At 41.9% G+C, this 115,343-nt stretch carries 100 protein-coding genes and 1 tRNA gene (1 of these 101 running past the window's edge); 35 read left to right on the top strand and 66 right to left on the bottom strand.

Features of this window, described 5'->3' with window-relative positions:
- From ACOSVQ_RS08175 to ACOSVQ_RS08165, 3 genes are all read right to left on the bottom strand, one after another.
- Positions 1-708, bottom strand: the 5' portion of a protein-coding gene (locus ACOSVQ_RS08175; protein WP_491982052.1) for a MalY/PatB family protein. Its footprint begins 459 nt before the window's first position; the window shows 708 of its 1,167 coding nt (coding positions 1-708); its start codon is at positions 706-708; its stop codon lies beyond the left edge, outside the window.
- On the bottom strand, positions 708-1,601 hold the full coding sequence (locus tag ACOSVQ_RS08170) for a DUF3737 family protein (RefSeq protein ID WP_491982051.1): 894 nt from the start codon (positions 1,599-1,601) through the stop codon (positions 708-710). The genes ACOSVQ_RS08175 and ACOSVQ_RS08170 overlap by 1 nt, the downstream gene beginning before the upstream one ends.
- Positions 1,602-1,791: 190 nt before the next feature.
- Entirely contained in the window at positions 1,792-2,436 is a 645-nt protein-coding gene (locus ACOSVQ_RS08165) for a carboxymuconolactone decarboxylase family protein (protein ID WP_491982050.1), read from the bottom strand.
- 427 nt (positions 2,437-2,863) lie between these two features.
- On the opposite strand from ACOSVQ_RS08165, the gene ACOSVQ_RS08160 reads away from it, so the two are divergent.
- The gene (locus ACOSVQ_RS08160) at positions 2,864-3,775 is read left to right on the top strand and encodes an AraC family transcriptional regulator (RefSeq protein WP_491982049.1); all 912 of its coding nucleotides are present in this window, start codon (positions 2,864-2,866) and stop codon (positions 3,773-3,775) included.
- Between the two features lie 66 nt (positions 3,776-3,841).
- Here the strand turns inward: ACOSVQ_RS08160 and ACOSVQ_RS08155 are convergent, their stop codons facing one another.
- The 3 genes from ACOSVQ_RS08155 to ACOSVQ_RS08145 form a co-directional block, all read right to left on the bottom strand.
- The gene (locus ACOSVQ_RS08155; RefSeq protein ID WP_491982048.1) at positions 3,842-4,585 is read right to left on the bottom strand and encodes an SDR family NAD(P)-dependent oxidoreductase; all 744 of its coding nucleotides are present in this window, start codon (positions 4,583-4,585) and stop codon (positions 3,842-3,844) included.
- Between the two features lie 63 nt (positions 4,586-4,648).
- Positions 4,649-5,101 carry a MarR family winged helix-turn-helix transcriptional regulator gene (locus tag ACOSVQ_RS08150; RefSeq protein WP_165313688.1) on the bottom strand — a complete coding sequence of 151 codons (453 nt, stop codon included), beginning with the start codon at positions 5,099-5,101 and terminating at the stop codon, positions 4,649-4,651.
- A gap of 163 nt (positions 5,102-5,264) precedes the next feature.
- Positions 5,265-6,239 (bottom strand): Gfo/Idh/MocA family protein, encoded by a 975-nt coding sequence (locus ACOSVQ_RS08145; protein ID WP_491982047.1) that lies wholly within the window; start codon positions 6,237-6,239, stop codon positions 5,265-5,267.
- Between the two features lie 180 nt (positions 6,240-6,419).
- Here ACOSVQ_RS08145 and ACOSVQ_RS08140 point away from each other — a divergent pair, with 180 nt between their 5' ends.
- Positions 6,420-7,172, top strand: coding sequence for a DeoR/GlpR family DNA-binding transcription regulator (locus tag ACOSVQ_RS08140; RefSeq protein WP_491982046.1), 753 nt, complete (start codon positions 6,420-6,422; stop codon positions 7,170-7,172).
- A gap of 77 nt (positions 7,173-7,249) precedes the next feature.
- Here ACOSVQ_RS08140 and ACOSVQ_RS08135 read toward each other — a convergent pair whose 3' ends face one another.
- The gene (locus ACOSVQ_RS08135) at positions 7,250-8,236 is read right to left on the bottom strand and encodes a LacI family DNA-binding transcriptional regulator (protein ID WP_165313685.1); all 987 of its coding nucleotides are present in this window, start codon (positions 8,234-8,236) and stop codon (positions 7,250-7,252) included.
- A 259-nt stretch (positions 8,237-8,495) separates the two neighbouring features.
- Between ACOSVQ_RS08135 and ACOSVQ_RS08130 the strand changes: the two genes are divergently transcribed.
- The 5 genes from ACOSVQ_RS08130 (at position 8,496) to ACOSVQ_RS08110 (ending at position 15,228) form a co-directional block, all read left to right on the top strand.
- On the top strand, positions 8,496-9,632 hold the full coding sequence (locus ACOSVQ_RS08130) for a Gfo/Idh/MocA family protein (protein ID WP_491982045.1): 1,137 nt from the start codon (positions 8,496-8,498) through the stop codon (positions 9,630-9,632).
- A gap of 67 nt (positions 9,633-9,699) precedes the next feature.
- Complete coding sequence (locus ACOSVQ_RS08125; RefSeq protein ID WP_491982044.1) at positions 9,700-10,944, top strand: MFS transporter; 1,245 nt, start codon at positions 9,700-9,702, stop codon at positions 10,942-10,944.
- A gap of 27 nt (positions 10,945-10,971) precedes the next feature.
- Positions 10,972-12,024, top strand: a complete 1,053-nt coding sequence (locus tag ACOSVQ_RS08120) for a sugar phosphate isomerase/epimerase family protein (RefSeq protein ID WP_491982043.1) — start codon at positions 10,972-10,974, stop codon at positions 12,022-12,024.
- A 208-nt stretch (positions 12,025-12,232) separates the two neighbouring features.
- Complete coding sequence (locus tag ACOSVQ_RS08115) at positions 12,233-13,885, top strand: tannase/feruloyl esterase family alpha/beta hydrolase (protein WP_491982042.1); 1,653 nt, start codon at positions 12,233-12,235, stop codon at positions 13,883-13,885.
- Positions 13,886-14,130: 245 nt separating this feature from the next.
- Positions 14,131-15,228: an MBL fold metallo-hydrolase gene (locus ACOSVQ_RS08110; RefSeq protein WP_491982041.1), complete on the top strand. Its 1,098-nt coding sequence runs from the start codon at positions 14,131-14,133 to the stop codon at positions 15,226-15,228.
- A 217-nt stretch (positions 15,229-15,445) separates the two neighbouring features.
- Here ACOSVQ_RS08110 and ACOSVQ_RS08105 read toward each other — a convergent pair whose 3' ends face one another.
- A complete protein-coding gene (locus tag ACOSVQ_RS08105; protein ID WP_491982040.1) occupies positions 15,446-16,360 on the bottom strand; it encodes an AraC family transcriptional regulator in 915 nt (304 codons plus the stop codon).
- Between the two features lie 171 nt (positions 16,361-16,531).
- Between ACOSVQ_RS08105 and ACOSVQ_RS08100 the strand changes: the two genes are divergently transcribed.
- Positions 16,532-17,617 (top strand): Gfo/Idh/MocA family protein, encoded by a 1,086-nt coding sequence (locus ACOSVQ_RS08100; RefSeq protein WP_491982039.1) that lies wholly within the window; start codon positions 16,532-16,534, stop codon positions 17,615-17,617.
- Positions 17,618-17,742: 125 nt separating this feature from the next.
- On the opposite strand, the gene ACOSVQ_RS08095 is transcribed toward ACOSVQ_RS08100, so the two are convergent.
- The 12 genes from ACOSVQ_RS08095 to ACOSVQ_RS08040 all read right to left on the bottom strand — a co-directional run bounded on the left by ACOSVQ_RS08095 (position 17,743) and on the right by ACOSVQ_RS08040 (position 32,564).
- Positions 17,743-18,567: a helix-turn-helix domain-containing protein gene (locus tag ACOSVQ_RS08095; protein ID WP_491982038.1), complete on the bottom strand. Its 825-nt coding sequence runs from the start codon at positions 18,565-18,567 to the stop codon at positions 17,743-17,745.
- Positions 18,568-18,576: 9 nt separating this feature from the next.
- Positions 18,577-19,578 carry a LacI family DNA-binding transcriptional regulator gene (locus tag ACOSVQ_RS08090; RefSeq protein WP_491982037.1) on the bottom strand — a complete coding sequence of 334 codons (1,002 nt, stop codon included), beginning with the start codon at positions 19,576-19,578 and terminating at the stop codon, positions 18,577-18,579.
- 88 nt (positions 19,579-19,666) lie between these two features.
- A complete protein-coding gene (locus tag ACOSVQ_RS08085) occupies positions 19,667-21,100 on the bottom strand; it encodes a 6-phospho-beta-glucosidase (RefSeq protein WP_491982036.1) in 1,434 nt (477 codons plus the stop codon).
- A gap of 46 nt (positions 21,101-21,146) precedes the next feature.
- Complete coding sequence (locus ACOSVQ_RS08080; protein WP_491982035.1) at positions 21,147-21,461, bottom strand: PTS lactose/cellobiose transporter subunit IIA; 315 nt, start codon at positions 21,459-21,461, stop codon at positions 21,147-21,149.
- A 211-nt stretch (positions 21,462-21,672) separates the two neighbouring features.
- A complete protein-coding gene (locus ACOSVQ_RS08075) occupies positions 21,673-21,978 on the bottom strand; it encodes a PTS sugar transporter subunit IIB (RefSeq protein ID WP_491982034.1) in 306 nt (101 codons plus the stop codon).
- A gap of 259 nt (positions 21,979-22,237) precedes the next feature.
- Positions 22,238-23,194, bottom strand: coding sequence for an alpha/beta hydrolase fold domain-containing protein (locus ACOSVQ_RS08070; protein WP_491982033.1), 957 nt, complete (start codon positions 23,192-23,194; stop codon positions 22,238-22,240).
- A gap of 32 nt (positions 23,195-23,226) precedes the next feature.
- A complete protein-coding gene (locus ACOSVQ_RS08065; protein WP_491982032.1) occupies positions 23,227-24,540 on the bottom strand; it encodes a carbohydrate porin in 1,314 nt (437 codons plus the stop codon).
- Between the two features lie 350 nt (positions 24,541-24,890).
- On the bottom strand, positions 24,891-25,901 hold the full coding sequence (locus tag ACOSVQ_RS08060; RefSeq protein ID WP_491982031.1) for an AraC family transcriptional regulator: 1,011 nt from the start codon (positions 25,899-25,901) through the stop codon (positions 24,891-24,893).
- The gene (locus ACOSVQ_RS08055; protein ID WP_491982030.1) at positions 25,882-28,539 is read right to left on the bottom strand and encodes a family 78 glycoside hydrolase catalytic domain; all 2,658 of its coding nucleotides are present in this window, start codon (positions 28,537-28,539) and stop codon (positions 25,882-25,884) included. Before ACOSVQ_RS08055 ends, ACOSVQ_RS08060 begins: the two co-directional genes overlap by 20 nt.
- Before the next feature lie 5 nt (positions 28,540-28,544).
- The gene (locus tag ACOSVQ_RS08050; RefSeq protein ID WP_491982029.1) at positions 28,545-29,891 is read right to left on the bottom strand and encodes a PTS sugar transporter subunit IIC; all 1,347 of its coding nucleotides are present in this window, start codon (positions 29,889-29,891) and stop codon (positions 28,545-28,547) included.
- 269 nt (positions 29,892-30,160) lie between these two features.
- Positions 30,161-31,270 carry an alpha/beta hydrolase gene (locus ACOSVQ_RS08045; RefSeq protein ID WP_491982028.1) on the bottom strand — a complete coding sequence of 370 codons (1,110 nt, stop codon included), beginning with the start codon at positions 31,268-31,270 and terminating at the stop codon, positions 30,161-30,163.
- 379 nt (positions 31,271-31,649) lie between these two features.
- Positions 31,650-32,564, bottom strand: a complete 915-nt coding sequence (locus ACOSVQ_RS08040; RefSeq protein ID WP_491982027.1) for a LysR family transcriptional regulator — start codon at positions 32,562-32,564, stop codon at positions 31,650-31,652.
- Positions 32,565-32,670: 106 nt separating this feature from the next.
- Between ACOSVQ_RS08040 and ACOSVQ_RS08035 the strand changes: the two genes are divergently transcribed.
- Complete coding sequence (locus ACOSVQ_RS08035) at positions 32,671-33,723, top strand: MBL fold metallo-hydrolase (RefSeq protein ID WP_491982026.1); 1,053 nt, start codon at positions 32,671-32,673, stop codon at positions 33,721-33,723.
- Positions 33,724-33,810: 87 nt separating this feature from the next.
- Here the strand turns inward: ACOSVQ_RS08035 and ACOSVQ_RS08030 are convergent, their stop codons facing one another.
- From ACOSVQ_RS08030 to ACOSVQ_RS07995, 8 genes are all read right to left on the bottom strand, one after another.
- A complete protein-coding gene (locus ACOSVQ_RS08030) occupies positions 33,811-34,698 on the bottom strand; it encodes a LysR family transcriptional regulator (RefSeq protein WP_491982025.1) in 888 nt (295 codons plus the stop codon).
- A 157-nt stretch (positions 34,699-34,855) separates the two neighbouring features.
- Positions 34,856-36,250 carry a glycoside hydrolase family 1 protein gene (locus ACOSVQ_RS08025; RefSeq protein ID WP_491982024.1) on the bottom strand — a complete coding sequence of 465 codons (1,395 nt, stop codon included), beginning with the start codon at positions 36,248-36,250 and terminating at the stop codon, positions 34,856-34,858.
- Positions 36,251-36,288: 38 nt separating this feature from the next.
- Positions 36,289-38,148 carry a beta-glucoside-specific PTS transporter subunit IIABC gene (locus ACOSVQ_RS08020; protein ID WP_491982023.1) on the bottom strand — a complete coding sequence of 620 codons (1,860 nt, stop codon included), beginning with the start codon at positions 38,146-38,148 and terminating at the stop codon, positions 36,289-36,291.
- A gap of 412 nt (positions 38,149-38,560) precedes the next feature.
- The gene (locus ACOSVQ_RS08015; RefSeq protein WP_491982022.1) at positions 38,561-38,911 is read right to left on the bottom strand and encodes a DOPA 4,5-dioxygenase family protein; all 351 of its coding nucleotides are present in this window, start codon (positions 38,909-38,911) and stop codon (positions 38,561-38,563) included.
- Positions 38,912-38,985: 74 nt separating this feature from the next.
- Entirely contained in the window at positions 38,986-40,398 is a 1,413-nt protein-coding gene (locus tag ACOSVQ_RS08010) for a PTS transporter subunit EIIC (RefSeq protein ID WP_491982021.1), read from the bottom strand.
- A gap of 816 nt (positions 40,399-41,214) precedes the next feature.
- Positions 41,215-41,658 carry a cytochrome P460 family protein gene (locus ACOSVQ_RS08005; RefSeq protein WP_491982020.1) on the bottom strand — a complete coding sequence of 148 codons (444 nt, stop codon included), beginning with the start codon at positions 41,656-41,658 and terminating at the stop codon, positions 41,215-41,217.
- Between the two features lie 114 nt (positions 41,659-41,772).
- Positions 41,773-42,954: an NAD(P)-dependent alcohol dehydrogenase gene (locus ACOSVQ_RS08000; RefSeq protein WP_491982019.1), complete on the bottom strand. Its 1,182-nt coding sequence runs from the start codon at positions 42,952-42,954 to the stop codon at positions 41,773-41,775.
- 333 nt (positions 42,955-43,287) lie between these two features.
- Positions 43,288-44,157, bottom strand: coding sequence for an aldo/keto reductase (locus ACOSVQ_RS07995; protein WP_491982018.1), 870 nt, complete (start codon positions 44,155-44,157; stop codon positions 43,288-43,290).
- Positions 44,158-44,274: 117 nt separating this feature from the next.
- Between ACOSVQ_RS07995 and ACOSVQ_RS07990 the strand changes: the two genes are divergently transcribed.
- Positions 44,275-45,168: a LysR family transcriptional regulator gene (locus ACOSVQ_RS07990; protein WP_491982017.1), complete on the top strand. Its 894-nt coding sequence runs from the start codon at positions 44,275-44,277 to the stop codon at positions 45,166-45,168.
- 126 nt (positions 45,169-45,294) lie between these two features.
- Here the strand turns inward: ACOSVQ_RS07990 and ACOSVQ_RS07985 are convergent, their stop codons facing one another.
- The 8 genes from ACOSVQ_RS07985 to ACOSVQ_RS07950 all read right to left on the bottom strand — a co-directional run bounded on the left by ACOSVQ_RS07985 (position 45,295) and on the right by ACOSVQ_RS07950 (position 53,822).
- Complete coding sequence (locus tag ACOSVQ_RS07985; protein ID WP_491982016.1) at positions 45,295-46,524, bottom strand: pyridoxal-phosphate-dependent aminotransferase family protein; 1,230 nt, start codon at positions 46,522-46,524, stop codon at positions 45,295-45,297.
- Positions 46,525-46,664: 140 nt separating this feature from the next.
- Positions 46,665-48,107: an NCS1 family nucleobase:cation symporter-1 gene (locus ACOSVQ_RS07980; RefSeq protein WP_491982015.1), complete on the bottom strand. Its 1,443-nt coding sequence runs from the start codon at positions 48,105-48,107 to the stop codon at positions 46,665-46,667.
- 379 nt (positions 48,108-48,486) lie between these two features.
- Complete coding sequence (locus ACOSVQ_RS07975; protein ID WP_491982014.1) at positions 48,487-49,215, bottom strand: aspartate/glutamate racemase family protein; 729 nt, start codon at positions 49,213-49,215, stop codon at positions 48,487-48,489.
- A 2-nt stretch (positions 49,216-49,217) separates the two neighbouring features.
- Positions 49,218-49,940 carry an ABC transporter ATP-binding protein gene (locus ACOSVQ_RS07970; protein ID WP_491982013.1) on the bottom strand — a complete coding sequence of 241 codons (723 nt, stop codon included), beginning with the start codon at positions 49,938-49,940 and terminating at the stop codon, positions 49,218-49,220.
- A gap of 3 nt (positions 49,941-49,943) precedes the next feature.
- Positions 49,944-50,726 carry an ABC transporter ATP-binding protein gene (locus ACOSVQ_RS07965; RefSeq protein ID WP_491982012.1) on the bottom strand — a complete coding sequence of 261 codons (783 nt, stop codon included), beginning with the start codon at positions 50,724-50,726 and terminating at the stop codon, positions 49,944-49,946.
- Positions 50,726-51,694, bottom strand: a complete 969-nt coding sequence (locus ACOSVQ_RS07960) for a branched-chain amino acid ABC transporter permease (protein WP_491982011.1) — start codon at positions 51,692-51,694, stop codon at positions 50,726-50,728. Before ACOSVQ_RS07960 ends, ACOSVQ_RS07965 begins: the two co-directional genes overlap by 1 nt.
- A 4-nt stretch (positions 51,695-51,698) precedes the next feature.
- Positions 51,699-52,568, bottom strand: coding sequence for a branched-chain amino acid ABC transporter permease (locus ACOSVQ_RS07955; RefSeq protein ID WP_491982010.1), 870 nt, complete (start codon positions 52,566-52,568; stop codon positions 51,699-51,701).
- 66 nt (positions 52,569-52,634) lie between these two features.
- On the bottom strand, positions 52,635-53,822 hold the full coding sequence (locus ACOSVQ_RS07950) for an ABC transporter substrate-binding protein (RefSeq protein ID WP_491982009.1): 1,188 nt from the start codon (positions 53,820-53,822) through the stop codon (positions 52,635-52,637).
- Positions 53,823-54,420: 598 nt separating this feature from the next.
- Between ACOSVQ_RS07950 and ACOSVQ_RS07945 the strand changes: the two genes are divergently transcribed.
- Complete coding sequence (locus ACOSVQ_RS07945) at positions 54,421-55,089, top strand: GntR family transcriptional regulator (protein WP_491982008.1); 669 nt, start codon at positions 54,421-54,423, stop codon at positions 55,087-55,089.
- Positions 55,090-55,249: 160 nt separating this feature from the next.
- On the opposite strand, the gene ACOSVQ_RS07940 is transcribed toward ACOSVQ_RS07945, so the two are convergent.
- Positions 55,250-56,182 carry an FAD:protein FMN transferase gene (locus tag ACOSVQ_RS07940; RefSeq protein WP_491982007.1) on the bottom strand — a complete coding sequence of 311 codons (933 nt, stop codon included), beginning with the start codon at positions 56,180-56,182 and terminating at the stop codon, positions 55,250-55,252.
- A 38-nt stretch (positions 56,183-56,220) separates the two neighbouring features.
- Positions 56,221-57,150, bottom strand: coding sequence for a LysR family transcriptional regulator (locus tag ACOSVQ_RS07935; RefSeq protein ID WP_491982006.1), 930 nt, complete (start codon positions 57,148-57,150; stop codon positions 56,221-56,223).
- A gap of 161 nt (positions 57,151-57,311) precedes the next feature.
- Here ACOSVQ_RS07935 and ACOSVQ_RS07930 point away from each other — a divergent pair, with 161 nt between their 5' ends.
- Both ACOSVQ_RS07930 and ACOSVQ_RS07925 read left to right on the top strand, forming a co-directional pair.
- Positions 57,312-57,920 carry an NADPH-dependent FMN reductase gene (locus tag ACOSVQ_RS07930; protein ID WP_491982005.1) on the top strand — a complete coding sequence of 203 codons (609 nt, stop codon included), beginning with the start codon at positions 57,312-57,314 and terminating at the stop codon, positions 57,918-57,920.
- 5 nt (positions 57,921-57,925) lie between these two features.
- Positions 57,926-60,346 carry a flavocytochrome c gene (locus ACOSVQ_RS07925; RefSeq protein ID WP_491982004.1) on the top strand — a complete coding sequence of 807 codons (2,421 nt, stop codon included), beginning with the start codon at positions 57,926-57,928 and terminating at the stop codon, positions 60,344-60,346.
- Positions 60,347-60,635: 289 nt separating this feature from the next.
- On the opposite strand, the gene ACOSVQ_RS07920 is transcribed toward ACOSVQ_RS07925, so the two are convergent.
- Both ACOSVQ_RS07920 and ACOSVQ_RS07915 read right to left on the bottom strand, forming a co-directional pair.
- Positions 60,636-60,709, bottom strand: a tRNA-Gly gene (locus tag ACOSVQ_RS07920).
- Positions 60,710-60,903: 194 nt separating this feature from the next.
- Positions 60,904-61,443 carry a DUF3332 domain-containing protein gene (locus tag ACOSVQ_RS07915; RefSeq protein WP_491982003.1) on the bottom strand — a complete coding sequence of 180 codons (540 nt, stop codon included), beginning with the start codon at positions 61,441-61,443 and terminating at the stop codon, positions 60,904-60,906.
- Between the two features lie 284 nt (positions 61,444-61,727).
- Between ACOSVQ_RS07915 and ACOSVQ_RS07910 the strand changes: the two genes are divergently transcribed.
- On the top strand, positions 61,728-61,916 hold the full coding sequence (locus tag ACOSVQ_RS07910; protein WP_491982002.1) for a hypothetical protein: 189 nt from the start codon (positions 61,728-61,730) through the stop codon (positions 61,914-61,916).
- A 38-nt stretch (positions 61,917-61,954) separates the two neighbouring features.
- Here ACOSVQ_RS07910 and ACOSVQ_RS07905 read toward each other — a convergent pair whose 3' ends face one another.
- The gene (locus ACOSVQ_RS07905) at positions 61,955-62,425 is read right to left on the bottom strand and encodes an RNA-binding S4 domain-containing protein (protein ID WP_491982001.1); all 471 of its coding nucleotides are present in this window, start codon (positions 62,423-62,425) and stop codon (positions 61,955-61,957) included.
- A gap of 115 nt (positions 62,426-62,540) precedes the next feature.
- Here ACOSVQ_RS07905 and ACOSVQ_RS07900 point away from each other — a divergent pair, with 115 nt between their 5' ends.
- Entirely contained in the window at positions 62,541-63,335 is a 795-nt protein-coding gene (locus ACOSVQ_RS07900) for a substrate-binding periplasmic protein (RefSeq protein WP_491982000.1), read from the top strand.
- A 121-nt stretch (positions 63,336-63,456) separates the two neighbouring features.
- Positions 63,457-64,050: a response regulator gene (locus tag ACOSVQ_RS07895; RefSeq protein WP_491981999.1), complete on the top strand. Its 594-nt coding sequence runs from the start codon at positions 63,457-63,459 to the stop codon at positions 64,048-64,050.
- Here ACOSVQ_RS07895 and ACOSVQ_RS07890 read toward each other — a convergent pair.
- The 7 genes from ACOSVQ_RS07890 to ACOSVQ_RS07860 form a co-directional block, all read right to left on the bottom strand.
- On the bottom strand, positions 64,047-64,946 hold the full coding sequence (locus ACOSVQ_RS07890) for a LysR family transcriptional regulator (protein ID WP_491981998.1): 900 nt from the start codon (positions 64,944-64,946) through the stop codon (positions 64,047-64,049). The genes ACOSVQ_RS07895 and ACOSVQ_RS07890 overlap by 4 nt on opposite strands.
- A 16-nt stretch (positions 64,947-64,962) precedes the next feature.
- Positions 64,963-66,612, bottom strand: a complete 1,650-nt coding sequence (locus tag ACOSVQ_RS07885; protein WP_491981997.1) for a response regulator — start codon at positions 66,610-66,612, stop codon at positions 64,963-64,965.
- A gap of 48 nt (positions 66,613-66,660) precedes the next feature.
- Positions 66,661-68,004, bottom strand: a complete 1,344-nt coding sequence (locus tag ACOSVQ_RS07880; RefSeq protein ID WP_491981996.1) for a GGDEF domain-containing protein — start codon at positions 68,002-68,004, stop codon at positions 66,661-66,663.
- A 22-nt stretch (positions 68,005-68,026) separates the two neighbouring features.
- Positions 68,027-68,635, bottom strand: coding sequence for a response regulator (locus ACOSVQ_RS07875; protein ID WP_491981995.1), 609 nt, complete (start codon positions 68,633-68,635; stop codon positions 68,027-68,029).
- 14 nt (positions 68,636-68,649) lie between these two features.
- Positions 68,650-69,807 (bottom strand): EAL domain-containing response regulator, encoded by a 1,158-nt coding sequence (locus ACOSVQ_RS07870; protein ID WP_491981994.1) that lies wholly within the window; start codon positions 69,805-69,807, stop codon positions 68,650-68,652.
- Positions 69,797-73,477: an ATP-binding protein gene (locus ACOSVQ_RS07865; RefSeq protein WP_491981993.1), complete on the bottom strand. Its 3,681-nt coding sequence runs from the start codon at positions 73,475-73,477 to the stop codon at positions 69,797-69,799. The genes ACOSVQ_RS07870 and ACOSVQ_RS07865 overlap by 11 nt, the downstream gene beginning before the upstream one ends.
- Positions 73,478-73,815: 338 nt before the next feature.
- Positions 73,816-74,427 carry a glutathione S-transferase family protein gene (locus ACOSVQ_RS07860; RefSeq protein WP_491981992.1) on the bottom strand — a complete coding sequence of 204 codons (612 nt, stop codon included), beginning with the start codon at positions 74,425-74,427 and terminating at the stop codon, positions 73,816-73,818.
- Positions 74,428-74,534: 107 nt separating this feature from the next.
- Between ACOSVQ_RS07860 and ACOSVQ_RS07855 the strand changes: the two genes are divergently transcribed.
- Positions 74,535-75,110, top strand: coding sequence for a TetR/AcrR family transcriptional regulator (locus ACOSVQ_RS07855; RefSeq protein ID WP_491981991.1), 576 nt, complete (start codon positions 74,535-74,537; stop codon positions 75,108-75,110).
- Between the two features lie 84 nt (positions 75,111-75,194).
- On the opposite strand, the gene ACOSVQ_RS07850 is transcribed toward ACOSVQ_RS07855, so the two are convergent.
- The 6 genes from ACOSVQ_RS07850 to ACOSVQ_RS07825 form a co-directional block, all read right to left on the bottom strand.
- Positions 75,195-76,805 carry an ABC transporter ATP-binding protein gene (locus ACOSVQ_RS07850; protein ID WP_491981990.1) on the bottom strand — a complete coding sequence of 537 codons (1,611 nt, stop codon included), beginning with the start codon at positions 76,803-76,805 and terminating at the stop codon, positions 75,195-75,197.
- Positions 76,806-77,852, bottom strand: coding sequence for an ABC transporter permease (locus tag ACOSVQ_RS07845; RefSeq protein ID WP_491982179.1), 1,047 nt, complete (start codon positions 77,850-77,852; stop codon positions 76,806-76,808).
- 5 nt (positions 77,853-77,857) lie between these two features.
- Positions 77,858-78,946, bottom strand: a complete 1,089-nt coding sequence (locus ACOSVQ_RS07840) for a microcin C ABC transporter permease YejB (protein ID WP_491981989.1) — start codon at positions 78,944-78,946, stop codon at positions 77,858-77,860.
- Between the two features lie 8 nt (positions 78,947-78,954).
- A complete protein-coding gene (locus ACOSVQ_RS07835; RefSeq protein ID WP_491981988.1) occupies positions 78,955-80,772 on the bottom strand; it encodes an extracellular solute-binding protein in 1,818 nt (605 codons plus the stop codon).
- Positions 80,773-80,992: 220 nt separating this feature from the next.
- On the bottom strand, positions 80,993-81,511 hold the full coding sequence (locus tag ACOSVQ_RS07830) for an NUDIX hydrolase (RefSeq protein WP_491981987.1): 519 nt from the start codon (positions 81,509-81,511) through the stop codon (positions 80,993-80,995).
- A gap of 220 nt (positions 81,512-81,731) precedes the next feature.
- The gene (locus tag ACOSVQ_RS07825) at positions 81,732-82,664 is read right to left on the bottom strand and encodes an exopolyphosphatase (protein WP_165314026.1); all 933 of its coding nucleotides are present in this window, start codon (positions 82,662-82,664) and stop codon (positions 81,732-81,734) included.
- 315 nt (positions 82,665-82,979) lie between these two features.
- On the opposite strand from ACOSVQ_RS07825, the gene ACOSVQ_RS07820 reads away from it, so the two are divergent.
- Entirely contained in the window at positions 82,980-83,240 is a 261-nt protein-coding gene (locus ACOSVQ_RS07820) for a putative hemolysin (protein WP_165314027.1), read from the top strand.
- Between the two features lie 96 nt (positions 83,241-83,336).
- On the opposite strand, the gene ACOSVQ_RS07815 is transcribed toward ACOSVQ_RS07820, so the two are convergent.
- From ACOSVQ_RS07815 to ACOSVQ_RS07795, 5 genes are all read right to left on the bottom strand, one after another.
- A complete protein-coding gene (locus tag ACOSVQ_RS07815) occupies positions 83,337-84,308 on the bottom strand; it encodes a glutathione S-transferase family protein (RefSeq protein WP_491981986.1) in 972 nt (323 codons plus the stop codon).
- 208 nt (positions 84,309-84,516) lie between these two features.
- Positions 84,517-85,917, bottom strand: a complete 1,401-nt coding sequence (locus ACOSVQ_RS07810) for an APC family permease (RefSeq protein WP_491981985.1) — start codon at positions 85,915-85,917, stop codon at positions 84,517-84,519.
- 52 nt (positions 85,918-85,969) lie between these two features.
- The gene (locus ACOSVQ_RS07805; RefSeq protein ID WP_491981984.1) at positions 85,970-87,262 is read right to left on the bottom strand and encodes an NAD(P)/FAD-dependent oxidoreductase; all 1,293 of its coding nucleotides are present in this window, start codon (positions 87,260-87,262) and stop codon (positions 85,970-85,972) included.
- Between the two features lie 47 nt (positions 87,263-87,309).
- Positions 87,310-87,729, bottom strand: a complete 420-nt coding sequence (locus ACOSVQ_RS07800) for a RidA family protein (protein ID WP_102963700.1) — start codon at positions 87,727-87,729, stop codon at positions 87,310-87,312.
- Positions 87,730-87,800: 71 nt separating this feature from the next.
- Positions 87,801-88,940: an ornithine cyclodeaminase family protein gene (locus tag ACOSVQ_RS07795; protein WP_491981983.1), complete on the bottom strand. Its 1,140-nt coding sequence runs from the start codon at positions 88,938-88,940 to the stop codon at positions 87,801-87,803.
- 302 nt (positions 88,941-89,242) lie between these two features.
- Between ACOSVQ_RS07795 and ACOSVQ_RS07790 the strand changes: the two genes are divergently transcribed.
- Positions 89,243-90,076: a helix-turn-helix domain-containing protein gene (locus ACOSVQ_RS07790; protein WP_491981982.1), complete on the top strand. Its 834-nt coding sequence runs from the start codon at positions 89,243-89,245 to the stop codon at positions 90,074-90,076.
- 184 nt (positions 90,077-90,260) lie between these two features.
- Positions 90,261-91,049, top strand: coding sequence for a siderophore-interacting protein (locus ACOSVQ_RS07785; protein ID WP_491981981.1), 789 nt, complete (start codon positions 90,261-90,263; stop codon positions 91,047-91,049).
- Positions 91,050-91,145: 96 nt separating this feature from the next.
- On the opposite strand, the gene phnR is transcribed toward ACOSVQ_RS07785, so the two are convergent.
- Positions 91,146-91,850: a phosphonate utilization transcriptional regulator PhnR gene (gene phnR, locus ACOSVQ_RS07780; protein WP_491981980.1), complete on the bottom strand. Its 705-nt coding sequence runs from the start codon at positions 91,848-91,850 to the stop codon at positions 91,146-91,148.
- A 52-nt stretch (positions 91,851-91,902) separates the two neighbouring features.
- Positions 91,903-92,577, bottom strand: a complete 675-nt coding sequence (yjjG, locus tag ACOSVQ_RS07775; protein WP_491981979.1) for a pyrimidine 5'-nucleotidase — start codon at positions 92,575-92,577, stop codon at positions 91,903-91,905.
- 100 nt (positions 92,578-92,677) lie between these two features.
- On the opposite strand from yjjG, the gene ACOSVQ_RS07770 reads away from it, so the two are divergent.
- The 5 genes from ACOSVQ_RS07770 (at position 92,678) to msrB (ending at position 97,972) form a co-directional block, all read left to right on the top strand.
- Entirely contained in the window at positions 92,678-93,595 is a 918-nt protein-coding gene (locus ACOSVQ_RS07770; RefSeq protein ID WP_491981978.1) for a LysR family transcriptional regulator, read from the top strand.
- A 121-nt stretch (positions 93,596-93,716) separates the two neighbouring features.
- The gene (locus ACOSVQ_RS07765) at positions 93,717-93,950 is read left to right on the top strand and encodes a hypothetical protein (RefSeq protein WP_491981977.1); all 234 of its coding nucleotides are present in this window, start codon (positions 93,717-93,719) and stop codon (positions 93,948-93,950) included.
- A gap of 4 nt (positions 93,951-93,954) precedes the next feature.
- Positions 93,955-94,605 (top strand): isoprenoid biosynthesis glyoxalase ElbB, encoded by a 651-nt coding sequence (gene elbB, locus ACOSVQ_RS07760; protein ID WP_491981976.1) that lies wholly within the window; start codon positions 93,955-93,957, stop codon positions 94,603-94,605.
- 329 nt (positions 94,606-94,934) lie between these two features.
- Entirely contained in the window at positions 94,935-96,683 is a 1,749-nt protein-coding gene (locus tag ACOSVQ_RS07755; protein WP_491981975.1) for a formate--tetrahydrofolate ligase, read from the top strand.
- Between the two features lie 143 nt (positions 96,684-96,826).
- Positions 96,827-97,972, top strand: coding sequence for a peptide-methionine (R)-S-oxide reductase MsrB (gene msrB, locus ACOSVQ_RS07750; RefSeq protein WP_491981974.1), 1,146 nt, complete (start codon positions 96,827-96,829; stop codon positions 97,970-97,972).
- Between the two features lie 21 nt (positions 97,973-97,993).
- Here msrB and ACOSVQ_RS07745 read toward each other — a convergent pair whose 3' ends face one another.
- Entirely contained in the window at positions 97,994-99,034 is a 1,041-nt protein-coding gene (locus tag ACOSVQ_RS07745; protein WP_491981973.1) for a helix-turn-helix domain-containing protein, read from the bottom strand.
- A 157-nt stretch (positions 99,035-99,191) separates the two neighbouring features.
- Between ACOSVQ_RS07745 and ACOSVQ_RS07740 the strand changes: the two genes are divergently transcribed.
- Genes ACOSVQ_RS07740 through eat form a run of 3 tightly spaced genes read left to right on the top strand, consistent with a single transcriptional unit; the run spans position 99,192 to position 102,873 of the window.
- Positions 99,192-100,595: an ethanolamine ammonia-lyase subunit EutB gene (locus ACOSVQ_RS07740; RefSeq protein ID WP_491981972.1), complete on the top strand. Its 1,404-nt coding sequence runs from the start codon at positions 99,192-99,194 to the stop codon at positions 100,593-100,595.
- Entirely contained in the window at positions 100,592-101,440 is an 849-nt protein-coding gene (eutC, locus tag ACOSVQ_RS07735) for an ethanolamine ammonia-lyase subunit EutC (RefSeq protein WP_491981971.1), read from the top strand. The genes ACOSVQ_RS07740 and eutC overlap by 4 nt, the downstream gene beginning before the upstream one ends.
- A 38-nt stretch (positions 101,441-101,478) precedes the next feature.
- Positions 101,479-102,873: an ethanolamine permease gene (gene eat, locus ACOSVQ_RS07730; RefSeq protein WP_491981970.1), complete on the top strand. Its 1,395-nt coding sequence runs from the start codon at positions 101,479-101,481 to the stop codon at positions 102,871-102,873.
- Between the two features lie 82 nt (positions 102,874-102,955).
- Here eat and folE read toward each other — a convergent pair whose 3' ends face one another.
- Entirely contained in the window at positions 102,956-103,612 is a 657-nt protein-coding gene (gene folE, locus ACOSVQ_RS07725; protein ID WP_165314040.1) for a GTP cyclohydrolase I FolE, read from the bottom strand.
- A 201-nt stretch (positions 103,613-103,813) separates the two neighbouring features.
- Here folE and moeA point away from each other — a divergent pair, with 201 nt between their 5' ends.
- The 5 genes from moeA (at position 103,814) to ACOSVQ_RS07700 (ending at position 107,392) form a co-directional block, all read left to right on the top strand.
- Entirely contained in the window at positions 103,814-105,049 is a 1,236-nt protein-coding gene (moeA, locus tag ACOSVQ_RS07720; protein WP_491981969.1) for a molybdopterin molybdotransferase MoeA, read from the top strand.
- A gap of 8 nt (positions 105,050-105,057) precedes the next feature.
- Positions 105,058-105,810: a molybdopterin-synthase adenylyltransferase MoeB gene (moeB, locus tag ACOSVQ_RS07715; protein WP_491981968.1), complete on the top strand. Its 753-nt coding sequence runs from the start codon at positions 105,058-105,060 to the stop codon at positions 105,808-105,810.
- Positions 105,811-105,821: 11 nt separating this feature from the next.
- Complete coding sequence (locus ACOSVQ_RS07710) at positions 105,822-106,121, top strand: hypothetical protein (protein WP_491981967.1); 300 nt, start codon at positions 105,822-105,824, stop codon at positions 106,119-106,121.
- Positions 106,122-106,174: 53 nt separating this feature from the next.
- The gene (locus ACOSVQ_RS07705; RefSeq protein WP_491981966.1) at positions 106,175-107,020 is read left to right on the top strand and encodes a sulfurtransferase; all 846 of its coding nucleotides are present in this window, start codon (positions 106,175-106,177) and stop codon (positions 107,018-107,020) included.
- A 120-nt stretch (positions 107,021-107,140) separates the two neighbouring features.
- Positions 107,141-107,392 (top strand): DUF2999 family protein, encoded by a 252-nt coding sequence (locus ACOSVQ_RS07700; RefSeq protein WP_165314045.1) that lies wholly within the window; start codon positions 107,141-107,143, stop codon positions 107,390-107,392.
- 151 nt (positions 107,393-107,543) lie between these two features.
- Here the strand turns inward: ACOSVQ_RS07700 and ACOSVQ_RS07695 are convergent, their stop codons facing one another.
- The 3 genes from ACOSVQ_RS07695 to ACOSVQ_RS07685 all read right to left on the bottom strand — a co-directional run bounded on the left by ACOSVQ_RS07695 (position 107,544) and on the right by ACOSVQ_RS07685 (position 111,745).
- Positions 107,544-109,436, bottom strand: a complete 1,893-nt coding sequence (locus tag ACOSVQ_RS07695) for a TRAP transporter permease (RefSeq protein ID WP_491981965.1) — start codon at positions 109,434-109,436, stop codon at positions 107,544-107,546.
- A gap of 90 nt (positions 109,437-109,526) precedes the next feature.
- Entirely contained in the window at positions 109,527-110,456 is a 930-nt protein-coding gene (locus ACOSVQ_RS07690; protein ID WP_491981964.1) for a TAXI family TRAP transporter solute-binding subunit, read from the bottom strand.
- A gap of 284 nt (positions 110,457-110,740) precedes the next feature.
- Positions 110,741-111,745 (bottom strand): sugar-binding transcriptional regulator, encoded by a 1,005-nt coding sequence (locus tag ACOSVQ_RS07685; protein ID WP_491981963.1) that lies wholly within the window; start codon positions 111,743-111,745, stop codon positions 110,741-110,743.
- A gap of 528 nt (positions 111,746-112,273) precedes the next feature.
- On the opposite strand from ACOSVQ_RS07685, the gene tal reads away from it, so the two are divergent.
- Positions 112,274-113,224, top strand: a complete 951-nt coding sequence (tal, locus tag ACOSVQ_RS07680; protein WP_491981962.1) for a transaldolase — start codon at positions 112,274-112,276, stop codon at positions 113,222-113,224.
- A gap of 110 nt (positions 113,225-113,334) precedes the next feature.
- Positions 113,335-115,329, top strand: coding sequence for a transketolase (gene tkt, locus ACOSVQ_RS07675; protein ID WP_491981961.1), 1,995 nt, complete (start codon positions 113,335-113,337; stop codon positions 115,327-115,329).
- Positions 115,330-115,343: the final 14 nt, after the last annotated feature.

The raw sequence follows: 115,343 nt of genomic DNA, 5'->3' as shown, positions 1-115,343 counted from the left end.
ATTAAAAGACTTACTTGGTGAATGTGTCGTTACTGTATTCATCAAAAACTCATCACCTAAAGCGGCAAAAGGTTGATGATTATTGCCCGGAAACATTAGATCACAATGGATTTCATCACTAATAACTTTGACCCCGTGTTTAAAGCAAATCTCGCCTATTCTAACCAGTTCTTGCTTTGTCCAAGCTCGACCAACGGGGTTATGTGGATTACACAGTATCATTACTGTCACATCCGACCTTGAAGCCTTGTTCTCTAAATCTTCAAAATCTACTTGATAGTGCCCATCACAGTTCACCAAAGGGTTCTCAACCAACTGGCATCCCATATTTCGAATGGAACTGAAGAAACAGTTGTAGACTGGCGTTTGAACGATGACTCCATCGCCGGGATTGGTAAGAGCTTTGAGAATGGCAGAAATAGCAGGGACAACACCCGATGTATAGAGTATCCAGTCTCTCTCAATGTGAAAGCTGTGCTTTCTTGCAAACCAATTAATAGTGGCTTCGTAATACGCATCTGGCACCTTTGCATAACCGAAGATGCCGTGTTCCACGCGCTTTTGCAAAGCGTTAACGATGGCTGGCGCGGTGCGAAAATCCATATCCGCCACCCACATAGGTAGAATAGAAGTATTCTCTACACTATCCCATTTAACGCTGCCAGTACCTTGCCTATCTACAACTTCATCAAAATCAAATTGTTTCATTAAACACCAGCCTCAACTCCTGTCTGAATGGTGCAGCCACCCGGATTTTTGTTGTTTTTATCAAGAATAATTTCGCCGATTGAATACGCCTTAATTGAACCAGACAATGGATTTTTAACGCTAATGATGTCAGAAACTATCTCAGCTTCTAACGAAGAATACTCAAAACAAAGATCGGTTTCTTCCATCACGCAATTTTCCATAATTAGGTCTGTTGCGTAACACAACGGCTGTTCACCACGAATGGTACAGTTAACCAAACGTAAGTTTTTAGAGTGCCATCCTAAATATTCACCATCCAAAACACTATCATAAACAGTCACATTTTCTGTGCCCCAAAATGCGTCTTTAGAATCTAGATATGCATTTCTAATCGTGACATTTTTGGCATCTTGGAATGAGTAATTGCCTTGTAGTTTGAAACCATCGATCTCTACATTTTCACAATTCATGAATACGTAATCTGCGCCTCGCATCTCAACGTTCTTCATAGTGACATTGTCACAGTTCCACAAGGTTTCACCAGCATTAGGAAATCGAGTGTTCTCAATTTGTAAGTTGTTCACACGGCGGAACATCTTAGGTGCTTCTATAACGCAGTTATTCATTATTAAATTATTGGTGTACCAAATTGCCGCTCGCGCATAGACAGTAAAAATACTTTGCTCAATAACGATTTGGTTACTGTGCCAAAATGGATACTTGCCCATAAATTCACAATGCTTAACCATAATATTGTCGGTGTGTTTTAGTGCAGATTCGCCCGGATAAAAGAGTACACGATGAAGATATTTGTTTTCTTCAGCATACAAAGGTCTTTCACCTTCATAAAATCGGTCAGAGATTTTTTGATAATTACTAAATTTATCTAGATTGATTGTTAATGCAGACATAATTACACCTAGGTTTACGCAAATATAAATATTGGGGAATTACAAAGCCTAGGTGCTACGCATAGCACCTTATTTGATATCTCAATATTGCTTCATTGACGAGTGGTTCTATTGCCACTCATCTGTAATAAAAAGGTAAGGAATACTCATATTCATTGGCAGTGGATAAAAAATAGACCTTACACAAAACTTACAATTCTTTAATTATCGTAAATACGTTACTAAGCACTTGTTGGGCATTTGATGAGATTTCTTCGCCACAATGCTGGCTTAATATGCTTACGAATTCATTCAACATCGCTGGCGTTAAGCCATTGTTTAAACTGATGAAATAGTGCGATTGAAGCTGGCTATTTACACCACTTATATTTGCCAATCCAGCAATTGTGGCTAACTCACGCTGTTTCCATGTCAAAACATCACGTTCAAAAATGTCGCCGAATAGGTGAGCTTTTAAGTAGCGATCGATTTCAGGAGCAAACTCAAACAGAGGACCAGAAACAACTTGCCCTACGAGTTTTGTTTGGTTCTCTGCACCATATGTCAGGCTGTCTGTATCTTGGGATACAGGAGTTGATACTTTTCCCTCTGTATCTAAGATACCTTTCTCTTGACGTTCTTTTACAACCCCCATAAAAGCTCCCAACGCATTTAGGCTGCGAGGAAAACCTGCATAGGCATACATCTGAACGAGAATTTCTTTTATTTCATTAATAGTAAGCCCTGCATCCAATCCCTTAACCAAACTGACCTGTAGATTTTTCATGTCACCATTTGCAGCAAACGCCGCTATAGGAATGATAGCTTTCTCGGTAGTGACTAATTGGTCTTGCATAAGAGCCTCCGTATTCAGATAGTAAAATCACGCCATTGTTCGACCCGATTTATGTTTGATTGGACGGATCGTTTTGTTAAGCATAACGTTGAAGTATTTATATACTGATAATTTAACGATCACTGATAAAAAGCGTTAGCCTATTCATTTCTATTACTTGCCTATTTATCCAAACTTAATGTATCTAACCTCACATGCATGTAAAAATAGCAACTGAAAAACCATCTCAAAAACATAATGTAACCACCTGTAATATATAGAATATATATCTACAACTCGCATTAACGCATTGGTTGATCTACTTCAAATAAAGGTGACAACACTGTCAATAGCAATTTGCCTAATACTCTTTACATAATGAAAATTGCTGTTATAAATAAAAGTATTAAATGCCTCAAACACTCTTCACATTTTTCTTGGAGTTGCTATGAACGATACAGAAAATGACGCTAATTTCTCCAATAAACTGGTTAACGTATTAGAAAAATGGGTTAACGGTGCGCTTGAGTATGAAACGGCAATTCCAGGGGTCAAAATCAGCCGTTGGACACATCCCACCCCACCGACCAGTTATACTCATAAACCAAGTATTTGTTTGATTGCTCAAGGCAAAAAGCAAGTTTTGTTGGGGGAAGATAGCTATATCTACGATTCAAACCATTTCTTGATTTCATCAGTAAACTTGCCAATTACCGCCAATATTATGGAAGCAAGCGATGAACACCCTTACTTGGGTTTGATTATGGAGTTGGATCTACAAGAAATTTCTCAACTGATTGTTGAAAGTGAATTTTCGTTCCATCCGGTAAAAGATGCGCAAAAAGGTATTGCTGTTGGAACGTTATCCGAATCATTACTCGATGCATTCTATCGTTTGATGCAGCTATTGGACGAGCCTGAATCCATAAAGATTCTTGCACCAGTGATTAAACGAGAGATCTTTTATCGCTTACTCATGAGTGAACAAGGTCAACGTTTAAACCAAACAGTGACCAACGGCAGCCATAGCCATCAAATATCTAAAGCAATTGATTGGTTAAAGAACAATTTCGTTAAGCCTTTGAGCGTTGGTGATCTCGCATCTTACAGCGGTATGAGTAAGTCAGCGTTTTACACACACTTCCGATCGATGACCTCGATGACACCTTTGCAGTTTCAAAAGAAACTAAGATTAAGCGAAGCTAGACGACTAATGCTTACTGAGAATTTGGACGCCATGGCAACTACGTTCAAAGTCGGTTATGAAAGCCCTTCTCAATTTAGCCGTGAATACAGCAGACTCTTCGGAGCACCACCGTCGAAAGACATCAAAGCCCTACGCGAAGCGAATATGGCTTAAATCCAATATGTTAAAGATAAGAAAAGGCATGTATAACATGCCTTTTCGATTCTCTTCATTTCAAGCTTATGGTAAGTAAGCACCGCCACAGACTGGATTGTACGTACCAGTAATATGACCACTTTTTTCGCTTGCCAAATAGCTTACCGTATTTGCTACGTCTTCCGGTGTTGCAATTTTTTGCGTTGGCGTGAACATTCGAATTGTTTCTTTAAACTCTTCTGGAGCACCTTTCGTTGCGTCAGTTTCAACAAGACCAGGTGCAACGATGTTAGAAGTAATGCCGAATGGACCAAGCTCTTGTGCTAGGTACTTACTGAAGCTGTCTAGTGCACCTTTAGCACTGCCGTGTGCAATAAAGCTTGGTGCAGGAGCTTCTGATAAGGTACTTGAAATAAACACTAAACGTCCAAACTGTTTCGCTTTCATGCTTTCAACCGCTAACTTAGCTGTTTGATATGCTGCGTGCAGTTCGTCATTAAGTTTTTGTGCAAACTCATCCCATGACTGATCCATAAAAGATTTTGCAGTAAAGTTCATGTTTGCGTTCGAAACAAGCACATCGACACCACCATGTTCATTAGTGATAGTGTCAAACATAGCTTGGATTTGAGCATCATCACGAACATCCGCTTTAAGCGTATAAGCCTCACCACCCGCTTTTTGAATTTCCTGAGCCAACTCTTCAGCGACTGCCGTACTATTTACATAGTTAATAAAAACACGGTAACCATCAGCAGCAAGCGCCTTCGCAGTAGCTGCGCCAATACCGCGCGCGCCGCCAGTAATTAAAGCATTACGTTTTGTCATAGTATTTCTCCAAATATGAGCCAGACTTTAGAATCCGCTTTGGTCAAGAAGACCACTGTTCTATTAATTTTGTCCGTTAAGCTTACGTAAGTTGGTGATCACACTTGAAAGGTGTAGTCTACTGTTCTCCAAATCTTCCTCTGCAAGATTTTGCTGCGCATCATTAAGCACTAATGACGCAATTTTCGAGCAACTCTCGACAACATCTAATGATTTATCGGTTAACACAACCAACTTACTACGGCTATCTGTTGGCGAACGTTTTCTTTCTATCCAGCCTCGCTTTTCAAGACCATCAATTGACCTACTGACACTCGATTTTTCCAAATACAGGAGATCACAAATATGGCTTTGAGACAGTGCTCCGCTGTTTTGTAAAAGCAGAATCACGCCCCATTGCTCCGCCGTCAAATCAATACCTGCTTCTTTAAAGCGAGTAGTGAGTAAACGGTTGAACAAACGACTTGCGAGACCAGTAAGGTGTCCCAGAGATTGATGATGAGTGTAAAGAGGCATTCAACATTCCAACAAATAACATAAACTGACAATATAGTTGTATACACAACTATATTGTCATAAGTCAACTGTATTCTTTACAAATTAATTTTTATCAGACTTCCAGCAATAAAATACCCACCGCTAGCTAGTGAGTATTTTATTAAAAATTTCAGAGAGTTAATTACTTAAACACATGCATTTGTTGTCTACCAGCCTCTAGTACCTTCATGACTGTTATAGAATGTTGCAATAACTGATAACACTCACTTAAATTGTTCTGCATAAATAAACGATTGAAGTCTTTAAACTCATAGACCATGTGATTATCAACATCGTGAGCGTTAAAAATTTCTCGCTTTCCAGCGATGTTGACTTCTACAGATGGAACAACATTTGGCGTTCCAACGATGGAAACATAGCCATTAACACCCTGCACTGTAAAATGTCCCGGACTTTGCGAATCTTTAGCTCCAGTACAAATTGATACAAAATCAGGATACTGCAGTGTCATTACACCAGAAGTATCGATACCATTGTGCCCCGCATTATACGCGTAACGGATATCTGAAGGCGCCCCAAACAAGTAACAACACAAATGGATGTTGTAAATATTAATATCATACAAGGCGCCACCAGATGCACTTGGATCGAAAGCAGGATGAACTTCGCCTTCGAGGTATTTGGCATAGCGGCTCGATAGCTGGGAATAGTTCCCTTGAACCAATTTAATCGCCCCAAGATCAGCCATTACCTGCTTCATTTTTTGTACGTTTGGAGAGTGAATATTGGTAATCGCTTCAAACAAGAAAAGTTGACGAGCATGTGCAAGTTCACTTAGTTCCACTAGTTGCTGTGCGGTCGTGGTGAAAGGCTTTTCACAAATAACATGTTTGCCTGCTTCTAGAGCCAATCGTGCATAATCAAAATGCAGGTTATTTGGAATACCAATGTAGATAAAATCTATCTCTTCATCCGCCAACATTTCCTTATAGTCGGTATAAAGCTTTTTCACATTGAATTCATCACAAAGGCTTTGACCTTTTTCACGGCTCCCTTCCCGAACACAAATAGCTACCGGATGAATATCTTCTATCTGATTAATCGCATCCAGACACATTCTTACTATATTGCCAGCCCCAACAATACCAACTTGCATATCACGCACCTTCACTTAACATCAATTACAAACCTGCATAGAGACTATCACCACGTAAGCTTGAGTCAAGATAATCACTTGCATTCAATTCTATTAATGCATTAATAATAAAAAGTTTAATGCAAAAACACTTAACAACACTTACAATATCAAAACCCAAACAACCTGATTCAGTACGGTATGACACAAGACGAACGACTAATAGAACTCGAACGCCATATAAAAACACACGGTAAAGTGACTCTGGAGTTTATATGTGAGCGATTTGCTATTTCGTATGATTCTGCGCGACGAGACTTAGTGAAATTAGGAGAAGTCCCGGGAATTTTGAGGATTCGTGGCGGCGCAATCGCTAACGAAAACAAAGCAAGTCTTTCATATATCCAAAGAGATAACGCAGACCCGACTAAAGGAAAGCTTGCTTCCTATGCCGCTACTTTAGTCAAAAGTAATGACATTATGTTTTTAGATGCCGGTACGACCAATGCTTTAATCGCAAAATGTTTGGAAACTGAATCTAGTGTTATCACCAACTCATTAGAAAGTTTGAATTTTTTATCTCACAAGGCACAAATTAAGAAGTGTGTATTGGGTGGTATGTTTGATCAGTTTTCTCACGCTATCTTGGGTAGCATGACGATTGAACACATCAAAAAATATCAAGCAGATAGAGCTTTCATTGGTGTTAGTGCCCTATCCTCGTGCGGAATTACTACGGATACTGAGCTGGACGCAGAACTTAAGCTAGCAATGAGCCATCAATCAAAACAAGTAATCTGCGTCGCAACCAGCGACAAATTTAACACTCAACTTTTATATCAATCGTGCAGCTGGGAAGAGATTGATTTTCTGATTACAGACCAACAACCGCCGCAGAACATCCTCGAACAACTGCAGAAATTTGACGTGGAATTCGTCGTTTTAGATTCCTAAAGTGAAAAACAACCGCCCCTCAATGTAACATTTCAAATTGTTACATTGAGGCGACAGTTTTCAAATCAGGTGTTCATTTAGGCAGATTGGCGAACAATCAAGGAATGATGAATCAGTTTGGACGAAACCGCATTGCCATCAATTCGTTGGCTCAACATCTTCATCGCTGCTTGCCCCATTTCAAAAGTGGGTTGCTGTATGGTTGTTAACGATGGTTCAAACATGTCTGATAGCGGAATGTCATCAAAGCCTATTACTGCGACATCTTCAGGAATTTTCTTGCCCATCCTGAACGCAGCTTTCATCACCCCAATTGCTAGAGTATCTGACACTGAAAAAATAGCAGTTGGCGGAGTCGGTAGCGTCATTAAACGCCTTGCAGCAAGTTCACCTAAAGGATAATCAATTCCGCCCATCGACTGAACATAGCCATCTTCAATGCTTAAACCTGCACTTTCCATCGCACTGATATAACCCTCTAATCTTTGCTGAGCATAGATGTATCGTTCATCTGAATTGACCAATGCAATTCGCTTATGTCCTTTGGAAACTAGGTATAAGACGGCATCTTTCGCTGCCTGCTTGTGATCAATACTCACATAAGCGACTTCGGAGTTGGGAACATATTCAGAACATGCAACCCATGGCAGTTCAACAATTCGACTTGGAAGATTTAGCTGTGCAGTCATCGGGTCAAGACTAATAACACCCGCCACTTGTTTTTGCTCAAGCATATCTAAGTACTTTAGCTCAACCCAACTATCTCCTTGCGTGTTAGTCAATAAAACCGAATAGTTGTGTTCACGTGCCGCTGCCTCAATACCTTTCACAATACCGCTATAAAATGGGTTCTCTATGTTAGGTACTAAAACCATTATCAGCTTAGAGCTGTTCATCTTGGGTACCGGATTATTTTCTGGGAGCTGATATCCCAAGGCTTCGACAGCTTTCTTAACTTTATCTCTCGTCTGAGGACGAATGGACGGGTTCTCATTTAGAACTCGTGACACTGTCGCTGTTGACACACCAGCATACTTAGCAACATCTGCAACAGATGGACGCATAAACCCTTACAACCTCATCTCTTTAACTTATGAAACGAATGTAACACGAAATGTATTACCTCACTATTTTTTCATATTCAAAGCAATGATTTCTTTTTCAAAGCAGCTGTGATCTTAATCTCAAACAGCAGTCAGACTGTGATTAACCACATAAATCTCAAGTTCCAAATCTCGTTTTACTTCTCCCAATGTAACAAATGCAATTATATTTCATGAAACGAATGTAACGTTTCATTGAATATAAATAACGGAGCCTAAGATGAACAAATCAAGTATCAATGCAGTAATTATTGGCACAGGGATGATTGCACACGTTCATTTCCGCTCGCTAAAAACTGCTGGTGTTAACGTACTTGGCTTAGTCGATGCAAATCCAGATCAAGCAAAAAAAGTGGCGAAGGCATGGGGCGTAGAAGTATTTGAAGATCTTCAGCAAGCTTTAAAGCACGATGCTGTCGATGTTGTTCATATTTGTACTCCAAATATCTTCCATTATGAAATGGCAAAACAAGCATTACTTGCGGGTAAGCATGTCATTTGTGAAAAACCATTAGCAACCAACCTTTCTGATGCTATCGAACTACAACAGCTTGCTGCAGAAAAAAATGTGGTTACTGGCGTTCCTTTCGTTTATCGCTACCACCCTATGGTTCGTGAAGCTCGAGCTCGAATCGCAAGTGGTGAGCTTGGTTCGTTACATTTAATCCACGGTAGTTATCTTCAAGATTGGCTATTAGAGCAAAGTGACAACAACTGGCGAGTAGACCCAACGAAAGGTGGTGCGTCTCGTGCTTTCGCCGATATCGGCAGTCACTGGTGTGATTTGATGGAATGGGTAACAGGTGAACGATTCACACAACTCACCAGTCACTTCCATACCGCACAAAAAGAACGTTCAACGGCGGCAACTGAAACCTTCAGTGATCGTAATAACCAAGCCATTGATAACTGCCAAAAAGCATCTGTTACAACAGAGGATATTGCCAACCTACTGCTTGTCACAGAGAACAACACTCCTGCAACCGTAACAATTAGCCAAGTTTCTGCCGGTCGAAAAAACCGCCTTTGGTTTGAAATTGATGGTAGCAACAGCAGCTTAGAGTTCGACCAAGAAAAACCGGAACAACTATGGGTTAACACCCGTGAAGCTAAATCTTTAATCGTTCGTGACCCAACCCAAGGCAGTGATGAACAAAAGCGCTTGTCACTTACACCTGCGGGTCATACTCAAGGCTACAGCCATTGCTTTGATGCTTTTATTAATGATTTCTACGACACCATTTTGGGCGCTACACCTGAAGGTCTGCCTACCTTCGATGACGGTACTCGTGCAGCAAAAATCATTGATGCTGCTTTGAATTCTTCAAAACAAAAACAGTGGGTCTCTATTGATTAATCGATGACTTAATTAATCGACGACTCAACTTCGTGATGAATCCCTACACACTAATATGGATATGATTATGAAAACTAATAACTTTATTCTGCCACGCTTACGCGTAATGATGTTCTTACAGTTCTTTGTCTGGGGCGCATGGTATACGTCTATTGCCGTATATATGTCCCATGTAGGCATGAGTGACCTTACTCACTGGCCATACACCGTTAACCCTCTCGCTGCGGTTATTGCACCTTTTTTCATTGGTTTAATTGCAGATAAGTACTTTGCAACACAAAAAGTATTGGGAACTCTTCACTTACTCGGCGCTGCATTCCTATTCGCGGCCCCACAGGCTGTTGAAAATCCAACGTTGTTTATCATTATTTTGCTGGCATACAACCTTGCTTATATGCCAACTCTTGGGCTTTCTAACTCACTTGCGTTTCGTAACATAGAAGACCAAGAGAAACAGTTCCCTACCATTCGTGTATTCGGAACCATTGGTTGGATTGTAGCCGGTCTGTTTATCAGCTTTGGTTTAAGCGGTATGTTCGGTGTCGCTGCAGAACAAACTGCAATGCCACTTTATACTGCTGCTACGGCAAGTGCGATCTTAGGTGTGTTCAGCTTCATGCTTCCAGATACTAAGCCTACAGCCGCTGGTACAAAAACATCATTTAGCGAAATTGCTGGCATCAACGTATTTAAAGAACTGGCAAGTCCTGCGTTCTTCGTATTCATGTTAGCGTCTTTCCTAATCTGTATTCCTCTAGCTGCTTACTACAACTTTACTCAGCTTTTCCTAAGTTCAATGGACATGGCAAACATTGCTGGTATTCAAACTCTTGGGCAAGTTTCAGAGCTTGGTTTTATGTTGCTGATGCCACTATTTTTCCGTCGCTTGGGCGTTAAATGGATGCTTGTTGTTGGTATGGGAGCTTGGGTTCTACGTTACGCATTATTTGCAATGAGTGCCCCTGATTCAGTCGTGTGGATGATCATGGCTGGTATTGCTTTACACGGTGTTTGTTACGACTTCTTCTTCGTTACCGGTCAAATCTACATCGACAAACAATGTAACGATACCAACCGAGGTCAGGCTCAAGGTCTACTCGTTCTGGTGACTTACGGTATCGGTATGCTTGTTGGCGCTCAAATCGCGGGTATGGTTTACAACGAGTTCCTACAAGGTGCAACTCAACTAACACCTGAAAACTGGGCAAGTTTCTGGTGGCTACCTGCAATGTTTGCTGCTGGTGTTGCTCTACTGTTTGTCTTGTTCTTTAAAGAAAAAACACAAGCTATTGCTCAACAAGCTCGCGCTTAACACTCTGTAATTATTAGGTTATTGATTATGAAACAAATTAAAGGTCCCGCTATATTTTTAGCTCAGTTTATTTCTGATGTAGCGCCTTTTAATACTCTGGAAGGCCTAGCAAAATGGGCCTCTCATAAAGGTTATAAAGCGCTGCAAATGCCTACGCTAAATCCTGAGATTTTCAATCTAGAATTAGCAGCAGAAAGTTCAGAATACTGCGAGAAAATTAAAGCAACCCTAAACCAATTCGATTTGGAAATTAGTGAGCTATCAACCCACATTCAAGGACAATTAGTCGCGGTTCATCCCGCTTACGATCAGCTAATGGATCAGTTTGCACCTGATGCGGTAAAAGGCGATTCAAAAGCAAGAACTCTATGGGCAACTGAACAGTTGAAGCTGGCTGCTCGCGCTTCTGCAAATCTTGGATTAGACGCGCATGCAACATTTTCAGGTTCACTAATGTGGCCATATGTTTATCCGTGGCCACAACGCCCACAAGGGTTGGTAGAACAAGGATTTGAAGAGCTAGCTAAACGCTGGTTACCGATATTGGACGAGTTCGATAAGTTCGGCGTCGATGTCTGTTTCGAGCTACACCCAGGTGAAGATCTTTTTGACGGAACCAGCTTTGAACATTTCTTAGATAGTGTGAACCATCACCCTAGAGCAAATGTTTTATACGACCCAAGTCATATGCTTTTACAAGGTATGGATTATTTAGGCTTCATTGATCGTTATCACGACCGAATCAAAGCTTTCCACGTTAAAGATGCTGAGTTTAGACCAAGTGCCTCTCAAGGCGTTTATGGTGGCTACTCCGGTTGGACAGAACGAGCAGGCCGCTTCCGTTCTCTCGGCGATGGTCAAATCGACTTCGTGCAGATATTTAGCAAATTGACGCAATACGGCTTCGATGGCTGGGCAGTTCTTGAATGGGAATGTTGCTTAAAAGATTCCGAACAAGGAGCGACTGAAGGAGCGCCATTTATCGGCAAGCATCTCATCAATAGAACAGCTAAAGCTTTTGATGACTTTGCTTCAGGTAGTCAACAAGAAGATCTCAATAAACACCTGCTAGGTCTTTGATTTATAAACCCAATGGGCTCGCCGCCGCACTGTTTAAACAGTTCGGCGGCTTTTTTATTCGCTTATTTCGTACGAATAGGCAAGAAATGAACACGAATCTACCTTCTAGTATTCCCCACTCTTTCAGTAAATTATCAAGGTTTAACGGTGCCGAATTAATTTGAAATTCAGCTATAAATAAAATAGATAAAACCACTAGGTAATGCAGATGGAAGACTTTAATCGTATAACGAAGAGTGTATGCAATACACTAGCATCGCTAGTATGTGTTTTCACAAGCATCAGCATAGCTCATGCTACCCCCGCACAAGACTGTGAGAATCTTAAATCAGTACCTATTTACAACGGTAAAGTCACTGAAACGAAATACATCACAGCAGGAAAGTCAGAAAAAGACCCATTCCGTATGTTCACTGGCGCTCCAGACCTTGAATTCGATTTACCAGAACATTGCTTAGTACGAGGAGAGATTGAATCTCGAACTAACGCTACAGGTAAACCTAACGCGCTGAGGTTTGAGATTCGATTACCAACAGATTGGCAAAACCGATTTATATTTCAAGGCGGTGGCGGCACTGACGGTTTTCTTGCCAATGCCATCGGTACAACCCCGATTTCAGGTTCAACTGCAATTCCGGCTCTAAACCGTGGCTATGCGGTTACCTCTATGAATGGTGGACACGACGGTGTTGACCCAACTTTTGGTTTGGATCAACAAGCGAGACTGGATTACGCTTACGCAGCTTTAGGTAAAGTGACCCAAGCAGCCAAAACACTAGTAAATCACTACTACAATAAAGAACCTTTTTACTCGTACTTCATGGGCTGTTCGAATGGTGGTCGCGAAGCAATGATTGCTGCGCAACGTTATCCAAATGAGTACAACGGTGTCATTGCAGCAAACCCTGGGTTTCATTTGAGCCGAGCAGCAATTAGCGAAGTTTGGGATACCCAGACATTGATGTCTATTGCTCCTAAAAATGATAAAGGGAAAAAAGTCTTAGCGAACGCTCTAACCAGCAAAGACTTACAAACACTTTCTGACGCAGTACTCAAGCAGTGCGATGCAAACGACGGTATTAAAGACGGCATCATCAACGACTACAAAAACTGCAACTTTAATCCCGATAGTCTTATTTGCAAAAATACCTCAGATTCAGCTTGTTTGAGTGAAGAGAAAGTCGCAGCAGTGAAGACTGTGTTCGATGGTGTCAAAGACAGTAATGGTAAACCGCTATATAGCACTTGGCCTTATGATGCAGGGGTCAGTGCACCGGGCTGGCGTGCTTGGAAACTTGGTTTTTCTCAAGATGCAGAAAAGCCTGATGCTTTAAATGCAGTATTGGGTGCAGGCTCTTTAATGTTCTACTTCATGACGCCACCAAACCCTCAAGCTGATTTAGCGGCATTTGATTTTGACCAAGCAGAATTCTTAGTCGGTGAAACGGGCGCATTAAACGACGCAACTTCAACCATGCTCAATACCTTTGCACAAAACGGCAGTAAGCTAATGATTATTCAAGGTGTATCTGACCCAGTATTTTCGGCAGATGACATTGAAAACTGGTATTTGAAAACACAACAAACCACATCAAAAGGTGATCTTACCGCGATGAAAGAATGGAACCGCCTATTTATGGTTCCTGGTATGACACACTGTGGTGGCGGTCCTGCATTGGATAACATTGATCCACTCACAGCGATGCAGAATTGGGTAGAAAACCAAAAGACACCTGATTATTTACCGGCTAAAGGTGAGGCATTTCCAGATAAAAACATGCCTATTTGCTCTTACCCACTAGTTGCCAAATATAAAGGCAATGGTGATGTGAACGCGCTAGATTCTTATCAGTGCATGTAATAGTCAAACATCACTCACTCTTTAAGCCTCGACATGTTGTCGGGGCTTAATATTTTGTAACATCTATTTGTCCCCACATAGCTATGTCAAGGAGTATTAGGCAAAGAATTTGTAGAATCTAGATACCGGTGCCCAAATAAAATCATTAGAGTAAGTAATGTGCAACAAAGCTACCTGTTGCCGGAATTACGTTGTAAAGCAATCTACTTGGGATATTTCTACCGATAGTTATGAAGATAAAAATAATGATTTATGTAAGTGTTATTGTAATAACGATTTTAATACTGCTACTTGGTGGCTGTACCTTTATGCAGCAGGAGCGTTTTGGTGCTGAGCCAACGGGAGAACGCCTAGAAAACGTTGAGTTATCTTCAAACTATGTTGAAGGTCAATTTCAAAACCAGATACCGACGCCTGTATTAAAAGAGGGTGAAAGTACATTGTCGATAATTGTCAGCAATATGTTTAGCTCTGCCAAAAATTTACAGCCTGATCATCCATTACCGACCGAGAAAGTCGATCTAAAAAGCCTACCAATTGAAAAAGATATCATCGTGTGGTTAGGTCACTCTTCTTTCTATATTCAACTTAGCGGAAAACGGATGTTGCTTGACCCTATTTTGAGTAGCTATGCATCCCCCGTTTCTTTTGCAATTAAAGCGTTCAGTGGCACATCTCTATATTCTGTAGATGAAATTCCACACATCGACTTACTGCTTATTTCTCATGACCATTGGGATCACCTAGACTACGACACCGTCACTAAGTTGCAGCCTAAAACAGATAAAGTGTTTGTGCCCCTTGGTATTGGTGCACACTTTGAAAAATGGGGATTTAGTGACAAACAAATTAATGAATCTGACTGGTATGGTGAACAGTTCGTTGATACTAATTTAACCGTTTATCTCGCTCCTTCGCGTCACTACTCTGGTCGTGGTTTAAGTAAGAACAAAACGCTTTGGGGTAGCTTTGTTTTGATATCTCAAAACAAGAAACTCTATTTTGGTGGAGACTCTGGTTATGGTCCTCACTTCAAAGAACTCGGTCAGAAATTTGGTCCGTTTGATTTAGTGGCATTAGACATGGGTCAATACGATCCACGTTGGCCATATATTCATATGACTCCGCAAGAAGCATCACAAGCTGCACTAGACCTCAACACGAAAGCATTGTTACCCGCTCACGTTGGGCGTTTTACTCTGGCTCAGCACGATTGGAGAGAACCATTCAATCAGATCGTTGCTCAGACTCAAGGCATGCCCTATCAACTCTATACACCCATCATTGGGCAACCGTTGATGTTAGATGACGAGGTTAAACCTAACTCACATTGGTGGGAGTAATAATTCCTTCCTTTATAAGGAAAAAGCCCAACCTAAAGATAACTTTATGGTCGGGCTTTTTTGGGGGTTCAATATACAAATGCGTTTCTGTTTTTGTCAGTAAACCAAAAATCTGCATGTTGTCTAAAGTTCTTATATTTTGCTGACAATCTGCGATTTATGCATTACTCAATCGTCGCTAATCCTTGCTCAATTGTTCTAAATACCCTTTCAAAACCTACCATGGAGCATTACTGATATCCTGAACACTGGCACCTAAGTCATTAAGACGTTTGGCGTCTTGCGAAGGTGAACGACCATACATTCGAGCATACTCACGACTAAACTGTGATGGGCTCTCATACCCAACATCATAGGCAGTTTCACTCACTTCCTTACCTTCTAAGAGTAGTTTCCGTGCTTCTTGTAGCCTTAAAGTTTTTTGGTATTGCAACGGAGTCATTCCCGTTGCTGTACGAAAGTGACGATGTAATGAAGCCTGACTCATGCCTGCTTGTTCGATGAGGTCTTGAATCGAAATAGCTTTGCTAAAGTTATCTTTTACCCAGTTAATCACTTCTCTTACCTTATTAACTCTAAAATCATTTCCGGAAATTTGGCGCAGAACTGAGCTTTGCTCGCCTTTGAGTAAACGATACAAAATCTCTCTATCCACCATGGGAGCGAGGAAGGCTACATCTTGCTCATTTTTGAATAAATCAAGCATGCGTGAAAGAGGCTCTAACAAGTTTTCATCGGCTCTACTCAACAAGAAACATTCATCGTTAACAGCCTTACGATGACTAATATCAGTCTCTGTCATGATCTGAGCTAATTTGTCAGGATCGAGCTGGATACTAATAGACATATAGGGGTGATTAGCGTCCGATTCGATTATTCTTGTGGCAATAGGCAGCTCCACAGAATTAATGAAATAGTCTCCCGGCTTATATCGGAACTGGTGTTCGCCAACAATCACTTCCTTAGAGCCTTGTAAAACCAAGCACAACATCGGTTGATACAGCACGGTAACTGGGCAATTTGTAGTTGCGGCGGTAAACACACTATAACCAGGATAAAACTCGACACTTTTACCTAAATAAGTGTGTTGTTGAACCTTATCTATCAATCGGCTGATTATTTCGTTCATCATTGTTACCCTATTCCATTGTCAAAATTACCTAACTACACATTGATAGGATTAGGCAAGTATTTGAGAGTATCAGGAGAGAAAGTGGATGGACAGATAAAGTAAATTGAGTCTTAACAAATAAGCTAACGTGACATCACGTATTACTTCAGCATACTTTAGAAGGACTCAACTATGGCAAATCAAACTATTCGCGTAGGTTTTATTGGTCTCAATCCAGACAGCCATTGGGCTGCAACCGCTCACCTACCTGCTCTACAATCTCTGGGTAATAAATATTCAGTGGTTGCTGTTGCTAACAGCAGCCTCGAAAGTTCTGAACGAACAGCAAAAGCGTTAAACCTACCTTATGCGTTTGCCTCTGCAGAAGAATTAGTAAAAAGTGACGAAGTTGATTTAGTTGTTGTGACAGTTAAAGTCCCTTACCACTTTGAACTTGTTTCTGCAGCGCTTAATGCTGGCAAGCACGTTTACTGTGAATGGCCGCTCGGCAATGGATTAGAAGAAGCCCGAGAACTGACTGCACTGGCGAAAGAAAAAGGCGTTGTTGCTGTGTCTGGTACTCAGGCAAGAACGGCATTAGAAATTGAGCACTTGAGCAAACTGATTGCTGATGGTTACGTAGGCAAAGTGCTTTCTTCGACCTTAATTGGTTCCGGCGGTAACTGGTCTGGTGAAACCATCGAAGAATACTACTATCTGTTTGAAGAGAAAAACGGTGCAAACATGCAGACGATTCCTCTTGCTCATACATTAGCGGCAGTTAAAGATGTATTGGGTGATTTTGCACAGCTTGATGCCCAGTTCGTCAGCAACTTTTCGACAGTAAAAGTTTCAGATGCTAACGAGACTCGTGAGAAATCTGTTCCAGACCAAATTATGGTGCAGGGTCAACTTGAGAGCGGCGCTGCAATCGCTATTCACTACCGTGGCGGCGTGTCACGAGGTACTAACCTGCTTTGGGAAATCAACGGTACCGAAGGTGATATTCAGGTCACTGCGGATTTGGGTCATGCTCAAATGGTTCAACTAACCGTTAAAGGTGCAAACGGAGATGCTAAACAACTAGAACCTTTAATGCCTGAACAATCGCTGTATGAAGGATTACCTGAATTCGCTGCAGCTCGCAATATCGCTGTTATTTATGACCGCTTATACAATGATATTCAAAATGGAACGGCAACTGCACCTACATTCGCAGATGCCGTAAGACTGCATGAAATTATAGATGCAATTGAAAAATCGGCGGCAAACAAATAATCGTAAAATCCCTCTATAGGCAAGGAGGTACTCATGTACCTCCATGTCGAATACATATAACGCTAGACTAAACAGTCATTGTGTTTCCACATTTCAAAGGAAACACAATGAGTTAGAACAGCATGTTACTGCTTTGCAACCACCCTTAATCTGATCTCTCTAGGCGTAGCATTAAATATCTGCTTAAACTTAGTCGAGAAGTAATTGCTGTCTTGGTAGCCAACGTCAAAAGCAATTTCAGTAACACTTTTATCGGTTTGTTTTAGCAACTGAAGTGCCTTACTTGCTCGAACGTAATTCAAATAACGGTTGTAGCTCATTCCAGTCAACGCTTTGAGTTTGTTGGTAAGTTGCTTCGAAGACATTTCCGCTTGATCTGCAATCTCTTCTACTGAGTAATTACTGGCGTAGTTCTCCAGCAAGTAAGACGCAACTGAAATGGTCTTCTCTTCTTCATTCGAACCACTGATTTCTTTAATGCGACCACGAGATAACTCAACCAATAGTATGTTGAACAACGACTGACAGATGATGCGCGATTCAGGGGAATTTGAATGTGATTCCTTGTCAATGGCATTAATGATGTTCTGAACTTGAAAACCAATCGACTCATTAATAAACCAGCCGTTTTGGTCAGTGTTATTGGGTATGTATTTCTGTAACGAAGAATCCATAGAGAGATGTGGGCGATCGAAAAGTACGTTACTGAGATGAAGATTTTCAACGCCTTCAAATAAATGGCGATCTTTACGGTTAACAAAACAAACGTAGTTTTTACTTAGCTTCATCGGTACTTCATTTATCACGTGCGTCCCGTGACCAGAAGAAACAATGATGATTTCCTCAAAAGAGTGAGAATGTTCAGGATAAGACTCTTGTGGTGCACGTAGCTCTGTAATGACAGGCTGTTGTGAGTTCAGGAAAAAGTCCTGTGATTTTAAATAAATCATAAGTGTCACCTACTTTTGAAGTCGAGCTACCGACTGACGATTAATCAATCGCCCGCTGTACTGATGAAAATCTACATACGCCGGTTCTTTGGTTAACAGCAAAGCCAACTGAATCGCGTGCTCTGTCATTTTCTCGATGGGTAATTCAATAGTCGTTAACGTTGGCGTCGAAAATTCACAAACGATATCGTTATCAATCCCGACAATAGAGACTTGATTTGGTACCTCTATCCCAGATTGCAAACACGCCTTAATAGCGCCTAACGCCATATGGTCATTGAAAGCTACAATCGCAGAAAAATGTACTCCTTTCTTTAGCAGCCTCTGACAAGCTTTATAACCATTGACGATTAGATAGTCACCCTGCTCTACAAGTTCAGGATCAAAGCGGAGTTTGTTTTTCTCCAATGCTCTTTTATAACCTTCAAAACGCGCAATTCCCGTTGGGTTATCCATCGTCCCTGTAATACAAGCGATTTTGCTATGTCCTTGTGACACGAGGTATTCGACCATCATTTCGACTGAGTTTGTTTGATCAAAAGACACCACATGATAAAAAGGGTTCGCACTCAATCGATTCATCACGACTAAGGGTATTGATAACTGTTGTGTCAGTTTTTCTATGTGTTCATCAGACAGAGTCCGACTGTACAAGACGATTGCATCACAGCTCGCTTCAAGCTTACGAATCAACTCATATTCAATATCAGGATCGTTATGCCCATCAGTCACTAAAAGCTGCTTTTTTGCTTTTTCAGCACTTGCAGATGCTTGTTTTAATAAAGAGCCAAAATGCGTACCATCAAAATCCGATACAACGAAACCTATAGTATTAGTTTCGTTCGTCGCTAAAGCACGCGCTACAGTGTTAGGTCTAAACCCAAGTTGTTCCATCGCTGAAAGTACTCGTTGGCGTGTAGATTCTTTGACAGAACAGCTATCGTTAATCACGCGTGAGACCGTCGCCTTTGACACACCTGCAAGCTTTGAAACATCAACAATTGTACTCATCAATTCTCTCTTAACACCGACAAATGACCAGAGCTACAGAAGGTGAAAATGCCGAGAGAACCCCGGCATTTCAGTCTAAATGAACGAATTATAAATCTTTGCCATTAGACTCAATGACTTCTTTGTACCAGTAAAAACTCTTCTTCTTAGAACGAGACATATCACCGGTACCATCATCATGCTTGTTCACATAGATGAAACCATAACGTTTTTTATATTCGCCCGTTGTGAATGAAACACAATCGATACAACCCCAAGGCGTATAACCCATGAGTTTCACACCATCTTCAACTACGGCTTTCTTCATTTCACTCGCATGAGCCTGTAGATAAGCAATACGGTAGTCATCGTTGATTTGACCATCATCTTCCACTTTATCGATAGCACCAAAACCATTTTCAACAATGAAAAGAGGCTTAGAATAACGCTCATAAAGAGTATTTAGCGAATAACGCAAGCCAACAGGGTCAATTTGCCATCCCCAATCAGATGCTTTCACATAAGGGTTAGGCACACTTCCAGGGAAACCTGTTAAACCGTTGCTCTCACCTTTAGTGGTTGCAGATACGGCAACAGACATGTAGTAGCTTAAACCTATGTAATCAACACAACCTTCGCGCAATGTTTCGGCATCCGTTGGGTCCATCTCGATGTGGTAGCCTTTACGTTGCCACTCTTTCTTAATGTATTCTGGGTACTCACCACGAACATGAACATCACTAAAGAAGAAACGGTCACGCATAGATTGAGTTGCAAATAAAACGTCTTCCGGAGCACAGGTTTGTGGATAAATAGGAATAAACGCAATCATGCAACCAATTTGGAAGTTCGGGTTAATTTCATGACCCAATTTCACTACTTTTGCACTTGCCACTAATTGGTGGTGAACAACTTGATACATAGTTTGTTCTGGTTTTTCGTCATCATTAAAGACAACACCTGAACAGCAATAACCGAACAATGGGTAATTGTAGTTTTTCTGGTTATTGATCTCGTTAAACGTCATCCAGTATTTAACTTTACCTTTATAACGTTTCATTACCGTTTCTGCGTAATGAACAAAGAAATCAAGCACTTTACGGCTACGCCAGCCACCATATTCTGTCACTAAATGACGTGGCATTTCGAAGTGTGAAAGCGTAATAACTGGTTCAATACCGTATTTTAATAGCTCATCAAACAAGTCATCGTAAAATTGTAGACCAAACTCATTTGGTTCTACTTCATCACCATTTGGGAAAATACGTGTCCATGCAATCGAAGTACGGAAGCATTTAAAACCCATTTCAGCGAAAAGTTTAATGTCTTCTTTATAATTGCCATGAAAGTCTATTGCTTCATGGTTTGGATAAAAAACTTCAGGTTTTACACCGTCTGTAATTACGCGCTCAACGGTATGTGAACCACCACTCAAGACGTCAACGATACTTGGACCTTTACCGTTCTTATCCCAACCGCCTTCCACTTGGTGTGCTGCAACCGCACCACCCCATAAAAAATCTTTCGGAAAAATATTATTCATTGAACATACTCTTTAAATTCATGTCGCAAAAAGTAAAAGGTTGGGATTAGTTCTTTTCTTGAAGCTGACGGTGGATATTAATCAGTTCTTCTACTAATTCACGAGCAAGCATTGAGGTCATGATATGGTCCTGAGCATGCACCATCACTAGGTTTACAGGCACTTTGCCTTCACCTTCGTCCATACCAATCAGTTGAGTTTGTACTCCATGAGCTCGTTTTGCCGCTTCTGTTGATTGCTTTAATAAACCATCAACTTCATCCCATTGACCACTTTTAGCGCTCATTAATGCTTGCATTGCTAAACTCTTAGATTCACCAGCATTAATAATTAGTTCCATAACTGTAGATTCGAGATCCATAACTGACTCCAAAAATTAAATATATAATTCGTAAAATTGACCACTGACAATCAACTTTAAATAACAAACAGATAACACAGAAAATATTATTGAAAAATTAAAACCAAAAAAAACATTTCCAATAACAATCTAAACCAACAAAGAAACCGGTTACATTATATTTTCAATAAAAGGCAATGAATAATACATTGCCTTAAAATAAACAAGATGATTATGCGATAAGAGCCAATGCATCCTGAAGGATTTTGTCACCTTTCATCATGCCATAATCCATTTGGTTAATTACAGCGATAGGTTTACCTGCCTGATCAGTTTTAGTTTTAAATTCATTAAGCTTATATTTAATCTGAGGTCCTAATAGGAAACAGTCGTATTTTGACAAATTAGCGTCAAATTCATCCAGACCTACAGCGTTTATTTCAACTTCAATATTTTTTTCTGTTGCTGATTGTTTCATTTTTTTCACAACCATACTTGTTGACATACCAGCAGCACAGCAAAGTAGAATTTTTTTCATTTTAAATCACCTTAATAACTTCGTTCTAATGACACTATTATACGTAAAAATGTAACCGGTATCATTATATATAAAAACCATAAAATCGATATTGTGATCAGGATCTAGATCTTTTTTATAATTAAATAAACTAACAAATTCACTTAATTATAAAAAATATGCTCCATATTATATGGAGCACCAAATAATAGACAGGAACTACATGATTAATGTTTAAGTAAGCTAATCTAAAATTATGCTTATATTAGAATCTTTAAATCTATTTAAGATTTTTATCTAAGAAACTAATAATTGTTTCCATAATTTCAGGTTGGTACCAAAGGAACCCTGCATGGTCAGCACCTTTAACTACATATCGAGTTGAATCGATACCTTTAGCGATTAATGCTTCATGAAGGATCTTGGTTTGACTTGGTGAAACAACCGGGTCCTTATCACCATGCATCAACAAAAATGGGGGTGTATTTTTAGAGATGTGAGTAATAGGGTTAGCATAAGCTGCTTTTTTCAAGTCACTTTGGATTGAGCCGCCTTCCATAAATGGAACGCCATTAACCAACATTGCTTCAGGAACGGCTGGAGACTCGTGTTTCTTTTGTCTCTCTTTGTCGTAATCCATCGCCACACGAGTAAGATCTGACAAACCATACAAATCGATAGCGGCTTGTACGTCACTGCTTTGATCTAGGTTTGCACCTTTATCAAACTCTTTCATGCCGTTAGTCGTTGCTGCGATAGCAGCCAAGTATCCACCAGCAGACTCGCCCATAATTGCAATTCGAGTTGGGTCGATACCAAACTTCTGAGCATTAGCACGCATGTAGCGGACAGCAGATTTAACATCTTCGAGCATACCCTCGAATTTAACCATAGGTACAACTCGGTAATCGATGCTTGCTACTACGTAACCTGCTCGTGCCATATCAACACGTTGACCGATGAACTTTGTCTTCGGTGCATCCATAAATCCACCGCCAGTCACAAACAATACTGCTGGTAATGGCTCTGGCGAGAATGGTTGAATTACGTCCATAGAGAGCTTGATTGGACGTCCCATGTTGTTAAATGTTTCTGAATAAACGAAATCAGCATTCAGGCGAATCGGCGGAACCGTCATTTCAACAGACAGCTCTTTGCTGTCTTTTGTAGCCGCAACAGCCGCTGCAGAACCCACTAACATTGCTGAAACAATCAGCAGTTTTTTCATTTTTTTCATGTTCACGTACCCTACATTGTTATTGTTTTAGCTTAGAAGAAAACTTCGAAACGGTAACCTACACGCCATTCTGAATCGACTGGTAAATCAGTAATTTCTTGATCACCACCTACATAGGCAACACTTAGGTTAGTGACTGGTACAGCCCAAGGAACGCTCTTCAACTGAAGTGATGGACCGAATGCTAGCTTGTACATGCTGCCGTCAACACCTTCAACACCATCACGGTTCGTTTTGTTCGCATAAACCGCTTCGTACTGCATTGAAATATTATCAGTCATTGCTTGATGTACACTTACGCCAGCGAAAATGCCTTGTTCTTCCGCGTTGCCGAAATAATAAGTAGCGCGACCTAAATCTTTTTGAGTATTGGTTAGACTTGTAGTGCGGCGTTGCTCTGCGCGATCGGTATATTCATAAACAAATGCTGGTTCGATGGTAATTCCTTCAAATTGGGTAATCATACCGTAGTAGGAAAAACGTGCAGATTTATCATCTTCTTCACTTAAGCCTGTAATACGAGATGTACTTAGATATTGAGCTACAACACCTTTACCACCTTGCACCATAACACTAGAGTTACCGCCTAAGCCTAGGAAAGAACCAAATTTATATTTTGCAAAGCCACTGTAAGCATTTGGTTTTTCTTCAGTTGCACAAAACGGAGCACCACCGGTGTATGAATAGCAAGGATCATCTAAAACTTGCATGTAGGTAGCACCAAATTCTGCATTACCCACTTTGTAGACTAGGTCAAACACCGTTCTTGAGCCTTCCATAGCCGTAGCCAAGTTATTAGTTGGACTTGCATCAGCAGTGTCTACTTGTTTATAACCGATGGTGACGTCTAAATTGTCGCTGTTATAACCGATGCCTGAATCTACGTTAATTTCTCGAATGTTATAAGCTAACGTTCGAATGCGCTCACCTTGATATTTACGACCAGCCCATACTTTTGCATTTGATGGTAAGAACGATAGGCCGCCATATTGAACATACATCTGCTCCGCTTCTACAGATTTGTCGCCATAAGTAACAATCTCAGAAACAAAATCTGCCCATTCCCCTTCTTTAACGCCATCGAAACGCTTATGCATTGATAATGCGGCAAAATAATCGTGCCAGTAGGTATTGCCTAAGTTGCCCATCGTGCCGCGAGGATCTTGGTTTGGACCTGTAGGGTCTACGTGAAGCGCCATATTTTTCTCACGCGCAAGTTCGCTTTGAAAATCACCTGCAACCATTGCAAATCCATGGAATTGGACTGAATCATCCGCGAATGTAGGTAGGGAAGCAGTAGCAGTAAGAGCAGCAGAAATCGCTACCACTAAGTTCAATTTCTTCATTTTGTTATACTCCGTGTTATTTATTATATTTACGGAATAGTTACTTTCTTTTCTTATATTGATTGGATAGATTTAATAATCGAATAAATAACCAAAATGTGGACACCTATCTTTTACATCCAATATTTCAAGTAACACACGTAAATTGATTTAAATGTGAAGTCATTACCTAAATCAACTGGTTTTGACTCAACACATATAGTTTCCTAAATTACGTACAATTATTTTATATCGGTTGTTGCATTAAATAGTGTCGAATATTGCCACAGGAGGTAGATCACATTTATTATTCACAGGAAATAAAAAAGCCTCTACTGTGATCGCAGAGGCTTGACTTTAATGAAATGAAATTAGTTTAGTTCTGTTTCAAAAGGATCTTTGGCAAACCTTATATTGTCCCTAAACTCTTTGATACTGACCTGATACTTGTCCTTGAAAACTCGATAAAAGTGCGACGCATTTTCGTAACCTGTCATATTTATTACGTCAATGATTGCATAGTCTGTATATTTCAAAAGATATACAGCACGCTCTAAACGCTTTTCCAACAGCAAATCACTAAATGTTTTGCCAGTAAACTTTTTCAAAAGTCTACTCACTTTATAGTTAGGTAAATTTAATCTGTCTGAGACAACTTTCAAACTTGCATTCTGATAGTTTTCGTCAATGTATCTTAGAACCGACAAAGCTAAAGATTCATCATGATTGACACTAACGTAATAATCACTTTCTTCTATATTTGACAACAACTCAGTAATTAAAAGCCCAACAAGAAAGTGAACCCTCATTTGCTTCAATGAATTATCGCTATAGATTTCATTGATTATTTTTAGAACCAGCGCTTGCAGTTCCAGACAATCCCCAACTTTAAAATGAATATGCTCACCCAAACGGTTTTTGCCGTTAATAGACGCTAAGATAAATTCTGTTATTAAATTCTCATTATCAAATAATGAAATTAAACGCCCAATAAACTCAGGCTCAATAATTAGATTGATGATAATGTCATTTTCACCAGCCGCATCAATTTCATGTTTAGCGAACTGGTTTAACAATAAAATTTCGCCTTGGTTTTGCTCGATAACTTTACCATTCACAACCTGACGCATAGTTCCTTGGTACACATACACCAACTCTATGTAGTCATGAGAGTGCATCGGAATAGCAATAAAACGAGCTTGCTTTTCGATATATATGTGTTTGTCGCGATAAAACTTGCGAGATATGCGTTTTTCAAATTTTGGCGAAAAATCAGGTGAAGCTTCTAACAGTTCTAACTCTTTGTCTGTGTATGACAGCAAGCTATCATGCACGTGAGCGTTTAACATGGTTTGCCTTAAATCAACATCGTTCTTTAGCATGTACTAAATCAGTATTTACACTGATATTCAACGCTTTGGTTTCAGATATGTCGATATAAACATGTTTTTCATCTAAGTGACTGATCAAATGCCCATCCAGCTTAGCTTCGTAAGCCTTCGGTAGTACAACTAAGCTCTCTTTAACACCGTATGGGATCTGAATATCTAGGTTGATTTTCGAACCATTTCTCTTCCAACGACTGATAACCTTGCCTTGACTAGAGATAAACGAGCAGTAGACTTCATCAATATGAGTAGCAAAGTATGGCTTAACCGTAATTTGGTCAGCGCCACAAGACTCTTCACCAACGGATATTCCACCTAACCCACTGTAGAACCAATATGCGTAAGAGCTGAACATGGCATGGTTTGAAGAACCATTTTCATTGTCACCAAAAAACTCTTTAAGTGCACCATTACCATCATTCAGCATCGACTTCACACCCAACTCATTTTCTAAGCAGTCAAATACTAGGTGGTTAAGATCGTATTTGTTAGCGATTGAATAGAAAAAGCCTTGTCCAAAAATACCAAACTGCAAATCAAAACCACTTGAAACGATTGCATTTTCGAGTTGTTTAACAAGTACATTGGGTTCATCTTCCAACTCAAAATACAGTGCAAACACATAGCTTGTTTGGCTGCGGTCAGAGTAACTACCATCTCCATTTCTAAATTTGGCAATAATCTTTTGCTTCGTATTGTCTGCTAATTGTTGGTACTCAAGTTCGTTGTCAACAAGACCAATCAGTTTTGAGAAATGAACCAACAACAACAAATGATAATAGTAGAAACAAGTAGCCGTAAAACTCAGTGCTGGTGAACCATGCTTGATGTTCTCTTTATCCGCGACCTTACTTCCCCAATCACCCAAGCAGTAATTGTCTAATTCATCAAAATTCAGTGAACTTAGATGATCAAACTGTGCTTGCAAATGTGGATAAACTTGCTTAACCAGCTCAATACTTCCGTAATACTGGTAATGCATTTTCAGCAAATAAGGCACCGCTAACTGCCAACCTAAAGGACCTGCGCCCTCACCTGTACCTTTAGTTTGAATGCCCATAAATGGTGCGGTTTCAGGGAATCCGCCATTGGTCGCTTTATCTGCAATAAAATCAAACATGGTTTTTTCGTACAGCTTCGCTGAATCAAACATCATTAGTTGCGAAGGAGCTAGTGCAACCATATCTCCACCGTAAGCAAAACGTTCTCTTGCACAATCCTCGATAACACTATGAATGTTATTCAGTTTGGTTACTTTCGCTGCATCGTACAAACGGCTTACGTAGGCATTAGAGCACTTAAAATCACCGACTTCATTCAACTGATTATGAGCGTATATCGCTTTAATTTCTTTCAGCTGTTCTAGAGACAGACCAGAGACTTCTACAAAGCGAAAAGAGTGATAAGTGTACTGGTTACAAAATTCCATCACCCCATCTCTACAGATACATTTGTCTCGTTGCTCAGCTCGCTCAGGGCTACCAGAGCCGCCAGGGACAATAACGTTTTCAGCCACGTTCTTACCAATGAAGCCCGCTAAGCTAGAATCGGTATTCAGTGTTTTATCTGCATTGATCTCTTCACTGTAGACAAATTCAATTACCTGTCCTGATTTCCCAGAAAAAGTTGCATCTATAAAGCCGCTCACCATAGTGCCAAAATCAATGATGTGTCGCTTATCATCAATCGAATAAACATCTCTAGGTGTTACCTCTACACCCTTGACAATTTTTTCGATGTAGCTAGAACGCAGTTTACCGGAAGGACCTTGTACCTCACTTGCTCGGACCCAGTCAGTATTGTGCAGTTTGAAACAATCTTCTTCTGTATCAAATAGACGAAAATCGATTACTTCACCAAGGTACATGTTGTTAAACAAGTATGGACCTTCCGCTACACTCCAGCTTTTGTCTGTGGCAACTGTCTTGCTAATCTTCCCTTCGCTTTTCATTACAACTTGAGCCAGTAATGTCGGTTTACCCGTTGTCAGGTTTTGGCGAAGGTTGTATTTACCAAACAATGTCATCGGTGCAGGGTTGTACCAACCATTGGCTAGCTCAACCAAGACTTCGTTATGACCGATATTTAAATAGCCTTGAATATCAAACGTATCGTAATAAACAATTTCGTTGTAGTTAGTCCAATCATTGTTGAGTTCGTAGTTCGACACCTTAGTGCCGTTTATATACAAGTTGTAATACCCTAACCCAACAATATGAATATAGGTTTCATCTATTGTGTTCGATACTACAAGATCCTTTTTAAACACTAGATTTCTTTTATCGTTGTAGTACTCGCTATCTTCAACGAGATATGAACTATCCGAGATCCAGTGTGCTTCAAACTCACCAAAGTTACTTGTAACAAAATAGCTTGAGAAAGAGACTTTCTCTCCTTGGCTACCATAGACATTAACAATGACTTGATACTTGCAGCTTTTGTCTAATTCAATCTCTCTTAAAATGTATGCTGTTTCTTTCTCGTGTATTTCAGATAAATAAACCGATTTCTCGTGAGTCGTTATCTGCAATTCAAACCTTACTTGTTCGAATGCTACCTGCCATTTGAAATGGATAGGCAAACAATCTACAACTGTACTTTTTTGAGTACCATTTATTGTTAAGCTATCCATATTCATTAACTCTTAGCTGTCGCTTCTTTTAGTCTTAAAGCCTCTTTCTCCAATTCCACACGGTTTTGTTCTTTCATTGCATCTTCTTCCGCTCTTTCTTCGCTAAACGCAATTCTGTCTGCGATCTTGAAGAAGAAATACCAGCCTGCGAATCTCACGAATAGAGCCAAGAATTGGAATGCTGCAATCTTCCAGCTACCTTGCATAAAGCCTGACACAATCACTGGCATACCTGCTGGAGTCATTACACCGGCAACAGGCGGTAACACACCAGCAACCGTTAAGTAGTACGCTACGGCAAGCATCACGCCATTTAAAAGAATGTAAGGGATAGCTAAAGCAAAGTTCATTACTAGAGGCACACCGTAAGCCATTGGTTCACCGATTGTGAACACCGCTGGTGCAAGTGAGATACGACCTAGAGTTTTATAGCGCTGGCTGCGAGCCATGAATGCAAGCATAAATGCTAATGGCAATAAGTCACCCGCGGTATAAGTCATGAAGAACGCAAAACCTGTGATATTCGGTGTTGGATTGCCAGCAGAAAATGCCGCCAATTGCGCTGCATCCATTGCGAACCAGATAGGAGCAACAATACCTAGAGTGATTGCGTGACCATGTAAGCCAAAGAACCATAGTGTCTGAGCGATAATAGACACTAGAATGACAGAACCAATACCCGCACCGAGAACTGTCAATGGTGACTGAATGATACCGTAAATGATTTCATGGATACTACCTAAGCCATTGATAGTAATAGTTGCTGAGACAATAGTGAAACCAGTAAGGATTACGATACCCGGAACTAATGAGGAAAATGATTTAGAAATAAATTCCGGAACGCTGTCAGGCATTCGAATAATCAAGCCTTTCAGAGTAATAGCCACAAAAATTCGAGATGAAATAAAGGCAACCATGATGCCTGTAAACAATCCCATAGAACCTAACCATTGGTTTGGAATACTAAAGGCTTGCCCAAGTGGTCCAACGGCTCCTAACTCATAAGGAGTCAGGATAAAGAACGAAATCATTGATATCAAACCAGCCGTAAAGCCATCAACATCAAAGCTCTTTGCCAATGTATATGCCACTGAAAATGAAACGATTACCGCTAAAAAGTTGTTCGTAAAGTTGATCGGTATATCAAAGAAAGGAGCTAGATTGTGTACTGCAATAAACTGTTGCCAAATATCTAAAGGAAACACTTTCAATAGCGTTGCAAATGAGCTCATGATGGTTGCTGGCAATGCCAACATCATGCCGCGCATGATTGCTTGTAGGTAGCGGTTTTGACCGACTCTTTGCATGATAGTCATTAGTCTATCTTGCAGCATGTTTGCATCTATTTTCATAATTTCAGACCATTGTCATTTCGAACGGGATACATTCGTATTGTTATGTTATTTGCTCTTCAAAAATGTGGTTTAAGCAAAATCACTAAAACCCCAATATTTGTCATGTTAAGAGATCCCCCCGACATGGGTAATATCGTCTGTTGCAGTTTTAATTGACCTTTTTTGCACGCGGCTATTGAGTGGTTAGTAATTGAACAACGAGTAAATTCGTCAAATACAAAAAAGCCGCTACTCATTGAGCAACGGCTTTGAAATTTCACTAACGCTTACGCCAGATTCGCTTTGAAGAATTCTTCAAGCTTATCAAATGGAATGATGTCTACTTGATCATATAGGTCAGTATGGGTTGCACCTGGAATAATCATCAGCTCTTTTGGTTCTGCTGCTGCCGCATAAGCGGTTTCGCTGAAATAACGAGAGTGCGCTTTTTCACCATGCACTAGAAGCATTGGGCGTGGCGAAATTTCTGCTATGTATGTCAAAATTGGCATGTTCATGAATGACAGCGGTGTAGTCAGTGTCCACGATGCATTTGAGTTAATAGCACGTGGGTGGAAACCACGTTCTGGTGATTTATAGTAAGCCGCGTATTCAACGACAAACTGAGGTTCGCCACCTTGTAGCTCTAGAGAAACCGGACCGTATGCAGGCGCGCCATTTTCCGCGTCTTTCCAACGTTGTTGACCTAATTGCTCTAGACCTTGAGTACGCTGCTCTAGCGTCACACTGTCGTTATAACCTTTAGAATATAAACGAGTCATATCATACATAGTGCTTGCCGCTACAGCTTTAATGCGCTTATCGATAGCTGTTGCGTTAAGCACCATACCACCCCAACCACAAATACCGATTGCACCGATACGTTCACGATCCACATTCGCTTGTAAACCTAGAAAATCAACCGCAGCACTGAAATCTTCAGTATTAATATCTGGAGAAGCCACGTTGCGAGGTTCACCGCTACTTTCACCCGTAAAAGAAGGGTCAAATGCCAGAGTAACAAATCCACGTTCCGCCATAGTCTGTGCATATAGACCCGAAGACTGCTCTTTTACCGCGCCAAATGGACCACTCAATACCAAACCGGCTAATTTGCCATTTGCATTTTTTGGCTGATATAAATCAGCGGCTAAAGTAATGCCATAGCGGTTCTTAAACGTCACCTTTTTGTGGTCAACTTTGTCACTCTTAGCAAAGGTTTTGTCCCATTCATTGCTTAACGCAACTTGAGCTTGTGCTGAGGCTGAAGTAGAAGCTAGCGCGCTCACACCCAATGCAACTACACTGGCTCCAGTTAGCTTCAACATGTCTCGGCGTCCCGCATTTGGAATATCTGCGTTAGATTTTTCTTGGTTAGTATTATTGAGCTTGTTCATCGTAGCTTCTCCTGATTGACTTTTACTATGTTCAATTCATTAGCACGACATACAACGCTTGCTAACAAACCAACGTGAGCAGTAATTGACGTTTTCAATTACCCTCTCCTATGGATGTTATTTTTACAATTAACAGCGGTTATACGTTAGCCAGATTCTACGAATTTATTGCCTAATAATCTTAAAGAAATATATTCCCACCTCTTAATCTGCACTTATGACTTAGACACATTTCAAGATTTGCAATACTTTCTTACATTTAATCACTAGAAGTTACAGAGATACTTATTAACAAACTTGCCAAATATTCCAATCATTCAATGATCTACCTTAGCTATAACAATCAGTTTTGCTATAACAATCATCTTTGCTACAACAATCATCGTTTAAAAGTATGATCCCATGGTGCAGTCTCTCCACCGAACCTTTCAACTAAGAAGTCGACCAACAGTCTCAACGTCAACGGTTGATGCTTCCTCGATAAATAGATGGCGTGAATTCCTAATGCTTCTGGTTTCTCAGAGGTTAAAATCGGAACAAGTCTACCTTGCTTGATGTGCTCACCAATATAAAACGTCGGTAACATCCCTACACCTGCGCCACACAATACAGCGCGACATACCGCATCCGTCTCATTGCTTTGAAAGTATCCTTTCACCGGAACTTCTATAACGCCGTGTTGTTTGATAAACCTGTAGTGTCTGTGAGTTCCGGAAACATGAGTAATACAGTAATGTTTATCTAAATCTTCGAGACATTGAGGCTCCCCATGTTTATTTAAATATTCTGGAGAGGCGCACAAAACAGAGTGACAAACAGCGAGTGGTCTAGCAATCATCATGGGATCCAACGTATTGGTAATTCGAATCGCAAGGTCGACCCTCTCTTCAACCAAATTAGCTGCGGTATGCCCTACAGAAAGGATGATTTCCACTTCGGGATGTAATTTTTGAAACTCAACTAGTGCTGGGGTGAGCTGAGAGTCTGCAAATGAACCTGAGGATGCAACCCGAATGACTCCTTTTGGTTTACTGCTTCGCTCTAGTGCAATATTCCTTGCATTATCGACTTCAAGAAGCATCTTCTTGCATGCTGGTAATGTTGCAATACCCACATCCGTTAGACTGACTTTACGTGTCGTTCTGTGCAACAAACGCGCACCAAACCAACTTTCTATTTCTTGCAGGTAACGGCTGACCATAGCGGTAGACATATTTAAATGCTCTGCTGCTTTAGTCATGCTGCCTTGCTCCGCAATTTCAATAAAGACCTTCGCGGCGGTTAATCGATCCATTATTTCAATCCACGCAATAATTAGTTAACTAATTTGGAATTTATCAAACTACAAAGCGCTTATACAGTGACGCCAAACTAACTCCATAGATTTAAAGGTAAAAGTAATGGCAAAAACTCATCGCTTTGCGTATTCAGCATTATTAGTTGGCTTACTATCCGCTTGTTCAACAACATCAAGCGCCGTAGAAGACGCACCATCGACAGTGAATGCAACGTATGTCACTCAATCGCATACCAAATCACTTGCGCCGGGTGAAAAAGTCGCTGATCTTTTTCAATTGAACATGACTACACCCTACGTGTTACAAAAAATCACTGAACATACTTATTGGTATGAGTCTGGATTTTACGCCACCATTTTTTATGTTGGTGACAAAGGCGTAATGCTGTTTGATCCACTAGAAATGCGAGCTGAACCAATCCTTAAATCTATTCGCACAGTGACAGACAAACCAATCACAACGATTGTTTATTCTCATGACCACGCGGACCATATTGCAGCGACAGGTCAACTGTTAGATATGTTAAAAGCGACACAAAGCGAGGTCCCTGAGATCATTGCTTCTCAAGCGACTGCGACCAAAATGGAACTGTTAAAGAGTGGTTTGGTAAAACCAACCAAAGTTCTCTCATGGCCAAATGACTCATTCAAATTTGAAAATCTGGATGTAGAACTGCATGGTTTCCAACATGCAGCCCACACGGATGACCATTCTGCATGGTTGTTGGTACAGGAAAAAGTGTTACACGCTCCAGATTTGCTTAACTCAGACCAACCACCATTTTGGAACTTCGCCGGTTCTGAGCGCTTCACTTTTCTAGAACAGAACCTTGAAACAGCGAACGCACTAAACTGGGATTACTTCAACGGTGGTCATGGCAATATCGGCTCCCACGCAGACTTTGCATTCCACTTAAAATTCATTGAAGAATTAAAATCAGCAGTAGGCAAAGCAATGGGTGAAGTTCCATTTGGTTTTGGTGTTGAAGTAGATAAAATCAATGCTCACACTGTGATGCTACCAGCGTGGTACGGTGAAATTGCAAAAAGAGCTACCGACGAACTACGTCCTAAATACGGCAAGTATTATGGTTTTGAAACTGCCGTCCCTGCAAACGCTGAAATGGTAGCTGAATACCTTTATAGCTACAGATAATCAGTTTCCACTGCAGCAAGGCTATTGAACTCGTGTCATAGCCTTGTTTTTTTGTCTAGTAACGCCGGCGTACTCAGAATTAGATTATTAATACAAACTTGGGTTGTAGTGACGAAATAACGTCTTAACAAATAGGCCTCCTGCAGAATTCAAGTTTCGATTCTTCTTCCACAGAATGACGCTTTGCGTTCTTTTTTTAGGTTCTATAGGCAAAAAGGCAATATCTGATCGTTTTTCAATCATTTCGCTGGTGATAGCAATTGGATAGCCTAGGTCATATTCCACACAGTTAAGAGCTGTAGATATAATATTGTACTTAGCGGTCACCTTGAGCTTGTATTTGTTCTTACCAAACCAGTTTTCAATTTCATTGATTGCTGCCTTCTTGTTGGGCAGAACTAAACTCATTTTACTCAACTCTTTCACCGAGATGGACGCTCTGCTAGCAAGGTTATCATCCATTTTCACCAAGATTCCCCACTCTTCATACTGGCTCAGTCTGATAACATTAAAATCAGATGTATCAACGGGTTCAAGTAATAGACACAAATCAATAGTACCGTGCTCCATTTTCTCTAGAAGCTCTTCACTGCTACCAGTAAATATATTGAATTGCACATTTGGAAATTGCTTTGAAAACTCATGCATTTGTCGATAGACATCTTTAGCACCTAGTGAATCAACAAAACCTAAAGAAATCTCTCCTGATATAACAGAATTCTCGTCCAATATTTCTTGCACCGTTTTGTCTGCTAAGTCTAGAAGTTCCCTCGCTCTAAGCTTAAGTAGTTTGCCCTCATCGGTTAATTCAAGCGTACGCTTTTCCTTATTAAACAACTTAACATTCAAACTTTCTTCCAGAAGGATTAATTGTCTACTTAGCGTCGGCTGAGTAATGTGTAACATTTCTGCTGCTTTAGTAATGTTTTTGGTTTGAGCAACCGTCGAAAAATACCGTAATATTTTTAAATCCATAAATTAGCTACGTTATTGGAAAAAGTTTGATTGAATAATAATAGTCAGTCATAAGTTCAGCAATCGCACTTCAAATAGCTTGCAATAATAATAGTAAAAAATAGCCTGCACGTATTCACATGCAGGCTACCTGTCATGACCGATGACAATCAATAAACTATGATGTTGATTTGATCAAATCTCGATACCAGTAGTAGCTCTTTTTCGGGATTCTAGCCAATTCTTTAAGGTCAAACTCTTCTCTGTCTATGTAGATAAAACCATATCGCTTACCGTACCCTTGATGAGTGCTGACCAAATCTAAAGCAGCCCATGGACAATAAGAGAAAATTTCAACGCCATCATTAATAGCTAATTGCATTTGATCGATATGCAGTTGGAGATAGTCAATTCGATACTGATCGTTAACTTCTCCATTCACTAACTTATCACCCTGCCCCAGCCCGTTCTCAGAAATCATTATTGGCAATCGATACTTATCCCATACAGCTCGTAAAGTTGTTCTAAATCCAACAGGATCGATGAACCAGCTGTATTCAGTTTTGCCGATATGTTTGTTAACCGCAGCACGATAAACACCTTCTTCACCATAGGTGATCTGTTGGTCGCCCTCTCGCAAAGTCACGTCAGTTCCATCATTTTTCGCTGCTGCAACCGTCATAGTTGCGTAATAGTTGATTGAAATGAAATCCGGACACGCTCCTGCTTTCAGTATTTCTGCATCACCTTCTTCAAAAGTTGGTTCATAGCCTCTGTCACACAAATAGGCCCAAACCAAACTGTTATATTCACCGTGATACGCCATATCTAGATATAGCCAGCAGCGGATCGCCATCCAGTTATCTGCAGCAATAACATCTTCAGGGTTACAAGTTTCAGGATATACCGAAATAATATTTGGAGCTGGACCAATTTTTGCTGTCTTTAGCATGTCATGGCAAAGTTTCATTGCTCGTGCCTGAGCCAAAAACATATGGTGAGCTTGCTGGTACGCTTCCTTCTTAGATGAGACTTTGTTGCCAATAGCATTGCCATGCAAAATGATGACGTTTTGTTCATTAATAGTAAGGAAGTACTTAACTCGATCTCCGTAGCGTTCAAAAACCAATTTGGAAAACTCTACAAATGCCTCAATCGTATTCCGATTACTCCACCCACCTTCTTCTTCCAATGCTTGAGGCAAGTCGAAATGGTACAGAGTTAAAATAGGTTCAATATTGTACTTCAACAGCTGGTCAATTAAGTTGCTATAAAACTCAACACCCTTTTCATTAACCTCACCTCGTCCTTTTGGTAATACTCGTGCCCAAGCAACAGAAAAGCGATAGGCTTTTAACCCCATTTCCGCAAATAGCTTCACGTCTTCTTTATATCTATGATAGTGGTCACTTGCGACACTAAAATCTGTAATATCTGGATGACGTGCACCCAAGTGATCTTGTACGGAAGGACCTTTACCATCGATATTCGCAGCACCTTCAACCTGAAAGGCTGACGTTGAAGCTCCCCACAAAAAGTTCTTTGGAAATGGTCTTAACTGCTTATAAAACATTAATATTATCCTTACCTAAAAATTCACAAAAATGGCATTTACTGACTTTGATTCACGAATATAAGCTCATCACTAATATTCGTTTCGGACTGCTCCTTGATTAAACAGTCGATATGAGAGCCATCATTCAGGTTGGTGACGATCACCGGAGTCTGCAGAGATAAACCATGGGAGGCGATGGCTTCTAGATCACAGGTAATCAACGTCTGCCCTACTGTTACTCTGTCACCTTCAGAGACATACGCTTCAAAATGCTCACCTTTAAGGGAAACAGTATCGATACCCACGTGTATTAGTAGTTCTGTACCGTTGTCAGATTCTAGACACACGGCGTGCTTAGAAGGAAGAATTGACACAACCTTACCATTGAATGGAGCGACGACTTTGCCTTCTGTAGGTTCGATAGCAATTCCTTTACCCAAAGCCTCAGATGCAAATACTTCGTCTTTGACAGTGGAAAGCGGGATCACTTTTCCCTTCATTGGTGTTAGAACCATCTCTTCTCTGAAAGACACAACTTCAGTATCCGTTTCATCTAGCGCTGCATCTTTTTCGTAACGCAACGAAGCGAGGTAGGTCAAAACAGCTGTAACAACAACAGTAATCGCTAGGGCTATGAGAATGTTATATAGGTTCCAAACATTTTCACCGATATATAAAGGAATGGCTGGGATACCTGACGCGCCTGTTGCATAACGATAGACGTCGCCGAAACCCGCATACAATCCACCACACGCTGCGCCAATCATTCCTGTCACTAATGGATATTTTTTCGGAATGTTGATGCCGTATAGTGCTGGTTCAGTGATACCCATTAACGCGGTAATGCCACCAGAGTTCGCAATCTGTTTTGTTTTTGAATCTTTAACTCTTCTGCTAACAACAAGTGCTGCAACACCGTGAGCTATGTTGGCTAACAAGGCTCCTGGACCAATAATATTTTCCACACCCATTGTGGTTATTTGAGTCAATGAAAGTGGCACAATACTATGATGGATGCCAAACATAACGAGAATCGGCCATAACGTTGCCATAGCAAATACAATCATCCAACTACCGTAAGACTGCATAGCGTTAAAGGCGATAACGATATAGTCGCCAATATAAGCGCCTAACGGTCCTAACACGGTTAAGCCTGCTATACCTACGATAAAAATCGTTAACATTGGTACAAATACGATTTTTATCGAATTAGGAATACGCTTATTGAGGAATCCTTCAACTACAGATTGCAACCAAACAATAAGTAAAATTGGAATCACCGACGATCCATAGCTCACCATACGAATTGGTAAACTAAAAATTTCAACTGGATCTCCAGCAGTTTTTAGAGCGACAAAGCTAGGATGAAGTAATATCCCACCTAACACTGCAGCAATTAAAGGGCTGCACTTCATCTTTTGCGCAGCAGAGAACGCTAAGAGTATTGGCAGAAAGTAAAACACAGCATCAGACATCATGTTGATAAGGTAATATGACTGCTCTTCACGGCTTACCACACCAAACATAAGTAGCAATGCCAATAACGCCTTAACCATACCAGCACCAGCAATCGCCGGAATAATTGGGCTGAACGTACCTGAGACAAAATCTATAATCCGGCTAAGTACATTCGCATGTTCGACCGGCTGAGCAGATTCGTTCGTCAACTTTAACTTTTCATTCAGTTCATCGAAAACATCCTTAACATGGGTCCCAATAACAACTTGGCACTGCCCACCACTAACAACAACACTGATGACACCTGCGATAGAGCCGATCCGTTTCAGGTCCGCTGCATCATAATCTTTCAGTACAAATCTCAATCTTGTTTGGCAATGGTTTAAATCTTGAATATTAGATTCACCACCAATTCCCTTTATAAGTTCCACAATTAAAGCGTTGTATTTATCGCTCATTTTATACTCCGATATAAGTCTCTTAGACGCTTATACAGTTTGTTTATTATGGGGAAAATCTTATCAATGCTCTTTAGGCACATCTAATACTTAAAAACAATAAATAACCATGCCTTTAAGGCATAGAGGTCATCTGTTCTAGAACGAATAAAAATTATCTAACTGAAAAATATGAATTTTATTTATAAAAACCTGACTTAAAGCCGAATAGAAAATGACCCAAGAGATATTTTATCGAGGATTATAGAGATTGTTTTTATGAAGTAGTTCAAACTAATTGATTGAGATAATCAACGAAAGGAATCAGACCCGATAGAGAACAGGCGTAGAGGTATTGTAGAAAGAAGCTAGAAACGCGAAGCAAGAAGCCCATCACTTTATGAACTTCTTACTTAGAGGTATTAGTTAAGCCTTAATGAAACTCAGACAGATCTAAGGGTACTGGATCGCCAAGCCAGTACGCATATATAGTGTGGTCTTCCAATTCATCGCCAGATAACGCATGAACCAACACACTTAACCCTAGTCTATTCTCTTCTAACCACGGCACTAACTGGTCGAAATCCTTAGAGGTAAACTTAATTTGGCAACTCCATTTAGAGTGTGGCCCCACCAATTTTTCATGCACCCGCCCCACTTTAACTGGAAACAACTCACCAGCTTTATGGCAAAGGTTAGAAGCGAAATCTAAAGTCTCTTGCTCAAAATAGACATGAGCATGATATGCACGATGCGAATTCACCGGACGCGGTATGTTTTTCACTATGACCCCACATTAATTATGTTTATTTGCCATACCAAAACGTTAGCATCAATTAAACAACCCGACGAACAAATTTAGCTCAAATTATTCGCTTTCACTTTCGATACTCGTGCTTTTCTCAAACCATAAAAATAGGTTGAAGACGCAGAAAATAATATTGCGACTACACTACCTGTCATTAACCCAAATACCGTACTATCGAAACCCGTAGAAGGAATAACTTGAGTAAAAGTAAATACACTTGCGATACCAAAGGAATATGAGGCTGTTTGGCTCAAAGCCACAATAGCTCCACCAAACGCACCACCGATACAACCCAACACGAATGGTATCCTTGCCGGTAGGTTCAAACCGTATACTGCGGGCTCTGTTATCCCAAAGATACCAGCAGTTACAGCTGAGCCTGCCATCATTTTCTGTTTTGCATCACGTGAATATAAAAATATACCTAATGCTGCCCCCGTTTGTCCCAATACCGCTGGCAGCAATAATGGAGTCATCGAATCAAAACCCAAAGTCGCAAAGTTATTGATAGCAAGCGGAACAAAGCCCCAGTGCAAACCAAACATTACAAATACTTGCCATAATCCGCCCATCGCAGCACCCGCAACAGCAGGGGCTGCGGAGTAAATGGTAAGGTAAGAATGTGCAAGGAAGTTGCCTAACCCTGTTGCCAGAGGACCAATCAATAGGAAAGTAAATGGAATAACAGTAACTAAACACAGCACAGGCACAAAGAATGGACGCACTGAAGAAGGGAAAACTCTATTTAATCTTTTCTCTAAATAACAGCTCAACCACGATGAAAAAATAATCGGTAAGACTGAACCTCCGTAGTTGATAAACGTAATCGGAATGCCTAAAAAGGTACTAGCATCGCCCGTAGTATCTTGACCGATAGAAAACATTGAAGCTACTGAAGGGTGAATCAGAGCACCACCAATTGCCATGCTGACAAAAACACTACCACCAAATTTTTTCGCCGATGTGTATCCTAAAATAACAGGAAAGTAATAAAACAATGCATCTCCGGCTGAATTCATAAGCAGATGTGTTCCACTTGCTGGGTCAATCCAACTTAGTGCGACAAACAAAGCCAATAGCCCCTTGATAATACCCGAAGCGGCAAGAACCCCTAACAAAGGTGAAAAAATACCTGAAATAGCGTCGATGAGAGTATTTAGAATACTAGAAGCTTTTTTGTTTTGATTTGTTTCTTCAGAAGTCGATTGATTGTCATCCAAATTGATTAATTCACAGATTTCTTTATAAACAAAGCCAACATCATTACCGATTACGATCTGAAATTGCCCACCACTTGCTACTACAGTCATAATTCCTGGGTTGGATTTTAATTTTTTCTGGTCGGCCTTCTTAACATTATTTAAATTAAAACGTAAACGAGTAGCGCAATGAATCAAATTGGAAATATTATCCTTACCACCAACGCTATCTATGATTTCTTTGGCTAATAAATCAAATTTCATACACTCTCCAAATTACAAAATAAGTCATTAATAATTATTACTTTTTAGAAAAACAATCTTCAGCCGTAAAATGTCTACTTAGGGATAATTAAAATTAATTTTAAATACACGAACAACCACAGACTTTTCACAACTTACTAGCGTAATTCCCCTGTAAATACATGTTCATACTCCACCTATACAAGATTTGCTTATCTAACCTAGAGCGGATGGTAGGTAACATTATTTTAAGTTGTGCTCTTGACCAATAGTGGTGCGTTTTTCAAAGCAAAGATATGTCGAATGTTGCAAATATCATTGACGAAATTAGCGGTAAGAAAAGCACATTTTAAAAACATTCAGAGTTAATCGCTTACAGAATAATGTTCAATCTGTAGCTTAAGGAGACTGCGTTGCTTAAATCGATGGCACTAAATCATTAAGTTACGATCTTATCGGCTACATCCATTCATCGTCGCCTAATGCCTAAACCTCCTTACAAAACAACCAACTGGAGGTAGTTAAAAATCGTGGTTCACTGAACTTTTGGGTTAATGAGGAAGCGATAGCTTAGGGGTGGGGAATTCAAACAAGGCAGGCTAGGTAGACCACGCCGATTAGCAACTTGGCCAATATTTAATCACAATACACGAATTCTATAACATCTGACTGAGAAGCTTGACCGAACTGCATATGCAACCATCAATGTGGTAGTCCGTTAATCTTTTTTCTTATTCGAGTTTAAATAAACCTCTATTAATAATAAGGATATCAGAAAATATAAATACAAAAAGCAACAATGCTAGAGCCTTTATTATTGCACCTAATTTGACAATATTATTTTTTCATTTTATTCAATGTAAACACGAAATCGTTATCTGCTTGAGATTTATGGCATGAAAAACAACGTGATAAGTTTTCGTTTACCGTCCGGTCAAGATTAAACGCTTGATATTCCCACTCACCATTACGCTGTTCCGCAGAATACTCACTCCCCCAACCCGATCTTTTTTCCATCACTACATAACGATAAAGTTGATCATCTCGATAGTCTACAAGGGTAATAACAGTGCCACTTGGCAGTGATAATCCGCTGTTTACAGCTTTAAAAGCTTCTTGATTCACGTAAATGTCTTCTCGGATATTTCCTCTGTATTCAGTTGTATAGAGAACCCCATCAGAAAAATTTTCCGGAAACTGAACTAAATCACCACCAGCCCAGGCACATGTGTAGACACATAGTCCGCCACATAAGAACGTTTTCTTCAAATATTTTGTCATCGTCATCACTCCGAAATCGCTAATTTGGTTCAATCACTTAACTACTTAGACATGAAATCTATCTTTGTATTGAAACAAAGCCTCAACTGTCTTAATGGTTGAGGCTTATGGCTTTTAAATTGTCGATGAGTCTATGACATAGCGATAACGCGCTTCTTTATTCACTACGCTCTTCCAAGCATCATTCACTTTTGAAGCATCAATCAGTTGAATCTGTGGGTAAATTTTGTTTTCGGCACAGTAGTTCATCACATATTGAGTTTCAGCAATGCTGCCAATCAATGAACCATTGATATTGACTCTATTTCGAATCATTACAAAGTTATTGACGGTTAACTTGCCACCTATTGGCATCCCAACCTGAGTGAACTGATGGTATGGCTTTGCAAGGCTAGCATAAGCGGCCACTTCGAAATCATATGGGATAGTAGAAATCACGTAATCCATCATTCCGTTATATGGCGTTAGTTTACTTAGGTTATCGACAACAATGACTTCTTTAGCACCAAATGCCTTGATGTCATCGACTTTCGAAGGTGAAGTGGTAAATGCGTAAACTTCCGCACCTTTTGAAGCAGCAAGTTTCACCGCAATGTGCCCTAGCCCACCAATACCAGCGACAGCTACTTTATCACCAGCTTTAAAGTCCGCCTTGATAAGAGGTGAATATGTCGTAACACCTGCACATAGCAGTGGCGCTGCATGTTGTAAATCAATGCTATCTGGAATATGAATTGCGAAGTGATCGCGAACAACTAGATTGTTGGTATAGCCGCCCTGGGTAATACCAGTAGGTGAAGTCGCATCTGGATAACCGTAGGTCCACACAGTCTGACCGCGGTCGCATAGGTGTTCCTCTCCGCTAGTACAGCTAGCACACTCCATACAACTGTCGACCATACAACCAACGCCAGCTTTATCACCAACCTTAAACTTGGTAACGTTTTTGCCTACAGCAGTGACGATTCCAGCGATCTCATGCCCCGGAACTTGCGGGTATTTCTGCGGTCCCCAGTGTCCCATCTCTTGGTGAATGTCAGAGTGGCAAATACCACTGTACTTCACTTCGATAAGAACATCGTTGTCGCCGAGAGCACGTCTTTCAAACTCCCACTGACGTAGCTCACCTGATTCATCAAAAGCAGCAAGACCTCTGCTTTTAATACTTTTGCTTAGCTCTTCAGCACTCACGCTCGAAGACTGCAACGCAGCTCTGCCCGCCAACGCAACACCCGCCGTTGCTAAAACAGTTTTTTTCAGGAAGTCACGACGACCGTTAGTTTTGTTTTCTTCCATTTGCAAAACTCCTTTTGTAAAGCCTTTATTAACCCTATTTACATTACTACCAGCCTTGCCATTGTTTACATGGCGAAGCGGCGAACAAAGTTCACTTAGCTATCTTATGGGAGCTTGAATCAATTACTGTTGCCTATTTATTTCGAATTCTTGCTCACTCGTCCAAGGTTTTGAGCAAGCAAATGAGAAGTGTTGAAGCAAATAATGTACTTAATATACTTATCGAAGATAAAAAAAGACCTCTTGTCTAAAAGAGGTCTTTTTATATACCTAACATCTACACACTCGTGTTACAGGCTGAACATTGTGTTAGGTATGAATTAGCAAAACATTTTATTCGTGGATTTTCACACCAAGGCAGCCACGAACAAATTGAGGGTTAAAGTGCTTAACAGCCTCGCCTACATAACCCATATCTAGACTATTAATTTTTTGCATTTCTTCGTCAGTCAGGGCGAAATCCCAGATCGCGAAATTTTCCTCGATACGATTTAAACGCGTTGATTTTGGAATTACAGTAACGCCGCGTTGCACGTTCCAACGTAGAATTACTTGAGCTTCCGATTTACCGTGAGTATTAGCAATACCTTGAAGCATTTCGTCTTCAAATGGCTTGTATCGACCGCCGCCAAGTGGAGCCCATGCTTCTGGCTGAACGTTATAGTGTTTCATTGTCTCTAATGCTTCAGGCTGAGCAAAATAGGGATGCAACTCAACCTGATTCACCATAGGTTTGATTCTTACTGTTTCACAGAAGTTTGCTAGAACATGAGCATAAAAGTTAGAAACACCAATCGCTTTAAGTTTTCCAGCTTCATACGCATCCTCCAACGCACGCCAAGCGCTAAAGTAATCTCTCATTGCTTGATGTAGTAGATAGAGGTCAAAATATTCCAAGCCCGACTTTTCTAGAGAAGCATCAATCGCAGTTTGAGCCATCTCATAGTTAGCCATATCCTGAACCCATAGCTTTGAAGTGATGAATAGCTCTTCACGAGTACACAAGCCTTCAGCGATGGCTTCACGCACTGCTTCACCAACAGCGTCTTCGTTGCCATAAACGGCTGCTGTATCAATAAGGCGGTAGCCCGTACGGATAGCACTAAGTACCGACTGTTTACATTCTTCTTTATCTGTTACTTGAAAGACACCAAAGCCTTCCATCGGCATCTTAATGTTATTACTTAATGCTGTATATTCCATTTCAGGAGATCTCCGTCAGGGTTAAAGACCCAATTGTAAATGAAAGACATACGCCAAATTAGTATGTAAAATCCCAATAGACTTGTGCACGAAATTCATTAATAAGGTTACAAAGGTATGCTAGAAGAAAACATAGATCGTTTTTCTCTATTTGTAGTGTTAGCGCAAGAAAAAAGTTTTACCAAAGCAGCAGCTCGTCTTGGTTTATCCCCTTCCGCACTGAGTCATTCAATAAAATCACTGGAAGAAAAAATGGAGCTGCGACTTTTCAACAGAACAACACGCAGCGTCTCTCTTTCGGATGCAGGCGAAAAGCTCTTTAAGATTCTTGAACCTCGCTTTAATCAAATGGAATACGAACTCCAAGAGTTGAAGGAGGAATACCATCAAGCAAAAGGGGACATTCGCATATCCTCGTCAGACTACGCAGCACAGGTAATACTGTGGCCGAAACTAGCCAAATTTGCTCAAAAATACCCAGACATACATATTGAATTAAACATTGAAAATCGTTTAACAGATGTAGTGAATGAACGATTTGACGCAGGCGTCCGGTCCGGTGATCAAGTGGCTAAAGATATGATTGCGGTACGTATCTCTCCTGACGTCCGCTTTCTCGTTGTCTGTTCCAGTGAGTACTTAACTGGCAAAACGATACCGAGCAAACCAAACGATCTTTTAACGCATCAATGCATAAATATGAGACTCAATGGCAGCGGTACAATTTACGCATGGGAGCTTGAGAAAGGTAACAAAGAGGTAAAGCTAAAAGTGGATGGTCAGTTCACCTTTAACTCATCAACCCAAATATTAGAAGCGGTCCTCTCTGGTTTTGGCTTCGCGTATTTACCTGAAGATTTAGTTGAACAACAATTAAAAGCAGGAACACTAGTCGCTGTTTTGGAAGATTGGTGTCTGCCTAGTCCTGGCTTGCATCTCTACTATCCCCACCGCCGACAGCACAGAATGGCCTTTCAGCTCCTACTAGAAGAACTCAAGTACACGTCGTGAAACTCTCTAGTCTGAGCTCAGCCAAAAATTTGAATTAGCCATATTCCTAAATACCTTTCAGTTGAAACATGGCTAGTTTAGAGATTGAGGTGCAGATATGTTTGAATCAAAACTCATGTTCAAGAGCTAGATATACATTTCCATTGCAGCAACTACCCCTTGCCCACTGATAATTGGAGCGCCGTGTTTAATAAGTATCGCTTCTAGTGCAGCTAAAGTAGCTAAAACACACTCCTGACGAGCGTTATATCCCATAGTTCCAATTCGCCAAATTTTTCCATGTAAAGGTCCAAATGAAGTGCCGATTTCAATACCAAATCGAACCAAAAGTTCTTTACGAACGGTATCACCATCAACCATTTCAGGAATATAAACCCCAACGACGTTGTTCATCTTATAGTCTTGGTTTCCAAACAGCTTAAGTCCCATAACTTTAAGACCCGTCGCCATAGCATTACCCGCTATCTCATGACGTTTGATTACGGCCTGACTTCCCTCTTCTAAGAAAATACGAGCACATTCTCGAGCAGCATAAAGCATGCTGGTTGCTTCTGTATGGTGATTAAGACGCTCAGAGCCCCAATAGTCCATTACCATTGCCAAATCAAAATAGTTGGATTGAATGATCGAATCTACTCCCGTTTCGTGATGCTCTGAGCGTATGCCTGCTTCAACATGTTTGCGGCGATTAATCACTTCAACTGCTTTTTCACTCAATGTTAAAGGAGCAGAACCAGAAGGACCTCCCAAACATTTCTGTAGACCTGCAGATACAGCATCAATATGCCACTTATCAACAAATAAATCATTACCAGCAATAGAAGCGGTTGCATCACAGTAGAACAGCACATCATGACGAGCACATATCTCACCAATTTCAGCAAGCGGCTGATTCATCGTCGTTGATGTATCGCCTTGCACTGTTGCAACAAGCTTAGGTCGAAACGCCTTAATCTCCGCTTCAACTTGTTCAGGTTGGCAGACTTCTCCCCATTCAATATCTATAGTGCGAATATTGGCACCAACTCGCTGAGCAATTTCACATAACAAGTGTCCAAAACGGCCAATAACCGGAATCAGTACTTTATCTCCGGGTTGCAGTAAAGAAACCAAAACAGCTTCTATTCCCGCTCTAGCAGTTCCATCGATTAAGAATGTCTGCTCATTTGTGGTTTCAAATACGCCTCGATATAGACTTTGAACTTGATTCATATACCCCGTCATTACCGGATCATATTGACCAATTAAGGCTTGAGAAATTGCCTGGTGAACACGTGGATAAGCGTTTATTGGCCCTGGCCCCATTAGCATACGTTGTGGCGGATTAAGGATTTCAAAAAGGGCATCAGGATTCATTTATTCTCTCCAAATAAAGATATTCTTCGCTACGAAAAGTATGTGTAGCGTCATTAGAAATTTTTGTAGGAGTTTGAACACTCCTACAATGATATTGATTAATCAGACACACTCGAAAATGAGGTTATATCCAGCTCAGACTACTCTGGCTTTACCACCATTTTGTAGTTCACTAGGGACGCTCGTTCACCTTCCATCAGATAGCGATAGATGAGCGCGGCACTAATACCACCGATGAACAGAGCATAGTTAGCTAAGGCACTGAAAACGAAGGTAGCGAATATAGCAATAAGACCGGCAACAACTAGCGCGTAAACACTCTTCTTATTCACACCATTCTCATACCAGTATTTACCCTTAGGCGACTCGGTATACAGTGAATCTAGGTCAATCTCGCCTTTTTTAATCAAAAAGTAATCCACAATAATGATGCCATACAGAGGACCAATCATCGCTGCGAGCACATCAACGGTATAGTGAATCACTTCAGGGTTATTAAATAGATTCCAAGGTGTTAGTAAGATGGAACCAAAAGCGGCAATAAAACCTCCAGTTTTAAAACCTATCTTTTGTGGAGCAACATTGGAGAAATCAAAAGCAGGGGCAACAAAGTTAGCAACAATGTTGATACCAACAGTGGCGAATATAAATGTTAGAGCCCCAAGAACAGTGATCATACCTGAGTCCAAGCGTTTTACTGTTTCAACTGGATCTGTAATCATTTCACCAAATACTGGTATTGATGCCGATACGATGACAACACTAAATACCGAGAACAGAATAAAGTTCAAAGGTAAGCCTAGTATGTTGCCGATTTTTAGATCTTTATAGCTGGTACAGTAACGAGAAAAGTCACTGAAATTCAGAGTTGGACCAGCAAAATAGCCCGCGACTAATGCAACTGCGATAGCCATTTGAATAACGACATCCCAACCACTTAGTGTATTTTCGCTTAAGCTGAAGCTAATGTTATCCCACCCAGCTAAATTCACCATATATATACATAAAGCAAACATAGCAACATAAATGGCAGGACCAGACCAATCGATGACTTTACGAATCATCTCAATACCGAACATGAATACAATGCCTTGGAGGACCCACATTGAAGTGAATCCAACCCAACCCAAATAGGACAAACCAATAAACGACTCATCGGCTAAAGAGGCCATTGACGGAAAGAAGAATAGCAACAAAATAATAAATGAACTTGAAGCTAGATAAGTTTGAATTCCATACCAAACAACAGCAATAAGACCACGAATAACAGCTGGTATATTTGCACCAAATACACCGAATGACATTCTAGCGACAACAGGAAAAGGAACACCTGCTTTTTGTCCTGGTTTGCCCATAAGGTTGGCAAACACTAATACAATAGAAATACCAAGTAACAAACTGACAAACACTTGTAATCCATTTAGACCAAGCGCAAACAAACTCGCGGCAAATACATAGCCCCCAACACTGTGAACGTCTGACATCCAGAATGCGAAAATACTATACCAGCCCCAATTTTGATTCTTTTCTGGTTTCAAATCTGAGTTAATGAGCCTAGAGCTCGCCACTAATCCCTTTTCCATAACTTACGCTTCCATGTAGATTGTATACAATAACAAATACAATTACCGTGCCAATATACAAAGCGTTTGATTACATTGGATTTATCAGTAAAAACCTTGTAGTAAATAGCCTAGTGGCGCACTAATATTGTTAGGAAATCACCACATTAGTGCACAAAAACAAACCAACTTGGTCTGAAATACAATAGAAGAAAGGATGTGTATAAGAAAATTGTATACATTGCAAAATTGCTTTAGATATCCGTAAATAAGATGAATCAAAGAGATGCTTAGAGCACGATGACCGACTCCTCGCAAGATCAAACCACGATCCATAGCTAGGTAGTCTACATAAACAAAAACCGACCCATTGATGGTCGGTTTTTTTGTTTTATGGAATTTATAGATTACTAAACATCTGATTTATCGTTCTCAACTTCTCACTAGGTGGCGGAGCATACCCGCCTTGGCGAGTTGTTTTTGCTTTTAATCGAACTAAGCTCTCACACAAAGAAACCGCACAAGTCACGCCATCCAGTACCGGAATGGAAAACAGTGAAGACAGTTTATCCGCAAGATCCACCATTCCTGCGCACCCTAAAACAATGGCTTCTGCTCTGTCTTCTTCAATGGCTTTCTTTATTTCAAGTGCAATTCTAGAAATTGCATCTGAACCTTCGCATTCAAGTTCAAGTACAGGAATTTCAGAAGAACGAACGCGAATGCACTGCCTTTCCATTCCATATCGCATCAAGTTATGCTCCAACGCAGGTACAGACCGACCGAGCGTTGTTACAACACTGAACTTATTGGAAAGCATCGCCGCAACGCGATAAGCCGCTTCTCCGATTCCTATCACTGGTTTATCCGTCAAACAACGAGCAGCATCTAAACCAGTGTCATCAAAACAAGCGATAACTACGGCGTCAAAATCTTTTTCTGACTGTATCGCGTCAAGCATACCCGGCACTGCCATTGCCTCATCGTAGTACCCTTCTATTGATGCTGGTCCATACTTCGAGGTGACCGCAACAATCTCGGTGCCAGCTGACGCAACTTGTCGTGCTGCGATACATGCTTTTTCCGTCATGCTGGCTGTGGTATTAGGGTTTACTACTAATATTCTCATTCTTATATATCTCCACCCAAATAGGCTTCTTTAATACGTTTATCATCCATTAAATCTTTAGAGCGCCCTTCTAACACGATATTTCCGGTTGATAATGCATAAGTACGATTTGATATTGACATAGCCATACGGCTATTTTGTTCTACAAGCAAAACGCTGACTTTCTGATCCCTTGAAATCGCAACAATTGAACGAGCTATTTCTTGTACCAATTTAGGCGCTATACCTAAACTCGGTTCATCGAGTAACAAAACCTTTGGGTTCGCCATTAAGGCACGCCCAATCACCATCATTTGCTGTTCGCCTCCGGACAGTGTTCCTGCCTGCTGATGGTAACGTTCACGCAATCGAGGAAAACGTTCCAAAACACTTTCAAGTGTTTGTGTAATCCCAGCTTTATCCGTACGTGAAAACGCACCCATCAACAAGTTATCCTTTATAGACATGTATGGAAATACACGTCTACCTTCTGGAACCATGGCAATACCACGTCCGACGATTTGGTTGGCAGGTACGCCATCTAAGCGCTCACCCTGATAGTAGATTTCGCCAGACTTGATTTTTGATAGTCCAGTGACCGCTCTAAGTATTGAAGATTTGCCAGCCCCATTAGCACCGATAAGAGCTACGGTTTCACCTTCATTCAAATTGATTGAAACACCTTTGAGCGCATAGACATGATCATAGTAAAGTTCGACATTATCGAGTTTCAATATTTCATTCATCACTTATATCCCTACAGCCACGTCTTCTGAACCAAGATACGCTTCTATTACTTTTGGATTGTTTTGTATCTCCAGTGGTGTTCCTTCAGCGATTTTTTCGCCGAAATTGAGAACAACAATCCTATTCGAAATTTTCATTACCGCAGGAATATCATGCTCAACCAACAACACGGTTACGCCACGCTCATCCCTTAGGCGCTGGACCAAGGTTACTAATCTCATTGTTTCATCATGATTCAGACCAGCGAATGGTTCATCTAAGAGTATGATTGCCGGGTCAGTTGCCAAACCAATAGCCATACCCAAAACTCGTAAATGTCCTTGTGGTAAGTTCGAAGCCAACTCATTTGCAATTGACTCCAATCCCAGCAACGTAATGATCTTATCCGCTGACTTACCAAATGTTTCTTCGTCGACCTTTGCTGCACGGGTTCCCAAAAAGAATCCAAGTAATGAGGCTTTAGATTGTAGGTGATGAGCAACAATAATGTTTTCCCTCACCGTCATCGATTTAAATATCGTAGTTTCCTGAAAGGTTCTCACTACTCCTCGACGAGCGACGGTGTGAGGTGCTTGATTACTGATTCTTTCTCCACGAAACAGTACCAAACCGCTACTGGTTTTTAAAAAGGATGAAATGAGCTTGAACAGTGTTGATTTACCAGCCCCGTTTGGTCCGATAATAGAAAGGATCTCACCTTTTCTAACCAAAAAACTCACGTCATTTACAGCAGTCAAACCACCGAATCGCTTGGTTACATTGCGTACTTCAAGTATTGGCTTCATTATCTCTTCTCCTTCCTTTCAAGTAGGCTCAGCACGCCATTCGGAAGCAACAACATGAGAATAATCAACAAGCTTGAATACACGAGCATCTGGTACTTACCGACTGTGAATAATAAATCCCAGCCAAAATAAAGCATTAATGTACCTAACATAGGTCCAAACACATACCCCAGCCCCCCAAGGAAGCAATTGAGCATAAAGTTAATGCTGTCAGCGACTTGGAATGATGACGGATACACTGATTGAGTAATTGCTACAAAACTTGCACCAGCAATACCACCAAAGAAAGACGAGATGCTATACGTTAATACGCGCAAGTAGGTTGTATTCACACCGATTGACGAAGCTAACTCCTCATTTTGTTGGAGAGAGCGACATAAATGCCCAAGGCGAGAGTTAACAATTCGCCACAAAACTGCATAAACAATGATCATCATCGTTATCGCCATCAAATAGAAGGCAATCTTCGGGTTTTCAAGTGTCGCGAAATCTGGAATTAGTGTGATACCAAAGATTTCCAGTGATGCAGGTAAAGGTATTGATGTAATACCTTTTGCGCCGTGGGTAATTGGTAAAGCCAACGCTGTAAGACGCATAACTTCCGTCAAAATTAGAGTGACCATTGCGAAATAGACACCACGAAGGCGCAAGATAGGTAACCCAATAAAAACGGATAAAACAGTACAGAACAAGCCCGCCAGTGGTAACGTCGCCCAAAAAGTAAAGCCGTACTGTGTGATAAGTATTGCTGAAACATACCCACCAACTAACGAATATGCTCCTTGCCCAATGTTAATCCGACCAATATAGAACGTTAGCCATACCCCTGCAGAAGAAATAGACAGTAACGCCACCGAAGTTAAGGTGTAGTAGAAGTCTGTTCGTCCTGTGATGGCAATAAACAAAGGCACCAACAAATATAACGCAATGAAAAATATAGCCACTCGATTTAAATTCGTTTTATTCATGATATTAACCCCACGGTTTACCCATAAGACCATGAGGTCTGATTGCTAGGAACAGCATCAAGGAAGCAAATATCACCAAATAAGTAATATCACCGTATTGAGAAAGAACAGACAAGCCAACACTTTCCATCATTCCTAGAATTAAGCCACCAACAATTGCACCAGGAATAACGCCGGCGCCGCCGATCATAATCATGATGAAAGCTTTGGTCGACGTAGGTCCACCCATGCCAAGGTTAATACCAGTAATCGTCACAAGTAAGCCGCCAACAATTCCCGCCAACATGGCACCAAGGGCAAAACCAATCATCTGGTATCGGTCAACATCAACGCCCATAAGTGTTGCTGCCACTTTGTCTTGTGCTAGCGCTCGCATAGCGCGACCCGCTTTTGAGTAGTGCATTAGAAGCATGAAAGCAACAATCATCGCCATAGCAATTATACCAATGACAATTCGGTCATAAGGCATGATGATTTTGAAATCCCAGTTGAAGACGCCGTTAATAATTTTTGGTACACCACGTTGCTTTTCACCAAAAACAAGCAATATGACGGCGTCTAAGAAGAAGCCAACACCGGCAGCAAGTAGCATCGTACTTTCTTCACGTTTTGACTTTTTGATAACTGGTCGAAATAGAAATTTTTCAATTAAGGCACCTATGATTGCCAATGCAACACCAGACAAAATTAGTGCCAAAAAAAACGGAATATTAAACTGTGACACCACGGTATAAGTGATAAAACCACCTAATACATACATCTGACCATGCGCAAAGTTCATCACATTCATGAGTGAGAAAATCAGTGTCAGACCAAGGGCGATTAGCGCATATTGAGCGCCAAGATAAAGCCCGTTTACTACAATCTGTTCCATAAAGAATCCTGTATCCAATAAGAGTGGCACCGTAAAGTGCCACTTTTTTGTAAACGTAGCTCTTCGTTAGTCTACTTGAGCGATAAACAGGGTTTTGAACTCACCATCTTCGTAAGTATTTACAACCAAAGGAACTGAAAGTTGTCTCTTCTGACCGAATGACGCATTACCTACATATTTAAGTTTCGCATCACCAATCATGTAAGGATTTGGAGCTTCAAACGTGTCCATTGTTTGCTGGAACTGTTTTACATCCTTGATGGCTTTAGGGTTAGCTTTCAATGTGTCGATGATGTATTCAAGTGCGTACACTTTAGTATTCGACTCATCGTTATATTCACCGTATTTTGCGGTGTAGCGTTTAACAAACTCTCGCATCGTGTCAGAAGCGACTTCAGGAGTTGATGCACCACCAACAGAAATAAAACCGTTTGCTAAGTCGCCTGCACCTTCTTTAAGCACATTTGCATCTTGCGCAGTTTCTGTAGAGATAATACCTGTGTAACCTAGCTCACGAGCAGAACGAATAAGCTGAGGCGCGTTTGCTGGTGACACACCTGAAAGGACAAGTAGATCTGGCTGTGTTTTGACAACAGGAAGTAATACTGGAGTGAAGTCAGTAGTATCCACTTGGTAAGTCACGTTGCTTGACACAACATTTAAACCAAGTGCTTTCGCAGCTTCGACACCACCATCGCGTTGGCTTAATGGATCCGATTCATTTGCAGCAACAAAAGCAACATTCTTAATTCCTTTGTTTTCAGACAAATATTTGTAGATAGCTGGACCAGATTGGTAGTTTGCGACCATACCTAATACTGCATTCGATGCAGGAGCAACATAGAGTGATTTAGGAAATGCATAAGGGAAATACATGATACCTTTTTGCTCCGCTACAGGTCTTACAGCTGCTGCACCATCATCTACGTTAGGACCAACAACATAATGAATACCTTCCTGAGCCATTTTCTCCATACCTGCGACTGCACGTTTTGGGTCTTTTTGGTCGTCAAAGGCAACAATATCAATGTCATAAGTTCTATCGCCAATAGTGACTCCACCCATCTCATTAATCCATTCTGCGCGAGTTTCCATAGATCTCTGATTCGAGATCCCCCAAGCAGCTGCTGGACCAGAAGTCACACCAACAAATCCAATTTTTAAAGTTGGATTAGCAGCAAAAGCCGAACCAGAAACCGCCACACTGACCATTGATGCCAATAGTCCAGCTTTAAGAATGTGAGATTTTTTCATCTGTAAAACTCCATTTAACTGTTCGTATTAATAAGCCAGTCTCCGACTAGCAACAAAACTTCCAAAATTGAACCTACAAATTAACTGTCCACAACAAAGATTAATATTGTATACAATTTCAAATCATTACGTATGCAACACACATACCACAGAGAGGGATAATTATAAAAATGGGGGAAGATAATAAAATTTAACTATATTAATCAGAATGTTATGACCTAACATTGCGTGGTTCTTGTATAAACAATAAACAAAACGAATCATCTTCACGATATGAAATGACTAAAAAACGCACTGAAAAAAAGCAGAGATAACCAAAATGGAGCGGAATGTATCGATTATTTCATTTCTGGATCTTTACTAATGAACATTGAACGAAAGTAAAGCTTTTAAGCCTTGCTTTTAGCTGACGCTCCAATAGATGAATGAAGTATATTTGAACACTATCAATATATATAACGAAAGAGAGGTACTATTAAACGCCAAAATCTATTATCTTATGCCAGCCCTATTCCTCTATATGATGAAAAGCTTAATTAGCGGAATTTTTGCCCTTTTGATGTGTATATAACAGACCTTGAATTTATAGAGTGTATCAATGTCTAGCGACGAAATAATTTACAACAAACTTCTAAACGCTATCGTTCAGCAGCAGCTACCTCCAGGGGCAAGACTACCAGAAGATCGTTTGTGTGAAGTATTCAATGTTAGCCGCACTGGTATAAGAAAAGTACTTCAACGTTTAGCTATTGAACGTTTTGTCGTCATTCAACCGCATAAAGGTGCGCAGGTAAACAAACCTGATGTAAGAGAAGCAAATGAAGTTTTAGATTCACGTATTCTTATCGAACCACAACTCATTCCAAACTTAATACTAAATTGGAATTTGAAAGAATCTGAACGTTTTCGCCACATGGTTGCAAATGAGATAAAAGCTGTTGTTGCGAATGACTTATCGACGTCAATTCAACTGACCGCTAAGTTTCACTATGAATTAGCAAAAGTAGCAGGAAACGAAATTCTCGCAAATTTTGTTGAACAGCTTTGTTATCGATCATCACTAGTGTTAGCAGCGTATGGTTCACGAAACAGCGAAAGCTGTAATTGTAGCGATCACAATGAATTGATAGATATATTGGACTCGGGAGATGTCATCAAGGCACAAAATTGGATGAAACATCACCTTCAGAAAATAAAGTCATCCATTACCATTGAAAGCAAAACGGCTGAGAGAATTGACTTCCAAAGTTTGTTTTCCGTGTCTTAAATAGCTACGTGAAAGCTTTTGAATAACATCAATACGATTGGACACCTCAATTAAGAGACATTCTATTTTTCAATGCTGACTGGACTTAAAACCTCAACCACCGCCAACACAGAATGGCCTTTCACCTACTTTTGAATAAACCGAGTACAGAAGTTACGATCTAAGCCATGGTGACCCTTTCCCTGAGGTTGCCAGTTACCGCAAACTGCCCGTCAACCGTTATTACAATAGCTGCCATACCGTCGATTTTGTTCACTGTTTCTAAGATATTTCTAGGGGCTAACCCGAAAAGCTTAGTGGTGTAGATGTCGCAATCTAAAGATTTGTCAGCAATGATAGTTAATGAGGCGATATCATTACTCACAGGATAACCAGTATTACTATCAAAAATATGGTGATATTTATTGCCGTTGTACTCAAAAGTTCTTTCATAGATACCAGAAGTTACTACCGACTGATTTCTTATCTTTACCTTAGCAACACTGTGTCCTCTCGGTAGAAAGGGGTTTTGAATACCAACATCCCAGTCAAGACTATTTCTAGGAGATTCGCCGTAAACAAGAAGATTGCCGCCAATATCAATCATGGCTGAAATAGGCTGCTTTTCTTTGAAGAAATCCATGACCTTGTCACTAAAATACCCTTTGGCGATTGCTCCCAGATCTATTTCTAAACCTTTCTTAGCAAAGAAGACTGAGTTACGTTCATCGTCCAATATGATATTGGCGGGATCTAAACAACCCAAGACGTTGTTGATTTCCTCTTGGTTAGGCACCTTTGCTTCTTTAAATCCGATGCGCCATAGCTTAATCAGGGGACCAATTGCTATGTTCAAGAAACTGTTAGTAGTAAGACTGTGTTCTTTCCCAATCTTTATGAGCTCATATAATTCTCGGTCAACAACTATAGGCTGATTGACCGCTTTAGTTTTCAAAGAAAGAAGCTGTGAGTCTTTGTTGTTGGCACTAAAAACCTGCTCGTAATGTCTTAACATTACACAAGCTTCAGCTATCCATTTCTCAGCCTGTTCTCCTTTAAAGTAAAGACGGATTTTCGTCCCCATTAACTCTATCAATTGGCTGGCGTCAGTCATATTTTTCCTTTCCATCTATTTGCTTGCTCACGCCCCAATTAATGTGCAACTACATCTTTGTTATGTATAAACGAATCAAGTAGTCCTTTATCTATGTCTGATAGTTTTCTCTCGCTGTGATAGGCAATGAAATAATCTAGATTCAATTGATCCACAGGTAAATGATAGATGTTGTACTCAGAAGGACGAGGTGGAATTGCCAAACTTTCGGGTACAAACGTGATGCCTAAGCCTGCCATTGCGAGGGGTTTCACCGTTCTTATTTCTGTACTTTCCAAAATGATATCGGGCTTAACTTTATAAATACTTAATAAATGATCGACTTGCGCTCTAATAGCAGACCCTCTTGCAGTCAAAACCAGCTTCTGACGCAATAGATTTTCGATTGCAATACTATTGGGGACTAAGGTTGAAACGTTATCTTGATAAAGTTCACATGATTTCGGTATGACCGCGAAATAGCCTTGTTTTCCCCATGTCACTGCAAATAAGTTTGGCGCAATATTGTTCGAGTTTTGCCCTATAAAAAAGTCCACTTCACCCTTCAAAAGCCGTTTCTCATTATTTTCCGGTATATCTTCTACCAACTCGATGTGGCAGTTAGGGTAGAGCGATAAAAACTTTGGCAAAAACAATGGAATAAGGTAGCTACCAATACTGCCTAAGATACCGATTTTAATGGTTGTCTTGTCCACATCTGTCAAAGCAGTGATCTGTCTTCGCATGTTGGAATAAACCGTTTCAAGAGAGCTGAGATAATCGTAATAAATTTTGCCCTGTTCAGTTAATCGATATGGCAGCTCACTACGATTGATGATCTGGCAGTTAAGCTCACTTTCAATGCGTTTTATTACCTGAGTCAAATACGGTTGAGAAATATAGAGGGAATCTGCTGCTTTGCTGTAATTGCTAAAGCGCAGCAAAGCATCAATGTAATACAAGGTGTTTTGATTGTGATACTTCGACATTTTCTTTCCCTTCCAGTGCTCAACTTCTCACGAAAACCGAACTATAACAAAATACTTATTAAAGGCGAATACATTGCTATTAGATAGCATTTTCATACTGTGTTAAAACAGTAACCAGAATTTAATTATGGTTATTTAGAAAATACAGGAAAACACTTAATATGAAGTATTTAGCAATTGTTGGCGCGAATTCTAATGTGTCAACAAACCGAATGTTACTGCAATTCATGAAAGAGCATTTCAAGCAAGAAGCTGAGCTTGAACTCTATGAAGTAAAAAACTTGCCTGTTTTTTATGAAGCTAAAGATGACCAAGTTCCTGAAGAGGTACAGGCTCTATCTTCAAAGATTCTTCAGTCTGATGGGGTAATTATTGCGACGCCGGAGTACGACCACGCGATCCCTGCGGTACTGAAAAGTGCATTAGAATGGATCAGTTATACCAGTCAGGCACTTACTGACAAGCCAGTACTTATCGTCGGTGCATCCCATGGTTCATTGGGTTCTTCACGAGCTCAAGCTCATCTACGTCAGATTCTGGACTCTCCAGAATTAGCTGCACGCCTTATGCCAAGCAGCGAGTTTCTACTAGGAAAATCACAAGCCGCATTTAACTCAAGTGGTACTTTAATCGTTGAAGAAAAGTTAGCTGAACTTGATGAGATTTTTAGAGAGTTTGTGCTGTTTACACAGTTGATAACAAAATTATTATCAGAAAAAGCAGCAATCAAAAAAGACAAAAAATACGTTTGGCAAACTCAAGAGGCATAAGAGAAATGAAATTTACAGCAATCATCGGAACTACGTCTCCAAAGTCTCATAACCGAACTCTGCTTGAATTTATGAAGGCGCATTTTAAAGATAAAGCAGAAATCGAGTTGTTGGAAATTAACGAAGTTCCAATGTTTAATCAGGACAATCCGTCTAACAACCCGCAGTTATTGGCAATCAATGAAAAAATTATTGCTAGTGACGGCGTAATCATTGCGACGCCTGAGTATAACCACTCAATCCCATCCAGTCTCAAGAGCTTGCTTGAATGGTTGAGTTACGAGCTTCATCCACTTGATGGTAAGCCAGTTATGATCCTTGGTGCATCTATCGATTCTCAAGGTTCTTCTCGTGCTCAGCTGCACCTACGTCAGATCCTAGATGCACCTGGCGTTAACGCGAACGTTATGCCTGGGTACGAATTCTTACTTGGCAATGCACACAAAGCGTTTGATGAAAATGGTCAACTAATTAGTGATGGCACAATCGACTTTTTAGAAATTTGTTTCTTAAGATTTATGCGATTTGCCAAAATTTCAAATCAGTTGAACGAAGAAGAAGAGTTTTCATTTACTCCTGGCACATATGATGTCCACGCTCTGGGGCACGGTGGCGCACTGCCAATGAAAGTGTCGTTTAGCGACAAGAGAATCGAAAGCATTGATATTGACACAGGTAGTGAGACAGAAGGTTTAGCGGACGTCGTATTCGTACGTATCCCAGATAAAATCATCGAAGGTCAGACACTGAATGTGGACGCCTTGTCTGGTGCTTCTGAAACCAGTAACGCAGTTCTTGATGGCGTTGCAAAAGCAGTGAAGCTTGCAGGTGTTAACCCTGACATCTTGAAACGTCGTCCTAAACCAGCCAGTAGCTTAAATAAAGGTGACGAAGAGTACACTTGTGATGTAGTTGTCATTGGTGGGGGCGGTGCTGGATTAAGTGCAGCAGCAACAGTTCTACAACAAGGAAAGAGCGCTATTGTACTGGAAAAATACCCAGCTGTAGGCGGTAACACAATACGTACTGGTGGTCCAATAAATGCCGCGGATCCTGAATGGCAACGTACTTTCGACGAAAACCCTGGTGAAAGACAAACAATTGAAACTCTGCTTAGCACTGCCGAAAGTGATATTCATGAAGAATATCGTGAAGACTTCTGCGCTCTGAAACAAGAGTTTTCGGCATACCAAGACAAATTTGGCGATGCTAAAGGTCACTTGTTTGATTCACCATTGCTTCACAGAATGCAGACTTATTTCGGTGGTAAGCGTACTGACCTGCAGGGCAACAACATCTATGGGCAATATGATCTGGTTAAGATTTTGACCGACCGTGCTTTAGAGAGCGTTCAATGGCTCGAAGAGATCGGTGTCGAATACGATAAAAATATCGTATTTGCTCCGGTTGGTGCTTTGTGGCGTCGTGGTCATAAGCCAGTGAAAAAATACGGCACAGCATTCATTCTCGCATTGAGCCAGTACATAGAGAAAATGAAAGGCACCATTATTACCGATAGCCCTGCTAAAGAATTCCTTATTGAAGATGGTGAAATCAAAGGGATTATCGCTACCGGTGTAAACGGTCAGAAGATTACCGTTCATGCTAAAGCTGTTGTTCTGGCTAGTGGCGGTTTTGGTGCAAATACAAAGATGCTCAAACAATACAACACTTATTGGAGCAACATTGCTGACGATATCAAGACAACCAACTCATATGCTATGACAGGGGATGGTATTCTGCTTGGTCAATCAGTAGGTGCTGGATTAACAGGCATGGGCTTCACTCAAATGATGCCTGTAGCAGATCCGAATACCGGTGAACTGTTTAGCGGACTTCAGGTTCCTCCAGAAAACTTTGTCATTGTGAACAAAAACGGTAAACGTTTTGTCAACGAGTTCGCGGGACGTGACGTACTGACTAAAGCTGCCTTAGCGGAAGGTGGGCTGTTCTATCTGATTGCTGATGATGAAATCAAGAAAACTGCCGCAAACACCAGTCAGGAGAAAATAGACCGTCAAGTTGAAGCAGGTACACTGTACAGAGCAGACACTCTAGAAGAGCTGGCAGCCAAAGTGGGTATGGAACCATCAGTACTTATTGATACCGTTAACAAGTACAACAGCTATGTTGAAGCGGAAAATGATCCTGAGTTCCATAAGGATACATTTAGCCTGAAAGTGGAAAAAGCGCCTTTCTATGCAACACCACGCCAACCAGCAGTACACCATACAATGGGCGGTCTGAAGATAGATACAGCGACTCGCGTTCTTGATGAGAATAATCAACCTATCAAACATCTGTACGCTGCTGGTGAAGTTGCTGGTGGTATCCACGCGGGTAACCGACTTGGTGGTAACGCACTTGCTGACATCTTTACGTTTGGTCGAATTGCAGGACAAACTGCGATTGAAGAAATGAACTAAATCTCTATCAAAGTAATAGAGGGCAACTAACACCTGCCCTCTTTCTACACCATAAATGTGCTTGTGTTTAGGGTGCTGAATCAATCAAGAAAAAGTCGATGAGAATAGTTACTCACACTATTTCCCCATCACATATCAAATGCATTCCAAGTTTGTGACACGTTTTGGGACACCACATTGCCACCGATGATTTAGGTGACATGAATTCAAAAACGCTGGACATGAGAAAACACGCAATAAAGCGTTTTAATTTCAATAGATTAGAAACTTAATTGAGTACTAGAAAGCTTGGAGCGCGTAGCGAGAATCGAACTCGCAGCTTTAGCTTGGAAGGCTAAGGTATTACCATTATACGATACGCGCGCATCGAAAGGACGCTGTTACTATGCCACAGAGTTGGAAAAAGAAAACCGTTTTTTTCTAAAAACTGGTTTATTTGCATAGTAAGTAAGCAATTGAAGTTTAAGCGGTTAAATTTGCATCTTTATTATTTAAACCAAAGATTCTAAAACACAAAAAGCCTCCCAATGGGAGGCTTGTATTTTAAATCTGTCTAATTAGATTTTTGAAGTTTGAACGTAGTTTTTCAACTCTTCATTAGTAACTGTAGTGATGTACTCATCGTTCAAGTAAAACGCTACGCTGTCTTCCCCTTTCTCACCACGTAGTACTTTATGAGAACCATCTAGGTAAGAAATATCCATTTGCATGGTGTTTTCATCAATTTGTTGCATCGTTGCTGATTTAACATCGCTGTTATTTGAAAGTGGAACTTCAGTCATAGAAGAATCTAAGCTGTCATTCACTTTTAAGATTGCATCAGCTGGTGTATCTACAACCGCTGGCGATTTACCAGTTAGAGGGTTAGTACCAGTCCAGAATTCTACTGCGTTAAAAATAAACAAGTCAGCAAAAGAAGCGATAGCGTAAACTGGAGATAAAAGTAGGAACATACCTTCACGACCGTAACGGTTATCAACGATTTCTAAGTTGAATTTACCTACTAAGCCAGTTGTTGCCATTTGACCCATACAGCCTGTTAGAGAACTCACACCTAATGCTGCTACTACTGCTACTTTAATTGCTTTACTTTTCATCAAGATCACCACTGAGTTGGATAAAACCTAAGTGTAGTCAATCATTTGCGTATTAGGAAATTTCTGAAGCTAAGATTGACAAAAATCTTACATAACTTAATGAATTGTATCCATATTTTCATATGTGAGAAAAATAATTCAATTTTTGCAGGGTCATTAATACGTTTCAGTTATGTGTTAGTGAGTAACTACAAAGTTGAACATTCTCCCAGATGGTCATATGTGGTCTACAATTGTGGTGAGAAACGGTCTCACGTCACCCACCGTTAAACAGGAGGTGCTAAATGAACATTCGTGAAAGCATTGACGCACTCGAGCAACAAATTTACATCGCTTGCTCTGAAGGAGACTACGAAACGGTTAATATGCTTGAAGCGCAGTTAGAAAAATTACGTGGTAAAGCAGAGCACCCGTTCGATGAGGATCCCTACTCCTTAGAAGGTCGACCTTTTTTCGATGACGACTGGAGTTAAAAAATGGGGAGCTAAAGCTCCCCATTATCAATTTTGTTCTAGAAGAATTTGATTGCGCCTCTGCCACCAATCTTTTCTTCTGGTTTCGCTTCTTCTGTTTTCTTCGGTGTGGATTTTTTTTCTGGCTTCTTCTTAGCCTTTTCAGCTTCAGGTTTTTTCTTTTCCTGTTTTTTCTTCTGTGCTTTTTCAGGCTGTGGTTTTACTGGTTTAGCTTTAACTTCTTCCTCTATGTCTTCGGTGACTGGAGCATCACAGATAACCAGATAGAACTCTTGGTTAAATTCAATCAAGTCGCCATCGTATAACTTTCTACGCTTACGAGTTTCCACTTCACCGTTTACAGCAACATAACCTTCAGTAATGGCATATTTCGCTTCACCACCACCACTAACAGCATCAGCAATTTTTAGAACTTTATAAAGTTCAATAGGTTGGCTATCTACTTCAACACCTATCGCTTCGATTTCAAGTTCATCATCATTTTCGAAATCGGATTCAAATTCGCTCATTTCACATATCCAGTAAAATTTTTTGTGCAGTTTAGCGTTTTACTCTTTGTTTATAAACCTAAACTCATTTATAAGACTAAACTAATGAAGGGCGTATAGAGAAGGATGACTGTACATGCGCACATTTTGGGTAACTATGCTAAGTATATTAACTTACGCGCCTTGGTGTTATGGCAAGCCTATATCTGTTGAAATATTAACAGATGAGTCTTACCCACCGTATACCTACGCTGAGGATGGTGAAGCTGTTGGTATCTATCCTGATATCGTTCATGCCATTGATCAGAAACTGGAAGATTTTGAAATAACTATTCGCCCAGTGCCGTGGAAACGCGGACTTAAATTAATCGAGTCTGGACGCAGTTTTGCTTTGATGCCTCCCTATTTTCATCCAGAGAGCAGAGACTACATCTCACCCTATTCACATCCAATGCTTAATGAAGAAGTCGTTGTTTTCTGCGATGACGAAGTCATTAACCAAAAGCCTCGTAAGTTATGGCCTGAAGATTTCTATGGCTTAACGATCGGTATCAATTCAGGATTCAACATCGGCGGAGCTGATTTTTGGCAAGCATCTGATGAAGGTAAATTAACCATCTCTGAAGCCAAGGGGAATCAGCTAAACCTGATAAAACTGCGTAGCCGAAGAATTGATTGCTATGTGAATGACAGAATCTCGATTCTCTGGGAAACAAAGCGTTTGATCGAAGAAGAGGCTTTGATGAAACCACTTACTTTTAGCTTGGCCACTCATATCAATACTGAATCAGGATATATGGCTTACACCAATGTCAATGAAGATCGTTACCCTTATAAAGCACAGTTTGTGAAAGAGTTCGATACTGCGCTTATCGAACTGCAAAATTCAGGCGAAATAGAACGAATTGTTCAAAGTTACGTCGGAGAATAATTCCAGTCTTTAAACACATACTTTCCTACTTGGAAATTCCCCTTTTCCACATCTTCTGTAAGAAAAGCCCTATAGTAGTTCCATCAGCTAACGCAATAAGAATTAATCAAGGGTACACAACATGACAACGAATACAAAAACAGCTCTAGTAATTGATAGTTTTCCAATGGTTCAACAAGCGATGGAACAAATGCTTCACGCTAACCATGGCTTTGAAAAAGTACTGTTAGCAAGTGATGCCTTCACCGCAGCATCAGCGCTAAGACAACATGATATCGACTTAATCATTCTGGATATTCAGCTTGCTGGTTTTGATGGTTTAGATTTTTTACGTCGAATGAGAGCAAAGCAATTTGCAGGTAAAATTCTGTTCGTATCAAGTAATGAACACGGTATGTATTCAAACGCAGCGAAGAAAATGGGTGCGAATGGCTATGTACTAAAAACAGAAAGTACTGAGATTATTCAAGACGCTATTTCAAGTGTTTTACGCGGATACAACGTATTTAAACATAACAGCGACAATGAGTTCTCTGCACTGTCAAAACGTGAAACGATCGTTTACAACTATCTTGTAAAAGGTTTCACCAACAAACGTATTTCTGAATTGCTATCAATCAGCACGAAAACGGTAAGTACTTATAAGAGCCGAATTTTGAATAAATGTAACGTTGATTCAATTATTGAACTGGTACAACTTAAAGAATCAGCTTAAGAAACAGAGAACTGTTCGATTTTCTTTTTAAGAATATCCGAAAGCAACATGTGCAAGGGATTGCTTTTATTACTTGCCTTCATCACCGATACCAACGAGTAATTATCCGCTTCCTGATAAATCTCAGGTAACACTCGAAAACAGAATCGCTCGTCCGAAACATCAAACAACTGAACAATAGAAAACCCGTCAATCTCCTCAATTGTGTTCAACATACAAATCAAATTATCGACATAAGCGTAGGTATTCAGTTCATGACCAGCCTGCACACTAATTTCCTGAAGCAATATTTTGATATCGTGGCGTCCACGGGCTGCCATCGCAACAAACGGTAAGTCAAGAACCTGGTCATCAGTGAGATCGGCCAATCTTGCCGGCAAAATAACCCCATGATTTAACATTTTAATCCGTCCCTGATAAATAGATTTGCTCAGCATCGGGTTAAAATAATTTACGCCCATATCTATAGAGCCGTTGGCTATGTCTTGGGTAGTGTGGTTGTCGTACGTTAAGAGAGAAATCATTGCCTTAGGAAAGGTTGCTTTAAGTTCTAACAACAATTGTGCACCAAACTGTATATGCATTACTGGAATGATTGCGATCGCTATATCACCTTCATAGTTGGCACAATCAATCGTATTTTTTGCCAATGCAGTTTGAATGGTGTTTAGACCATCAATGAGAGTGGGTATGATTTCTTCAGTAAAAGACGTCGGTTCGAAGCCCTGACTGTCACGTACAAACAATGGATCGTCAAGTTGCTCGCGCAGTTTAGAAAGATGTTTGCTGACCGCACTTTCAGTAACGCCTAATGCGCGCCCAACCAGCTTTAAATTTCTGTGTTTGTACAATAAAACAAATGTTTGCAGTAAATTGTAATCCAGATTACTAGCCATAATTTTTATTGTTTCCCTAGCATACATTGGCAAAACGGCGATTAAATGCCTGTTTCGCTGCATCACTTTTCTTCTTTGCAACCAATCTATCACTCTTATTGAGCATTGGCGAATCCATCAAAATTTTTTCACATTCAAAGATAAGCTCTCTTGCCTGATGATATGCTAACCCTTTGGGAAACGCTTTTTCCATTGCAGACAGCATTGACAAAGCCGCATGATGGCAGCCGTCCCTTTGTTGAAAATATTGAAACGCGACATTAGCACCATCAACACTATTTTCTCGAATTGCTTGGTTGATAGAGCTCAACATGTTTTCAATCTCATGTGTTGCGAGCTTACACTCATGTTCCAACACACGTCTTTGTGCCAATAAGAATAGATGATTCCAGTCGGTTTGATTTTCATCCCATTTCGGTAGACGGCTCATAACCCACTGACATAAGTCTGGCTGCTGCGCGAGCAAGGCTAACTTGGCACAGTATAATGCGGTCGCTTTAGAGCGCAGTTCTGACTTGTAAGCACTGTGTGATAAGCGAGCGAGAAAGCGCTTAGTGTTGCCTGCAAGATATTCCAAATGAGCATGAAACAATTCATTCAGAACTTGATACTCATCGTCCGTTTCAGTGTGTTTTATTTTCTTAATTTCTTGTTTTGTCGCAGAGATAACTCGGAGAACATCATCTTGTTTTGGCTGAGTGCTAAGAAGCAAATTACGAATCACATTGACATGAATTTCGTTTGTTTCCCTATGAGTTCGATAAGCCGACAATCGATAAGATGAGAATTGCTGGAATGATTTTTTATATTGGCGATGAATTTCGCTTAAATTGGCATAGCAATAAAGCCTGTCCATGCTTGTAGACTTCATTAAAGAGCGATCTATTTCCAATAGGGCTTTACCTACCTCACCTTTGATTAGACACAGTTTACTCTTTAGTTCATGTACCAAAGCACTTCTGTCTATATTCGCCTTATCCCACTCGTTATAAAGCTGACTCGCCTCGTCATAATCTTTATTTAAGATGCAGGCATTCAATAGGCCAGCCATTACCCAAGGTGATTTAGACTGGGTATATAGCTCCGCGTAAACCTGTTTTCCTTGATGAAAGTAGCCGCATTGAATCAATGTCTCGGCGTGCAACCGTGTGATATAGGGTGCGTATTTGGAATGAGTTTTTTCCACACCGGAAAAAGTGTTTTGGATTTTTTCTATATCTGTATCTTTAGGCAATTCATACAACTCTTTCAAAGCGTGCTTGCGAGCAAACGCCCTGAGAATACGGTTTTTCACTACTGTCGCGGTATAAGGCTTGATGATGTATTCATCAGGCTCTAACTCAACAATCGCTTTAACCGTTTCTAGCTGCTTTTCCCCTGTCAGCATAATAAATGCACACCAAGGAGGAATAAGTCCCAAATGACAAATCTCTTCGTAGATTTGTTTACCGTTTAAGTCATCCCCAAAATTGTAATCACAGATGATCACATCCATCTGTTCTTCATTAAGTTTCTTAAACAGTGACTTGGAATCTTTGGCCGTGAATACGCGCAGTGAAGAGAACCCCATATCCCTGAGTAATCTCTTCATGTCGGTAAGAATGAGCGGAGAATCATCGGCAACCAATACTTTTGCGTTAGCGATGATTTGAGGTCCAAACTGCATAGGAGTGAAGGTAGTCTCTTCTTAAAGGTTGTCCATATAAGACATCAATTATTCTTGTTTATCTTTATACAGATTTTCATCTGCACGACGAATAACGGATTCTACTGGCTCATTTTCCATCATTTCTGCAACACCAACGGATACACCAACACTTAATGCGTATGGTGAAAAAGTTGTTTCGCTAACACACTCTTTTAATCGCGTGGCTAACCTTAATGCGTTATCTCGCTTACATCCTGGCAGAACTGCCAAAAACTCATCGCCACCTGAACGAATTAAGTAGTCGGTATCACGGAACACTTCTTTCATTGCATCGGCAATCTGTTTTATGGCTTCATCACCCACATGGTGACCATAGGTATCGTTAATCGTCTTTAGTTTATTGCCATCAATAGCAAGGATACTCGCACCCTTTTCTTTGACGGCATTTTTGAAATCATCACTTTCAAGCGCATTGCGGTTTAACAGACCAGTCATTTGGTCTTGAACAATGCTGCTTTCCGCTTCACTGAGTTTGATTTTGTTGATATCTAACTCTTTAAACCTGAATAGAATAAAGGCACTGACAATCCAAATAACAAAAAAGAAAATTATCGTGTTGTAAACAATGGATAAAACCGGAACCTTATATACATAAACCGTTGAATTATCAGCAACATAATCGATGTTGTAAGAAAACTTACCGTCCATCGCACTTTTGCCGTAAATGACTTCGTAGAAGGTCACGCCACTGATCACTTTCTTCTCAACATGCACATCACCAGCGCCATCAAAGCGCGACATGAACATATCGATGTTCACATCACCGACAATAATATTCTGGAAATAGATTGGGCTTGATACGGTAATAAAGACTTCACCAGCCTCATTTTTATATGGGTCTGAAATCAAAATTCGATCAGACAGCCTTCTTTCCGGAGCTTCAAGCGCACAGTTGCGACGACCTAAACATTGCTCAATCTCGATATTGGCATCTTTCTTATCAACCGATGTCAACGAGCTGGTGTATGAACGGTAATACATCACATCTTGTTCAGGGAGAATAGTCGGCATCTCTTTCACTAACTGATGAAACTCATTTTCAATCGCGATGTCGATGTTAGTGAGTTCATTGATGTCATTGAAGCGATAGAATCCGCTGTCTTGGTTTTCCAGTAGATCTTTATTCCCTTCTTCAATGGCGTCGTACTTACTCACTTCACTTTCAAGAATCTTGCTAGTGAAGAAAAGCACTTGGTTGTACTGCGCCATTGTTTTAGAGAATTTTTCAAACTCTAATTCGCGTGCATTTATATGCGAATCAACGTAAAAAACCATAGATATAACGTAAAGGATCAAACTGACCATAAAACTGGTCAGCACAATTTCTTTGATATTTTTTCTCGTTTTCATCGGCATATTTTTTGTTTTAGAGTTAGATAATGTTCTTGTTGATGCTCATCAGTTCAACAATCGATTTCACGTTGTACTTCTCAAGAATACGAGATTTGTACGTACTGATTGTTTTCGGGCTGAGTGAAAGAATGCTTGCGATCTCTTTATTACATTTACCATCAACTAGGTAAGTAAAGACCACAAGTTCTTGTTTTGAAAGTTGAACATCGTTTGATCCACTGTCTTTCATCAACTTGTAGAAACTATAGCCGTTTAAAATGCATTCTACTGCATCATTTAAGATATTCAGGTCTTCAGACTTACAAACATAGCCATCTGCGCCAAGTTTGTATGCCGTTTCAGAGTACAGGCGGCTATCATTTGCAGAAATGAACAACGATTTTCCTGTAAAACCGTGAGATTTGATACGGCGAAGTAATTCAAAACCGTCAGACTTCACTAGGTTCACATCTAGGATAAGGAAATCGATTTGTTCTTTTTGAATCAGTTTCTGCGCTTTAATTGGATCTTGTTCAACGATGATGGTTTCAAATCGTGCGCCTTTATCCAATAGTTGTTTAATTGCAGCACAAACTAGTGGGTGATCGTCGACAACAAGACAAGTTAAAGAAGTATTTGTTTGAATCATTACAGTTAGCCTCGTTAAGCCATTAATTTATATTCAATTGGTTGGGGTCTTCCGGTGAAATAACCTTGGCAAAGATCTATCCCCATACTCTGTAAATGCGTCCACGTTTCATTGTCTTCGACTCCTTCAGCCACAAGACGCATATCTAGCTGCTTCGCCATCGAAACAACTAGTGAAAGAATCGCGCTTTTCCGTTTATCGCGATGACAAGACGTAATAAGCGCCCTGTCGATTTTCATTTCAGTAAAAGGCAAATCCGCTAGCTTAATTAGCGAAGAATATCCCGCACCGAAATCATCAATAGCTAGCTCGACATCGTTAAGACGCAAGCGAGCGAAATTTTCAAACATGGTTGGATTGTGTTTGTACACTTCCATTTCCGTCATTTCGATAATCAGATTGGCTGGTTGAAAGTCGTAACGCTCACAACACTCAAGAACTTGAAAAGCGAAATTGGAATCATCGAAGTTAGCCAAAGCTGCATTTACTGAAATAGAACCGGTAAGCTTTCCGCTTCGGTAATCTTCCAATGCTTGTTCCAATACGTAGAAGAACAAACGCACATGCCATTGTTCTTTATCGATAATGGGCAAAAATGCAGATGGACTTAGGTAGCCGTATTGAGGGTGATCCCATCGTATAAGAACTTCATTTCCGCTTTGAGCATCGTTGGTAAATCGACACTGTGGCTGATAGAAGTTCACTAATCGCTTGGAATTAAATGCCACATCCAAATCTGAACGTAAGAACTCAATAACTTTGTTACTGACCTTAGGTTTTGGATTCGCTATCGTCACTGCGTTAAGTACCGATGCTAAGTCCGTATTCGAGATAGGCTTCGTCTGTGACGAAATCACGCCTAGCCCAAGCTGACGACACATCATTTCCGCCAATGCGATAATGCTCTTATCATGGCCACTTAATAAACACAGTTTGCCTTTGTATCCCAGTTGATTGAGTGCGTTTAAAAACGTCAACCCATCTTCTTCTGGCATAGAGAGATCACAGAACACAAGGTCAAAGTCTTGATGTTCGCAAATCTCCAAGCCATTCTTGCTGCTTTGTGCAACACGGACTTCGGTAATACCGAATGTCTGAAGTTGAATCTTCAACGTAATACACTGGATTGGGTCGTCATCCACAATCAGCACGCTATGAATTCTATGCGGCATTCGTTTCTATCCACGCTTTTGTCTGGTCGATACTGATAGAGATATCCGCTATCAACTTTTCGAATAAATGTTCAATGTTCCCATCAAGATTTTGCATGCCGTTTTCAAGGTCTAATGCACGTTGATGGACATTCGTTTCACCGACCGTACCCGCACCACCTTTTATACGGTGAGCGATCTCTTTAACTGCCTTACGGTCATCTTTGCTGTCTATCAGCAACGCCAAATCTTTTTCCATCGTATCGACATACACTTGCGACAAAATTTGCGCATCAGCAGCATCGTATTTCTCAAGCCACATTTCGCTCGCCAGCTCTGCGCTAGAGAGATATTGGGCAAGCAGCTTATACATACGATTGATGCCATAGGGCTTATACAACATGCTGTCGAATCCAGAATCCAACGCTTTCTCATTGGCTACTCGTGAATCTTCAGCAGTACAGCCAATCAGTGTTATATGGCTAAGTTCCGGTTGCATGCGTACACGATTCACCAATTCATATCCATCCATCACTGGCATGTGACAATCCGTGATCAGAAGGTCGTACTCCATAGGTTTTGCTTGCAGCAGTTCCAACGCGATCAATCCGTTATCGACGATATCCATTTCGACACCGAGCTCAGCTAACTGCTGTTTAAACACCAACTGGTTAATTGGGTTGTCTTCTGCCACGAGCACTTTACCGTTCAACGGAGCGCGCATATCTTCTTCATCTGATACGGTCATTTTTTCATTACCTACTACTGCATCGAATAACAAATCAGGGAAGAAAGGTGTTGAGTTAACGTATACACAACGACCATTTCGGCTTCTGAATACATCGAGGTCTTTTTTAATGACGATGTTGTGTTGGTACGCGCATGTACTGTCGTCAAAGTTACCTTCGTCATAAATATCGATGTTGTTAAGTGAGCAGCTGTTGTTGCTGTTACTTGTCCAGAAATTAATCCAGCTTTTGATTAAGGGATCTGTGCCGTGGTATGTCGCGCACACTACCTTATGAGAACTCTCATACGTTCGAACCAACTCGTGCGGAATAATGAACGAGACTGTCGTACCTAGGTTAGGTTCGCTATCAATGCTGATTTTTCCGCCCATAACAGTGATCAAGTTATGTACGATAGCTAAACCTAAGCCTGTTCCTCCAAATCGACGAGCAATCGTGCTATCAGCTTGGAAGAACGGGTTAAATACACCCTTAATGACATCTTTGCTCATACCGACGCCAGTATCGGTCACCGCTACGTAAACTTGTTTTTCATCCAGTGCGATATCAACCGTAATTTTGCCTGCGTCAGTAAACTTTATGGCGTTCGATAACAAGTTATTGATGATTTGGCTGAAACGTAAAGCATCAATCTTGACGACTTTTACAGGCGTTGGTTGCCAGTTGACTTCGAACTGCAGCTCTTTCTTCTGAGCTGAAGCACAGTGAACACGCAGTAATTCACCCGCTTCACGCAACAAGTGACATTCACCGAGATCCAGCTCTAACTGCTGTGCTTCAAGTTTTGAGAAATCCAGAATGTCATTCACTAATAGATGCAGATGGCGCGTAGAAGTAATGATGTTGTTGATCATCATCAGCGTATCTTCGTCATCAGTGCGAATTTTCAGCATTTCAAGCAGGCCAGCCATACCCGCAATTGGAGTACGAAGTTCATGGCTCATACTTGCCAAGAAACGTTCACGAGCTTGCACGGCTTGCTGAGCCGTTTCGTTCGCTGCGCGCAAAGCGCGTTCTTGCTCTTTTTGCTCTGACACGTCATTCACAACAGTCAATACAAACTCTTCATCACTCCCTGGCCCACTAATACGGGTTCTAAAATAGTCGATGGTCTGCAAACCCGCGCTGCAAGTCTGAACGTCCACATCACGCGAAATGGTTTCGCCAATCTCAAGAACACGTGATAGCTCTTCACCATTCTCGATAACCATGTAGTCTGGGCGCTCTTTTTGAGCAAGAGTACAGCTTTTACATTTACCGCTTTCAACACCGCAACAGTTGCTCAATAGCAGCTTGTGGTTAGCGTCGTGGATAAAAATCTGGTTCGGCAGTCCATTGATAATATTCTGTAAGAAACGCAGATCATTTTGGGTTCTTTGCGCTTCCTTCTCGTTGAGAGACACCTTCAACTGAAAGTTTTTCTTCCAGAGATAAAAGATGAACACAAGCAAGACGATAATGCCCGCAAGGATAGATAAGCCAACCATGACGAAGTTTTTGTCATAGCCATACACAATATTGAATTGCGTATAACCGTTCTGCAAACGATGGACTTCTTTAGGATTTATCGTCGATGCAACGCCATCAATCAAATCACTAATGTGACGATCATCTTCTCTAACGGTAATCGCAACATCAATTTCTTTGTAAGAGTGACGCTTAATCTGCAACTTATCGTCATCATCATTAGCGACTAGATAGTCGAGAATATCCTCACGTACATACGCCTTACGTAGTTTGCCGTTTTTCAAATCTTCGATTAACTGTTTGATGCTCATGTAAGTAATTGAGCTTTCGCCAAACAGACGATTTTTAATGCTTTGATAAGGTCCGGTATCATCAAATAGCACGCCTTCTTTGGCGTTTCTGCTGTACGTAATACCTTTATAACTCACAGCAAAGTATTTCACTGAAGCCAGAGGATTAGACACAGCAGTCCAATCCAGATCGTGAGAATCCATAAGTACAGCAGGCACAAAATCGATAGATTTCTTTTCAAGAAGACCTAACGGAGTTTCACCATCTTTTAATGGAACGTATTGGAATCGAATAGAAGTACGAGTTTCGATTAACTTCAGTAAGTCAGGTAGAAAACCTGCCACTTCGCCGCTGGTATCGCGATAAAACAGCGGGTAAGAGTCATCCCAAACGGTATAACGAATCGCTGGGTTACCAGCATTCGCTACGGCTGCACGAGCCTCGTCAATTTGGTGGTACAGATTATCCGAATGAATACCGGATATTTTCGCTTCTTGGTTCAGAATCAGATTGATGTTTTGTAGTAACAACTGGCTATTTTTTTGCGCGACAATACGAATGTTCTCGGTGCCAAACCAATCTGGAATTTCAATGCGCCCAACCGTTTGAGTCGATGAGTTAACACAAGCCAACAGAGAAACGTAGTTATCTAAAACCGCATCGGCTGAGCCAGAGTTCACCTGATTAATTGCGTCAGCAAAACTTTCTGCTTCATAAATATTAGGCAACTCACGCAATGCCAATTTTTTACAATAAATAGAGTCTTTAACGCACACCCATTTCATTGAATTAGGTGACACATGCATTAAATTCTTATTTCTATACCAAATGGCAATTGAGCTTTTATATAAAGGAGAGCTATAGATATAGTTGGAATCGCTAATATCTGAAACGCCAACCGCTAAATCGACATCATTATTATCTATGGCTTTGTGCAAAGAAGAAATTGTCGGATAGACGCCATACTCAACTTCCACATTTAGTCTTTTCGCCAAACTATCCACATAGTCGGTTTCGATATCGTAAGTTGGGTCGTGATATACGTGATTATCAAGCGTGCGCGAAAGCAATGCCACTCTAACTTTACTCGGCATCGTATTCGATCTGTCACTTGGCGCTGAGAATGCGTAGGTGTTTAAAACCAGACCAATCACAGCAATAAATAATAGGAATAAACGACTCACAATTTACTCATACATATCAAAAATAGGATGTAAGAATAAAAAATATGGGACTAATGTCAAATAGAGAGCAGAGGTAAAAATATTTTATCTTATTGATATTTAAAAATATTCTATATTTTTGTAAGCACAGTCTGACAATATTATCAGATGTAATCCGCCAGTTTAGGCCGTAATTAATGGTGAGTAGGAGTAAATATTCTTATAGATAATTACAACAAGGTAGGAATAATGCGTTAATTAAGCCTAAGCCTCCTTTTTATTATTCCGAACAAATAACACACACTTTCATTCGGAATTTAAGCAATATTAAGGAGGCCAATATTCGTCAGATATGCAACTTATTGAAATGCTGGACGTTGTGATAATTCATTGAACCAACGAGCAATATTTGGGTACTGATTTAAAACTTCTAACTGCAGTGCTTTTTCCGCAAATCCTACAAATATGAACGCCGTGATATCAGCAATCGTTAGAGCCTCAGTCACAATGTAAGGTTTGCCCGTTAATTGCTGTTCCAATTGTGGTAAAAAGCTTTCAACACGACGCTTACTTTCAATACCCCACTCTTCTACGCAAGTCTCACGATCTTTATACACGCCAGAGATATTGCGGAATGCTTGGAAACCCGCAAACAAACCTTGGAATTCAACCACGCGGTTCCACATCTCAACTTGAGCTGTTTCTAAATGTGTTTCACCGAAAAGATTTTTTCTGTTTGGGGTTGCTTCATGGAAGTAGCGGCAGATAGCAACACTTTCACAGATAGTGACACCACAATCTAGCTCAAGCATAGGAACTTTGCCGTTTACGCTTTTTTGTTTGAATTCGACTGTTAAGTTTTCACCTTCACGAACGTTGACTTGAACGCGTTCAACATCAACACCTAACTCCTTGAGGAAAATAGAAACTCGGCGAGAACTTGGGGTTGGGGCAAATTCGTATAATTTCATTGTTGTTCCTTTTATTTTGGCTTTATCTAACCGATCGTTTAGGTTAGACTTTATGCGTTTTCTAAACGATCAGTCAAGAATTAATTATTGCAAATGAGACTAGCGATATGGCGAGAAAAAGTAACTTTGATAGAGATGAAAAGCTTGTTCAAGCAATGAAGCTATTCTGGCAGAAAGGCTACGCAAATACTGCGATCTCTGACCTGATCGATACACTGCAAATCAATCGTTTCAGCCTATACAACGCTTTTGGCGATAAACAAAACCTCTACTACGAAGCTTTGGAAAAATACCTCACAAAAGTCTCTTTTCCCGCCCTATCATCACTGGAAAATGAACATGCTTCCCTTGAAGAACTTGAACAGTTTCTAAAACAATTTGCCGAGCTGCAAAGACTGAACAACTGTGGATGCTTTATGCAAAATGCCCTAGTGGAGCATGCTGGCACCGATGACACCGTATTACAGAAAGGTCATTTCCTGTTTGATCATTTGATCAGCATCATTTCAAATGCCATTGCTCGTGCGCAACGCCAGAATAAGCTGCGTGCAAGTCACGACTCACATGCTTTGGCGCAACTGATCCTCACACAAATGCAAGGCATGCGCGTGCTTGGAAAAGCTAAGCGTATTGAAGATTTGGATTCGGCTTTAACCACCTTGCTTCTGTTGATTAAAAGCTAAGCTTTGCTGATTAAAACCTAAACTTTGTTGGTTAAGATCTAAAACTGCTGATTAAAGCTAAATAAAAAGCGGATTAAAGCCTATTTAGAACGAAGACAGGTTTACCAGCTCTTGAGTGTAAGGATGTGAAGGCTTGTTGAACAAAGCCTGAGTTTCGCCCTGCTCTACGATTTCACCTTGTTTCATCACAATGGTGTAATGGCAAAGCGATTTCACTACGTTTAAGTCGTGACTAATAAACAAATAGGTTAAGCCATACTTCTCTTGCAAAGATTTAAGCAAATCCAACACCTGAGCTTGAACTGTTCGGTCGAGTGAAGAGGTAGGCTCATCAAGCAGAATAAATTCTGGTTTTAATACCAGAGCCCTCGCAATAGCAATACGCTGCCTCTGCCCACCTGAAAACTCGTTTGGATAGCGATGGCGAGTCTCAGGGTCAAGGTCAACTTCTTTCATCACATCACAAATTAGCTGGTCTATGGTTTGTTCATCATGTTCAAAATGCACTCTCAAACCTTCACCAATCACTTGTGCTACCGACATACGCGGATTCAACGCAGAGAATGGATCTTGAAATACCACCTGCATACGACTTCGATAAGGCAACATGCTTTTTCTGTCTAATCCTTGTAGCTCTGCACCTTGATAGCGGATAGAACCTTGTGACTCGACCAGCTTGAGGATCGCCATACCTGTTGTGGACTTACCTGAACCACTTTCACCCACTAAACCAATCGAATGTCCCTTTTTCAGGTCAAATTTCATATCAGTGACCGCTTTGATATGTGCAATGGTTTTTCTTAGTAGCCCACCTCGAATTGGGAACCACACTTTCAACTGCTCAGTGGTCAGCAAACTTGGACTGTTTATATCGACGTTAACAGGTACACCGCGCGGATCGGATTCGATTAGCAACTTGGTATATGGATGTTTTGGTGCGGAGAAAAGCGTTTTACACGCTTCGATTTCCACCAGCTTGCCGTGCTGCATAACCGCGACACGATCAGCAATCCGTCTGACAATACTTAAGTCATGAGTAATGAACAGCATTGCCATTCCCAGCTCTTGTTGTAACGCTTTCAGCAAGTCGAGAATCTGCGCCTGTACAGAGACATCAAGTGCAGTTGTTGGCTCATCAGCAATTAATAACTCGGGCTCGTTAATCAGCGCCATCGCTATCATTACTCTTTGCCGCTCTCCACCTGAAAGCTCGTGAGGGTAAGCATTGATCTTTTGTTCGGGATGACGAATACCGACTTTCGCTAACCAGCCAATTGCCTGCTCTTCGGCTTTTTTCTGCCTGACGCCACGATGAATGGCCAATGTTTCCACCAACTGCTTGCCAATCTTATGCAGAGGATTCAACGAGACCATCGGCTCTTGGAATATCATGCCAATGCGCCCACCACGAATGCCTCTCAGTTGTCGCTCAGAACAGCTAAGCGTATCTAAGCCTGAAAACTGGATATTACCCTCAAGATAGTGAGCAGAGCCCTTCGGTAACAACTTTAATATTGCATTGGCGGTGACCGATTTCCCAGAGCCACTCTCTCCTACCAGCGCCAGTGTTTCGCCTTTACTGATGGAGAAAGAAACTTGCTCTGTGACTTTCTCGATAGCGTCACCACGACCGAAACCTACAGAGAGATTTTCGATTTTAAGCAGGCTTTCGATTTTTAACGAATGTTCGCTCATCTATCCTCTCCTTTGCATATTTGGGTCAAAGGCGTCACGCACAGCTTCGCCAATAAAAACAAGTAGAGTTAGCATCATAGAAAGCACGACAAACGCAGAAATACCGAGCCACGGAGCCTGTAAGTTCGCTTTGCCCTGCGCAAGCAATTCACCCAATGAAGGTGAACCCGCAGGAAGACCAAAACCCAAGAAATCTAAAGAAGTTAATGTCGTTACTGATCCAGAAAGAATAAACGGCATCATAGTCAGTGAAGCCACCATAGCGTTTGGCAACATATGACGCAGCATAATGCGCGAGTCACTTACTCCCATAGCTTGCGCCGCGCGAACATAATCAAAATTTCTGCAACGCAAAAATTCTGCGCGAACAACACCTACCAAACTCATCCAGCTAAACAGCACCATGATCCCCAGTAACCACCAAAAATTAGGTTCCACAAAGCTGGATAAAATGATGAGTAAAAACAGCGTTGGCAAACCAGACCATACTTCAATAAAACGCTGCCCAATCAAATCTAACCAACCGCCATAATAGCCCTGCGTTGCTCCCACAATCACACCAATGAATGACGATACAATAGTGAGCACAAAGCCAAACAACACAGAAATACGGAAACCATAGATGATGCGAGCCAGCACATCGCGCCCTTTATCGTCCGTACCCAGCCAGTTCACCGAGTCCGGAACAGACGGCACTGAGCCTTGAATATTGAAGTTAATGGTGTCGTAACTAAAGCGGATAAGTGGCCAAATGATGTAGCCTTTTTCTTCTATTAATTCCACCACGTATGGGTCGGTGTAGTCAGCTTCAGTTTCAAACTCACCGCCAAATTTCGTCTCTGAATAAGCATTGGATACAGGGAAAAGCCACTGACTATCGTAAGAAATAAACAATGGCTTATCGTTAGCGATCATTTCCGCAAACAAGCTGACGATAAACAGCAGTGAAAATATCCATAGCGACCAAAATCCACGGCGGTTCGCTTTAAATCGCTGCCATCTCGCTATATGCAGCGGATTTACAGGTTTCTTTTTTACTAATGCCAACACAATCAGCGCGCCTCAAAGTCAATGCGCGGATCAACCCATGTATAGGTGAGATCCGAAATAATACCGAGCAATAACCCAAGCAGAGTCATGATATAGAGTGAGCTGAACACCACTGGATAATCTCGTTGAATAGTGGATTCAAAGCCCAATAAACCTATACCTTCAAGCGAAAACATCACTTCAATCAACATCGAACCAGTGAAGAAAATACTGATAAACGCACTGGGAAAGCCCGCGATGATGATCAACATGGCATTACGAAACACATGCTTATAAAGAATGCTTCCTTCGTCGAGCCCCTTTGCTCGCGCCGTTACCACATATTGCTTGTTTATCTCATCCAGAAATGAGTTTTTAGTCAACATGCTCAATGTGGCAAATCCACCTATCACCATTGCGCAGGTTGGTAACGCCAAATGCCAGAAATAGTCGATGACCTGTTGATACCAAGTCAGACTATCGAAATTGTCCGAAACCAGTCCGCGTAACGGGAACCAACTAAAGTAATTGCCACTAGCGAATAGGATGATAAGAATGATGGCGAACAAAAATCCGGGGATGGCATAACCCACAATCACTAGCGCGCTCGACCAAATATCAAAGCGTGAGCCGTGGTGAATCGCTTTCATTATGCCTAAGGGGATGGAAATCAGATATATGATTAACGTACTCCACAGCCCCAATGAAATGGAGACCGGAAGTCTGTCGACTATCAAATCAATCACGTTTCCGCCACGGAATAGGCTCTCACCGAAGTTAAACGTGACATAGTTTTTCAGCATATCGAAGTATCGAACGTGTAGCGGCTTATCAAAACCAAACTGACGTTTAATCGCTTCAACTACCTCTGGATCTAATCCACGTGAACCCTTGTAGCCACCACTGCTGCCGTTGTCAGCTTTGGATAAATCGACTTCCTGACCACCGCCAGAAAAGCGCTCCATCACACCGGATGTCTGCCCTTCAAGCTGTGCAATCGCTTGTTCAACAGGACCACCCGGTGCGATTTGGATGATAAAGAAGTTTATGGTGATGATTGCCCACAGCGTTGGAATAACCAACAGCAGACGGCGGAAAATATACGCAGCCATATACCCTCTTAACGACGCTTCTCAGGCAACTTTTCAGCTTTCTGTTGCGAAATCCACCACGTATCTAAACCCAAATCGTATTTCGGCATCACACTTGGTCGCTCGAATTTATCCCACATCGCAACGCGGTACAGGCTCGAATGCCATTGTGGAATGATGTAGAAGTTCCACTGCAAGATACGATCGAGAGCGCGTCCCAAACTTAATAGCTTTTTCGGCTGCTCCTGATTTTTCGAAATCTGCAGCGTCAAATCGTCAATAACCGGGTCCATCACTCCAGCAGTGTTATAGGTCGAATCAATGTAGTTTGAGTTCCATACAATCATAAGATTGGAACTAGGAAATGGGTTTGCAAAGAAGGATGAAGAAACCATATCAAAATCACGGTCACGTAATCGCTTGATATATTGTGTGTTATCAACGGTTCTAATCTTCATGTCGATACCCATCAATTTCAGGTTCTTTTGTACAGGTATCGCAATACGTTCAGTGGTTGGGTTATAAATCAACAGTTCAAACGTCATTGGTTCGCCCGTCGCAACGTTCACCATGACTTTGTCTTTCAGCTCCCAACCAGCACTTTTCAGCAGCGCGAAAGCGGTTCTCATTTGCGTACGGATACGACCACTGCCATCTGTCACTGGCGGTTGGTACTCTTCTGTGAATACGCGAGGTGGTATCGCTTGCTTAATCGGATTAAGAATGGCTAGCTCTTCGTCTCTAGGCAAACCTTTCGCTTCATAATCGGTGTTTTGGAAATAACTGCGAGTGCGAGAATATTGGCTGTAGAACATATTCTTGTTCATCCACTCAAAATCCATCGCATAGTTTAGTGCTTCACGAACTCGCACATCTTGGAATACTGGTTTTTGAGTGTTGAAGACAAAACCTTGCGTACTGGCTGGCGCATTGTGTTCGATTTCTTCTTTCTTGATAAAGCCATTATCGAAGTTAACGCCAGTGTAAGATGTCGCCCAGAACTTCGCTTGGCTCTCCTGACGTAAATCGAACTCGCCCGCCTTGAACGCTTCCAGCATCACCGTATCATCACGGTAATAATCATACTGGACTTGCTTGAAGTTATTACGCCCAACATTCACAGGCAGATCTTTTGCCCAGTAGTTGTCATCCAACTGGTAAGTCACACTCTGACCCATTTTGTAATCAGTTATCTTATAAGGACCACTGCCAATCGGAGGCTCACTTAGCGGTTCAGCGAAGTTTTTATCCTTCCAAAAATGTTCTGGCAATACTCGAGTACCTTGAGCAAAACCAAACAGTTTTTCTCGGTTAGGCTCAGACATTTCAATTCGTACCGTCAGCGGTGCAATTGCCTTAACGGATTTGATCTCTTTGTAATAAACGCGATATTGGGGAACGCCTTCTGTCATGAACTTATTGAATGTGAATTCAACATCCGCAGCAGTAATAGGTTTGCCATCTTGGAAACGAGCTTTGGGGTTGATGTCTAGCTCTAGCCAAGTGTAGTCATCAGAATATCGGACTTTTTCAGTGATGAGTGGATAGTAGGAGTCAATTTCGTCAGTGGGTGAATACATCAGTGAATCATAGAGCTCTCCGCTATCCATTGCTGGAACACCGCGGGAAGCATAACGGTTAAAGTTATCGTACGTACCTACCTGACCATAGGTGACTTTACCGTATTTAGGAGCATTCGGATTGACGTAATCAAAATGAGTAAAACCTTGCGGGTATTTCGCTTCCCCAAAACCAACCAAACTGGTGGTTTCTATAACATCAGCCATGGAAATCTGGCTAAGTGTGACTAACACAACACCTAAAGCAACTGGCTTGATATTCCCCATTCTGCAAATCCTTTTACTGATCAAATTGCCGCTATTTATAAAACTGAATTATGGCTAAGTCGTATAGCTAGAACGCAAGGCAGCCACAATACCGGATATTATTAATAATTCAGTCACTTGGATAAGTATAGAGAAGTTTTCACAGAACGAAACCGCAAAAGATACAGCGTTTTGCAAGAAATCACTGAAATTTGCGGTTGGATAGATTTGAATCTCAGAGTTACAACATTTCCTGCGCAATCAAACGTAGCAAATAGGTTTCACGTTCAATGCTCATCCCCTTCTTAGGGCTTTCAAGCATGGTTTTTTCATTGTGAGCGATAGCTTCATGAATGTTGATCCAACGAGGCTCCATGCCATTGCGGATTTCATAATCTTCAAATTGAGTTTTGCCCAGCTCACGATCAATTTTGCAGGTGTAGCAGTAAGAAATCATATGCATCACATCACAATCGTCTTTGTACCAAGGACGAAACTCTTCGTAGATTCCATAAGGTTTGATGGAATGAATATTTTGTGCGCCTGTTTCTTCTTCCAGTTCACGCACCAAACCAGCAAGCACATCTTCCCCGTCATCTAAACCACCACCAGGGAGCGTGTAATCGTGATATCGCTCGGTGTACAACATCAAAATGTCTTCACCATCAATGACGATCGCTCGGGTTGCTTTACGTTGGAGAACGGAATACTGGCTAAGGCGTTCCACATCTGGATGTACAGCCGTTTGCAAATGTCTCATAGCGTATAAATACCTTGTTCCATCTATTTCTTGGCGCGGATGGTAGCATAAAAAAAGCCCCGCTAAACGGGGCAAATTACATGGATAACAGTTACATGGATGTTCGCTAATGAACATCCGTTACTTATCTATCAGTTAGTTATCTATCAGTTACCTACCTGTCACTTACCAGTACATGGGTAAAAAGAACATCAACGAAATTGAGATCAGAGATATCTCATTAGCCGTCTGCAGTAATTTTCTTAATCAGCTCTTGTTCAACTTGTGAGGCAAGATCAACCGATATCTGACAAGTACCAGCAGCATGATGACCGCCACCACCATACTGAAGCATCAGTTCACCCACATTGGTTTTGGAGCTGCGATCAAAAATCGATTTGCCGGTAGCGAAAACAATATTCTGTTTTTGGAATCCCCACATTTTATGAATCGAAATATTGCACTGCGGATATAACGCATAAATGATGAAACGATTACCCGCATAGATAACCTCTTCGCCCGTTAAATCCAAAACCACCAGATTTTTATACACAGTGCCACACTTCATAACCTGCTCTTTGAACATATTTTCATGCTCGCGATAGAGCTCAATACGCTCCTTCACATCGGGCAAATCTAAAATTTGTTCAATAGTGTGATTACCGCAATAGTCGATAAGATCCATCATTAAGTTGTAGTTGGAGATTCTGAAATCACGAAAACGCCCCAACCCAGTGCGAGCGTCCATCAAGAAATTAAGTAAATTCCAACCCGTCGAATCCAACACTTCGTCGCGCGTAAATTGAGCGGAGTCACCCTTGTCTACCGCCTCCATCATTTCCAACCAAGCTTCAGGAAACACATCTAAACCACCATAGTAATCCCATACCACTCTCGCGGCAGATGGCGCATCAGGGTCAATGATGTGATTCAGTCTAGGCTCAGTATTACGAATCGTCTCAGAGAGGTGGTGGTCAAATATCAGAAAGGCATCTGCAACATAGGGCAAGTTGGTAGTGATATCGTTTTCTGTTATGTCTATTTTTCCGTCTTGCATATCTTTGGGATGCACAAATTTAATGTCATCAATCAAGTTAAGTTTTTTGAGCAGAACCGCGCATACTAGCCCGTCAAAGTCACTTCGCGTGACAAGCCGATACTTTTTCTCCGTCATTAGCTAATCCCCTAAATTTTTATACCAGTCATCCTTCCCCTAGTGCTTTCACCACTATTGATGCTCAACTCAAGAAAGCACTATGCCTTAATTTTAGACAGCATCATTTTTTTAACAAACTTAAGACAATGGTTTTTAAAAAAATATTCTACAATTTCCATATAGCGTAATAACTTGACGTAAATTATCAGCATCAAATCAGAAAGCTGTTGGCATGTTTTTCTCAATAACTTGGGTAAACGAAGCCGATATGAACGAACCAAACGTTAAGTGAAAAGAATTTAAAACAAACTCAATAGCCCATGGAGATACCCAATGAAAAAACACAGTATCGTGATTTCAGCGTTAATAGGTAGTGCCCTACTCGTTGGCTGCTCGAACGAACCGGATGAATACGATGTGAAAGAGTATGAAGCAACCACAAGCCCAGCCTCACTCTACTGTGTACAGCAAGGTGGCACACTTACCATGTTCACAGAGAACAAAAAGCGCATAACATACTGTGTTCTTTCCGAAGACGAGAAGTATGAACAATGGGAATACTACGAAAATCGCCAAGATAAAGACAAACAGTAACCACCGCTCTTTATCTTTTTATTGGACATTAGCGATTAGTGGATTGATAGCCAAATCAGAAATAGAGAAAAAGGCAGCCTAAGCTGCCTTTTCGTTTTAGTGACTTACTGAACGAAGTAGATCATCAATATGCTTGGGTCCAATCGGTTTTATACCCGCAGGGTTTAGATCTTTAATTGAGTAATAACCTGTAGTGATATGGTCCATGTTAACCGTTTCAATCACACCCGGTAATCGCAGAATTCGCTCCATATACGCAGATAGATTCTTGTAATCGGCTATGCGATTAAGGTTCGTTTTGAATAAGCCGTGGTATGCCGCATCAAAACGGATCAGAGTAACGAAAGTTCTTACATCCGTTTCTGTCAGTTGATTACCCACTAAATACTCTTTACCTTCCAAACGTTGTTCTAGTTCATCAAGCATCGAGAAAACACCTGTCACAGCTTCCAAATAAGATTCCTGTGATTGCGTGAAACCTGCTTTATAGACACCGTTGTTCAGTAGGTCATATATACGAGGATTTAGCTCATCAATTTCACTTGCGTATTGTTCAGGATACAGACGAACATTCGATGGCACTAAGTGTTCAAATGCAGTGTCAAACATGCGTAATATGTCGGCACTTTCGTTATTTACCATCACATTCTGTTGCATGTCCCATAAGACAGGTACAGTTGCACGTCCCGTAAACAATGAATCTGCGCGAGTGTAAATCTCATGCAAATAGTTTGAGTTAAACAGTGGATCAGAATCTGAGCCTGCGTATTGTGCAAAACTCCACCCTTGGTTAGTCATCACAGGGTTAACCACCGTGACATCAATGTATTCATCAAGACCTTTTAGTTTGCGAGCCATCAGTGTTCGCGAAGCCCAGGGACAAATGAAAGCGACGTACAAACGGTAGCGACCCGCTTCCGCTTTAAAACCACCAGTACCTGTTGGACCTGCGCTGCCATCTGGCGTAATCCAGTTGCGAAAACTCGATACTTGGCGAACAAAACGTCCTTTCTCGTCAGCTTTCTGCATGGCTTTCCAATCTTTTGTCCATTTACCTTCAACTAACATGGCAACCCCTTATCTGAATCGGCTTAAACGAGTAAATGTGCTCGTTTCTAAATCTGAACTCAGTATGATTACCATCAGAAATTAGAACAATGGTGTATTCAATGAGAAATAATCAACAATTCGTTTATAAAATTTATAACCACGATGAAATGACAAAAGCCAACAGCGCTTGCCACTGTTGGCTTTAGTAAAAGAAAGAATATCTTGGTTAATTCATATCAGGTGTAAACAAACCACGCTTCATATAGAACTTCACCCAAAGTGCACCAATGACACTGATAATCAGCAAGATGCCGCCAGCAACGCTGTATACCATTTGCGTCATCTCTTCAGATGGCGAGTTATGCAACGCGACATACCCCATTGCAATGATGCCTAAGATCTGTGGAATCGGGAAGAAAGGCGATTTATAAGGACGATTTTGATTAGGCAGTTTCTTACGCAATACAATCACGTCAATATGAGCCACCATGTACGCTAGCAACCAGCTTGTCGTTGCGGCTATAACCAACACAATCAGTGAATCAATATCAACAAACATGAATGCAATCGCTGTACACGCTGCAATCATCACCACACCAGCCCACGGTACATCGTAGCGATTCTTTGCTTTTAGCTGAGGGAATGCTTGTCCTTGCATCGCCATGCCGTGCAACATTCTAGGAATAGACGCCAGAATTGTATTAATCGTGCTGCATGTCGCCGTCAGTGCCATCACAGTCGCAATTAGCAAACCACTTTGACCAAACACACCATTTGCATAATCTAGGTATGGAATCGGTGAAGTAACCAATGTTTCAGCATCCAGATACAGTGTTGCACCGTAAGCAAATGCTAGGAATATGGCGAATATCATGGTTAGTGACCAGTGCATCGCTCGCGGTACATTTTTTGTTGGGTTCTGCACTTCATTGATCATTGGGCAGATAAATTCAACACCAACCATCAACCACATAGCTAATGCGATTAAGCCAACAAAACTGCCATCCAATACTCCGCCGAAACTCCAGTCGACACTATCGCCAGCTAAAACTGGATGCGGTTCATTTACTCCGGTAATAGCGAAGATACCAATCAGCACCAGCGCACTGACCAAGACAAACGCTAACATGTTTTGAACTTTCGCAAACACGTCTGCACCAATCAGGTTAGTGATACTCAAAATAACCAAAATCGCAATCGGCACGAACTTTTCAGGGAATAAGCCCGGTAGCAATTCAGCCAACATGGCATCCACCAAGAACATTTCTACTGGCAATGCCAAAATCGCGACCACCACATAACCCGAAAAGACGGACACTATCGCAGGGAAGTGACCAATCGCTTTTTGTGTGTAAGTGGCTAGTGTGCCTTCTTGCGGGAACATCAGTGACAGTTCCGCAAAACTCATCGCGTTGAATTGCGCCAATATGTATGCACAAATCATCGCAGCAACAAACGCCATGCCACCTATACCGATACCCTGCGTTGCTGAGATCATCGCACCTTGCACAATGACAAGACCGATACAGATTGCCATCATGGTTGGCAATCCCATTTTCTTGATTTTTGTTTTAGCCGCTGATCCTTCAGCGGTAGCAATTTTGCTTGAGTATGATGTGTCGCTCATATCCAAATTCCTTTTGTAAATAGAGTCTTATGACCTAAACCAAATGTTCAACCTATAGTCTGTCAAACCGATAAGGTGACGGATCTATGATAGGGTTCATACCACTAACTAAATCTGCAGCTAACTGCCCTGCCGCAGGTCCTGTACCAAAGCCATGCCCTGAAAAACCCGTCGCAATAGTTAATCCCGGAATATCCTTTATCCGATCAATAACAGGGTTTGAATCTGGTGTGACATCGATTTGTCCAGCCCAAGCTTCTTCAATCTGTGCGCTGTCAAACGCCGGCCAGGCTTTGCGTAAATTGGTTAAGGCCTCCTGATTTAATCCGCTATTATGTAATGGGTCAATCGTTCTCACCTTCTCAAAAGGTGAGCTAGAACCTCTGTCCCAACGCCTTGAAATTGCTAAATCTTTTAAGAAATAACTGCCGAGTGATACACGTAAATAACTTCTCTGACTCTTAAGTTGGCTCAAGTATCGGTGTCCGATTAATAGATGATCTAGACATAAAGGTGCATCCAGAGCACCACGCTGTGTGATGATGAATCCACCATCCTGATGTTTGCGGAAAGAGAAGTTTGACGCGCCAACGGCAATCTCGGTTGGTCCTTCCATTGGTTTAGTTCGCATCACTGAGCAGATCAGTGGCAATGTCGGAAGAGAAATGCCTTCGTTATCCAAGAAGCGACGTGACCATGCGCCACCCGCTAAAAGCACTTGTTCACATCGAATCTCGCCTTGTTCAGTCACAACGCCAGTCACTTTTCCCGCAGAACGTGATAGCCCACGTACCGCACAGTTCTGCACTAAAATAGCACCTTTGTTAACTGCGGTTTGAGCCATAGCACTGGTTGCAATCGCAGGTTCTGCACGACCGTCTGAAGGCGTGTATATGCCTCCCAACCATTTGCCTTTTCCACCTTGAACCATAGCGTCGACTTCCGTAGGCGTTAACATACGTGAGTCCAATTCCAGCGACTTAACCGATTCCAACCAGCTTTCATGCATCGCTAATTGTTCTTCTGAATCGGATAAGAACATGATGCCTGCTTGTTTATATCCAACATCACGTCCGACTCTTTGTGACATCTGAGCCCAGAGTTTATCTGCCGCTAGTGCCAAAGGTACATCATCAAAATGTCGGTTTGTCTTACGAATCCAACCAAGGTTTCTAGATGACTGCTCTCCAGCTATATGTCCTTTTTCAAGCAACACCACAGGTATATTTCTTTCTGCTAAGGTCAGTGCTGCACTAACACCAACAATTCCACCACCAATGATCACCACACTGGTCGATTCTGGAATCACATCTGTAGTCTGAATTCGTTCAAGGGTTTTAGTCATAATCCTTTATCCTAAAAAGGATGAGGCATCGCCCCATCCACACTCCATTACGCTATGACGATTTGTTGTGTTTCCAAACCTGAAGCACCTCGGTACGCGGTTATCTCTAACTCAACTTTGTAAATGGTTGAGCCCAAAGGTGGACACGTAACTGTCGTCGCTGGGTTTATTCCTCTGAATTTAGTGCCAATCAGTTCCATAACAATCGATACATCTTCTGGGTTTTGAATAAACACACGTGACATCACAACATCATTGAGCGAACTATCTAGTGCTTTTAGAGCCCTTTCGATATTGCTAAATACTTGCTCAGTCTGCTCAAGCACACTTTCACTAATCAATTGTGTTTCGGGATTACGCCCTGCTGTGTTCGATACGTAAATCCAATTGTCGACGGCAACGGCTCGCGAATAACTGCCCATTTCTTCGAACTTTGAACCGGTTTTGACTTTGACGATCTGCGCCATGCTGATTTCCTAAATGAAAGTGAAGTACTAATAGGTTTTGGTTAATGGTTGTAATTGAAAAAACGGTTTAATTAACGCAGCTCCGGCTCATCCCAAAGATTCAGTTTCACGCCAATACCTTGTTCAATTGCGTTGCGATAAACAACCGTTCCCCAAGCTACGTCTTCAACAGGTAAACCGCCCACCGACAAAATGATGATCTCTTCATCGTTTTGACGACCAACCGCATCCCCAGCGACGATTTTGCCTAAATCTTCGAACTGCTCTTTTTTCATCAGGCCTTCTTCAATCATGTCCATAAAACGAACGCCAATGATTGGAATGTATTGGTGCGCCGGTTTTGGCACTTCTTCAAACCATGCTTCATAAAGGCCAGGGTTATCCGCCACTTTACGAACATCTTCCTTTTCCATATCCGTATCCAAACGGCAGTACGCGGGCATTGAAAGGAACGCTCCCGGTTTTACCCACTCGCGTTTTACTTCTGGATAGCTGGACACATCACCAGTTTCACCGGAGTTGCAGTAAGTAACGATGTCAGCATCACGGACAACATCTTCAATGGTATCAACTACTTTTACTGTGGTGATTTGTGGGTAGTTAACGTGAACCCAGGTAATAAAATCATCAAGACTCTTCTTACCGCGCCCTTTAACTTTAAGCGTATCGATTAGCGGGCATGCAGCCATAAAAGCCGCTACCGATGTCTTACCCATTACACCTGGGCCTAATAAGCCAATCACTTTTGAATCTTTACGTGCAAGATAACGAGCACCAACCCCCGGAACAGCGCCAGTGCGGTATGCAGAAAGCAGGTTAGCGGACATATGAGCCAACGGAGCGCCGGTGTCAGCGTCGTTAAGCGTGAACATCAAAATCGAACGTGGCAGACCTTTTTCTCGGTTGGCGATATTAGAGCCATACCATTTCACGCCGCAGGTTTGGAAACTACCGCCTAAGTACGCTGGCATCGCCATCAAACGGCGGTCTGGAGAGTGTTTTGGCATGGTTGCAAATTCAGGCTCTTCTGGGAAAGTGATCATTGCACCATGAGAATCATTGTTTGCTCCCGCCATACGGTAATCACCGCGATATAGCAGTGCGAACATCTCTTCCATCGTGTCCACACATTGAGGCATGTTGGTTACGCCTGCTTCGATCATGTCCTTTTCAGAGAGATAGATAAAATCAATTTTTGTGTTTGCTGACATACATTCACCTGTATCCATAGGGTTAATTGTTAGTCCTCTCTCGTAGCCTTCCCATCAACACAAAAGTTCAAAACAAAAGGTCAAACCTTAGCGCGTGATTTTGTGACTCTTCCTTGAGTGGATAACTCGATACTAGTGAGCGATTTTTTGTGCGTATTGTATTTTTGCGACACAGATAAAAATCTTTTCCGCCATTTTTAAATTCTGATTTTTGGCACACTTGCTGCTAAACACGAAAACACTAGGGAAACAAAATCGTTACGATTTTTTAATATTTCAAGCAGACGGAAAGGCAAGAAATCATGTTAAGTTCACCTCACTCCTATCAGGTAGCGAACATACACTCCAAACAACCTTGGTTTGTTCTCAGCGCCGAAAAATATGCCACGAACTTAACGACGGAGAATCCCGTTATTTCTCACTTCTACAGCTTTGAAGTGGGTAAATCTCAAGCCCCAACGACAGCCATTCCAGACGGTTGTGTTGACCTGCTTTTTGATTGTGATTCTGACAGCCCTATGGGTTTGGTTTGCGGTACAACTTTGGAAGCGACCGAAGTCGCTTTTAACCAAAACCATCGCTATTTTGGTATGCGTTTTGTACCAGGTTTTATCCCCGACTTTATAGAAATTTCAGCGCCAGAATTGACCAACAAGCAGTGTAATATTGTCGATGTAGTCTTGAATTCTCAGGATCTGGTTGAACAAATTGTTAGTGCCAGTTCTTTTCAAGAGCAGGTACAAATCGCCAAACAGTTTATGCGTGGAAAACAAGGTAGAAAGCCCACCAACTTAACCCATCAAGTTGCTGCCAAAATTTGTCATGAGAAGGGAAATATTCAGGTTCAAGATCTCGAAACATATACGGGCTACTGCAGCCGGACTCTACAAAGACAGTTTCGCGCCGATCTCGGTCTCACACCCAAAGCATTTTGTCGTGCTATTCGCTGTCAATCGGCTATATACGATATAAACCATCTCGATAAAGTCGCGTTTTCTGACCTCGCTTTTAACTTAGGTTTTAGCGATCAATCCCACTTTCTTCGAGAATTTAAAAAGCTCGTTAGCGCGACTCCGCTTGAGTATCAGAACCGAGTAAAACAGAAGACTTATCTCGATAGAATTGAATGCTATTGAACCTATTTGGGGCAAAACAACTTAATTTACGCACAAATATTGTGCTTTTTATTTTTGCAGCAAGCCCTACCTCTGGATGTAAATTTTCGTAAATGACAACTATTATCATTGATGGGTTGATTTTATGGGGCTAAAGTAGCGTCGAAATCATTAATATATTGTTACAAGTACGAAAGAAGTTACTATGCAGAAAAATCAAAATAAAAGAAGCGCTTATCCATTAACGGTTATTAGCACCGAACAAGTTTCACCCAGCATTCAAAGAATTACATTGCAAGGCGATGCGATTGCCCACTTCGGTAAACAAAGCGAAGGCGATTACATTAAACTGCTTTTCTCACCAGAAGGCTCAACTCACATCGCGGATTTAGAAGAAGGTGCAAGACCATTAATGCGCACCTATACGATTCGTGAATTTGATGAACAGAACAACAGCATTGTGGTGGATTTCGTTCGCCACATTACTCAAGATCCGACGTCTGGTTTTGCAGCTCGTTGGTCAGTAAATGCAAAAGCTGGCGATACCATTTCGATAGCTGGGCCAGGTCAAGGTCAATCCATTAATCCAAACTCAGATTGGGTCTTCCTAGCAGCAGATATGACTTCGCTGCCCGCTCTGGCAGTGACTCTTGCAAACCTAAACGAAAAGTCACGCGGTTACGCTGTTATTGAAGTAAACGAACATGAAGATGTGCAAACACTTCAAGCGCCAGAAGGTGTAAAAGTCATTTGGGCTATTGCGGAATACGGTGACAAGCTTGTTGAGTTGGTTAAGGCACAAGCTTGGCTAGACGGCCAATGTGCGGTTTGGTGTGCGTGTGAGTTTGATTCGATGAAAGCTCTACGCCAATACTTCCGTAACGACAAAGAAATAGACAGAGATTTCATCTATATCAGTAGTTACTGGAAAAACGGCGTCAGTGAAGATGGCCATAAAGTTATTAAGCGACAAGACGCCGAAGCACAACACTGAGCTCCGATTAAATACCAATAAAGAAAACCGAAAAAGAATATAGAAATGATAATAACAGCCTGCTCACTGCAGGCTATTTTTTTGTCTGGTTAAATGTTATCTAGAGAAATGAGCCACCGACTCAATATTGATTGCATCGTGTCGCCAGTATTCTATATCGCAACTAATCGCCTCACCTTTTGCGTTTAAATTAACCCTTTCAACGACCATAGTTGGTGTGCCATCAGTGGCACGAAGTGCTTGTGCGGTTTCATTCAACAACGAGCTCGTCGATATACGGTAACGCACAGATTGGTATTGGGTCGCGTAATGCTCTTTATAGATATCCGTTAACGATTGTGACAAATCGTGTGACAAGAGATCTGGAAAAAGGTCAGGTCGTATATAGTGAGTGACAAACACCACTGGTCTTGAATCTAAGTAGCGAACTCGGTCAACGCGATAGATATCAGTGAACGGTTTTAATGCCAGCAGCGAGGTTGCTTGCTTATTCGCGATCATCGCTTTCGCTGAGATCAGTTCAGTGTTTGGAATACGGTTTTGCTCACTCGCCATCTTATTGAAGCTAAGACTTTGTGTTGGGTCATAGCGCAAAGGCGCTGGCGAAATAAACCAACCCCGGCGGTCTTCGCGAAACACGCGCCCTTCTGCTTCAAGCAAAGACAACGCTTCACGCAAAGTGACTCGAGTCGTATCAAAAGATTCAGCCAGTTTTCGCTCAGAAGGTAGCTTCTGCCTCGGAGATAACATGCCAGCATCAATTTGTTCGACGATGGCATCTTTAATTTTCACGTATTGCACAGTATCCCTTACACCTAAACCTATGTTTACACCCGATATCTTAGGGTCAAAGTTACGCTAACAAAATACTACGCAACTCATGCAAGGATTGCACTTCATAATGTGCATTAATGCCTTCTGGGCGTTCATGTTGATGAACGTTCAACCAACAGGTTTCAATACCAAAGTTTAAGCCACCAAGAATATCGGAATGAGGGTTATCACCCACCATCAATACACGGTCTTTGCTCGGGTTGCCCATTCTTTCCATCGCATGAAGGAAAATACCCGCATCCGGTTTAGCCACACCCACTTCTTCAGAAATCACTACTTGGTCAAAGTATTGAGTCATACCCGTTCTTTCTAAACGAATTGCCTGAAGCTCAGTAAAGCCATTAGTAATAATGCCAAGCTTAGCTTTGCCATTTAGTGCATCCATCAGCTCTTTTGCACCTGGCAGCAAAGTGCAGATGTCCGCCATCGCTTCCAAGAAAGCAGTGTTTAGCTCAGCGGTAGTAGTTCCCAGCTTTTCTGCCCAACCTTTAAAACGGATGTGCTTCAGTTCTTCTGCAGTGATGGTGCCGTTTTGATAATCGACCCAGAGCGGTTTATTTACTTGCTGATATTGATGAAAATCTTGCTCAGTAAAGTTCACGCCTTTACGTTCAAACATCAATTGCATGCCTTTTAGCGCATCGAAATGGAACAAGGTCTCGTCAGCATCAAATAAAATCCAGTCGTACTTCATATCTGTCTCCTCAAAAGCTGGCCCTAGTGTAGATTGTTTTCCATAAAATGATAATCTCTAGCAACGGAAACTTGTTGTTAATTTAGAGGCAACAATAAACATGGATAATACCTTTTCAAGCATCCCTATTTTTGTTGCTGTCGTTGAGTGCGGCAGTTTTTCACTCGCAGCGGAAAAATTGGGCGTCACTAAATCGGCCATCAGTAAACGAGTAACGCAGTTAGAGGATGACCTCGGTATACGTCTGCTTAATAGAACAACAAGAAAACTCAGTCTGACTGAAGCCGGTAAACGCTATTATGACCATGTCTCTCAAGCACTTGCATTAGCACAACAAGGGATGGACGCTGTCACTGAGTTGCAAGGTGAACCTCAAGGTAAACTGAAAATCACAGCCCCAATGTCATTCGGTGTGCTCTATATCGCCCCTATCATCGCTGAATTTCTGGCTCAGTTTCCAAAGGTAACGATAGATCTGCAACTGGAAGATCAAATGGTTGATTTAATCGAAGGTGAATTTGACCTTGCGATTCGCATCGGCAATTTGCCCATTTCGAACTTGGTTGCCAAACGTTTAGTGCAGTGTAAAAGCGTGTTGTGCGCATCGCCGGAATACCTAAAAAAGCATAATTCTCCGCAAAAGCCCTCTGATCTGATTGACCACAACTGTCTGGTTTATTCTTATTTTCGAGGTGGCAGTGAATGGACATTCGAACAACAACACAACGAGTTTAAAGTGATTCCCAAAGGTAATTTTATCGTCAATAACAGCGAAGCCATTCGCCGCGCTTTAATAGAAGGTTTAGGCGTTGGTCAGCTACCAACATTTCTTGTCAGCAAAGACATTTTATCGGGCAAGTTACTTTCGATAATGACCGCCTACTCGCTACCTGAACACGCCATCTATGCAGTGTTTCCTGAACGTAAACATCTTCCTCATAAAGTGAGAGCATTCATGGAATATGTAGCAGACAAACTCGGCAGAGAGACTCCAATCTGGGACGAAGGTCTATTCTAAGTCACAACAATAAAGCCCGAGGATTAAAAAAGGCAAAATCACTGATTTAGCACAATAAACATCCAGCATTTACAACATATAAAAATCAGAACCAACTGCTTGAATATCAACTGGATGTGCTATGAAACACTTTTTGCCTTCTTCCGTCATGCTTGTACCGTTTGTGGTGAAACATTACCCAGAAAGTGACGCCCTATCTGAACCAGAAAACGAAACTAAAACCGAACAAAATTCGAGCTGTGATCTGTGCGACGCTCCGGCTTCTGATCCTAAACTAGACTTATCTACCGATAACCAATTGAAAGCGAAGAAAGGTCGCAAGGTTAGAAAAACTCCTGCTAAACACAAGGAATAAGTCGATGAAAAAAGTAGCCGTGATTTTAAGTGGCTGTGGCGTATTCGATGGCTCAGAAATTCATGAAGCTGTCTTAGCGCTCCATGCCATAGAAAAGCAAGGTGCAAGCTGGCACTGCTTTGCGCCTAATATCGAACAGTTACATGTTATCAATCACCTGACTGGCGAAGAGATGACAGAAACGCGCAATGTGTTGGTGGAAGCGGCTCGACTTGTTCGCGGCAAAATTGATGATGTGGAGAAACTCAAGGCTGACGAGTACGATGCGCTGCTCATCCCCGGTGGTTTTGGCGCTGCAAAAAACTTAACCGACTTCGCGATTAAAGGCACAGAATGTACCATCAACGCTCATGTAGCTTCGGCATGTCGAGCTTTCGCTCAAGCAGGCAAACCCGCCGCTTATCTCTGTATCGCGCCAACAATCATACCGATGATTTATGAGCACGGTGTTCAGGGAACGATCGGCAATGATAAAGATACCGCTGTCGCGTTTAATCACATGGGTGGTGATCATATAAACTGCCCTGTTGACGACTTTGTTTACGACCATGAACACAACGTACTATCAACGCCTGCTTATATGTTGGCAGAAAGTATTTCAGAAGCGGCTTCGGGTATCGAACGCTTAGTTGAAAAACTCATACAGCTAGCGTAGTCACAGCAGCGCTACATGAGTATTGCTATAACACTGGTATAAATGTTCTGACGCTTTACAATGAAATCCAAAAGGTGATCGTTAGGTCACCTTGTGTTTTCTTTGATGTAGTGATTTCTTATCTATCACCAACATCTAACTATCACCATCTAGTAGCTAATAAATAGTTGAGCAAATATTATCCGCGACTTGACCCAAATCAGCATAAATTTGAAAATCACCGCAATCGAACAATCCTCTCAGGAAAATTCTTTACATCGATTTATTTCTAGATAACATGCCAACGCAAACGTTTGCCTAACTACACACAAACATCTTCTGAGGATTTTATGCTATCAGACATCGACATTTGCCGTTCTACTCAATTGACTCACATTGATGCCGTGGCTGAAAAAGCAGGATTGCTTGCTGAAGAATATGAAAGCCATGGACATTACAAAGCAAAAGTCTCATTGAAATGCTTAGAACGCTTGCACGAAAAGCCTATTGGTAAGTTTGTGTTAGTGACTGCAATTACACCGACTCCACTTGGGGAAGGTAAAACAGTGACCACAATCGGTCTCGCGCAAGGCTTAGCAAAACTAAACCAATCTGTATTTGCCTGTATTCGCCAACCTTCAATGGGTCCTATCTTTGGTGTAAAAGGTGGTGCAGCCGGTGGGGGCTATTCTCAAGTAGCGCCGATGGAAGAGTTAAACTTGCACTTAACCGGTGACATTCACGCTGTGACCGCAGCGCATAACCTTGCCTCTGCCGCCATTGATGCCCGTATCTACCATGAACAGCGTAACGGTTACGAAGATTTTGAGCGCAGAACCCAGCTAAAAGCCTTACGTATCGATCCACATCAGGTGGTATGGAAACGTGTTGTTGACCATAACGACCGCGCATTACGTATGGTGACTGTCGGACAAAACGAAATGGGTAAAACCATTAATGGTTATGAACGCACCGATGGATTTGATATCTCCGCGGCGTCAGAGTTAATGGCAATACTGGCTTTGGCTTCTGACCTTAAAGATTTGCGCCAACGAATTGGCAAAATTGTGGTTGCTTATAGCTTTGATGGTCATCCTGTGACTACCGAAGATCTACAAGTTGCCGGCGCAATGACGGTCAGCATGAAAGAGGCGATTAAACCAACGTTAATGCAGACGTTAGAGGGCGTCCCTACCCTTATTCACGCGGGGCCTTTTGCCAATATCGCGCATGGTAACTCATCCATTATCGCCGATGACATAGCGACAAGATTAGCCGATTACACAGTCACAGAAGGCGGCTTTGGCTCAGATATGGGCTTTGAAAAAGCCTGTAACATCAAAGCGAAGGCATCTGGCAAAACACCAGATTGCGCTGTTATTGTTGCCACCCTTCGCGGGCTTAAAGCCAACTCTGGTCAGTTCGATTTAAGACCCGGCCAGGCAATACCTGATTCGTTGTTCTCACCTGATAAAGAGGCGTTAACAGCAGGATTTGAGAACCTGAAATGGCATATCAACAACGTTAATAAATACGGTATTCCAGCAGTCGTTGCGATTAACCGCTTTCCTCAAGATACTGACGAAGAACTGCAACAGCTGATCTCATTGATTGAAGATCTTCCGAATGATGTTGAAGTGGCACTTTCTGAAGGCTTTGTTAAAGGTGGAGAAGGAACAAAAGATCTAGCAAACAAAGTCATCAAGCAGTGCGAAAAGCCATCTCAATTTGTGCCGCTCTATCAAGCTGACGATGCATTGATGACCAAAATTACCAATGTTGTCACTAAAGGTTACGGAGCAGGATCATTCATGCTCAGTTACAAAGCGCAAACACAGTTAAAGCAGTTAAGTGACGAGGGATTTGAAAACTTATCGGTCTGTTTTGCCAAAACTCCGCTTTCAATTACGACAAACTCATCTATTAAAGGTGCACCGAGCGGTTTTGAGTTCATGATCCGTGAACTCAAACTCTGTGCTGGTGCTGGCTTCGTCTACGCCCTGTGTGACAACGTGATGACCATGCCCGGTTTACCAGACAAACCGGCATTTATGTCACTCGACATTGACGAACACGGTCACATTATCGGTTTGAGTTGAGTTCTTTGAGACTCTAAAGGCAGCACTTTAAACAAGGCTGCCTTTTTCTTTACTGATAGATTTATTTAGTAAACGATTTGAAATTTTTCACTTCCTGTGCCGTTCTTTTCTTATACCAATAATAAAAATGGGTAAGGAAAGTCATGAAACGCTCAACAATACTATTGCTACTCTTGGCGGCAATCCCTTTATCGTTTTTTTCGCTTAGTCACGCCACCAGTGAAATGAAACCTGCTCAATCGGGTTCAAAAAATATGGGGCAAACCGAAGTTGCAACACTAGCAGGCGGCTGCTTCTGGTGTACAGAATCGGATATGGAGCAACTCGAAGGCGTCATAGATGTGGTGTCTGGGTATGCGGGCGGGAATGTTGATAACCCAAAATACCGAGAAGTCTCTTCAGGAAAAACCGGACACATAGAAGTCGTTCAAGTGACTTACGATCCCAAGCAAGTGACTTACGAACAAGTATTGGATCAGTTCTTTCGCCATATCGACCCAACCGATGACCAAGGTTCATTTGTTGACAGAGGCAACCAATATCGCCCTGCCATTTTCTATCACAATGAAGAACAGAAACAGATTGCGTCTAACTTTATTAACGAGATAGAACAATCGGGCATTTTTAAAAAGTCACTAAAAACCGAACTGATCCCTTTCACCAAGTTTTGGGTTGCCGAGGATTATCACCAAGACTATTACAAAACGAACAAGCTTCGTTATAAATACTACCGCTACGCTTCTGGTCGCGACCAATATTTGGATGAGATTTTTGGCAAAGACAGAGTAGACAATCCTGTTACGTTACGAGAGATCATCGATAAAACCAAAGCGATGAACAGTGTTAAAGCGTACACACGTCCGTCGGATAGTGAAATCAAAGCTAAACTGACCGAACTGCAATATTACGTGACTCAGGAAGAAGGCACTGAACGCGCGTTTCAAAATGAATACTGGGACAACAAGCAGGAAGGTATCTATGTAGATATCGTCTCTGGTGAGCCACTGTTTTCATCAACCGATAAGTATAAATCCGGTACCGGCTGGCCAAGCTTCACTAAACCTATCAGTGCCGCATATATTGTCACTCACGATGACAATAAGCTCTTTTACACCAGAACCGAAGTTCGCAGCCGATTCGCCAACTCTCATCTCGGTCACGTATTCGACGATGGTCCTGCTCCTACAGGGTTGAGATACTGCATGAATTCAGCTGCGATGCGCTTTGTTCCGGTCGAAAAAATGCAGCAGGAAGGCTATGGAGAATGGCTGACGCTTTTTAATCATTGATCAAGCGGGTTTCAATCCGCTTCAGCGAACAAAACGTTTAACCACGCTTACGTTCTGATATTTAGACGCCCGGTCTCTGGTTTGACTGGGCGTTTCAGCAAATAGCAACTTGTAGTAGTGGTTAAATGTGCCTAAATGATAGAAGCCGTAACGTAGTGCGATATCGCAGATCGCCCTTTGTTCGGACATGTTGAGTAGCTCTCTTCTAACAGCGTTTAGCCGGCAATCGCGAAGAAATATGTTTGGACTAATGCCCAACTCCTGTTCAAAACAGTACTGCAATGTTCTTTGACTGACGCAAGCAATCGAACTCATTTCATTAATGGTTAATGGGTAATTGCCTGTCTGTTCAATGTGATTGTTGATGCGTTTTAACGCCTGACGACGTGTTGAAAAACCACGTGAGTGTTCAGGAGTCCCTCCAACTTGATACAGTCCTAACCTCGCGATAGCTGATTGCTCAATCAGATTAACTAACCGAGAGTGGAGATCCATCTGATTCGGGTCAGACAGTTCAAGTAACTTACGTCCTAATATGGAGTTGCAGTTAAGAGACTGCTTAATCAAGTCCACGAGCGCCCAACAACTGTGTTCCGCATGAGAGTTCTCAATTAAACATGTGCTTTCCCACCGCTCTAACTCCTCTGAACCAATGCCAGTTGCAAGCAACTCTCTATCGATCACAATACCAAAGATGTTGAAATCGTCAGGTGTGGTCAGCTCAAAGTGTTCGTGAGCAGGCCGAATCATCAGCTGATGTTTTTCTGCTGTCCTGCCATTTACTTTTGGACGCTGTGTATCTAGAGAAAATCCAATCCAGAGTGCATCAGGGTTAACACAACATTCTTGATGAATAGTTTGGCTGGTGTACTCCTCAAAAAGGTGCAGCTTTGGCAACCTTAACTCATCCAAATAGCCGTTAAACTGCCCTGAACCGTGTTGATTATATCTTTGTTCCCAAGCACTTAGTGTTTGTGCCTGCTGATTAACATCAAAACTGTACTGTTTGCACCTCACTGGTGCACATGAATTATCTTCATCACGTGATTGAACCAAATTCATATTCCTTCCTTGCACCACAAACAAACAGTAGTTACCTCAACCTTATGTTTTTAAATAGATTTTCAACTTTGCACATTTCCGTCATAGCAACGGAACGAAATTAGCAAACTGAACAATCAACTGAAATGCAAAGTTCACACCCAGTTTGAGAGGTCTTATGGGTTCAAACTATCGATATCAATTAGGTAGCCAAACTTACCAATTCGCATCACTCAAAGAAGTGATGGCAAAAGCATCCCCATTACGCTCTGGCGATCAACTGGCGGGCGTTGCTGCTTCTTCTGCGGAAGAAAGAGTAATTGCACAGATGGTGTTGGCCGATTTGCCATTGAAAACCTTCCTTCAAGACTTACTGATACCGTATGAACAAGACGAGATCACGCGGCTTATTATTGATGAACACGATGCACTGGCATTTCTGGAAATCGCTCATCTCACTGTTGGTGATTTTCGAAACTGGCTGTTGCAGGAATCGACAACCTCGGTAGAAATTTCTCGTGTCAGTAAAGGCATTACGCCTGAAATGGCGGCGGCTGTTAGCAAAATAATGCGCAACCAAGACCTCATATTAGTCGCAAAAAAATGCCAAGTAATCACAGCATTTCGTAACACTATCGGCCTACCGGGTCGGCTTTCTACTCGTTTGCAACCTAACCACCCTACCGATGATGTCAGCGGCATAGCAGCATCAATGTTCGACGGTTTAATGTACGGTAATGGTGATGCCGTTATTGGTATCAACCCAGCCACAGACAGTGTTAGCCAAGCCACAAAGCTAATGAAGCTCATGGATGAAGTCATCCAACACTACGGCATTCCAACTCAAAGTTGTGTGCTAACCCATGTGACCAACACCATAGAGTGCATTGAAAAAGGTGCTCCAGTGGACTTAGTTTTCCAGTCTATAGGCGGTACAGAAGCGACCAACCAAGGTTTTGGGGTCAATATCAATGTGCTTGCAGAAGCCTACGATGCGGCACTGAGTCTGAAACGTGGCTCGGTCGGCAATAACGTCATGTACTTTGAAACCGGTCAAGGCAGCGCACTCTCTGCAAATGGTCATCACAATGTCGATCAGCAGACCTGTGAAGTCCGCGCCTACGCACTCGCCCGCAAATTTAAGCCATTGCTGGTGAACACTGTGGTGGGATTTATTGGTCCTGAATACCTGTTTGATGGAAAACAGATCACGCGAGCAGGACTTGAAGATCACTTCTGCGGCAAGCTACTAGGATTACCTATGGGCTGCGATATTTGCTATACCAACCACGCCTACGCCGATCAAAACGACATGGATAACTTACTGACACTACTTGGTGTTGCAGAGTGCTCTTTCATCATGGGCATTCCGGGTTCTGATGACATTATGCTGAACTACCAAACCACCTCTTTCCATGATGCTTTATATGCACGCCAAGTGCTGGGTTTGAAACCAGCGCCAGAATTTGAAGCTTGGTTAAAACGTATGGAGATTTTCAGCCAAGATAATCAGTCTCAATTAGCGAATAGTCTTTCTCCACACTTCCAAACACCACTAGGTTTAGTTAAGGAGTCACGATGAGTAATGTCGTTGAACTGAATCAACTGGTTCATCAAGATCCATGGAATAAGCTCCGCCAATTCACGCAGGCTCGTATTGGTATTGGACGTGTCGGAACGAGTATCCCAACAGAAGAGTTGCTGCGTTTTCAGCTCTCACACGCTCAAGCAATCGATGCAGTGCATGTGCCGCTCGACGAACAAAAGTTGGTTGCCGACCTCGCAGACAATGCTTCGTTATCTAACTACTTGCCTGCTTTCTCTTTGCATAGCCAAGCCGCTGACAGGCTGACGTATCTGCAACGACCAGATTTAGGCCGTAAGCTGGATGAAGTGTCCATTGATACACTCAAAAAGCACAGTGACCTAACGCCGACACCTTATGACTTAGCGATAGTAATTGCTGATGGTCTTTCATCCTATGCCATCAACCACCACGCCGCACCATTCTTGGATGCATTGGTGTCACAGCTCGCACAGGATACCAAACACGAATGGAATATTGCGCCTTTATGCATAGTTCACCAAGGGCGAGTCGCTGTAGGTGACGATGTTGGCGAATCGATTAATGCCAAAGAAGTATTGGTGCTAGTCGGAGAAAGACCGGGACTCAGTTCACCGGACAGCTTAGGGCTGTATCTGACATGGAATCCGCACCGAGGAAAAGAAGACTCACTTAGAAACTGCATTTCAAATGTGCGCCCTGAAGGATTGCCATACCAAGCAGCGGCTCATAAGTGTTTCTATCTGTTGTCTGAATCTCGCCAACTCAAATTGACAGGCGTGGGATTGAAAGATCGCTCCGACGATTCCCTGCTTGAACAAAAATCAAACACACAATTTTTTTCACTAACCACTTTTAAATAACCATTTTTTAATCACCAAGGATTTTTAGGGATTGCTGTATGGAAAACAACAAAACAGGTCTAAAACGGACTTTAGGAAAATTTCAGTTATGGGGCATCGCTGTTGGCCTCGTAATTTCTGGGGAATACTTCGGTTGGAGCTACGGATGGTCACAGGCGGGCACACTAGGCTTTCTGATCACAACCATCATCATTGCTACCATGTACACTGCGTTTATTTTTAGCTTTACTGAGCTATCCACTTCGATTCCACACGCGGGTGGACCATTTGCGTATGCTTACCGTGCTTTTGGACCTGTAGGTGGATATATTGCAGGTTTCGCAACCTTAGTAGAGTTTGTCTTCGCCCCACCAGCCATTGCGATGGCAATCGGTGCTTACTTGAATGTTCAGTTCCCTACTCTCGACCCTAAACTGGTCGCGGTAGTGGCTTACATTATCTTCATGGGTCTCAATTTGGTTGGTGTTAGCATTGCGGCTACTTTTGAATTGTGTGTCACCATTCTTGCTATCGTGGAACTACTCGTATTTATGGGTGTTGTTTCACCTGGCTTCTCATTTGCAAACTTTGCTGCAAATGGTTGGGCTGGCAGTGATGTGTTCTCTGGTGAAGCAATGTCAGGCATTTTCGCAGCAATTCCTTTTGCGATTTGGTTCTTCCTTGCAATTGAAGGCGCTTCAATGGCGGCAGAAGAAGCGAAAGATCCGCAACGTACCATTCCAATCGCATTTGTTTCAGGCATTCTGACGTTGGTTGTTCTCGCGGTTGGCGTTATGTTCTTTGCAGGTGGCGCAGGCGACTGGCGTGAACTATCAAATATCAACGATCCACTGCCTCAAGCAATGAAGATGATTGTCGGTGAATCCAGTGGTTGGCTACATATGCTGGTATGGCTAGGTCTGTTTGGTCTGATCGCATCTTTCCACGGCATTATCATGGGCTACTCTCGCCAGATTTTTGCCCTATCACGCGCTGGTTTCTTACCTAAGTCACTATCTCAAGTAAACCAACGTTTCCAAACTCCACACTGGGCAATCATTTCTGGTGGTGTTGTCGGTATCGCGGCGATTTTCTCAGACAATCTGATTGTAATTGGCGGTCAGCCGCTCACAGCAAACATCGTAACGATGGCGGTATTTGGTGCAATTGTTATGTACATCATTTCAATGCTGGCACTATTCAAACTGCGTGCGACTGAACCAAATTTAGAACGTCCGTTCCGTGCACCGCTTTACCCTTACGCACCTGCAGTTGCGCTTGTGTTAGCCGTATTAGCACTGGTTGCTATGGTTTACTACAACTTCCTGCTAACGCTTATTTTTGTCGGTTTGTTTGCTCTTGGTTTCGTGTACTTCAAAGCGACACATCAACAAGATGCCGACAAAGAAGGCAACGATGTACTGTTAGTTGCTCAAGTAGGCGAATCGATGTAAATCTTTCAATATCTGAAATGAACAAAGGGCATCTCTATGGATGCCCTTTTTGTATTCTTATGCTGCTATTAACAGCTGCTGTTCAACGTAAACCGTGAAGAAATTCAGCGCGCGTTGCTGGGTTTGATTTAAAAATACCCCCCAATGCCGTTGTTGTCGTAACACTGGTTGCGTCCATGACACCACGAGATTTTACGCAGTAATGCGTAGCATCAATAGTAACCGCCACATCGTCTGACTCTAGTAGAGCTTGCAGAGCAACCAGAATTTGCTGCGTCATACGCTCTTGAACTTGAGGACGCTGAGCAAAGAAGCGAACAATACGGTTGATCTTTGACAGACCAATAATTTTGCCACGCGGGATATAAGCAACCGCAGCTTTTCCATCGATAGTGACTAAGTGATGCTCACAAGTGCTGGTAACAGTGATGTCTTTCACTTTCACCATTTCACTTACTTTCATCTTGTTTTCAATCACAGTGATTTTTGGAAAATTAGCGTAATCCAGTCCAGAGAAAATCTCATCCACATACATTTTCGCAATACGATGTGGCGTTTCTTCTAGACTATCATCGGTCAGATCAAGGCCAAGTAAATTGAGGATTTCACGCATGTGATTCTCAATCTTTTCTTTCTTCTCTTCACGACTCACCGTATTTGGTTGCATTGGCGTTTCCAAACCACGGCGCTCTAGCGCATCTTTTACTAACTTTGCTGATTCGCTAAGACCTGATGACATTCACATTCCTCTTACTTTACCCCTTTCGGATGGCTGACAAGGATACTCGGATTCTTACATAATTACACCCCTATTTTATAGGTGGAAATATTGCCTCCTATCCGTCGAATTTCCCTATGCAGCTATCCCTAAAAAGCGCATAGGCAAATAGCTCTACTATGTTAGAGTATCCCCAAATAAAAAAGACAACAGGAATAAAGAATGGGCTGCTGTGATGCTCCGGGCTTAATGCCTCTTGAAGAAGCTTTAGAAAAAATGCTGGCAGGCATTAAACCAATCCAATCAACACTTCAACTCCCACTCGCAGAAGCCATCGGCTTTGTACTTGCAGAAGACATTCTATCCCCTATCAACGTTCCACCATTTGATAACTCTGCCATGGATGGATACGCGGTTAGAATTAACGAATTAGCGCAAAACCAACCGCTACCTGTTGCGGGAAAATCTTTCGCCGGTCAGCCTTTTGAAGGTGAATGGTCACCGATGACTTGCGTACGTATTATGACGGGCGCGCAAATTCCACAAGGTTGCGATGCGGTGATCATGCAAGAGCAAGCTACCATCACCGAAGACGGCGTAGTTTTCTGCCAGACTCAGGTAAAGCCTAACTGCAATATTCGACCTGTCGGTGATGATATTCATCAAGGTGACATCGTTCTGACTAAAGGCGCGCGCCTAACTGCTCGTGATATTCCGATGATTGCAACTTTGGGTGTAAGCCACGTAACGGTTTTTAGAAAGCCTAAAATTGCTTTCTTCTCTACTGGCGATGAGTTGAAGCCATTAGGCACGGAGCTGAAAGCTGGCGAAATTTATGACAGCAATCGCTACGGTATTAAGCCTCTAATCATCAATTTTGGCTGTGAACCTATTGATTTGGGCATCATCCCTGACTGTCCTAAAACCCTGAAAGAAACGTTTGAAAAAGCGCAAAGTCTCGCTGATGTCGTTGTTACCTCTGGTGGCGTCAGCGTTGGTGAAGCGGATTTCACTAAAGACATTCTTGATGAAGTGGGTCAGATTGGTTTTTGGAAACTCGCCATCAAGCCAGGTAAGCCCTTCGCCTTTGGTTCTCTCGGTGATGCTTGGTTCTGTGGTCTTCCGGGTAACCCTGTTTCAGCAGTGTTGACCATGTATGTACTGGTTCAGCCAATGGTCGCTAAGCTTGCTGGACATACCCAGTGGAAAGCGCCGGAATCAATCCCTGCGATTACTCGTACTGCATTTAAGAAAGTACCGGGCAGAACGGATTATCAACGTGGTATTTACTCAATCGAGAACGGTCAGTTCGTTGTCGAAACTACTGGTAATCAGAGCTCTGGCGCGTTTCGTTCTATGAGTTTAGCGAACTGTTTTGTGGTACTTGAACGCGAACGCGGCAGTATTGAAGTCGGTGAGACTGTGAGCATTCAACTGTTTAACTCAACGTTATATTAGGTTCGAGTATGGAAATCCTAAGCGATGCAGAAATGCTGCGTTACAACCGTCAGATCATTCTCAAAGCGTTTGATTTTGAAGGACAAGAAGCACTAAAGCAGTCCTCAATTTTGATATTGGGTGCAGGTGGTTTAGGGTGTGCATCGAGCCAATATCTCGCCACTGCTGGCATTGGCAAACTCACTTTGATTGATGACGACAAAGTTGAGCTTTCTAATCTGCAGCGTCAGGTACTCCACCATGACGCAGACATTGGCAAACTCAAAGTTGAATCTGCCACTCAAGCATTGAAAGAACTGAATCCTGAACTGAATATCAACACAATCGCCAAAAGGCTGGATGACGAAGCTCTGTTAAGCCTGATTCAGGACCATGATTTGGTTCTGGATGCCAGCGATAACGTTGATACTCGAAATCAGCTTAATCGTTTGTGCTACCAATCTAAAACCCCGTTGGTTTCAGGTGCAGCTATTCGCATGGAAGGACAAGTAAGTGTGTTTACTTATCAGGATGAAAGCGAACCTTGTTACCAATGTTTAAGCGCACTGTTCGGCAGTAATGCACTTTCTTGTGTAGAGGCTGGTGTGATGGCACCGGTAGTGGGCATTATTGGCGCAGTTCAGGCGATGGAAGCGATTAAAGTCATTGCACGCTTGGGTAAGCCAATTCAAGGCAAAATTCTGATGCTCGATGCCATGACCATGTCATGGCGTGAAATGAAGTTGATGAAACAGCCTCATTGCCCTACTTGCAGCAAGTAGCCTTCCTTCAGATGTCTTCAGCAAAGAAACTCACCATATTGTTATTGCTGCTGACGTTAGTGCTGGTCGCTCTATTGTCATTGCGGCCAGCGCGTACTCAAACCACTCATCAAGTACGTCTGATTGACAACACTCTCACCCAATCTCTCGATGGGCAAAGACGTTATTTGCTCGTTGAATCAGAGGATACTGGAAAGCAGCTTATCAGTGTGTCACCAACCACAGAATGCCATGTAGGTGATGTGATCGCTGTGCAGAAAATCCTAACTGAGCAGCAAGATGTTTATTACCGATTTCTTTCTTGCCATTAATTGAGTACTTTAAGGGACTGAGTTTTACGTGAGCACAACTAAGGATTTGTTGAATGTCACCACTAGTTACACCTGAATGGCTTGCCGAGCATTTGGATGATCCTCGTTTAGTTATCCTAGACAGCAGCCTTGAATTTCAGATCCCATCTGAGTCTGAAAAAGATTGGGTTAATAAAATTCCCAATGCCCGTCGATTCGATTACGACAAAGACTTCTGTGATATCAACTCTCCACTACCGCACATGATGCCAAGCGAAGAGCGCTTTAATCATTTAGCCCAAGAACTAGGAATCAACAACGATTCAATCATCGTTGTTTATGACAACAGTGGTACTTTTGCCTCTCCTCGAGCTTGGTGGATGTTTAGAGCTTTTGGTCATTCACAGGTCTATATACTCAATGGCGGCTTAACCGAATGGAAAGCTCAAGGTTACAACGTCACTCAAGAGTATCTCACTAATGTAGAAAAAGGTGACTTTAACGGCACGTTGCAAACAAATTATTTCGTTGATGCCGAATACGTAAAAGCGAAAATTGAAGACGAAACCAGCCTAACTGTAGATGCTCGTTCACGAGCTCGCTTCCTTTCTCAAGTTGCAGAGCCTCGCCTTGGATTGCGCAGCGGGCATATTCCAAATTCTTGTTGCCTGCCATTTGCTGAATTAATGGATGGGCATAAGCTCAAAACCGCCAATGAACTTGCTGCCATTTTAAAATCAACGCTGAACAAAGATGCAGACGAATACCTATTCAGCTGTGGCTCAGGTGTAACAGCGTGCATTGTTCTATTAGCGGCGTTAGTTTGCGGTTACGAAAACCTCTCTGTTTATGATGGTTCATGGACAGAATGGGGAGCATCATCTGAGTTACCGATTGCAACGGCAAATAACGCTGGTTAATGGATTACTCAAGCTGTAGTTGACGCTCAGTGAAAAGATTAAACATCGGCAGCAATTGATATACACTGCGCCCGATTGTGAATTAAGAAACCACTAGGTTAGTTATTTAAAGGTAATGAAATGAACCCAATTATTGCTCTGCTAAAAGAGAACAATGTAGACAACGACAAAATCCAAGAGCTATTCCAAGCATTGACTCAAAACCCGTTTGCAGCGATGGCGATTGTCGGTCAACTCGGTTTACCTCAAGAGCAGCTTCAACTTTTAATGGGACAAGTGATGCAAAATCCTGCACTTATTAAAGAAGCTGTTGAAGAACTCGGTTTGGATTTTTCGAAAGTAGAAGAAGCGAAAGCGAAGCTGCAACAATAGGCCTTGTTTAGAAACTTAATCTTTAGAAGCTTAATCTTTAGAAACTTAGCCTGAGAAAAGTAGATGACTTTTCTTATTGAAAAAGAAGGCCGTCATAATGACGGCCTTCTTGTTTCTGCTCGTTTAAACCCGAGCATTTAAACCTAGGCCTTTAAACCTGAGAGAGCATTCTGTTCTGTTGTCGGTAATTCAGCAGACAAACCACAATAATGACCACAAGCGCCAGTAAACGGTTTAAATCAGACAGGAACAGCACACCTAACGCCATACAGAGCAAAACAGCGCGCTGCCATAATAACAATGGCACAAATAAACGCCCTTCAATACCGCCTGCAAATGCCACAAACAAGCTGATGGTAGAAATGATGCCAATGGTGAAATGCAGATGTTCACCTTCTACCCAGATCAGTCCGGAAAACGCCATCATGGCTGGAATTAAGAAGAAGCCTTGCGCCAATTTAAATGCCTGAACCGCGGAGCGCATTGGCGAAGCGTTGGCAATTCCCGCGCCTGCAAATGCCGCAAGTGCAATTGGTGGGGTTACGTTCGATGTTTGGGATAACCAGAATACGATCATATGCGCAGAGAGAAGCGTGACACCGAAGTCCATCAATGCCGGAACCGCCATAATTGACAGTACGATATAGGCTGCGGTAACAGGAAGTCCCATACCCAAAATGACAGCGGCAAGAGCGATAAGCGCTAATGCTGACCATAAATAGCCACCGGACATAGCGATAAGGAACTGGGTAAATTGAAGACCTATACCTGTTTGCCCTACCACTCCCACAACAATACCGGCTGTTGCACAGGCAACTGATATTGGTAGCGCCAATAGCGCGCCTTCTTTTAACCCTTCCAAGAATAGTTTCACACTAATTCGGCTGTGTTTACGGGTCATCGCAGCAAGCAGAATGGCAGCACAACCAACCACCCCTACCAATACCGGTGAATAACTCATCATCAGTAGCACTGTGATAAGAATCAGTGGAACCAAATAGTGCCAACCATTTTGCAAAACCGTGACGATTTTTTCTGTTTGGGTCATGCCTTGTAGATCCAGCTTACACGCCATGAGGTGGACATAAAGCAAGGTACACGCAAAATACAAAATGGCCGGTGCAATAGAAACAATTAAGATTTCGCTATAAGGAATACCAGTAAACTGAGCCATGACAAATGCGCCTGCGCCCATTACAGGTGGCATGATCTGCCCGCCTGTTGAGGCCGCTGCTTCAATCCCCGCGGCTTGCTCAGCCTTGTATCCCAACTTTTTCATCATTGGGATAGTTAAAGCGCCGGTGGTTACTGTGTTCGCAATCGCAGAGCCGGAAATAGAACCCAATGCCGCAGAAGCGATGACACTCGCCTTCGCCGGACCTCCTCGATATTTACCCGCGACTGAAAATGCCATGTCGATAAAGAACTGTCCTGCTCCGGTGACTTGCAGAAAAGCCCCAAACAGTACAAACATAAATACCACACCAGCGGCAATCGCCAGCGGAGCGCCGTATACACCGTTCGTTGAGTAAATATGGAAACGAATAATCTCTTCAACGCTAAAGCCTTTGCTGGCAATATTGTCTGGTAGCACATTACCAAACATAGCGTAGAGCAAAAATAGCGCAGCTATCAGCACCATTACTAAGCCAACAGTTCTACGTGTTGCTTCCAATAGCAAAAGTATGAGAACCACACCCGCAGCCTGATCAGCCGACTGCAAGCCATCAAGCAAAAAGCTGATGTCGTCGTAATCAAATAAAGCAATTTGTGTCGATGCCCAGCATGTCAATCCAACGCAGACGATATCAATGATTCGCCCAAGCAGATAAATAGGAAACGGTTTACGATCGCTAAATAGTGGGTAAGCCAAGAACACCAGCGCTAATACCCAGCTAACGTGAATGGGTCTAAAAACAGGGGCGGCTAGGTTTGCCACAATCCCCTGCCAAATCTGAAAAACAGAAAGAGCGATAGCCGCAATCGCGGCTATCGTAACAATGACATTGGTAATTTTTTGGTTACTAGGATGAACCTTACTCATCACTTACTCCATGTAACATTACTTATCGTCCATTTGGTTTGCAGGAAGCCCAACCATTCAGAGTCAAGACTTCCCACCAAACATTACAACTTACTTCATTTGTTCTTTACGATACTTTTCAGCACCTGGGTGAAGCGATATGCCTTGCAGCTTGGTCATATTCTCAATCGTAGTGTATTTAGTTACATCAATCACTTGGCGGATTTTGTCCATATTTTCAAAAGCCACTTTAGTCATGTTGTAAGCCATTTCTTCACTCATATTGTTGTTCACAACCAGTACGTTCCATACTGCTGGCGCTTTAAAAGCCGGGACTTTGTTGTAGGCGTCTGCTGGCACATCAATCTGAATGTATGATGGATAATCTTTGGTGATTTTCGCCAACTCATCTTCGCTGAAGCTAATGATTCGAATATCACGAGTTAACGCAAGCTCAGTGATCGCACCAACACCAACACTGCCTACCACTACGCCCGCGTCAATTTGGTTGTTTGCAAGTGCACTGGTCGTTGCCGTGTAGTTTAGTGATTGCGCTGTGATGTCATCTTCAGTGATACCCAGAGTATTGAGGATGTTTACCGCACTAACACGCGTACCAGAACCCGGAGCACCAAGTGAAATGCGTTTGCCTTTTAAGTCAACAATAGATTTGATATCGGATTTCGCAGGAACGATGAATTGCACCACGTTTGGATAGAGAGAAAACAGTACCGATACATCAAGTTTCTTCGGAAATGGTTTAACACCATTTGCCGCCTGAAGTACGACGTTGCCTTGTGCAATACCCACCAACTGCTTGTCCGTTGATACCTTAATCGTGTTTTCTACCGATGCTGCTGTCACTTCAGCACGCATATTGAAGTCTGGTAGATTTTCGCTCCAGATTTTGGCTAGCATACCGCCTAACGGATAATAAGTACCACTCTGACTTCCCGTACCAATAGTGTAGTTTTCAGCCATCGCTGGCAGAGAAAAAGCCATCGTTACTGCTAATAAACCAGTCCTTAGTTTTTGATACATAAGTGCTCCTTCAACATGTCATTCTAGAGTTATATATTTAATGTTTCTCTATTGGTATGAAATGGATAATGAGAAATAGCAATACGACTTTCGGTGAAATGAGAGTTTGATGTACAAATCTTGCACTGTTTGAAAAGTAGTCGTGACATTCACCTCACCCTAGAAATGTGGCGATTAATCACCCAACCTAGAGATTTGTGTGAACATCAGATAGAACAAAGGAGGCCAAAGCCTCCTTATCTGGTTTGCACAAAATGTGGTATGAACAGGCTTTATTAATCTTTCTATAAATTTTGTGAAGGCGTGATACCACTCATTTGCTCATCAAGGTTCAAAACGGTCAACGCATTACTTACGCTAGTTGCAATCACATCAATAGCGCCGGTACGTAGAGCACCTAACAATGCCAAAGGCTTACTGTTTTCGGCGGCTATAGCAACCACTTCTGAAACCAAGCGGAACTCATCGATGCTCAAACCAATGACGCGATCGTTCATCACTGTATTGGCAATTTCACCCTGAACATTGAAAAAGTCATGTCCGGCAAAATCCCCCACTACGCCTTGCTGCAAACGGGATTGCACAACCTCTTCAGCGGTAAACCAACCCAGATCGACCATATAGCTGTTCTCGCTCATATCGCCGATACCAATTAGCGCCATATCTGCTTTACGCGCTAAATCAAGAGTCTGTTTAACCGTTGCGTTTTGCATGAACGCCAACTTTTGATCTCGGTTCTCTGCGTATGCGGGTGCGTATAAGGTTTCCGATGAACCACCGTATTTTTTTGCTAACTGACGACAGATATGGTCAGCGTTGAACATGCCACCACGCGGGTGAATACCACCGATACCACAGACAAACTTACAGTCGCGAGGTGTAATAACACCCACATGATGGGCAACAGCAGAAACGTTACGCCCTTGCCCTACGCTAACCACCATACCGTTTTTCAGAGTGTTGGTTAAGTAATGAGAGACTAATCCAGCCACTTGCTGACGCTGCTGCTCTTCATTGGGTTGATCTAAGGCGATAAGTGCTCGCTTGACGCCAAAGCGCTCAATTAAACGTTGTTCTATCTTGGCACTGAACACCGGATGATATTTCACTGTGATTTCAACAATCCCTTCATCCCTTGCTTGTTTGAGCAAACGGCCGACTTTGGCGCGAGAGAGTGCAAACTTCTTAGAAATCTCCTCTTGAGTTGCTCCATCTTGGTAGTAAGCGACCGAAACTTCGGTCAATAAATCAGTATTTTCTAGAGAGATTTCTGGGATTGGATTATTCATCATCGGCTCTTTTCAGTGAAATTATGCTCATCATAATCGAGAGTGAGCATCTGCTCATTGACCTAGCATATGTTACACCCACTCCCACACGCAACATTTGCTCACCACAATTACATATTCTCACGATAAATTTGAGAGATTGAGCAAACTCGTTACGTTCTATAAGGCATGCGCAATCGTTTCATCCTTTAATGCCAATGAACATAAGTAAATTAATGTTGATTTAGGTCACTAGAAACAAGAAATCACAATTGACATTCACAGCAGATAAGATAAATATGAGCACATCATTTACTCATTGCTCGATCATATGTTCATTACAAATGTTCGGACAGTGAAAAACATTATGTTTATGTGAATTGAACAGCGTTGTTGAACTTATATGTAGCGCTAAAGTAGCTACAATGTTTTCTTAACCTGTTTGCAATGCCAAACCACAGTCTTGCTATGTACCCTTACTTTTACTCGGTGAAAGCATATTAAATGGTAGGCAAAGCCCAACGAGAAACGAGAAATAGGACGATCGAAATGAGCAATAAATTAGAGCAACTTCGTAAACTGACTACCGTTGTAGCAGACACCGGTGAAATTGAAGCAATCAAAAAATACCAACCAGAAGACGCAACAACTAACCCTTCTCTAATTCTTAAAGCTGCTCAAATTGCAGAGTACGCGCCACTTATCGATCAAGCGATCGAGTACGCGAAAACTCAAAGCAACGACAAAGCGCAACAAGTTCAAGATACTTGTGACATGCTTGCGGTTAACATCGGTAAAGAAATCCTAAAAACGATCCCAGGTCGTATCTCAACTGAAGTTGACGCTCGTCTTTCTTACGATACTGAAGGCAGCATTGCTAAAGCTCGTCAACTTATCAAGATGTACAACGACGCTGGCATCTCCAACGATCGTATCCTTATTAAACTGGCTTCTACTTGGGAAGGTATCCGTGCTGCTGAAGTACTAGAAAAAGAAGGCATCAACTGTAACCTAACTCTTCTATTCTCATTTGCTCAAGCTCGCGCATGTGCAGAAGCAGGCGTGTTCCTAATTTCTCCATTCGTTGGTCGTATCATGGACTGGTACAAAGCAAAAGAAGGTCGTGATTTCGCAGCGCAAGAAGACCCAGGCGTTCTATCTGTTTCTACTATTTACAACTACTACAAAGCGCACGGCTACAAAACTGTTGTTATGGGCGCAAGCTTCCGTAACATCGGTGAAATCCTTGAACTAGCTGGTTGTGACCGTCTAACTATCGCTCCTTCACTTCTTGCTGAACTAGAAGCAGCAGAAGGCGAAGTGGTAGCGAAACTTGTTGACTCAAATGGCAGCAAAGCGCGTCCAGCAGCGATGACTCACGCTGAATTCCTATGGGATCACAACCAAGATGCAATGGCTGTAGAAAAACTGGCAGAAGGTATTCGCAACTTCGCTATCGACCAAGGTAAACTTGAAGCGATGATCGAAGCTAAGCTTTAATCAAAAATTTCAGAAGCGAGTGTTAACTCGCTTCTCTTTTTATACTTGTTTCAAATTGAGCTGAGTTCGCTCTGCTCGCAGTAATACTAAAACTTAACTGAGTAACGACTATGAATCGCAAACAATTGGCTAATGCAATCCGTGCTCTAAGCATGGACGGTGTTCAAAAAGCTAACTCTGGCCACCCGGGTGCACCTATGGGTATGGCGGATATCGCTGAAGTACTTTGGCGTTCACACCTAAACCATAACCCTCAAAACCCTAACTGGGCTGACCGCGACCGTTTCATTCTGTCTAACGGTCATGGCTCGATGCTGATTTACTCACTGCTTCACCTTTCTGGTTACGAGCTATCAATGGAAGATTTAAAGAACTTCCGTCAGCTTCACTCAAAAACTCCAGGTCACCCAGAGTACGGTTATGCACCAGGTGTTGAAACGACGACTGGTCCACTAGGTCAAGGTATCACTAACGCTGTGGGTATGGCGCTGGCTGAGAAAGCACTTGCTGCTCAGTTCAACAAAGAAGGCCACGACATCGTTGACCACTTCACATACGCGTTCATGGGTGACGGCTGTATGATGGAAGGTATCTCGCACGAGGCGTGTTCTCTTGCAGGTACGCTAGGTCTAGGCAAACTGATTGCATTCTGGGATGACAACGGTATCTCTATCGATGGTCACGTTGAAGGTTGGTTTGCTGACGATACACCAAAACGTTTTGAAGCTTACGGCTGGCATGTTATCCCTGCGGTTGATGGTCACGATGCTGACGCAATCAACGCAGCGATTGAAGCGGCAAAAGCAGAAACAGGTCGCCCTACTCTAATCTGTACTAAAACTATCATCGGTTTTGGTTCACCAAACAAAGCTGGCTCACACGACTGTCACGGTGCTCCACTAGGCGCTGATGAAATCAAAGCAGCACGTGAATTCCTAGGTTGGGAATACGCACCGTTTGAAATCCCAGCAGATATTTATGCGCAGTGGGATGCAAAAGAAGCAGGCGCAGCGAAAGAAGCAGCATGGGATGAAAAATTCGCAGCGTACGCAGCGGCATACCCAGAGCTAGCAGCAGAATTCAAACGTCGTGTGAACGGCGAACTTCCAGCTGAGTGGGAAGAAAAAGCAAACACGGTTATCGCTGAGCTTCAAGCTAACCCAGCGAACATTGCATCACGTAAAGCATCACAAAATGCACTCGAAGCGTTTGGTAAAATGCTCCCTGAGTTCATGGGCGGCTCGGCTGACCTTGCACCTTCAAACCTAACCATGTGGTCTGGCTCTAAGTCAATCACGCCAGAAGATGCATCAGGCAACTACATCCATTACGGTGTTCGCGAATTCGGTATGACGGCTATCATGAACGGTATCGCGCTACACGGTGGTTTCGTTCCTTACGGCGCAACCTTCCTGATGTTCATGGAATACGCACGTAACGCACTGCGTATGGCGGCACTGATGAAAGTGCAAAACATCCAAGTGTACACGCACGACTCTATCGGCCTTGGCGAAGATGGTCCAACTCACCAACCGGTTGAGCAAACCGCTTCTCTACGTCTGACTCCAAACATGAGCACATGGCGTCCATGTGACCAGGTTGAATCAGCAGTGGCTTGGAAACTGGCTATCGAGCGTAAAGACGCGCCAACAGCGCTTATCTTCTCTCGTCAAAACCTGGCACAGCAACCACGCTCCGCAGAGCAAGTAGCTGACATCGCTAAGGGTGGTTACATCCTGAAAGATTGTGCAGGCAAACCTGAGCTAATTCTGATTGCAACAGGCTCTGAAGTTGACTTGGCTGTGAAAGCGGCTGAACAACTTACTGCTGAAGGCAAACAAGTACGTGTTGTTTCAATGCCATCAACCGATGCATTTGACAAACAAGACGCAGCTTACCGCAGTGCAGTTCTGCCAGCAGACGTTACAGCGCGTATCGCAATTGAAGCGGGCATCGCGGATTACTGGTACAAGTACGTTGGCTTAAACGGCAAAATCATCGGTATGACGACATTCGGTGAATCTGCACCAGCAGATCAACTGTTCAAGATGTTCGGCTTTACGGTTGAAAACGTAGTTGAGAAAGCAAACGAGCTACTTGCTTAATTAAATACCTCAAA

Source organism: Vibrio sp. HM8-C (assembly GCF_058630515.1).
This window is presented reverse-complemented; position numbering and strand designations above follow the sequence as displayed.

Coding starts and splice junctions, on each gene's coding strand:
- ACOSVQ_RS08170 (WP_491982051.1), bottom strand. CDS start 1,601: ATGTCTGCATTAACAATCAATCTAGATAAATTTAGTAATTATCAAAAA.
- ACOSVQ_RS08165 (WP_491982050.1), bottom strand. CDS start 2,436: ATGCAAGACCAATTAGTCACTACCGAGAAAGCTATCATTCCTATAGCG.
- ACOSVQ_RS08160 (WP_491982049.1), top strand. CDS start 2,864: ATGAACGATACAGAAAATGACGCTAATTTCTCCAATAAACTGGTTAAC.
- ACOSVQ_RS08155 (WP_491982048.1), bottom strand. CDS start 4,585: ATGACAAAACGTAATGCTTTAATTACTGGCGGCGCGCGCGGTATTGGC.
- ACOSVQ_RS08150 (WP_165313688.1), bottom strand. CDS start 5,101: ATGCCTCTTTACACTCATCATCAATCTCTGGGACACCTTACTGGTCTC.
- ACOSVQ_RS08145 (WP_491982047.1), bottom strand. CDS start 6,239: ATGCAAGTTGGTATTGTTGGGGCTGGCAATATAGTAAGAATGTGTCTG.
- ACOSVQ_RS08140 (WP_491982046.1), top strand. CDS start 6,420: ATGACACAAGACGAACGACTAATAGAACTCGAACGCCATATAAAAACA.
- ACOSVQ_RS08135 (WP_165313685.1), bottom strand. CDS start 8,236: ATGCGTCCATCTGTTGCAGATGTTGCTAAGTATGCTGGTGTGTCAACA.
- ACOSVQ_RS08130 (WP_491982045.1), top strand. CDS start 8,496: ATGAACAAATCAAGTATCAATGCAGTAATTATTGGCACAGGGATGATT.
- ACOSVQ_RS08125 (WP_491982044.1), top strand. CDS start 9,700: ATGAAAACTAATAACTTTATTCTGCCACGCTTACGCGTAATGATGTTC.
- ACOSVQ_RS08120 (WP_491982043.1), top strand. CDS start 10,972: ATGAAACAAATTAAAGGTCCCGCTATATTTTTAGCTCAGTTTATTTCT.
- ACOSVQ_RS08115 (WP_491982042.1), top strand. CDS start 12,233: ATGGAAGACTTTAATCGTATAACGAAGAGTGTATGCAATACACTAGCA.
- ACOSVQ_RS08110 (WP_491982041.1), top strand. CDS start 14,131: ATGATTTATGTAAGTGTTATTGTAATAACGATTTTAATACTGCTACTT.
- ACOSVQ_RS08105 (WP_491982040.1), bottom strand. CDS start 16,360: ATGATGAACGAAATAATCAGCCGATTGATAGATAAGGTTCAACAACAC.
- ACOSVQ_RS08100 (WP_491982039.1), top strand. CDS start 16,532: ATGGCAAATCAAACTATTCGCGTAGGTTTTATTGGTCTCAATCCAGAC.
- ACOSVQ_RS08095 (WP_491982038.1), bottom strand. CDS start 18,567: ATGATTTATTTAAAATCACAGGACTTTTTCCTGAACTCACAACAGCCT.
- ACOSVQ_RS08090 (WP_491982037.1), bottom strand. CDS start 19,578: ATGAGTACAATTGTTGATGTTTCAAAGCTTGCAGGTGTGTCAAAGGCG.
- ACOSVQ_RS08085 (WP_491982036.1), bottom strand. CDS start 21,100: ATGAATAATATTTTTCCGAAAGATTTTTTATGGGGTGGTGCGGTTGCA.
- ACOSVQ_RS08080 (WP_491982035.1), bottom strand. CDS start 21,461: ATGGATCTCGAATCTACAGTTATGGAACTAATTATTAATGCTGGTGAA.
- ACOSVQ_RS08075 (WP_491982034.1), bottom strand. CDS start 21,978: ATGAAAAAAATTCTACTTTGCTGTGCTGCTGGTATGTCAACAAGTATG.
- ACOSVQ_RS08070 (WP_491982033.1), bottom strand. CDS start 23,194: ATGAAAAAAATGAAAAAACTGCTGATTGTTTCAGCAATGTTAGTGGGT.
- ACOSVQ_RS08065 (WP_491982032.1), bottom strand. CDS start 24,540: ATGAAGAAATTGAACTTAGTGGTAGCGATTTCTGCTGCTCTTACTGCT.
- ACOSVQ_RS08060 (WP_491982031.1), bottom strand. CDS start 25,901: ATGCTAAAGAACGATGTTGATTTAAGGCAAACCATGTTAAACGCTCAC.
- ACOSVQ_RS08055 (WP_491982030.1), bottom strand. CDS start 28,539: ATGGATAGCTTAACAATAAATGGTACTCAAAAAAGTACAGTTGTAGAT.
- ACOSVQ_RS08050 (WP_491982029.1), bottom strand. CDS start 29,891: ATGAAAATAGATGCAAACATGCTGCAAGATAGACTAATGACTATCATG.
- ACOSVQ_RS08045 (WP_491982028.1), bottom strand. CDS start 31,270: ATGAACAAGCTCAATAATACTAACCAAGAAAAATCTAACGCAGATATT.
- ACOSVQ_RS08040 (WP_491982027.1), bottom strand. CDS start 32,564: ATGGATCGATTAACCGCCGCGAAGGTCTTTATTGAAATTGCGGAGCAA.
- ACOSVQ_RS08035 (WP_491982026.1), top strand. CDS start 32,671: ATGGCAAAAACTCATCGCTTTGCGTATTCAGCATTATTAGTTGGCTTA.
- ACOSVQ_RS08030 (WP_491982025.1), bottom strand. CDS start 34,698: ATGGATTTAAAAATATTACGGTATTTTTCGACGGTTGCTCAAACCAAA.
- ACOSVQ_RS08025 (WP_491982024.1), bottom strand. CDS start 36,250: ATGTTTTATAAGCAGTTAAGACCATTTCCAAAGAACTTTTTGTGGGGA.
- ACOSVQ_RS08020 (WP_491982023.1), bottom strand. CDS start 38,148: ATGAGCGATAAATACAACGCTTTAATTGTGGAACTTATAAAGGGAATT.
- ACOSVQ_RS08010 (WP_491982021.1), bottom strand. CDS start 40,398: ATGAAATTTGATTTATTAGCCAAAGAAATCATAGATAGCGTTGGTGGT.
- ACOSVQ_RS08005 (WP_491982020.1), bottom strand. CDS start 41,658: ATGACAAAATATTTGAAGAAAACGTTCTTATGTGGCGGACTATGTGTC.
- ACOSVQ_RS08000 (WP_491982019.1), bottom strand. CDS start 42,954: ATGGAAGAAAACAAAACTAACGGTCGTCGTGACTTCCTGAAAAAAACT.
- ACOSVQ_RS07995 (WP_491982018.1), bottom strand. CDS start 44,157: ATGGAATATACAGCATTAAGTAATAACATTAAGATGCCGATGGAAGGC.
- ACOSVQ_RS07990 (WP_491982017.1), top strand. CDS start 44,275: ATGCTAGAAGAAAACATAGATCGTTTTTCTCTATTTGTAGTGTTAGCG.
- ACOSVQ_RS07985 (WP_491982016.1), bottom strand. CDS start 46,524: ATGAATCCTGATGCCCTTTTTGAAATCCTTAATCCGCCACAACGTATG.
- ACOSVQ_RS07980 (WP_491982015.1), bottom strand. CDS start 48,107: ATGGAAAAGGGATTAGTGGCGAGCTCTAGGCTCATTAACTCAGATTTG.
- ACOSVQ_RS07975 (WP_491982014.1), bottom strand. CDS start 49,215: ATGAGAATATTAGTAGTAAACCCTAATACCACAGCCAGCATGACGGAA.
- ACOSVQ_RS07970 (WP_491982013.1), bottom strand. CDS start 49,940: ATGAATGAAATATTGAAACTCGATAATGTCGAACTTTACTATGATCAT.
- ACOSVQ_RS07965 (WP_491982012.1), bottom strand. CDS start 50,726: ATGAAGCCAATACTTGAAGTACGCAATGTAACCAAGCGATTCGGTGGT.
- ACOSVQ_RS07960 (WP_491982011.1), bottom strand. CDS start 51,694: ATGAATAAAACGAATTTAAATCGAGTGGCTATATTTTTCATTGCGTTA.
- ACOSVQ_RS07955 (WP_491982010.1), bottom strand. CDS start 52,568: ATGGAACAGATTGTAGTAAACGGGCTTTATCTTGGCGCTCAATATGCG.
- ACOSVQ_RS07950 (WP_491982009.1), bottom strand. CDS start 53,822: ATGAAAAAATCTCACATTCTTAAAGCTGGACTATTGGCATCAATGGTC.
- ACOSVQ_RS07945 (WP_491982008.1), top strand. CDS start 54,421: ATGTCTAGCGACGAAATAATTTACAACAAACTTCTAAACGCTATCGTT.
- ACOSVQ_RS07940 (WP_491982007.1), bottom strand. CDS start 56,182: ATGACTGACGCCAGCCAATTGATAGAGTTAATGGGGACGAAAATCCGT.
- ACOSVQ_RS07935 (WP_491982006.1), bottom strand. CDS start 57,150: ATGTCGAAGTATCACAATCAAAACACCTTGTATTACATTGATGCTTTG.
- ACOSVQ_RS07930 (WP_491982005.1), top strand. CDS start 57,312: ATGAAGTATTTAGCAATTGTTGGCGCGAATTCTAATGTGTCAACAAAC.
- ACOSVQ_RS07925 (WP_491982004.1), top strand. CDS start 57,926: ATGAAATTTACAGCAATCATCGGAACTACGTCTCCAAAGTCTCATAAC.
- ACOSVQ_RS07915 (WP_491982003.1), bottom strand. CDS start 61,443: ATGAAAAGTAAAGCAATTAAAGTAGCAGTAGTAGCAGCATTAGGTGTG.
- ACOSVQ_RS07910 (WP_491982002.1), top strand. CDS start 61,728: ATGAACATTCGTGAAAGCATTGACGCACTCGAGCAACAAATTTACATC.
- ACOSVQ_RS07905 (WP_491982001.1), bottom strand. CDS start 62,425: ATGAGCGAATTTGAATCCGATTTCGAAAATGATGATGAACTTGAAATC.
- ACOSVQ_RS07900 (WP_491982000.1), top strand. CDS start 62,541: ATGCGCACATTTTGGGTAACTATGCTAAGTATATTAACTTACGCGCCT.
- ACOSVQ_RS07895 (WP_491981999.1), top strand. CDS start 63,457: ATGACAACGAATACAAAAACAGCTCTAGTAATTGATAGTTTTCCAATG.
- ACOSVQ_RS07890 (WP_491981998.1), bottom strand. CDS start 64,946: ATGGCTAGTAATCTGGATTACAATTTACTGCAAACATTTGTTTTATTG.
- ACOSVQ_RS07885 (WP_491981997.1), bottom strand. CDS start 66,612: ATGCAGTTTGGACCTCAAATCATCGCTAACGCAAAAGTATTGGTTGCC.
- ACOSVQ_RS07880 (WP_491981996.1), bottom strand. CDS start 68,004: ATGAAAACGAGAAAAAATATCAAAGAAATTGTGCTGACCAGTTTTATG.
- ACOSVQ_RS07875 (WP_491981995.1), bottom strand. CDS start 68,635: ATGATTCAAACAAATACTTCTTTAACTTGTCTTGTTGTCGACGATCAC.
- ACOSVQ_RS07870 (WP_491981994.1), bottom strand. CDS start 69,807: ATGCCGCATAGAATTCATAGCGTGCTGATTGTGGATGACGACCCAATC.
- ACOSVQ_RS07860 (WP_491981992.1), bottom strand. CDS start 74,427: ATGAAATTATACGAATTTGCCCCAACCCCAAGTTCTCGCCGAGTTTCT.
- ACOSVQ_RS07855 (WP_491981991.1), top strand. CDS start 74,535: ATGGCGAGAAAAAGTAACTTTGATAGAGATGAAAAGCTTGTTCAAGCA.
- ACOSVQ_RS07850 (WP_491981990.1), bottom strand. CDS start 76,805: ATGAGCGAACATTCGTTAAAAATCGAAAGCCTGCTTAAAATCGAAAAT.
- ACOSVQ_RS07840 (WP_491981989.1), bottom strand. CDS start 78,946: ATGGCTGCGTATATTTTCCGCCGTCTGCTGTTGGTTATTCCAACGCTG.
- ACOSVQ_RS07835 (WP_491981988.1), bottom strand. CDS start 80,772: ATGGGGAATATCAAGCCAGTTGCTTTAGGTGTTGTGTTAGTCACACTT.
- ACOSVQ_RS07830 (WP_491981987.1), bottom strand. CDS start 81,511: ATGAGACATTTGCAAACGGCTGTACATCCAGATGTGGAACGCCTTAGC.
- ACOSVQ_RS07825 (WP_165314026.1), bottom strand. CDS start 82,664: ATGACGGAGAAAAAGTATCGGCTTGTCACGCGAAGTGACTTTGACGGG.
- ACOSVQ_RS07820 (WP_165314027.1), top strand. CDS start 82,980: ATGAAAAAACACAGTATCGTGATTTCAGCGTTAATAGGTAGTGCCCTA.
- ACOSVQ_RS07815 (WP_491981986.1), bottom strand. CDS start 84,308: ATGTTAGTTGAAGGTAAATGGACAAAAGATTGGAAAGCCATGCAGAAA.
- ACOSVQ_RS07810 (WP_491981985.1), bottom strand. CDS start 85,917: ATGAGCGACACATCATACTCAAGCAAAATTGCTACCGCTGAAGGATCA.
- ACOSVQ_RS07805 (WP_491981984.1), bottom strand. CDS start 87,262: ATGACTAAAACCCTTGAACGAATTCAGACTACAGATGTGATTCCAGAA.
- ACOSVQ_RS07800 (WP_102963700.1), bottom strand. CDS start 87,729: ATGGCGCAGATCGTCAAAGTCAAAACCGGTTCAAAGTTCGAAGAAATG.
- ACOSVQ_RS07795 (WP_491981983.1), bottom strand. CDS start 88,940: ATGTCAGCAAACACAAAAATTGATTTTATCTATCTCTCTGAAAAGGAC.
- ACOSVQ_RS07790 (WP_491981982.1), top strand. CDS start 89,243: ATGTTAAGTTCACCTCACTCCTATCAGGTAGCGAACATACACTCCAAA.
- ACOSVQ_RS07785 (WP_491981981.1), top strand. CDS start 90,261: ATGCAGAAAAATCAAAATAAAAGAAGCGCTTATCCATTAACGGTTATT.
- yjjG (WP_491981979.1), bottom strand. CDS start 92,577: ATGAAGTACGACTGGATTTTATTTGATGCTGACGAGACCTTGTTCCAT.
- ACOSVQ_RS07770 (WP_491981978.1), top strand. CDS start 92,678: ATGGATAATACCTTTTCAAGCATCCCTATTTTTGTTGCTGTCGTTGAG.
- ACOSVQ_RS07765 (WP_491981977.1), top strand. CDS start 93,717: ATGAAACACTTTTTGCCTTCTTCCGTCATGCTTGTACCGTTTGTGGTG.
- elbB (WP_491981976.1), top strand. CDS start 93,955: ATGAAAAAAGTAGCCGTGATTTTAAGTGGCTGTGGCGTATTCGATGGC.
- ACOSVQ_RS07755 (WP_491981975.1), top strand. CDS start 94,935: ATGCTATCAGACATCGACATTTGCCGTTCTACTCAATTGACTCACATT.
- msrB (WP_491981974.1), top strand. CDS start 96,827: ATGAAACGCTCAACAATACTATTGCTACTCTTGGCGGCAATCCCTTTA.
- ACOSVQ_RS07745 (WP_491981973.1), bottom strand. CDS start 99,034: ATGAATTTGGTTCAATCACGTGATGAAGATAATTCATGTGCACCAGTG.
- ACOSVQ_RS07740 (WP_491981972.1), top strand. CDS start 99,192: ATGGGTTCAAACTATCGATATCAATTAGGTAGCCAAACTTACCAATTC.
- eutC (WP_491981971.1), top strand. CDS start 100,592: ATGAGTAATGTCGTTGAACTGAATCAACTGGTTCATCAAGATCCATGG.
- eat (WP_491981970.1), top strand. CDS start 101,479: ATGGAAAACAACAAAACAGGTCTAAAACGGACTTTAGGAAAATTTCAG.
- folE (WP_165314040.1), bottom strand. CDS start 103,612: ATGTCATCAGGTCTTAGCGAATCAGCAAAGTTAGTAAAAGATGCGCTA.
- moeA (WP_491981969.1), top strand. CDS start 103,814: ATGGGCTGCTGTGATGCTCCGGGCTTAATGCCTCTTGAAGAAGCTTTA.
- moeB (WP_491981968.1), top strand. CDS start 105,058: ATGGAAATCCTAAGCGATGCAGAAATGCTGCGTTACAACCGTCAGATC.
- ACOSVQ_RS07710 (WP_491981967.1), top strand. CDS start 105,822: ATGTCTTCAGCAAAGAAACTCACCATATTGTTATTGCTGCTGACGTTA.
- ACOSVQ_RS07705 (WP_491981966.1), top strand. CDS start 106,175: ATGTCACCACTAGTTACACCTGAATGGCTTGCCGAGCATTTGGATGAT.
- ACOSVQ_RS07700 (WP_165314045.1), top strand. CDS start 107,141: ATGAACCCAATTATTGCTCTGCTAAAAGAGAACAATGTAGACAACGAC.
- ACOSVQ_RS07695 (WP_491981965.1), bottom strand. CDS start 109,436: ATGAGTAAGGTTCATCCTAGTAACCAAAAAATTACCAATGTCATTGTT.
- ACOSVQ_RS07690 (WP_491981964.1), bottom strand. CDS start 110,456: ATGTATCAAAAACTAAGGACTGGTTTATTAGCAGTAACGATGGCTTTT.
- ACOSVQ_RS07685 (WP_491981963.1), bottom strand. CDS start 111,745: ATGAATAATCCAATCCCAGAAATCTCTCTAGAAAATACTGATTTATTG.
- tal (WP_491981962.1), top strand. CDS start 112,274: ATGAGCAATAAATTAGAGCAACTTCGTAAACTGACTACCGTTGTAGCA.
- tkt (WP_491981961.1), top strand. CDS start 113,335: ATGAATCGCAAACAATTGGCTAATGCAATCCGTGCTCTAAGCATGGAC.